107 protein-coding genes, 7 tRNA genes and 3 rRNA genes (1 of these 117 running past the window's edge) are annotated in these 114,457 nt (G+C 62.5%); 81 read left to right on the forward strand and 36 right to left on the reverse strand.

Features of this window, described 5'->3' with window-relative positions; genetic code table 11:
• Positions 1-88: 88 nt before the first annotated feature.
• The 9 genes from APT63_01520 to APT63_01560 all read right to left on the reverse strand — a co-directional run bounded on the left by APT63_01520 (position 89) and on the right by APT63_01560 (position 11,046).
• Positions 89-1,957 carry a peptidase S9 gene (locus APT63_01520; protein AMA44398.1) on the reverse strand — a complete coding sequence of 623 codons (1,869 nt, stop codon included), beginning with the start codon at positions 1,955-1,957 and terminating at the stop codon, positions 89-91.
• Positions 1,887-3,047 carry a pyrroloquinoline quinone biosynthesis protein PqqE gene (locus APT63_01525; GenBank protein AMA44399.1) on the reverse strand — a complete coding sequence of 387 codons (1,161 nt, stop codon included), beginning with the start codon at positions 3,045-3,047 and terminating at the stop codon, positions 1,887-1,889. The genes APT63_01520 and APT63_01525 overlap by 71 nt, the downstream gene beginning before the upstream one ends.
• Complete coding sequence (locus tag APT63_01530) at positions 3,019-3,294, reverse strand: coenzyme PQQ synthesis protein D (GenBank protein AMA44400.1); 276 nt, start codon at positions 3,292-3,294, stop codon at positions 3,019-3,021. Before APT63_01530 ends, APT63_01525 begins: the two co-directional genes overlap by 29 nt.
• A complete protein-coding gene (locus APT63_01535; GenBank protein AMA44401.1) occupies positions 3,291-4,046 on the reverse strand; it encodes a pyrroloquinoline quinone biosynthesis protein C in 756 nt (251 codons plus the stop codon). The genes APT63_01530 and APT63_01535 overlap by 4 nt, the downstream gene beginning before the upstream one ends.
• A gap of 8 nt (positions 4,047-4,054) precedes the next feature.
• Positions 4,055-4,966: a pyrroloquinoline quinone biosynthesis protein B gene (locus APT63_01540; GenBank protein AMA44402.1), complete on the reverse strand. Its 912-nt coding sequence runs from the start codon at positions 4,964-4,966 to the stop codon at positions 4,055-4,057.
• Between the two features lie 313 nt (positions 4,967-5,279).
• Entirely contained in the window at positions 5,280-7,619 is a 2,340-nt protein-coding gene (locus tag APT63_01545; protein ID AMA44403.1) for a hypothetical protein, read from the reverse strand.
• A 38-nt stretch (positions 7,620-7,657) separates the two neighbouring features.
• A complete protein-coding gene (locus APT63_01550; protein AMA44404.1) occupies positions 7,658-8,458 on the reverse strand; it encodes a carbon-nitrogen hydrolase in 801 nt (266 codons plus the stop codon).
• 16 nt (positions 8,459-8,474) lie between these two features.
• Positions 8,475-10,157, reverse strand: a complete 1,683-nt coding sequence (locus APT63_01555; GenBank protein ID AMA44405.1) for an amine oxidase — start codon at positions 10,155-10,157, stop codon at positions 8,475-8,477.
• Positions 10,158-10,584: 427 nt separating this feature from the next.
• Positions 10,585-11,046 (reverse strand): AsnC family transcriptional regulator, encoded by a 462-nt coding sequence (locus APT63_01560; protein AMA44406.1) that lies wholly within the window; start codon positions 11,044-11,046, stop codon positions 10,585-10,587.
• A gap of 313 nt (positions 11,047-11,359) precedes the next feature.
• On the opposite strand from APT63_01560, the gene APT63_01565 reads away from it, so the two are divergent.
• From APT63_01565 to APT63_01575, 3 genes are all read left to right on the forward strand, one after another.
• Entirely contained in the window at positions 11,360-11,539 is a 180-nt protein-coding gene (locus APT63_01565; protein AMA44407.1) for a hypothetical protein, read from the forward strand.
• Positions 11,540-12,018: 479 nt separating this feature from the next.
• Positions 12,019-12,270, forward strand: coding sequence for an XRE family transcriptional regulator (locus tag APT63_01570; GenBank protein ID AMA44408.1), 252 nt, complete (start codon positions 12,019-12,021; stop codon positions 12,268-12,270).
• Positions 12,270-13,466 carry a phosphatidylinositol kinase gene (locus tag APT63_01575; GenBank protein ID AMA44409.1) on the forward strand — a complete coding sequence of 399 codons (1,197 nt, stop codon included), beginning with the start codon at positions 12,270-12,272 and terminating at the stop codon, positions 13,464-13,466. Before APT63_01570 ends, APT63_01575 begins: the two co-directional genes overlap by 1 nt.
• Before the next feature lie 122 nt (positions 13,467-13,588).
• Here the strand turns inward: APT63_01575 and APT63_01580 are convergent.
• The 5 genes from APT63_01580 to rpsU all read right to left on the reverse strand — a co-directional run bounded on the left by APT63_01580 (position 13,589) and on the right by rpsU (position 21,996).
• Positions 13,589-13,665, reverse strand: a tRNA-Met gene (locus tag APT63_01580).
• A gap of 14 nt (positions 13,666-13,679) precedes the next feature.
• Entirely contained in the window at positions 13,680-17,423 is a 3,744-nt protein-coding gene (locus tag APT63_01585) for a diguanylate cyclase (GenBank protein ID AMA44410.1), read from the reverse strand.
• Positions 17,424-17,599: 176 nt separating this feature from the next.
• On the reverse strand, positions 17,600-19,450 hold the full coding sequence (locus APT63_01590) for an RNA polymerase subunit sigma-70 (GenBank protein AMA44411.1): 1,851 nt from the start codon (positions 19,448-19,450) through the stop codon (positions 17,600-17,602).
• Positions 19,451-19,517: 67 nt separating this feature from the next.
• Positions 19,518-21,500 carry a DNA primase gene (locus APT63_01595; GenBank protein ID AMA44412.1) on the reverse strand — a complete coding sequence of 661 codons (1,983 nt, stop codon included), beginning with the start codon at positions 21,498-21,500 and terminating at the stop codon, positions 19,518-19,520.
• Positions 21,501-21,780: 280 nt separating this feature from the next.
• Positions 21,781-21,996 (reverse strand): 30S ribosomal protein S21, encoded by a 216-nt coding sequence (gene rpsU, locus APT63_01600; GenBank protein ID AMA44413.1) that lies wholly within the window; start codon positions 21,994-21,996, stop codon positions 21,781-21,783.
• A gap of 203 nt (positions 21,997-22,199) precedes the next feature.
• On the opposite strand from rpsU, the gene APT63_01605 reads away from it, so the two are divergent.
• On the forward strand, positions 22,200-23,225 hold the full coding sequence (locus tag APT63_01605; protein AMA44414.1) for a tRNA N6-adenosine(37)-threonylcarbamoyltransferase complex transferase subunit TsaD: 1,026 nt from the start codon (positions 22,200-22,202) through the stop codon (positions 23,223-23,225).
• A 17-nt stretch (positions 23,226-23,242) separates the two neighbouring features.
• Here the strand turns inward: APT63_01605 and APT63_01610 are convergent, their stop codons facing one another.
• Complete coding sequence (locus APT63_01610) at positions 23,243-23,812, reverse strand: glycerol-3-phosphate acyltransferase (GenBank protein ID AMA44415.1); 570 nt, start codon at positions 23,810-23,812, stop codon at positions 23,243-23,245.
• A 74-nt stretch (positions 23,813-23,886) separates the two neighbouring features.
• On the opposite strand from APT63_01610, the gene APT63_01615 reads away from it, so the two are divergent.
• The gene (locus tag APT63_01615; protein AMA44416.1) at positions 23,887-24,243 is read left to right on the forward strand and encodes a dihydroneopterin aldolase; all 357 of its coding nucleotides are present in this window, start codon (positions 23,887-23,889) and stop codon (positions 24,241-24,243) included.
• Positions 24,234-24,755 carry a 2-amino-4-hydroxy-6-hydroxymethyldihydropteridine pyrophosphokinase gene (locus APT63_01620; protein ID AMA44417.1) on the forward strand — a complete coding sequence of 174 codons (522 nt, stop codon included), beginning with the start codon at positions 24,234-24,236 and terminating at the stop codon, positions 24,753-24,755. Before APT63_01615 ends, APT63_01620 begins: the two co-directional genes overlap by 10 nt.
• An 18-nt stretch (positions 24,756-24,773) precedes the next feature.
• On the opposite strand, the gene APT63_01625 is transcribed toward APT63_01620, so the two are convergent.
• The 11 genes from APT63_01625 to APT63_01675 all read right to left on the reverse strand — a co-directional run bounded on the left by APT63_01625 (position 24,774) and on the right by APT63_01675 (position 38,867).
• Positions 24,774-25,958 (reverse strand): multifunctional CCA tRNA nucleotidyl transferase/2'3'-cyclic phosphodiesterase/2'nucleotidase/phosphatase, encoded by a 1,185-nt coding sequence (locus APT63_01625; protein AMA44418.1) that lies wholly within the window; start codon positions 25,956-25,958, stop codon positions 24,774-24,776.
• Positions 25,959-26,012: 54 nt separating this feature from the next.
• On the reverse strand, positions 26,013-27,572 hold the full coding sequence (locus APT63_01630) for a SpoVR family protein (protein ID AMA44419.1): 1,560 nt from the start codon (positions 27,570-27,572) through the stop codon (positions 26,013-26,015).
• Entirely contained in the window at positions 27,569-28,843 is a 1,275-nt protein-coding gene (locus APT63_01635) for a hypothetical protein (GenBank protein ID AMA44420.1), read from the reverse strand. Before APT63_01635 ends, APT63_01630 begins: the two co-directional genes overlap by 4 nt.
• Before the next feature lie 181 nt (positions 28,844-29,024).
• Complete coding sequence (locus tag APT63_01640; protein AMA44421.1) at positions 29,025-30,947, reverse strand: serine protein kinase PrkA; 1,923 nt, start codon at positions 30,945-30,947, stop codon at positions 29,025-29,027.
• A gap of 278 nt (positions 30,948-31,225) precedes the next feature.
• Positions 31,226-31,555 (reverse strand): thiosulfate sulfurtransferase, encoded by a 330-nt coding sequence (locus APT63_01645; GenBank protein AMA44422.1) that lies wholly within the window; start codon positions 31,553-31,555, stop codon positions 31,226-31,228.
• The gene (locus APT63_01650) at positions 31,555-32,433 is read right to left on the reverse strand and encodes a diadenosine tetraphosphatase (GenBank protein AMA44423.1); all 879 of its coding nucleotides are present in this window, start codon (positions 32,431-32,433) and stop codon (positions 31,555-31,557) included. Before APT63_01650 ends, APT63_01645 begins: the two co-directional genes overlap by 1 nt.
• Positions 32,433-32,813 (reverse strand): Co2+/Mg2+ efflux protein ApaG, encoded by a 381-nt coding sequence (locus APT63_01655; protein ID AMA44424.1) that lies wholly within the window; start codon positions 32,811-32,813, stop codon positions 32,433-32,435. The genes APT63_01650 and APT63_01655 overlap by 1 nt, the downstream gene beginning before the upstream one ends.
• Before the next feature lie 142 nt (positions 32,814-32,955).
• The gene (locus APT63_01660) at positions 32,956-33,762 is read right to left on the reverse strand and encodes an rRNA methyltransferase (GenBank protein ID AMA44425.1); all 807 of its coding nucleotides are present in this window, start codon (positions 33,760-33,762) and stop codon (positions 32,956-32,958) included.
• Positions 33,763-33,764: 2 nt separating this feature from the next.
• The gene (locus APT63_01665) at positions 33,765-34,748 is read right to left on the reverse strand and encodes a 4-hydroxythreonine-4-phosphate dehydrogenase (GenBank protein ID AMA44426.1); all 984 of its coding nucleotides are present in this window, start codon (positions 34,746-34,748) and stop codon (positions 33,765-33,767) included.
• Positions 34,745-36,064 carry a molecular chaperone SurA gene (locus tag APT63_01670; protein ID AMA44427.1) on the reverse strand — a complete coding sequence of 440 codons (1,320 nt, stop codon included), beginning with the start codon at positions 36,062-36,064 and terminating at the stop codon, positions 34,745-34,747. The genes APT63_01665 and APT63_01670 overlap by 4 nt, the downstream gene beginning before the upstream one ends.
• Positions 36,045-38,867: an LPS biosynthesis protein gene (locus tag APT63_01675; GenBank protein AMA44428.1), complete on the reverse strand. Its 2,823-nt coding sequence runs from the start codon at positions 38,865-38,867 to the stop codon at positions 36,045-36,047. Before APT63_01675 ends, APT63_01670 begins: the two co-directional genes overlap by 20 nt.
• A gap of 130 nt (positions 38,868-38,997) precedes the next feature.
• On the opposite strand from APT63_01675, the gene APT63_01680 reads away from it, so the two are divergent.
• Genes APT63_01680 through APT63_01690 form a run of 3 tightly spaced genes read left to right on the forward strand, consistent with a single transcriptional unit; the run spans position 38,998 to position 41,460 of the window.
• Positions 38,998-40,023 carry an aminoglycoside phosphotransferase gene (locus APT63_01680; GenBank protein AMA44429.1) on the forward strand — a complete coding sequence of 342 codons (1,026 nt, stop codon included), beginning with the start codon at positions 38,998-39,000 and terminating at the stop codon, positions 40,021-40,023.
• A complete protein-coding gene (locus APT63_01685; GenBank protein AMA44430.1) occupies positions 40,020-40,691 on the forward strand; it encodes a mannose-1-phosphate guanylyltransferase in 672 nt (223 codons plus the stop codon). The genes APT63_01680 and APT63_01685 overlap by 4 nt, the downstream gene beginning before the upstream one ends.
• A gap of 1 nt (position 40,692) precedes the next feature.
• Complete coding sequence (locus tag APT63_01690) at positions 40,693-41,460, forward strand: molecular chaperone DjlA (GenBank protein ID AMA44431.1); 768 nt, start codon at positions 40,693-40,695, stop codon at positions 41,458-41,460.
• A gap of 28 nt (positions 41,461-41,488) precedes the next feature.
• Here the strand turns inward: APT63_01690 and APT63_01695 are convergent, their stop codons facing one another.
• Entirely contained in the window at positions 41,489-42,505 is a 1,017-nt protein-coding gene (locus APT63_01695; GenBank protein ID AMA44432.1) for a hydrolase or acyltransferase, read from the reverse strand.
• 93 nt (positions 42,506-42,598) lie between these two features.
• Between APT63_01695 and APT63_01700 the strand changes: the two genes are divergently transcribed.
• The 9 genes from APT63_01700 (at position 42,599) to APT63_01740 (ending at position 53,441) form a co-directional block, all read left to right on the forward strand.
• On the forward strand, positions 42,599-44,998 hold the full coding sequence (locus APT63_01700) for a histidine kinase (GenBank protein AMA44433.1): 2,400 nt from the start codon (positions 42,599-42,601) through the stop codon (positions 44,996-44,998).
• A complete protein-coding gene (locus tag APT63_01705) occupies positions 44,995-45,624 on the forward strand; it encodes a two-component system response regulator (protein ID AMA44434.1) in 630 nt (209 codons plus the stop codon). Before APT63_01700 ends, APT63_01705 begins: the two co-directional genes overlap by 4 nt.
• A gap of 295 nt (positions 45,625-45,919) precedes the next feature.
• Positions 45,920-47,044, forward strand: coding sequence for a spermidine/putrescine ABC transporter ATP-binding protein (locus APT63_01710; GenBank protein AMA44435.1), 1,125 nt, complete (start codon positions 45,920-45,922; stop codon positions 47,042-47,044).
• 43 nt (positions 47,045-47,087) lie between these two features.
• Positions 47,088-48,122, forward strand: coding sequence for a spermidine/putrescine ABC transporter substrate-binding protein (locus APT63_01715; GenBank protein ID AMA44436.1), 1,035 nt, complete (start codon positions 47,088-47,090; stop codon positions 48,120-48,122).
• Positions 48,123-48,194: 72 nt separating this feature from the next.
• Entirely contained in the window at positions 48,195-49,442 is a 1,248-nt protein-coding gene (locus APT63_01720) for a polyamine ABC transporter substrate-binding protein (protein ID AMA47762.1), read from the forward strand.
• Between the two features lie 12 nt (positions 49,443-49,454).
• On the forward strand, positions 49,455-50,282 hold the full coding sequence (locus tag APT63_01725; protein ID AMA44437.1) for a polyamine ABC transporter permease: 828 nt from the start codon (positions 49,455-49,457) through the stop codon (positions 50,280-50,282).
• A gap of 113 nt (positions 50,283-50,395) precedes the next feature.
• Positions 50,396-51,070: a ribulose phosphate epimerase gene (locus APT63_01730; protein ID AMA44438.1), complete on the forward strand. Its 675-nt coding sequence runs from the start codon at positions 50,396-50,398 to the stop codon at positions 51,068-51,070.
• Entirely contained in the window at positions 51,067-51,885 is an 819-nt protein-coding gene (locus APT63_01735) for a phosphoglycolate phosphatase (GenBank protein AMA44439.1), read from the forward strand. Before APT63_01730 ends, APT63_01735 begins: the two co-directional genes overlap by 4 nt.
• A 71-nt stretch (positions 51,886-51,956) precedes the next feature.
• On the forward strand, positions 51,957-53,441 hold the full coding sequence (locus APT63_01740; GenBank protein ID AMA44440.1) for an anthranilate synthase: 1,485 nt from the start codon (positions 51,957-51,959) through the stop codon (positions 53,439-53,441).
• Between the two features lie 61 nt (positions 53,442-53,502).
• Here the strand turns inward: APT63_01740 and APT63_01745 are convergent, their stop codons facing one another.
• A complete protein-coding gene (locus APT63_01745) occupies positions 53,503-55,389 on the reverse strand; it encodes an autotransporter outer membrane beta-barrel domain-containing protein (GenBank protein AMA44441.1) in 1,887 nt (628 codons plus the stop codon).
• Between the two features lie 722 nt (positions 55,390-56,111).
• On the opposite strand from APT63_01745, the gene APT63_01750 reads away from it, so the two are divergent.
• From APT63_01750 to APT63_01765, 4 genes are all read left to right on the forward strand, one after another.
• Positions 56,112-56,705, forward strand: coding sequence for an anthranilate synthase (locus tag APT63_01750; GenBank protein AMA44442.1), 594 nt, complete (start codon positions 56,112-56,114; stop codon positions 56,703-56,705).
• A gap of 9 nt (positions 56,706-56,714) precedes the next feature.
• Positions 56,715-57,764 (forward strand): anthranilate phosphoribosyltransferase, encoded by a 1,050-nt coding sequence (trpD, locus tag APT63_01755; GenBank protein ID AMA44443.1) that lies wholly within the window; start codon positions 56,715-56,717, stop codon positions 57,762-57,764.
• Complete coding sequence (gene trpC, locus APT63_01760; protein AMA44444.1) at positions 57,761-58,597, forward strand: indole-3-glycerol-phosphate synthase; 837 nt, start codon at positions 57,761-57,763, stop codon at positions 58,595-58,597. Before trpD ends, trpC begins: the two co-directional genes overlap by 4 nt.
• 66 nt (positions 58,598-58,663) lie before the next feature.
• Positions 58,664-59,368 carry a lipoate--protein ligase gene (locus APT63_01765; protein ID AMA44445.1) on the forward strand — a complete coding sequence of 235 codons (705 nt, stop codon included), beginning with the start codon at positions 58,664-58,666 and terminating at the stop codon, positions 59,366-59,368.
• Positions 59,369-59,379: 11 nt separating this feature from the next.
• On the opposite strand, the gene APT63_01770 is transcribed toward APT63_01765, so the two are convergent.
• Positions 59,380-60,024, reverse strand: a complete 645-nt coding sequence (locus APT63_01770) for a cyclic AMP receptor protein (GenBank protein AMA44446.1) — start codon at positions 60,022-60,024, stop codon at positions 59,380-59,382.
• Positions 60,025-60,212: 188 nt separating this feature from the next.
• Between APT63_01770 and APT63_01775 the strand changes: the two genes are divergently transcribed.
• Entirely contained in the window at positions 60,213-60,635 is a 423-nt protein-coding gene (locus tag APT63_01775; protein ID AMA44447.1) for a peroxiredoxin, read from the forward strand.
• Positions 60,636-60,678: 43 nt separating this feature from the next.
• On the opposite strand, the gene APT63_01780 is transcribed toward APT63_01775, so the two are convergent.
• From APT63_01780 to APT63_01795, 4 genes are all read right to left on the reverse strand, one after another.
• A complete protein-coding gene (locus tag APT63_01780) occupies positions 60,679-61,326 on the reverse strand; it encodes a 2-octaprenyl-3-methyl-6-methoxy-1,4-benzoquinol hydroxylase (protein ID AMA44448.1) in 648 nt (215 codons plus the stop codon).
• Positions 61,327-61,391: 65 nt separating this feature from the next.
• Entirely contained in the window at positions 61,392-61,730 is a 339-nt protein-coding gene (locus tag APT63_01785; protein ID AMA44449.1) for a histidine triad nucleotide-binding protein, read from the reverse strand.
• Positions 61,731-61,791: 61 nt separating this feature from the next.
• A complete protein-coding gene (locus APT63_01790; protein AMA44450.1) occupies positions 61,792-62,574 on the reverse strand; it encodes a short-chain dehydrogenase in 783 nt (260 codons plus the stop codon).
• A 123-nt stretch (positions 62,575-62,697) separates the two neighbouring features.
• Positions 62,698-63,123: a hypothetical protein gene (locus APT63_01795; protein ID AMA44451.1), complete on the reverse strand. Its 426-nt coding sequence runs from the start codon at positions 63,121-63,123 to the stop codon at positions 62,698-62,700.
• A 140-nt stretch (positions 63,124-63,263) separates the two neighbouring features.
• On the opposite strand from APT63_01795, the gene APT63_01800 reads away from it, so the two are divergent.
• Positions 63,264-64,298 (forward strand): N-acetyl-gamma-glutamyl-phosphate reductase, encoded by a 1,035-nt coding sequence (locus tag APT63_01800; protein ID AMA44452.1) that lies wholly within the window; start codon positions 63,264-63,266, stop codon positions 64,296-64,298.
• Positions 64,299-64,526: 228 nt separating this feature from the next.
• The gene (locus APT63_01805) at positions 64,527-64,877 is read left to right on the forward strand and encodes an iron-sulfur cluster insertion protein ErpA (protein AMA44453.1); all 351 of its coding nucleotides are present in this window, start codon (positions 64,527-64,529) and stop codon (positions 64,875-64,877) included.
• A 69-nt stretch (positions 64,878-64,946) separates the two neighbouring features.
• Here APT63_01805 and APT63_01810 read toward each other — a convergent pair whose 3' ends face one another.
• Positions 64,947-66,038, reverse strand: a complete 1,092-nt coding sequence (locus APT63_01810; protein AMA44454.1) for an anhydro-N-acetylmuramic acid kinase — start codon at positions 66,036-66,038, stop codon at positions 64,947-64,949.
• 2 nt (positions 66,039-66,040) lie between these two features.
• Positions 66,041-67,450, reverse strand: coding sequence for a peptidase M23 (locus APT63_01815; GenBank protein AMA44455.1), 1,410 nt, complete (start codon positions 67,448-67,450; stop codon positions 66,041-66,043).
• Between the two features lie 210 nt (positions 67,451-67,660).
• Here APT63_01815 and APT63_01820 point away from each other — a divergent pair, with 210 nt between their 5' ends.
• The 55 genes from APT63_01820 to APT63_02090 all read left to right on the forward strand — a co-directional run bounded on the left by APT63_01820 (position 67,661) and on the right by APT63_02090 (position 110,179).
• The gene (locus tag APT63_01820; GenBank protein ID AMA44456.1) at positions 67,661-68,860 is read left to right on the forward strand and encodes a tyrosine--tRNA ligase; all 1,200 of its coding nucleotides are present in this window, start codon (positions 67,661-67,663) and stop codon (positions 68,858-68,860) included.
• Between the two features lie 579 nt (positions 68,861-69,439).
• Positions 69,440-70,986, forward strand: a 16S ribosomal RNA gene (locus APT63_01825).
• A 76-nt stretch (positions 70,987-71,062) separates the two neighbouring features.
• Positions 71,063-71,139 (forward strand) — tRNA-Ile (locus APT63_01830).
• A 31-nt stretch (positions 71,140-71,170) separates the two neighbouring features.
• Positions 71,171-71,246: transfer RNA gene (locus tag APT63_01835), tRNA-Ala, on the forward strand.
• A 242-nt stretch (positions 71,247-71,488) separates the two neighbouring features.
• Positions 71,489-74,401, forward strand: a 23S ribosomal RNA gene (locus APT63_01840).
• Positions 74,402-74,516: 115 nt separating this feature from the next.
• Positions 74,517-74,632 (forward strand): 5S ribosomal RNA (gene rrf / locus APT63_01845).
• The 16S, 23S and 5S rRNA genes sit together here with 2 tRNA genes alongside, the layout of an rRNA operon.
• Before the next feature lie 154 nt (positions 74,633-74,786).
• The gene (locus APT63_01850; protein AMA44457.1) at positions 74,787-75,746 is read left to right on the forward strand and encodes a biotin--protein ligase; all 960 of its coding nucleotides are present in this window, start codon (positions 74,787-74,789) and stop codon (positions 75,744-75,746) included.
• Positions 75,736-76,482 carry a type III pantothenate kinase gene (locus APT63_01855; GenBank protein ID AMA44458.1) on the forward strand — a complete coding sequence of 249 codons (747 nt, stop codon included), beginning with the start codon at positions 75,736-75,738 and terminating at the stop codon, positions 76,480-76,482. The genes APT63_01850 and APT63_01855 overlap by 11 nt, the downstream gene beginning before the upstream one ends.
• 7 nt (positions 76,483-76,489) lie before the next feature.
• Complete coding sequence (locus tag APT63_01860) at positions 76,490-76,915, forward strand: hypothetical protein (protein AMA44459.1); 426 nt, start codon at positions 76,490-76,492, stop codon at positions 76,913-76,915.
• Positions 76,916-77,058: 143 nt separating this feature from the next.
• Positions 77,059-77,143 (forward strand) — tRNA-Tyr (locus APT63_01865).
• Positions 77,144-77,166: 23 nt separating this feature from the next.
• Positions 77,167-77,240, forward strand: a tRNA-Gly gene (locus APT63_01870).
• Between the two features lie 25 nt (positions 77,241-77,265).
• Positions 77,266-77,341 (forward strand) — tRNA-Thr (locus APT63_01875).
• Positions 77,342-77,571: 230 nt separating this feature from the next.
• Positions 77,572-77,647, forward strand: a tRNA-Trp gene (locus APT63_01880).
• 44 nt (positions 77,648-77,691) lie between these two features.
• A complete protein-coding gene (locus APT63_01885; GenBank protein AMA44460.1) occupies positions 77,692-78,060 on the forward strand; it encodes a preprotein translocase subunit SecE in 369 nt (122 codons plus the stop codon).
• A 9-nt stretch (positions 78,061-78,069) separates the two neighbouring features.
• A complete protein-coding gene (locus APT63_01890; protein ID AMA44461.1) occupies positions 78,070-78,603 on the forward strand; it encodes a transcription termination/antitermination protein NusG in 534 nt (177 codons plus the stop codon).
• 119 nt (positions 78,604-78,722) lie between these two features.
• Positions 78,723-79,154, forward strand: coding sequence for a 50S ribosomal protein L11 (locus APT63_01895; protein ID AMA44462.1), 432 nt, complete (start codon positions 78,723-78,725; stop codon positions 79,152-79,154).
• On the forward strand, positions 79,155-79,850 hold the full coding sequence (locus APT63_01900) for a 50S ribosomal protein L1 (GenBank protein AMA44463.1): 696 nt from the start codon (positions 79,155-79,157) through the stop codon (positions 79,848-79,850).
• Positions 79,851-80,049: 199 nt separating this feature from the next.
• Positions 80,050-80,550, forward strand: a complete 501-nt coding sequence (rplJ, locus tag APT63_01905; GenBank protein ID AMA44464.1) for a 50S ribosomal protein L10 — start codon at positions 80,050-80,052, stop codon at positions 80,548-80,550.
• A gap of 77 nt (positions 80,551-80,627) precedes the next feature.
• Complete coding sequence (rplL, locus tag APT63_01910) at positions 80,628-80,993, forward strand: 50S ribosomal protein L7/L12 (GenBank protein AMA44465.1); 366 nt, start codon at positions 80,628-80,630, stop codon at positions 80,991-80,993.
• 221 nt (positions 80,994-81,214) lie between these two features.
• Positions 81,215-85,288: a DNA-directed RNA polymerase subunit beta gene (gene rpoB, locus APT63_01915; GenBank protein AMA44466.1), complete on the forward strand. Its 4,074-nt coding sequence runs from the start codon at positions 81,215-81,217 to the stop codon at positions 85,286-85,288.
• A gap of 65 nt (positions 85,289-85,353) precedes the next feature.
• On the forward strand, positions 85,354-89,553 hold the full coding sequence (locus APT63_01920) for a DNA-directed RNA polymerase subunit beta' (protein ID AMA44467.1): 4,200 nt from the start codon (positions 85,354-85,356) through the stop codon (positions 89,551-89,553).
• Positions 89,554-89,764: 211 nt separating this feature from the next.
• Positions 89,765-90,136 (forward strand): 30S ribosomal protein S12, encoded by a 372-nt coding sequence (locus APT63_01925; protein ID AMA44468.1) that lies wholly within the window; start codon positions 89,765-89,767, stop codon positions 90,134-90,136.
• 106 nt (positions 90,137-90,242) lie between these two features.
• Positions 90,243-90,713: a 30S ribosomal protein S7 gene (locus APT63_01930; protein ID AMA44469.1), complete on the forward strand. Its 471-nt coding sequence runs from the start codon at positions 90,243-90,245 to the stop codon at positions 90,711-90,713.
• 30 nt (positions 90,714-90,743) lie between these two features.
• On the forward strand, positions 90,744-92,888 hold the full coding sequence (gene fusA / locus APT63_01935) for an elongation factor G (GenBank protein ID AMA44470.1): 2,145 nt from the start codon (positions 90,744-90,746) through the stop codon (positions 92,886-92,888).
• Between the two features lie 31 nt (positions 92,889-92,919).
• Positions 92,920-94,113 (forward strand): elongation factor Tu, encoded by a 1,194-nt coding sequence (tuf, locus tag APT63_01940; GenBank protein AMA44471.1) that lies wholly within the window; start codon positions 92,920-92,922, stop codon positions 94,111-94,113.
• A 142-nt stretch (positions 94,114-94,255) separates the two neighbouring features.
• Entirely contained in the window at positions 94,256-94,567 is a 312-nt protein-coding gene (rpsJ, locus tag APT63_01945; protein AMA44472.1) for a 30S ribosomal protein S10, read from the forward strand.
• An 80-nt stretch (positions 94,568-94,647) separates the two neighbouring features.
• Positions 94,648-95,283: a 50S ribosomal protein L3 gene (locus APT63_01950; protein AMA44473.1), complete on the forward strand. Its 636-nt coding sequence runs from the start codon at positions 94,648-94,650 to the stop codon at positions 95,281-95,283.
• Positions 95,284-95,295: 12 nt separating this feature from the next.
• Positions 95,296-95,898 carry a 50S ribosomal protein L4 gene (gene rplD, locus APT63_01955; protein ID AMA44474.1) on the forward strand — a complete coding sequence of 201 codons (603 nt, stop codon included), beginning with the start codon at positions 95,296-95,298 and terminating at the stop codon, positions 95,896-95,898.
• Positions 95,895-96,194 (forward strand): 50S ribosomal protein L23, encoded by a 300-nt coding sequence (gene rplW, locus APT63_01960; GenBank protein AMA44475.1) that lies wholly within the window; start codon positions 95,895-95,897, stop codon positions 96,192-96,194. The genes rplD and rplW overlap by 4 nt, the downstream gene beginning before the upstream one ends.
• 14 nt (positions 96,195-96,208) lie before the next feature.
• Positions 96,209-97,033, forward strand: coding sequence for a 50S ribosomal protein L2 (locus APT63_01965; protein AMA44476.1), 825 nt, complete (start codon positions 96,209-96,211; stop codon positions 97,031-97,033).
• A 16-nt stretch (positions 97,034-97,049) separates the two neighbouring features.
• Positions 97,050-97,325 carry a 30S ribosomal protein S19 gene (locus tag APT63_01970; GenBank protein ID AMA44477.1) on the forward strand — a complete coding sequence of 92 codons (276 nt, stop codon included), beginning with the start codon at positions 97,050-97,052 and terminating at the stop codon, positions 97,323-97,325.
• 11 nt (positions 97,326-97,336) lie between these two features.
• Positions 97,337-97,669: a 50S ribosomal protein L22 gene (locus APT63_01975; GenBank protein AMA44478.1), complete on the forward strand. Its 333-nt coding sequence runs from the start codon at positions 97,337-97,339 to the stop codon at positions 97,667-97,669.
• Between the two features lie 13 nt (positions 97,670-97,682).
• Positions 97,683-98,369, forward strand: coding sequence for a 30S ribosomal protein S3 (locus tag APT63_01980; protein AMA44479.1), 687 nt, complete (start codon positions 97,683-97,685; stop codon positions 98,367-98,369).
• A gap of 12 nt (positions 98,370-98,381) precedes the next feature.
• Positions 98,382-98,795 carry a 50S ribosomal protein L16 gene (locus APT63_01985; GenBank protein ID AMA44480.1) on the forward strand — a complete coding sequence of 138 codons (414 nt, stop codon included), beginning with the start codon at positions 98,382-98,384 and terminating at the stop codon, positions 98,793-98,795.
• The gene (locus tag APT63_01990; protein AMA44481.1) at positions 98,795-98,986 is read left to right on the forward strand and encodes a 50S ribosomal protein L29; all 192 of its coding nucleotides are present in this window, start codon (positions 98,795-98,797) and stop codon (positions 98,984-98,986) included. The genes APT63_01985 and APT63_01990 overlap by 1 nt, the downstream gene beginning before the upstream one ends.
• 2 nt (positions 98,987-98,988) lie before the next feature.
• Positions 98,989-99,255, forward strand: a complete 267-nt coding sequence (locus tag APT63_01995; protein ID AMA44482.1) for a 30S ribosomal protein S17 — start codon at positions 98,989-98,991, stop codon at positions 99,253-99,255.
• A gap of 23 nt (positions 99,256-99,278) precedes the next feature.
• Positions 99,279-99,647 carry a 50S ribosomal protein L14 gene (locus APT63_02000; GenBank protein AMA44483.1) on the forward strand — a complete coding sequence of 123 codons (369 nt, stop codon included), beginning with the start codon at positions 99,279-99,281 and terminating at the stop codon, positions 99,645-99,647.
• Between the two features lie 11 nt (positions 99,648-99,658).
• Positions 99,659-99,973, forward strand: a complete 315-nt coding sequence (gene rplX, locus APT63_02005) for a 50S ribosomal protein L24 (protein ID AMA44484.1) — start codon at positions 99,659-99,661, stop codon at positions 99,971-99,973.
• Between the two features lie 20 nt (positions 99,974-99,993).
• A complete protein-coding gene (locus tag APT63_02010) occupies positions 99,994-100,533 on the forward strand; it encodes a 50S ribosomal protein L5 (protein AMA44485.1) in 540 nt (179 codons plus the stop codon).
• A gap of 13 nt (positions 100,534-100,546) precedes the next feature.
• Positions 100,547-100,852 (forward strand): 30S ribosomal protein S14, encoded by a 306-nt coding sequence (locus tag APT63_02015; protein ID AMA44486.1) that lies wholly within the window; start codon positions 100,547-100,549, stop codon positions 100,850-100,852.
• 205 nt (positions 100,853-101,057) lie between these two features.
• Entirely contained in the window at positions 101,058-101,450 is a 393-nt protein-coding gene (locus APT63_02020) for a 30S ribosomal protein S8 (GenBank protein ID AMA44487.1), read from the forward strand.
• A 12-nt stretch (positions 101,451-101,462) separates the two neighbouring features.
• Positions 101,463-101,996, forward strand: a complete 534-nt coding sequence (locus APT63_02025; GenBank protein ID AMA44488.1) for a 50S ribosomal protein L6 — start codon at positions 101,463-101,465, stop codon at positions 101,994-101,996.
• 10 nt (positions 101,997-102,006) lie between these two features.
• The gene (locus APT63_02030) at positions 102,007-102,357 is read left to right on the forward strand and encodes a 50S ribosomal protein L18 (protein ID AMA44489.1); all 351 of its coding nucleotides are present in this window, start codon (positions 102,007-102,009) and stop codon (positions 102,355-102,357) included.
• A gap of 3 nt (positions 102,358-102,360) precedes the next feature.
• Positions 102,361-102,861, forward strand: coding sequence for a 30S ribosomal protein S5 (locus APT63_02035; GenBank protein ID AMA44490.1), 501 nt, complete (start codon positions 102,361-102,363; stop codon positions 102,859-102,861).
• Between the two features lie 2 nt (positions 102,862-102,863).
• Positions 102,864-103,040 carry a 50S ribosomal protein L30 gene (locus APT63_02040; protein ID AMA44491.1) on the forward strand — a complete coding sequence of 59 codons (177 nt, stop codon included), beginning with the start codon at positions 102,864-102,866 and terminating at the stop codon, positions 103,038-103,040.
• 3 nt (positions 103,041-103,043) lie between these two features.
• Positions 103,044-103,478, forward strand: coding sequence for a 50S ribosomal protein L15 (locus APT63_02045; GenBank protein ID AMA44492.1), 435 nt, complete (start codon positions 103,044-103,046; stop codon positions 103,476-103,478).
• Positions 103,479-104,810: a preprotein translocase subunit SecY gene (gene secY, locus APT63_02050; GenBank protein AMA44493.1), complete on the forward strand. Its 1,332-nt coding sequence runs from the start codon at positions 103,479-103,481 to the stop codon at positions 104,808-104,810. It begins immediately after the preceding gene.
• Positions 104,811-104,838: 28 nt separating this feature from the next.
• Positions 104,839-104,955, forward strand: coding sequence for a 50S ribosomal protein L36 (locus APT63_02055; GenBank protein AMA44494.1), 117 nt, complete (start codon positions 104,839-104,841; stop codon positions 104,953-104,955).
• A gap of 132 nt (positions 104,956-105,087) precedes the next feature.
• Positions 105,088-105,444, forward strand: a complete 357-nt coding sequence (locus tag APT63_02060) for a 30S ribosomal protein S13 (protein AMA44495.1) — start codon at positions 105,088-105,090, stop codon at positions 105,442-105,444.
• 18 nt (positions 105,445-105,462) lie between these two features.
• A complete protein-coding gene (locus APT63_02065) occupies positions 105,463-105,852 on the forward strand; it encodes a 30S ribosomal protein S11 (GenBank protein AMA44496.1) in 390 nt (129 codons plus the stop codon).
• A 15-nt stretch (positions 105,853-105,867) separates the two neighbouring features.
• Positions 105,868-106,488 (forward strand): 30S ribosomal protein S4, encoded by a 621-nt coding sequence (locus APT63_02070; protein ID AMA44497.1) that lies wholly within the window; start codon positions 105,868-105,870, stop codon positions 106,486-106,488.
• A 22-nt stretch (positions 106,489-106,510) separates the two neighbouring features.
• Positions 106,511-107,512 (forward strand): DNA-directed RNA polymerase subunit alpha, encoded by a 1,002-nt coding sequence (locus tag APT63_02075; GenBank protein ID AMA44498.1) that lies wholly within the window; start codon positions 106,511-106,513, stop codon positions 107,510-107,512.
• 42 nt (positions 107,513-107,554) lie between these two features.
• Positions 107,555-107,941 (forward strand): 50S ribosomal protein L17, encoded by a 387-nt coding sequence (rplQ, locus tag APT63_02080; protein AMA44499.1) that lies wholly within the window; start codon positions 107,555-107,557, stop codon positions 107,939-107,941.
• 170 nt (positions 107,942-108,111) lie between these two features.
• Positions 108,112-109,554 (forward strand): catalase, encoded by a 1,443-nt coding sequence (locus tag APT63_02085; protein AMA44500.1) that lies wholly within the window; start codon positions 108,112-108,114, stop codon positions 109,552-109,554.
• 160 nt (positions 109,555-109,714) lie between these two features.
• A complete protein-coding gene (locus APT63_02090) occupies positions 109,715-110,179 on the forward strand; it encodes a bacterioferritin (GenBank protein ID AMA44501.1) in 465 nt (154 codons plus the stop codon).
• A gap of 89 nt (positions 110,180-110,268) precedes the next feature.
• Here the strand turns inward: APT63_02090 and APT63_02095 are convergent, their stop codons facing one another.
• Positions 110,269-113,103 (reverse strand): ABC-ATPase UvrA, encoded by a 2,835-nt coding sequence (locus APT63_02095; protein AMA44502.1) that lies wholly within the window; start codon positions 113,101-113,103, stop codon positions 110,269-110,271.
• Positions 113,104-113,232: 129 nt separating this feature from the next.
• Here APT63_02095 and APT63_02100 point away from each other — a divergent pair, with 129 nt between their 5' ends.
• Positions 113,233-114,457 carry the 5' portion of an MFS transporter gene (locus APT63_02100; protein AMA44503.1) on the forward strand. It continues 170 nt past the right edge of the window, so the window shows 1,225 of its 1,395 coding nt (coding positions 1-1,225); the start codon lies at positions 113,233-113,235; its stop codon lies off the right edge, out of view.

Below are 114,457 nucleotides of genomic sequence, written 5' to 3' on the forward strand. Positions count from 1 at the left end.
CTACATCCCCGGCATCATCCATGCGGTGTACATCATCGCCAAGCGCTGATCGTATGGCCCGAGGCGCTGGCGCGACTCGGGCACGGCGTCAACGGCCCAGGACCTGGCAGTAGAACGTCCATTCGTGTTCCAGCGCATGGGCCAGGTTGGTCGCCTGGCGAAAGCCATGGCGCTCCCCGGCATAGAAATGCCCTTCGGCCTGCAGCCCCTGAGCCTTCAGTGCGGCCAGCATGCTGCGCGTCTGCTCAGGCACCACCACCGCATCCTGCTCGCCCTGGAAGAAAATCACCGGCACCGTGATGCCTGCAGCGTGCAGCAGAGGGGTGCGTCGTGCGTAGCGGTCGGCATCCTGGTCCGGATCACCGATCAGCCAGTCCAGGTAATCGGCCTCGAACTTGTGGGTCGCGCGCGCCAGGGCCAAGGGATCGCTGACGCCGTACAGGCTGGCACCGCCGCGGAAAACGTCCCTGAACGCCAGGGCACAGAGCGTGGTATAGCCACCGGCACTGCCGCCGCGAATGAACGCCTGGGCCGGATCGATCAGCCCTTGCTCGGCCAGGTGCGCCACCACTGCGCAGGCGTCCTCCACATCGGCCTCGCCCCAGCGCAGGTGCAGCGCTTGTCGATAGGCACGCCCGTAGCCGGTGCTGCCCCGGTAGTTCAGGTCGGCGACCGCGAAGCCGCGCTGGGTCCAGTACTGGATGCGGGGGTCGAACACCGGGTAGCACGCCGAGGTCGGTCCGCCGTGGATGAACACCACCAGCGGCGAAGGACCTGGCGCACCCTGGGCGGGGTAGAAGAACCCATGGGCCTGCGCGTCGCCGCTGGCGTAGCGCAGCGGCTGCGGGCAGGCGATGTCGGCCTCGGGCAAGGGCGCGACGCCACCGCTCAGCACCTTGATGGCGCCACTGTGGCGATCGAGGGCGATGACGCCGGCAGGGCGTGTCGGCGAGGCAGCGATGGCATACAAGTGCGTGTCGTTCAGCGCCAGGCTGCGAAAGCGGCTGTACTCGGTCGCCAGGCGCTGGCAGGTCTGGTCGGCAGTGCAGTGGCCCAGCACGGCGAAGCCGTCTTCGAACCAGCTGGCCACATAGGCGTCGGGGCCCAGGGGCAACCAGGTGCTGGCGCCCAGTTGCCAGGGGGCGGCGGCATGGTCGGCAGTGTCGGCAGGCAGGGCTTGCCAGCAGCCGTTGCACTCACCCCACGGCTGCCAGTAGCCGTGGCGGTCGGACAACGCGTACAGCCGGCCCTGGGCGTCGAAACGTGGTTGCTGAAGTGATGTGTCCTCGCCTCCCCCGGCGATGCAGCGGGGGGCGCCCCAGGCCCCGTCCTGGACCCGGTGCCGGTTCATCAATCGCGTGGCGGTCCAGGGCTGGGCCGGGCGGTCCCATTCGATCCAGGCCAGGCGCTGGCCGTCGTCGCTCAGCGTGGGCGCCGCGTAGAAATCCGCACCTTCGGCCAGCACTTGGCGCCCCTGCATGTCGAGCGCCACCAGGCGGTGCTCGACCGGCTCGCCTTGGGTTTCCTCGACCGCCAGCACCTGGCGGCCATGGACGTGCAGGTCGCCGTAGCGACGGTCTTCGGATGCGGTCAACGCCTGGGGCGCGCCACCGTCCACCGATTGGGCATAGACCTGCTGATCCGCCTCGTTGACGAAATACAGGTGCGTCTCACCCACCGTGAAGCTGCCGCCGCCGTATTCATAGACGCGGCTGCGGACGCTGAACCCATCCGGCGTCAGGCACACCGCCTGACCGTCGCGCCAGTGCCAGAGCCGGCAGGCGCCATCGGCCGGGCGGAATTCGTTCCAGAACACGCCGGCCGGACTGACCTTGAGGTCGGCGAAATCGGTCCCGGCCGCCACCGCCTGGGCTGCACTGAAGGGCTCAGCCACGGGCGATGACCCGTGAGTTGCGTTCGTTGCGGAAGGTGAGGTCTTCGATGGCCTGGTGGGCATGGTCTGCTTCCTCGCGCGCCTTGAGAATGATGTCGTGGTCGGCTGACTTGGCGCACACCGGGTCGGCATTGCTGGCGTCGCCGGTGAGCATGAAGGCCTGGCAGCGGCAGCCGCCGAAGTCCTTTTCCTTTTCGTCGCAGGAGCGGCAGGGCTCGGGCATCCACTCATAGCCCCGGAAGCGATTGAAACCGAAGGAGTCGTACCAGATGTGCCGCAAGTCATGGTCGCGCACGTTGGGGAACTGCACCGGCAACTGACGGGCGCCGTGGCAGGGCAGGGCCGTGCCGTCGGGCGTGATCGTGAGGAACAGGCTGCCCCAGCCGTTCATGCAGGCCTTGGGGCGTTCTTCGTAGTAGTCCGGGGTGACGAAGATCAGCTTGCACGGGCTGCCGGCGGCCTTGAGCCGTTCGCGGTATTCGTTGGTGATGCGCTCGGCGCGCTCCAGTTGCTCCCGGGTCGGCAGCAGGCCCAGGCGATTGAGGTGCGCCCAGCCGTAGAACTGACAGGTGGCCAGCTCGACGAAGTCCGCCTCCAGGGCGATGCACAGCTCGATGATGCGGTCGATCTTGTCGATGTTGTGCCGATGGGTGACGAAGTTGAGCACCATCGGGTACCCGTGGGCCTTCACCGCACGGGCCATCTCCAGTTTCTGGGCGAACGCCTTGCGCGAGCCGGCCAGCAGGTTGTTGACCGTCTCGTCGCTGGCCTGAAAGCTGATCTGGATATGGTCGAGCCCGGCCTCGCGGAAGCTGGCGATCTTGCGCTCGGTCAGGCCGATCCCCGAGGTGATCAGGTTGGTGTAGTAGCCCAGCCGCCGTGCTTCGCCGATCAGCTCGGCCAGGTCCTGACGCACCAGCGGCTCGCCGCCGGAGAAGCCCAGTTGCGCCGCGCCCAGCTCACGGGCCTGGGCCATGACCCGGAACCATTGCTCGGTGCTCAGCTCCTGTCCCTGCTGGGCGAAGTCCAGCGGGTTGGAGCAGTACGGGCACTGCAGCGGGCAGCGGTAGGTCAGCTCGGCCAACAGCCACAGCGGCAGCCCCACCGGCGGTGCGGCGGGCAGGTCAGGCGAAGACGATCCAGTGCTCGGCATGGGCCACCTCCATGAACTGTTCGATGTCGTCGGCGAGCTCGGGCACGTCGGCGAACTGCTCGGCCAGCGTCGCGATGATCGCGGCCACCGAACGCTGGCCGTCGATCAGCCCACCGATCAGCGCGGCGCTTTCGTTGAGCTTGATCATGCCCTCCGGGTAGAGCAGCACATGACCTTGTTGCGCCGGCTCGTACTGGAACCGGTAGCCGGGGCGCCAGCGCGGCACCTGTCGACGGTCGAAACTCATAAGGCGATCCCCTTGTGCCAGACCCGTTCGCGGGTGACGCTGTGGTAGGGCGGACGGTCCAGTTCGTAGGCCATGCTCATGGCGTCGAGCATGCTCCAGAGGATGTCCAGCTTGAACTGCAGGATCTCCAGCATGCGCGTCTGGCTCTCACGCGTGGTGTAGTGCTGCAGGGTGATCGACAGGCCGTGCTCCACGTCGCGGCGAGCCTGGCCCAGCCGGGTGCGAAAGTAGGCGTAGCCGGCCGGATCGATCCACGGGTAGTGCTGCGGCCAGCTGTCCAGGCGCGACTGGTGGATCTGCGGCGCGAACAGCTCGGTCAGCGAGCTGCTGGCGGCCTCCTGCCAGCTCGCACGGCGGGCGAAGTTGACGTAGGCGTCCACGGCGAAGCGCACGCCGGGCAGCACCAGCTCCTGGGAGCGCAACTGGTCCGGGTCCAGGCCGACGGCCTGCCCCAGGCGCAGCCAGGCCTCGATACCGCCGTCCTCGCCTGGCGCACCGTCATGGTCGAGCAGGCGCTGGATCCACTCGCGACGCACCTCGCGGTCCGGGCAGTTGGCCAGGATCGCGGCGTCCTTGAGCGGAATGTTCACCTGGTAGTAGAACCGGTTGGCCACCCAGCCCTGGATCTGCTCGCGGCTGGCGCGGCCTTCGTACATCGCCACATGATAAGGGTGGTGGATGTGGTAGTAGTCGCCCTTGGCGCGCAGGGCCTGCTCGAATTCGGCAGGGGACATCGGTGGGGTGTCGCTCATGGGGCCTCCTACAGCTCGATGCTCATGCCGTCATAGGCGACTTCGACGCCCCGACGCTGGACCTCGGCCCGCTCCGGCGACGCTTCGTCGAGGATCGGGTTGGTGTTGTTGATGTGGATCAGCACCTTGCGCTGGCGCTCGAACCCGTCGAGCACCTCGAGCATGCCGCCCGGGCCGTTCTGGGCCAGGTGGCCCATCTCGCGGCCGGTGCGGGTGCCGACGCCGCGGCGCTGCATCTCATCATCCTCCCACAGCGTGCCGTCGACCAGCAGGCAGTCGGCGTCGTGCATCATGCGCAGCAGCGCGTCATCGACCTGGCCCAGGCCGGGCGCGTAAAACAGCGTGCCGCCGGTGCGCAGGTCCTCGACCAGCAGGCCCAGGTTGTCGCCGGGGTGCGGGTCGAAACGGTGGGGCGAATAGGGCGGCGCGGCGCTGCGCAGAGGGAAGGGCGTGAAGCGCAGGTTCGGGCAGGCCGGGATGACGAAGCTGCCCTGCAGCTCGATGCGGTTCCAGTGCAGGCCGCCGTTCCAGTGGCTGAGCATGGTGAACAGCGGGAAACCCGTGCTCAGGTCCTGGTGCACCATGTCGGTACACCAGACCTGGTGCGGGCAGCCTTCGCGCAGGCTCAGCAGGCCGGTGGTGTGGTCGATCTGGCTGTCGAGCAGCACGATGGCGTCGATGCCGGTGTCGCGCAAGGCTCGCGCCGGCTGCATCGGCGCGAAGGCCTGCAGTTGTGCGCGGATGTCCGGCGAGGCGTTGCAGAGGATCCAGTGCTCGCCGTCGTCGGACAGGGCGATCGACGATTGGGTACGGGCGCTGGCGCGCAGCGTGCCGTCGCGAAAGCCCTTGCAGTTGACGCAGTTGCAGTTCCACTGCGGGAAGCCACCGCCTGCGGCGGAGCCAAGGATCTGGATGTACATGGAGACTCCGTGACCAAAAATGAAAACGCCCCGGCAAAGCCGAGGCGCCCTGACGCGTGGGGCATCAACGGCTGGCGAAGTACATGGTCACTTCGAAGCCGATGCGCAGGTCGGTGTAAGCAGGTTTGGTCCACATAGGAAAACTCCTTCCGGGGGGAATCAGGGGAATGCCAGGTATTGGGCGTCGTTTCAGGGGCGAGGTTCCCTCGGGGCAGGCGCCTACGTATTACAAGATGCGATGAAAGGCATCGGCGTGTCCGCAGGTGTCATGCCGCAAGAGAGATCGGCTCGGCCAAGGTGGAATGATAGCGTGCTAATGAACGAAGTGCGATCTCTGTGCCAGCCAGCCCGGCGGCATCGGACCATTGGCCAGGCACTGCCACCCCTCGTCAGGCGTGCGCAGACTGGAGAGCGTACGGTCCAGGTCCGCCTGGGTCACGTCGCCGAGCCGCTGGCGAAGGTCGCCCAGACAGTCCGGTCGAGCGGCCAGGTGCGCCTGCCAGTACCAGGCCGCCGTCTCCTGATCTTCCAGGGTCGACGGCGCGAGCTGGTCGAGCAGCGCGTGCTGCCGTTCAGGGGTCAGCGTTACCGGGGCGTCCAGCACCTCTCGCACATGCTCCAGCAGACGGTGCGGGTCGGTGCCGGGCGACTGCACGCCGAACAGCAGGCCGTGTCGGCCTTCGACCGTGCGGAATCCGCTGAAGACGGCATAGCCCAGTTGCAGCTCCACCCGCAGACGCTGGTAGAACGGGCCTTGCAGCGCATGCGCCAGCAGGCGGCCTTCTGCCTCGCGCGGGGCAGGCACGGGGCAGAACAGCAGCAAGGCGTGTTCGCGGCTGGCGGTGGTGACGGTGTGCCAATGCGCGGCTTCGAGGGTCGGGCGTGGCGCAGGCCGCGCCACCTGGCCTGGAAGCGACTGCAGGACCGCGCCCAGTACCGCCAGCGCCTGCGGGTCGAACCCCAGGGCCATGCCGTGCCAGCGGGCCTCCCGCCACTGCCGGTCGAGCGTGGGCTGCCCAGCCTGCTCGTCGGCCCGTGCTTCAGGTGCCGTATCGAGGGCCAGGCATGCAGGCAATTGCTTGAGCAACGCCCGGATTGGCATCAAGGGGGGCTCAAGGTCGGAGAGGTCGCACGCGGCGTCGTCCAAGGGGGCCTGGAGTGCGGCAAGGACATCTGGCAGGGCATGGAGCACGGCCGCCGGTCGACCTGTGCAGCGCAGTTGCCACTGGGCGCCCAGGTCCTCGCTCTGGAGGGTGAGCGCAGCACGCCGGGCGCGTGTCTGCAAGGCGCTCAGCCGACGGGCGAGGCAGGTGACTTCATGGGTCTGGAGCGGCCGAGGGAAGTGCCAGCGCAGGTAGAGGACGGCCAGGCCCTGCGAGGCAGATAGCGCGTCGCAGGTGACCAGCTGTGGCGGCACGGGGTGGGGGGGCAGCGCCGGCAGGGCCGGGTCGAGCCAGGCATCGACCGGGGGTAGATGCCAGGCCCCTCGTTCTGCGGTGGGGCAGTGCGCAAGCAACACATGCAGGGCGTGTCGTGCCTGGGCATCGAGCCCCTGGAAAGGCCGTCCGCAGCTGTCGCGGCGGGCCAGGTCGAGCGCGCTCGCCCGTTCACCCTGCGCCTGCTGCATGCGTCCGAATTCATCATGTAGCGGTGCCAGGTCGTGGGTCGCGAGAAAGCCCAGCCAGCCCTGCAGCAGCCGTTGCACCTCGTCGGCGTGCACCGGGTCGTCAAGCTGCACATGCAGGGACCATAGGGCCTGGTCGGCATGGCTGTACAACACCTCGGTGCTCACCTCGCGCACCCAGCCGCGTTGTTCGAGCAGGCCTCGCCAGGTGCCTTCCCGGTCATCTGTTAGCCAGCCCAGCAGGGCTTCCAGGGCGGCTTCGGCGCCTTCGGGGAGCGCTTCGTGGGCGAACAGCAGGTCCAGACGCGTGCCGTCCTGACGGGGTAGCAGAGGCGTCTCGAGCAGCGGTGGTGGCGTCTGCCGGAGCGCGGGCGTGCCTGGGCGCAACAGCCGGCCGAAGGTGTCGCCCAAGGCCTGCAGCGTCTCCAGCGGCTGTGGCCCGCACAGGCTCAAGGTGATGTGCGCGCCCTGGTAGAAGCGCTGGTGAAACCCGTGCAAGGCCTGCTGGAACGCCGGATCTTGTATGGGCAGGGTATAGCGGTTGCCGGCCTGGAACGCGCTCAGCGGATGCCGTGGCGATACCCGTTGCAGGCGCGCGAAAGCCTGCTGCGCCTGGGCATCCCGCGACCAGGCGATGAACTCGGCGTGGATCACCTCACGCTCGCGGCACTGCCTGGCCAGGCCCAGGTCCGGCTCGGCGAGCATTTGACACAATCGCTCGAGGCTGCCGGCCAAGGCCGGCGGCGGCACCTCGAAGAAGAAGTCGGTGGTGCGCTCGCGGGTGCTGGCGTTGACCTGGCCTCCGTGGCGCTGCACGTGCCGCATCAGCCCGTCCTCGAGCGGAAACCGCGCGGTGCCGAGAAACAGCAGGTGCTCGAGAAAGTGCGCCAGCCCCGGCCAGGCCGCCGATGCGTCGTGGCTGCCGGCCTGGACGCGCAGGGCCGCGGCGCTGCGTTTGAGGTGCGGCGCATGGCGCAGGGTCAGGTGCAGGCCGTTGTCCAGCACGAGGTGGCGGGTGATATCAGGCATGGGGGCTCCCGTGAAACGAGCCTCCATGCTAGCGGATATCAGCGGCGAGGCGCAGCGCCGTGCAGGTCGTGGCGCACATCGCTCAGGTAGGGGAAGTCGGCGCGGCTCGCGGTCAGGTGATCGCGGTTCAGGTCCGCCAGCAACAGGCATGCCTCCTGCCCGGCCATGGCCAGCAGGCTGCCGTCTGGCGCGACGATGCTGCTCTGGCCGCAGTAGACCAGCGTCGCTTCGGCGCCACAGTAGTTGGCGTAGACCAGGTAGCACTGGTTTTCCTGGGCCCGCACACGCACGGTGAACTGGCAGACGAAGTCGTAGGGCACCATGTTGGCAGTGGGCACCACGATCAGCTCGGCGCCGGCCAGCGCCAGGCGCCGGGTATTCTCTGGGAACTCGACGTCGTAGCAGATCAGCAGCCCGAGTTTCCAGCCTTCCAGCTCGACCACCGGGAAGTGGTCGTCACCTGGGCTGAACAGGCTGCGGTCCAAGGCGCCGAACAAGTGCGTCTTGCGGTAGTTGCACAGACGGCGGCCATTGGCGTCGATCAGCTGCACGCTGTTGTAGCACGCCCCCTCGTGCCCTTGCTCGGGATAGCCGTAGACGATCGCCAAGCCCTGCTGCTGGGCGATGGCCGCCACGGCCTGCGCCGAAGCGCCGTCCACGGGCTCGGCCAGGCGGGTGACGGCCTCGAGACCGATATCGTAGCCGGTCAAAAACATCTCCGGGCACACCAGCAGGCGCGCCCCTTGGGCTGCCGCCTGCTCGGCCTGCTGGCGCAGGCGCTCGAGGTTGCCGGCGACGTCGAGCGGGCCAGGATGGCCTTGAAACAGGGCGATGCGCATCGAAGGGCTCCAGGTGTCAGTCGGGCAGGGCGATCGGGCCGATCTCATCGAACACGTCGCCGGGGCCCGGGTTGTCCGGGTGGGTCCGGCCACCGAAGTGGGTCATGATACCCCACACCGCATTGAGCGATGTCTGCACCGCGCCTTCGACCCAGGCCGGTGTCCATGATACGTCGTCGCCGGCTAGGAAGATGCCACGGTGTTCGGCCGGCATGTCCTGCTGCATGAAGTGGGCGTACATGCGCTGGTTGTAGCGATAGTGGCCAGGCAGGGCGCCCTTGAAGGCTCCGAGGAAATACGGGTCGGCCTCCCAGGAAATGGTGATCGGGTCGCCGATGATGTGCCCGGCGATGTCGGTCTTGGGGTAGATCTTCTTCAGCGCGTCGAGCGCCAGCTGCACGCGCCGCTCCACCGGGTGCGGCAGCATCTTCAGCGCATCGCTCATCCAGGCGTAGGACAGGCAGATCACCCCCGGCCGGTCGTCACCGTTGTCGAACAGGTAGGTGCCCCGGGTCAGCCGGTCGGTGAGGGTCATGCTCAGCAGGTCGCGGCCGGTCTCCGGGTCCTTGTCCTTCCAGAACGGCCGGTCGACCATGACGAAGGTCTTGGACGACTGCATGTAGCGGGTGCGGTCCAGCGCCATCCACAACTTCTGCGAGAACAGCGATTCCTCGCAATCGATCTGGGTGGTCAGCAGCCAGCTCTGGCAGGTGACCAGCACGGCGGCGTACTCGCGGGTGTCGCCCCAGCTGTCGGTCACCGCCAGGCGCTCGTCGGCCCCTCGGGCGATACGCCGTACGCCACTGCGCGGCGCACCCCCATGCAGCGAGCGCAGGCTGGTGCCGGCCGGCCAGTGCACGCAGCGCTCCGGCACGTGTCGCCAGATGCCCTGGGGCACCTGCTCCACGCCCCCGACCACCAGGTGCTGGTGCTCGTCGCAGTTGGTCATCACCACCCGGAAGATCTCCAGCATCGAGTTGGGGAAGTCCGAGTCCCAGCCACCGGTGCCGAAACCGACCTGACCGAACACCTCGCGGTGCAGGAAGCTCAGCTTGGCGAAGGCCTGCGAGGTGGCGACGAAATCGTAGAAGGTACGGTCGTCCCACAGCGGCACCAAGGTGTTCCACAACGCTTTGAGGCGCGGCACGTCGCGTTCGCGGATGGCCTGCTGGATGTCGCTGAACTGGGCACGGTCTTCCAGGGCATCGGCCCAGGCTTCGGCCACTTCATGGAACAAGGCGGGCAGGTCTGCCGGCGACTCGGCATAGAAAGTCTGCCCCTCCAGGTCGATCACCGTGCTGCTGGAGGCCGCGCTCAGGGGGTTGGGAAAGGGTTTGGTCTTCAGGCCCAGCTTGTCGACGTAGTGATAGAACGCCGTGGACGACACCGGAAAGCGCATCCCGCCCAGCTCGGCGACGATGCCGTCGGTGCCGTTGAAGGCCTGCGAACGCAGCCGCCCACCCAGCTTGGACGCTTCGTAGACCACCGGCTTTAGGCCCAGTTTCATCAACTCGTAGGCCGCCACCAGCCCGGCGATCCCCGCGCCGACGATGGCGACTTCCTCGCCGTGCCGGTCGGTCGGCACGCTGCCCAGACCGGCGGGGTGCTCGAGCCAGTCGTCGAAGGCGAAGGGAAAATCCGGGCCGAACAGGGTGACCGGGGGTTTGCCATCGGCGGGGTGACGGTTCTTCTTGTTCATGTCGTGGCCTTGGGCGGGGTAGCGGGATGGAATGAGTATAGGTAGGGCTGAGTGACAGGTTAGAGGGGGAGGGCGTGGGAAGTAAGACGAAAGGTGATGGCGGATTGTGTGGGTTTTTAGCGTTGTGACGAGGTGGTGGGTGAAAGTGACGAACCGCTTTGGTTTTGCAGGGGAAGCGGGGGCTAATCCTGGGTGATGAACCTGGAGGAAATGAGAGCGCTGGTTTTACGGGCCCTGTGGGCCCGATCGCGGCACTGGGGCCGCTCCTACAGGTGACCGCGATAGCCTGCAACCCTGCGGTAGGGCTACGGGTGTAGGAGCGGCCCCTGTGCCGCGATCGGGCCCGCTAGGGCCCGCAAATCCAACACCACCGACCGATCAGGCACACCCATCCAGCGCAGCCAAAACGCTCCGCCACCCCACGAATTCACACCGGCTCCCCCCGATCCACCTTGTGACTCAGGATGATCGACGTGGTCGTCCGCTCCACCCCCTCGACCATACCGATCTGGTCCAGCAGCTCATCCAGCGCCTCGGGCGAATCGCTGCGCAGCCACGCCACATAGTCATACTCCCCACTGACCGCACACAGCTGCCGCACCTGCCCCATGGCGCTCAAGCGGCGCACCACCTCCTTGCCCGACCGCGGCCTGACACTGATCCCGACGTAAGCCTGCAAGCCTCCCTCGCTCATGCGCCGACCAAGCCGCACCCCATACCCCGTGATGACCTTGGCCCGTTCCAGCCGTGTCAGGCGCGCGTCCACCGTGGTCCGGGCGATACCAAGCTGTCGGGCGAGGTTGGCGACGGTCTCGCGGGCGTCGAGTTGAAGGAGATCGATCAGCTTGCGGTCGATGTCGTCCAGGGGGATAGCGTGCAGGTCGGACATGGGAAGGCTCGATGGGGAAGGCGATACCGTACGGCGTACTGGTTCAGATCGGCAAGTGTCTGAGCGTGTGTTGCCTGAAGAGACTCGGCCGTGAGCCGATTAGCGCGGCTATTCGGCTCATCGGATGAGCCGAATACAATGACTGGCTTGTTCCGTCGCGTGAGAACACGTCATGAGTGCGCCTTTGTGGATATGGCAGCAATCTGAATGGCCTGGTTTTCGAGACATCGAAAGGGTGTTAACGAAAGCCCGGTTCTGGCACGTGTACCGTGGGCAAGTGCTTTCAGCAGAGTAGATCAAGGTCCTCAATCGTTTGCTCGATGGCGGAGAACGGGGCTTCGAGGAAGGCCTCAACGCCGCGCAGTACCAGGCGGTGGCGAAGGTCTCGAAAGCGACGGCGACACGGCATCTGAGCGATCTGGTGCAGAAGGGGTGTCTGGTGAAGCTGCCGGGGGGAGGGCGTAGTACGCGGTACAGGGTGGCGCAGGTGTGAAAGCAAGAGGATGCGCGCGCTGGGCGTGCGCCGAGGGCGCCCATGCGATGAGTGCGGTATCGACATCAGGCTGGACATCGACAACGGATAGGCCGAGCGAGCGATCCTCTCCGAAATTACCTCTCGCGTTTGGCCTCTTTCCTACAGCGATCCATACCCTTCGGACCTATCCCACGTCCACTGTCTCCAAGGTCTGGCTGCCAGGATAGGCGTTCGTCGCTAAAGTCTTCCCGCCGCCGCAACCTTGGCGATCGGGCGTGAGGCCACGCCGATTCTGTTAGAAGGCATGCTGTCATGGGAGCCGTGCGCGAGCAGGCATTGCCTGGCCGGAGTCAGCCTCCTGTATCGCCGGTTCTCACCCCGCGTACGGCTGCCACCCGTTGCGTCGTAAAGTGCAATCATTGGATACGACACAACTTTGATTTTTCGTAAAGTCTTGTATACCGTACATATCCGACCAAATGTCACGTATTCAGAACATGGACTACGAACTGATCGCTACTCGTCTTGGTACCCAGATTCGACAACGACGAGTCAACCGTGGGCTGACGCAAGCCAAGCTTGCTGCCTTGGCCTGCGTTACACGGCAGAAAATCGTCGCCATCGAAAAAGGTGACCTTTCGGTAGGGATGGCAACCTACGCGCGTGCGCTAGGGGCCCTAGGTTGTGAGTTCACCGTCACCCCTGCGGTCCTGCCTACTCTCGACGAAATTAATGGAATCTTCGATTGATGGACACTGCGCTTCAGGTGATGACACCACAAGGCGAGAGCGGGAAAGTCTTCGTCAGATCAGGCGACTATCTGTTTCGCTATCACGACGACGCGAGGGCGCAGGCGGCGATCAGCCTGCTCATGCCTGTACGTCTGGACGACTACCACCACCGCGAACTGCATCCGATCTTTCAGATGAACCTGCCGGAAGGTTACGTTCTGGAGCAGTTGCGCAACCGCCTGGCCAAGGTAACGCCTGTTGACCCTATGTTGCTTCTGGCATTGTCCGGCAGCAGTTCGCCCATAGGACGAGTCGCGGTCAGCTCGCTCGAAGTCGATGCATTGTTGCAGCGGCAGCAGTTTCCGGGAGAACGGCTGGATGAAATCCTTGCCTGGGACGGGGCTGAGGATATCTTTGCCGGTTTAGTGGACCGCTATATCCTGCGCGCCGGGATTTCGGGCGTGCAGCCAAAGGTGCTGGTGCCAGAGCACCAGGACTCGATGCCGCAGCGCTTCACGTCGAAAACGTCTGACCTCATCATCAAAAGCGGCAGGGATGAATTCCCAGGCCTGGCGATCAACGAGTTCCTTTGCATGTCCGTAGCCCGGGAGGCCGGAATCGCAGTGCCCGAATTCTATTTGTCCGATAACGCCAAGCTGTTCGTGATGCGCCGCTTCGACCGAGACGAAGAGCTCAACCCCCTTGGCTTCGAGGACATGGCGGTTCTGATGGGGCTGACGACCGGACAGAAATACAGCAAGAGCTACTCAGCCATCGCGAAGGCGATACGTATGTTCTGCAGTGCTGACCACGTGAGCGAGTCGCTGGAGCAATTGTTCGCTATCGTGAGCTTGAGCTGCATCGTCGGCAATGGTGATGCCCATTTGAAGAACTTCGGATTGCTGTACACCGAGCCGACCCAGCACACGGCCCGGCTCGCGCCTGCCTATGACATCGTCAACACAACCGCCTACCTTCCACAGGATGTTCTGGCGCTCGATCTGGTGGGCAACAAGTCGCTGTTCGCTTCACGCCAGGGGCTACTGGATTTTGCCCAGATCTGTAACGTGGAGCATCCGAAAGAGGTGATTCGAGGGCAGTTGGCTGCGTTGGAACGGGTACTGGATCGATCACCCGAGCTGCGCGAGCAGGCGCCTGATGTGGTCGCTGCGATCAAACGCTGTGCCGAACTGTTCTTGCAGACGTTTGGTTGATGCCTATCGCGTCTTAAGACAGCATGTTGCCGTGATCGATAGCGAGGCCTGTGGCCAGGAACAATCAACGTGATCAGAGGGATCTGAAACGTATGAAGCCGCGCAAGGCGCGGCTTCAAAGATGGTGGGCCCACACGGACTCGAACCGTGGACCAAAGGATTATGAGTCCTCTGCTCTAACCGACTGAGCTATAGGCCCCAGTGGTCGGCCGATTATAACGGCGGTTGAGGGTAGGTGCCATCCGAAAGATCGGAAAATGCTATGCGTAGAAACGTCTGGGCGAATTCTTCCGCTGGCATCGGCAGCCCGACGATGTACCCCTGGATCTGCTCGCACCCTTCATCGGCCAGGAATTGCTGCTGGGCCGGGTTCTCCACGCCCTCGGCGATGATGGTCAGCTGCATGCTCCGGCCCAGGGCGATGATGGCCCGGGCGATGGCTGCGTCGTGGGGGTCGTCCGGCAGGCCGCGGATGAACGATTGGTCGATCTTGAGGATGTCCAGCGGCAGGCGCTTGAGGTAGCTGAGCGAGGAGTAGCCGGTGCCGAAGTCGTCGATGGCCAGCTGCACGCCCAGGTCCTTGAGCTGGTACAGGATCGCCAGGGCTTCCTCGGCCTGGCTCATGATGAAGTTCTCGGTGATTTCCAGTTGCAGGTCGCCTGCATTCAGCTGATAGCGCTCGAGCAGGTGCTCGATGCGTGCGGTCAGTTGGGTCTGGCGCAATTGCGCACCGGCCAGGTTGATCGAGAGCGGGCCGAAGGGCTGGTAGTGCTGTTTCCAGGCCTGCATCTGCTGGCAGGCCTGCTCCAGCACCCAGTCACCCAGCTGCAGGATGCTGCCGTTCTCTTCGGCCAGGCCGATGAAGTGCTCGGGCGACACCTCGCCAAAGGTGGGGTGGGTCCAGCGGATCAAGGCTTCGGCGCCGACCAGTGTCTGGGTCTTGAGACTGAGCTTGGGCTGGAAGCGCAGGCTTAGTTCGCCGCGCTCGATGGCGCGGCGCAGTTCGTGTTCCAGCGCGATGCGTTCGCTGGCCTGCACGGTGAGGTCGCGCGTGTAGGCTTCGACACGGTTGCGGCCCTTGGCCTTGGAGCGGTACATGGCGGCGTCGGCATTGCGGATCAGGGTGGCGACGTCGGTGCCGTCCTGGGGGTACAGGCTGATGCCGATGCTGGCGCTGGTGAAGAACTCGTGCTCGCCGGCCTGGAACGGTGCGTGGAAACAGGTCAGCAGCTTGTCGGCGATGGCACTGGCGTCGCTTGGTTTGTGCAGGCCGGGCAGCAGGATGATGAACTCGTCGCCGCCCAGCCGTGCCACGGTATCGACGTCGCGCACCTGCTCCTTGAGGCGATGGGCGATACCCTTGAGCAGCAGGTCGCCGACCGGGTGGCCGAGGCTGTCGTTGATGTGCTTGAAGCGGTCCAGGTCGAGGAACAGCACGGCGCCCTGGCGGTTGGAGGTCTGCTCGCTGGCGAGGGTGGCATGCAGGCGTTTCTCGAACAGGGCGCGGTTGGGCAGACCGGTCAGCGAGTCGTGGTGCGCCTGGTGGTCGAGCTTGGCCTGGGCGTGCTTGATGCTGGAGATGTCGGCGAACACTGCCACGAAGTGGGTCAGCTCGCGCTCCGTGGTGCGTACGGCGCTGATGGTTAGCCAGCCGGGGTAGATTTCACCGTTCTTGCGCTTGTTGTAGATCTCGCCCTGCCAGTGGCCTTCGGCGTTGAGCTGGTGCCACATGGCGGCGTAGAAGGCGCTGTCGTGCTGGCCGGAGGCGAACAGCCTGGGGGTCTGGCCGAGCGCTTCCAGCTCGCCGTAACCGGTGATCTCGCTGAAGGCGCGGTTGACCGCCGTGATGCGTTGTTCGGTGTCGGTGATCAGCACGCCTTCGGCGGTGTTCTCGAACACGGTGGCGGCCAGGTGCAGTTTTTCCTGCATCAGGTGCCGCTCGGTGACGTCACGGGCAATGGTCAGGATGCAGTCCACGCCCCCGATGGGCAGAGGCCGTGCGGACAGTTCGCACAAGCGGATTTCGCCGTCCTTGCGGCGGATCAGGGCGGTGAAGTCGCGGACGAAACCATCGCGATCGAGTCGTTCGATCATGCGCAGACGGTCGTCGGGGTTCACCCACAAGTCGATGTCCACCGATGTCTGCTCGCTGCTCGAATCGACGCGGTGTCCGGTCAGGCGACGGAAGCCGTCGTTGGCCTCCATCAACAGGCCGTCGTGCTGTCGCGTCAGCAGCAGGCCATCGAGAGACGCATGGAACGCCTTGGCGAACTTCTCTTCGGAGGTCTGCAGCTGTTGCTGTGTCTGCTTCAGCTCGGTGATGTCGCGCACCGTCACCACCGAGGCCAGCATGTTGTCGAGCTGGAAGTTCTCGGCCGAGGTCAGGCCGGTGAACAGCTCGCCGTCGCTGCGGCGGAAGGTCATTTCCAGGTTGCGGATGCCGCCGGCCTGCAGGCGGGCGAGCAGGGCGGGGGCAGTGTCGTCGGTGCCCCACAGGTTGAGTTCGGTGGGCGTGCGACCAATGACCTGCTCGGCCCGGAAGCCGATCTGTTCCTCGAACGCCTTGTTGACTTCCAGCAGCGCGCCGTCACTGTGCCGGGCGATGACCAGGATGTCCGGGCATTGGGCGAAGACCGATGAAAACTTCTGCTCCGACAGGCGCAGGGCGGTCTCGGTCCGTTTGGCTTCACTGATGTCGATCAGCAGCCCTTGCATCAAGGGGCGGTCGCCACGCTCGATCAGGTCGATCACCGTGTGCACCCACAGGCATTGGCCGTCTGCACGGACCAGTCGACAATCGAAGCTGAAGTCCCGGCCTGCCGCGGTTTCCCGGTGGCACAACGCGAGGACCCAGCTGGCATCGCTGGGGTGCAGGATGGCCTGCCAGAAGCCTGGCTTGAGCCACTCGTTGAGCGGGTAGCCCAGCAGGCCCTCGGCATGCGGTGACACGTAGCCGAACGTGAAGTGCTCGGCGTCGGCTTCCCATGCGATGGCGGACAGGCCTTCCACCAGTCCGCGGTAATGGTGCTCGCTACGGCGCAGCTCCTTTTCCAGGGCAATGCGCCGTGCGTTCTCCGAGGTGAGCTTGCGGTTGGTGCGGATGACCGTCAGCAACATGATCAGCAACAGCACGATGCCGGGCAGCCCATACACCAGCGAGTCGTGCCAGAACGTGCGCTGGTCCACCACATCGCCCACCCAGCGCTGTTGCAGGGCGGCGACTTCAGCCGGATCGAGGTCGGCAATCGCCTTGTCGAGGATACTGGCCAGCACCTCCTGACCACGCGGCACGGCCATCGCCAGCTGATAACGCAAGGGCGTCTCGCCACTGACGTGCAGCCCGTTGAGTTTCAACTGGCGCAGGCTCCAGATGCTGGAGGCGAGGTCGCTGACCACGGCATCGACCTCGCCGGTGGCCAGGGCTTGCAGGGCGGAGCCGACATTGGGCATGGGGGCCAGGGTGATGGCCAGGCCACTGTCGTGCAGCAGCTCATACGGGGCTCGGCTGGCCAAAACACCGACACGCAGCCCCAGCAGGTCGTCGATGTGGCGCGGCTGCGGGCCACCGTCGCGCGCCAGGATCACGATGGGGAAGTCCAGGTACGGACGTGTGAAGGTCAGGATCCGCTGGCGCTGCACCGTTGGCATGATGCTGGGCAGCGCGTCCACCTGCTGGGTACGCGCCTGCTCGATGACCTGCGGCCAATCACTGGCCTGCACGGGTTCCAAGCGAATGCCCAACCGTTTTTCGATCAGTTTTACATAGTCGGCAGCCAATCCCTGGTAACGACCGTCCTGGCCACGGTACTCGAACGGCGGCCAAGCGCTGTCTACGCCCAGGCGCACGCGCGGGTGCGCCTTGAGCCAGGCGTGTTCTTCATCTGTCAGGGCAAGGGCGCCGGCGGTCGCGCTCCATACCAGCAGGAGCGGCAACAGAAGGGCCGGCAAAAAGGGCATTCTGGGGTCTCGATCAATTGGACTGTTTCGAGTGTAGACGTGCATCGTTCTGCCAGAGTGACAGAAACGCCAACTGGAGAGGGTTTTTCGCACGCTGGGCATCGTGATCGTCAAGAAGCGCCCATAAAAAAGCCCACTACCAGGAGTGGGCTCTTCAAGGTGCCTCGTGGCGCCAGTTACTCGTCGAGGAACGAGCGCAGGTGCTCGCTGCGCGTCGGGTGACGCAGCTTGCGCAAGGCCTTGGCTTCGATCTGACGAATCCGCTCGCGGGTCACATCGAACTGCTTGCCGACCTCTTCCAGCGTGTGGTCGGTGTTCATGTCGATGCCGAAGCGCATGCGCAGGACCTTGGCTTCACGCGCGGTCAGGCCCGACAGCACGTCGCGGGTCGCTTCCTTGAGGCTTTCGACCGTGGCCACGTCGATCGGAGACTGCATGGTGGAGTCCTCGATGAAGTCGCCCAGGTGGGAGTCTTCATCGTCACCGATCGGCGTCTCCATGGAGATGGGCTCCTTGGCGATCTTCAAGACCTTGCGGATCTTGTCCTCGGGCATCTCCATGCGCTCACCCAGCTCTTCCGGCGTCGGTTCACGCCCCATTTCCTGCAGCATCTGCCGGGAAATACGGTTGAGCTTGTTGATCGTCTCGATCATGTGCACCGGAATACGGATGGTGCGTGCCTGGTCGGCGATCGAACGGGTGATGGCCTGACGAATCCACCAGGTCGCGTAGGTCGAGAACTTGTAGCCACGACGGTATTCGAACTTGTCCACCGCCTTCATCAGACCGATGTTGCCTTCCTGGATCAGGTCGAGGAATTGCAGGCCGCGGTTGGTGTACTTCTTGGCGATGGAGATCACCAGACGCAGGTTGGCCTCGACCATTTCCTTCTTGGCGCGCCGTGCCTTGGCCTCACCGATCGACATGCGACGGTTGATGTCCTTGATCTCGGCGACGGTCAGGCCGGTTTCGGCTTCCAGGTCGATCAGCTTCTGCTGGCAGGCGACGATGGCCGCGTCCTTCTCGCCCAGTGCAGCCGCCCACTTGGTGCTGCGACGGGAAAGGTCGCCGCTCCAGGTCTGGTCGACTTCGTTGCCCGGGAACAGGCGCAGGAAGTCGGCACGTGGCATGCGCGCATCACGTACGCACAGCTGCATGATCGCACGCTCTTGGGCGCGCAGACGGTCCAGGGCGCCGCGGACGCGCTCGACCAGGGCTTCGAACTGCTTGGGCACCAGCTTGATCGGCATGAACAGGTCGGTCAGCGCCAACAGGGCCTCGACCGATTCCTTGCTTTCACGCGGGTGCTTCTTCAGGACTTTCTTGGTCAGCTCGAGCTGCTCGGCAACCGCGCCGAAGCGCTGGCGAGCGATTTCCGGGTCAGGACCGCTCTCGGTCTCTTCCTCGTCGTCGCTGCTGTTGTCGCTCTCTTCTTCCTCCTCGTCGTCGTCCTTGGCCGTGGCGGCCTTGGCGGCGATCTGAGGCGCTTCTTCGTTCGGCGTGGCGATGTTGTCATCGGGATCGATGTAACCGCTGAGCACGTCGGACAGGCGGCCACCTTCGGTGGTGACACGCTCGTATTCGCTGAGGATATGGTCGACGGTGCCCGGGAAGTGCGCGATGGCGCTCATCACTTCGCGGATGCCTTCCTCGATGCGCTTGGCGATTTCGATCTCGCCTTCACGCGTCAGAAGCTCGACGGTACCCATTTCACGCATGTACATGCGCACCGGGTCGGTGGTGCGACCGATATCGGTTTCAACGGCTGCCAACGCAGCGGCGGCTTCTTCAGCGGCAGCTTCGTCGGTGTCGGCCTCGGCCAACAGAAGGGCGTCCGCATCCGGAGCACTCTCGAATACGTTGATCCCCATGTCGTTGATCATGCGGATGATGTCTTCCACCTGCTCCGGATCTGAAATATCCTCGGGCAGGTGGTCGTTGACCTCCGCGTAAGTCAGGTAGCCCTGCTCACGACCGCGGGTGATCAACTCTTTGATACGAGACTGCTGTTGCGCTTTTCCGGACATAACACCCTATCCACTGAAGGTCTTGGCGGGCAAAAAACAAGCCGAGGATTATACCCGAGCATGGACCTCACGCGCCAGATGAGGTCGGGTTTTGTGCAGAGATGTTCCGGCTGAGCAGTTCGCGCAGCTGGTTCTTTTCCTCCGCGCTCAAGTCGCTTTGACGCGCTTTCCTGAGCAGATGTTCCAAGGATCGTTCGCGCTGACGGGCGGACAATCGAGTAATGGTGTCGAAAAACTGTTGTTCAAGGTTGTCGGCGTCGATCAGCCATTCCTTCTCGGCCAAGGCCCGCAACAACCGCCCCTGTTCGGTACCGTGCCAGCGTGCGATCAACTGCAGCGAACGCAGGTCAGGGTTCTTCTGCAAGGCTTCGAGCAGGGCCACCAGCAATTGCGCGTAGAGGTGGTCCTCGGCGGCGAAATGGCTGGCATCTTCGACCTTCCTGGCCAGTTGCGGGTGATGCAGCAGGCTGCGCAGGGCAGCCAGCGTCGGCGGCTCCACGGGGGCCGGCACACGGGGCGGCGCCTCCTGGCGCTGGCCGTCGCGCTGCCAGGGTTTCTTGCCCTTCTTGTCCCAGGGCTTGCCGTCCCACGGCTTCTTGCCACCGGCCGAGGGCGTCGCCCAGGCGGGCTGCGCAGCGCCTTGATCGAAGGCATAGGGGTCGAACGCGTCCGTGTCGGGCAGGTAGCCGGGCGGTGCGCCATAGTCCGGCCCCGGCTCGTAGCCGGGTGGGCTGTCGGCAGGGGCGCGCTGGGCCATCTCTTCGATCTGCTGCAGGTCCAGGCCGGTGATTTCCTTGAGCCGGTTGCGCATCAAGGCGCGCAGGTTGGCCCCGGGTACCTTGTCGATCAACGGCGCGGCCAGCGTCACCATGTGCGCCTTGCCCTCCAGCGAGCGGGGGTCGGCCTCCAGGCTCAGCTGCTCGAAGAAGTAGTCGGCCAGGGGTTGCGCATGCTGCTGGATGCGGGCCCGGAAGGCATCGGTGCCCTCGGCGCGCACCAGGGTGTCGGGGTCCTCGCCTTCGGGCAGGAACAGGAAGCGCGCACGCCGTCCGTCCTGCAGGCTCGACAGGGTCGACTCCAGCGCACGCCAGGCGGCCTTGCGCCCGGCCTGATCGCCGTCGAAGCAGAACAGCACGTGCGGCACCACCCGGAACAGGCGCTTGAGGTGTTCTTCGCTGGTGGCCGTGCCCAGGGTCGCCACGGCATTGCGCAGGCCTTGCTGGGCCAGGGCGATGACGTCCATGTAGCCCTCGACCACGATGATCTCGTCGAGGTTGCGGTTGAACTTGCGCGCCTCGTACAGCCCGTACAGCTCCTGACCCTTGTGGAAGACCGGCGTCTCCGGCGAGTTCAGGTACTTGGGCTTGTCGTCGCCGAGCACGCGGCCACCGAAGGCGATGACCCGGCCACGGGTGTCGCGGATCGGAAACATCACCCGGTCACGGAAACGATCGTAGCGCTTGCCGCTGTCGGCGTTCTCGATCAGCAGGCCGGCATCGATCATGGCCTTTTGCTGCAAGCTGTCGCTGCCCAGGTGCTTGCCCAGGTTGTCCCAGCCAGGCGGAGCGAAGCCCAGGCCGAAATCCCGGGCGATCTCGCCGGACAGGCCGCGACCCTTGAGGTAGTCGACCGCGGACTTTCGCGTCGGGTGGCTGCGCAGCGCCTGGCGGTAGAACTCGGCCGCGGCTTCCAGTAGCGGGTAGAGCGGCGAGTCCACCGGTTGTCGCGGCTTCTGCCCGCGTCGGCTGTCCTCGCGCGGCACTTCCATGCCGGCCGCACGCGCCAGCTCCTCGACGGCCTGGGGGAAGTCCAGGTTGTCGTGGTCCATGATGAAGCCAAGGGCGTTGCCACCGGCGCCGCAGCCGAAGCAGTAGTAGAACTGCTTGTCGGGGCTGACGGTGAAGGACGGGGTCTTTTCCTTGTGGAACGGGCAGCAGGCCGAATGGTTTTTGCCGGCCTTTTTCAGCTGGATGCGCGAACTCACCACGTCGACGATGTCGGTGCGGTTGAGAAGGTCGTCGATGAAGCTCTGGGGAATCAGCCCGGCCATGGCAGTCTCGTCATCTGGCAACTGCAAGTCTAAGCGCGAAAACGCGGTTCGAGGCGAGTGATGCTAAATACATGAGGGGAGGTGTGCTCGCCGGCAGCCACGAAGGCCCGTCAGTGAGGACGTGCACGACTGGTCATGGACCAGCTCTGACGTAGAATACCGCTTGCCCGCTGGCTTCTGCCGGGGCACCCAAGGCGCATGGCCCAAGGCTTGAATCGACCGCTGCCATCGGCCCGGTGCATGACCGGGCAGGGCAGAAGCTGTGCGATGAACGCCTGTATTAGTACAGACGAACGGCGCGGCGCTGTTCGCGCTGGACTTTCTTGGCGTGACGCTTGACGGCTGCAGCAGCCTTGCGCTTGCGCTCGGAAGTCGGCTTCTCGTAAAACTCGCGGCTACGAACTTCAGCCAGTACACCGGCTTTTTCGCAGGAGCGCTTGAAACGACGCAGAGCTACGTCGAAGGGTTCGTTCTCTTTAACTTTGACGGCTGGCATCCAGGGCTACCTTAATTCATTACCGGGGTGGACGTTACTCCTGAACAAAAGGTGCGCTGGAGAACGTCGGTTTTCAAGGGTTGCGGATGTTAACCCCTGGCGCGCCGGAATGCAAAGCCTCTGATCGAAAACCGCTGGTCGGCACCCGACACGCGGACTATCATGCGCGCCTTCGAATTGAGCCGCCGACAGGCACGGGACCCATGCTAGTACTGGGATTGGAAACATCATGCGACGAAACCGGCGTCGCATTGTACGACAGCGAGCGTGGCCTGCTGGCCGACGCGCTGTTCAGCCAGATCGACCTGCACCGCGTCTATGGCGGCGTGGTGCCCGAGCTGGCCTCGCGCGACCACGTCAAGCGCATGCTGCCGCTGATCCGCGAGGTCCTGCAAGAGGCAGGGCGCGTACCCACCGACATCGACGCCATCGCCTACACCGCCGGCCCTGGACTGGTCGGTGCCCTGCTGGTCGGTGCCTCGTGTGCCCAGGCACTGGCGTTCGCCTGGGGCATCCCGGCGATCGGTGTGCACCATATGGAAGGCCACCTGCTGGCGCCCATGCTCGAGGCGCAGCCGCCGCAGTTCCCGTTCGTCGCCTTGCTGGTGTCCGGTGGGCACACCCAGCTGGTGCGCGTCGATGGTATCGGTCAGTACGCCTTGCTGGGTGAAAGCCTGGACGATGCGGCGGGCGAGGCGTTCGACAAGACCGCCAAGCTGATGGGCCTCAACTACCCGGGCGGGCCGGAGATCGCGCGCCTGGCCGAGCAGGGCACCCCGGGGCGCTTCGTGTTCCCTCGGCCGATGACCGACCGTCCGGGCCTGGCGTTCAGTTTCAGCGGGCTGAAGACCTTCGCCCTCAACACCTGGCAGCACTGCCAGCAGGTTGGCGATGACGGCGAGCAGACGCGCTGCGACGTGGCCCTGGCCTTCCAGCAGGCCGTGGTCGAAACCCTGACCATCAAGTGCAAGCGCGCGCTCAAGCAGACCGGCCTCAAGCGTCTGGTCATCGCCGGTGGGGTCAGCGCCAACAAGGCCCTGCGTCTGTCGCTGGAGCAGATGCTGGGCGATCTCAAGGGCGCCGTCTACTACGCACGCCCGCAGTTCTGCACCGACAACGGCGCGATGATCGCCTACGCCGGTTGCCAGCGACTGCTGGCCGGGCAGCGTCAGGACCTGGCGATCAGCGTGCAGGCGCGCTGGCCGATGGAGCAGTTGCCTGCGCTCTGACGCTCCCGGTGTCGAGGTCAGAAATGTCGTTCACGACCCGAGAACAGGTCGCGCAGGTTGCGACGGTGGCGCCAGACGATCAGTACAGTGAGCACGGTCGCCGGCAACAGGGCGTCCGGCTCGCGCCAGGCCAGCAATGGCAGGATCAGCGGGGTGGCGATCAAGGCAGCCAGCGAGCTGGTGCGGGTCAGGTAGAGGGTCAGCGACCAGACCACCATCGCCAACAGCGCGGCGGGTGGATAGACCCCCAGCAGCAGGCCGGCCGCCGTAGCCACGCCCTTGCCGCCCTTGAACCGGAAGTACAGTGGATACAGGTGGCCGAGCACCGCGCACAGGCCGATCCAGGTCTGCGCCTGCAGGTCCAGGCCGACCTGGCGCGCGATCAGTACCGGCGCAAGCCCCTTGCACAGGTCGCCCAGCAGCGTCAGGATCGCCAACTTGCGTCCGGCCAGGCGTAGCATGTTGGTGGCGCCTGCATTGCCGGAGCCATTGACGCGCGGGTCGGGTCGGCCATTGAGCTGGCTCAGCACAATGGCGAAGGACAGCGAGCCGAGCAAATAGGCGAGCAGCGCCAATGACCAAAACATGCTAACTATTCCGGGCGAGGACGCCCTGATTCTAACGGCGCCCGTCGCCCTTGTCGTGCTGTGGAGAGAAGTGCTTGGACAGAGTGTTCATCGAAGGCCTGGAAGTCGACACCGTGATCGGCGCCTATGACTGGGAGCGCGACATTCGTCAGTGCCTGCGCCTGGACCTGAGCTTCGCCTGGGACAACCGGCCCGCCGCGGCGGGCGACGACCTGAGCCTGGCGCTGGACTATGCCAGTGTCTCGACGCGCATCCAGGCATTCGCCGAGCAGGCCCGCTTCGAGCTGGTCGAGACCTTCGCCGAGCGTCTGGCGGCGGTCCTGATGGCCGAGTTTGGCATCCCCTGGTTGCGCCTGCGCCTGACCAAGCCTGGCGCGGTGCCGGCTGCGCGTGGTGGGGTGGGTGTGGAGATCGAACGCGGATGTCTGTGAGTACCGTCTACCTGGGGCTGGGCAGCAACGTCGAGCGCGAGACGCACCTGTGCGCGGGCCTCGACGCGCTGGCCGGTATCCTCGACGGCATGCGCTGCTCGCCGGTGTTCGAGAGCCAGGCCGTGGGCATCAAGAGCGGGCCGTTCTACAACCTGGTGGTGACCGGCCAGACGCGGTTGCCGCTGATAGAGCTGGACCGCCGGCTCAAGTTCATCGAGGCCGACAACGGTCGCTATGCACCGGACCGCAAGGGCCTGCCCCTGGACATCGATGTGCTGATGTTCGACGACCTGAACGGCACCTTCGACGGCCTGGTCCTGCCCCGTGCCGAAATCCTGAAAAATGCCTTCGTCCTGTGGCCATTGTCGCTGATCGCCCCGAATGTGGTGCACCCGGTCGTGGGCAAGCCCTTGGCCGAACTGTGGGCGCAGGCACGGATCGACCAGGTGCTCAAGCCCGTGCCGTTCCAATGGCGCGGCCAGCCGCTGACGCCGGTCCTGCACGCCGACTGACCGCGCCGTAGGTAGCCTTCAGGCTTCGCCGTGGGCACGCCTGAAGGCGTCCAGCGCCGCCAGTCGCTCGGCCTTCATCGCTTCGCCCAGCGCCGGGCCTGTCAGGCCTCGCTCGACCAGGGGCCTGGCCTGCACGGCGCGCGCTGCAGTAGCGGCGCCACGCAGGTAATCACCCGGCGCGTAATCCTCTGATCTTGAATCGGCAGCGGCCCGTGCCTGGGTCTGGCAGGCTTCAATGAATGCCTCGAAGCGTTGAGGTCGACGGTAGACGTCGAAGCGCTGCAGCATCTCCAGCAGCGCTTCGGCCGACAGCGTCAAAGCGCGATGACCTTCTCCCTGGAACTGAGCCACCAGCGCTGCCAGTTCCTGACATTCCCGGGGCACCTTGAACCGTCGGCTGACGGCGTCGATGGCACTCAGGTCGGCCTGATCAGAGGCATCCGGGTCCGTGCATCCGATGTGATGCAGCAGGCACGCCCAACGTACCGGCAAGGGCTGCTCGTCACGCGCCGCCTGTGCCAGCACGGCCAGAGTCCGCTCCCCGCGTGAAGCCACCGGGGCGAACAGCGCATCCAGTTCGGGCATCAGGTGCGCCAGTGCTCCACACTCGCGCAACACCTGGATGAACACCTGGGGCTGGGTTTCCATCAAGGCCCGTTCGATCTCCTTCCAGCTGCGCTCGGCGGTCAGGGCGTGCAGCTCTCCCGAGTCGCTGATCTGGCGCATCAAGGCCAAGGTCTCGTCGGCAATCCGAAAGCCCAGGGGCGCGTAACGCGCGGCGAAGCGGGCCACGCGCAGCACGCGCAAGGGATCTTCGGCGAAGGCCGGCGATACATGGCGCAGCCAGCGTCGTTCGAGGTCCTGGCGGCCGTGGTAGGGATCGTGCAGCACGCCCTGCGGGTCTTCGGCCATGGCGTTGATGGTCAGGTCCCGGCGCATCAGGTCCTGTTCGAGCGTGACGTCGGGGCTGGCGTGGAACGTGAACCCTCCATAGCCGCGCCCACTCTTGCGCTCGGTCCTGGCCAGCGCGTATTCCTCGCCCGTGGCAGGATGAAGGAAGACGGGAAAGTCCGCGCCCACGGGACGATAGCCGAGCGCCTGCATCTGTTCGACGCTGGCGCCTACCACTAGCCAGTCGATATCGCTCACGGGCAAGCCGAGCAAGCGGTCGCGCACGGCGCCGCCCACTTTGTAGATGTGCATGTGTCACCTCCAGTGCGGCCCACAGGATACCCTGTCGGCCGCCAGGGGGCGCATTCAGATGTGGGCGATACCACTGGGCGGGCGCAGCTCGCCACCCTCGCGTTCGTTCTGCGAAGGCATGTGGTGGGTCTTGACGACCTTGTCGCCCTGCACGGACTCCAGATGGATACCGAAGCCCCACAAGCGGTGCAGGTGCTTGAGGACCTCGTCGGTCGACTCGCCCAGCGGCTTGCGGTTGTGCTGCTGATGGCGCAGGGTCAGCGAGCGATCGCCACGCCGGTCGATGCTCCAGATCTGCACGTTGGGTTCACGGTTGCCCAGGTTGTACTGCGCCGCCAAGCTCTCGCGGATGGTGCGATAGCCGTCATCGTCGTGAATGGCCGGGACCGTCAGGTCATCGCGCTGATCATCGTCGAGAATGCTGAACAGCTTCAGGTCGCGAATCACCTTGGGCGACAGATACTGCAGGATGAAGCTCTCGTCCTTGAAGCTGCTCATGGCGAACTTGACGGTGGCCAGCCAGTCGCTGCCGGCGATGTCGGGGAACCAGCGTCGATCTTCCTCGGTAGGGTGCTCGCAGATCCGGCGAATGTCGGTGTACATGGCGAAGCCCAGCGCGTAAGGGTTGATGCCGCTGTAGTAGGGGCTGTCGAAGCCTGGCTGGAACACCACGCTGGTGTGGGACTGCAAGAACTCCATCATGAAGCCGTCGGTCACCAGCCCTTCGTCGTACAGGTCGTTCATCAGGGTGTAGTGCCAGAACGTCGCCCACCCTTCGTTCATCACCTGGGTCTGCCGTTGCGGGTAGAAGTACTGGGCGATCTTGCGCACGATGCGCACCACTTCGCGCTGCCAGGGCTCGAGCAGCGGGGCATGCTTCTCGATGAAGTAGAGGATGTTCTCCTGTGGCTCGGCCGGGAAGCGCGCCTCGTCGTGCTCGCTGATCTTCTCGGCGCTTCTGGGGATGGTGCGCCAAAGGTCGTTGATCTGTCGTTGCAGGTGCTCTTCACGGTCCTTCTGGCGCCGACGTTCTTCTTCCGCGGAAATCGGGTAGGGACGCTTGTAGCGGTCGACCCCGTAGTTCATCAGGGCATGACAGGAGTCGATCAGGTCCTCCACCGCATCGATGCCATGGCGCTCCTCGCACTGCGCGATGTACTGCTTGGCGAACACCAGGTAGTCGATGATCGAGCTGGCATCGGTCCAGGTGCGGAACAGGTAGTTGCCCTTGAAGAAGCTGTTGTGGCCATAGCAGGCATGGGCGATGACCAGTGCCTGCATGCACATGGTGTTCTCTTCCATAAGGTAGGCGATGCACGGATCGGAGTTGATCACGATCTCGTAGGCCAGGCCCATCTGCCCACGGGTGTAGGACTTCTCGGTGCTGAGGAACTGCTTGCCGTAGGACCAGTGGTGGTAGCCCAGGGGCATGCCGACGGACGCATAGGCGTCCATCATCTGTTCGGCAGTGATCACCTCGATCTGGTTGGGATAGGTGTCCAGCGCATAGCGCTCGGCCAGGCGGCTGATTTCACGGTCGTAGGTGCGGATCAGGTCGAAGGTCCACTCGGACCCCGTCGAGATCGGCTGGCGTCGCTGTTCTCTGGCGCTCATGTGGCTAACCTGCGCTGAAAGAGTTCACGGAAGACCGGGTAGATGTCGCCGGCCGAGACCAGTTGCTGCTGAGCGAAACTGTCGGCGAAGGCGTCGGCGATGCGCTCGTATTCGTACCACAGGGCTTGGTGTTCGCGGGGCGTGATCTCGACGTACGTGTAGTACTGCACGTGCGGCATGATCTGCTTGGCCAGGATGTCCCGGCAGACCGGGGAATCGTCGTTCCAGTTGTCGCCGTCCGAGGCCTGTGCGGCGTAGATGTTCCAGTCGCTGGCCGAGTAGCGGGCGCTCATGATCTCCTGCATGAGTTTCAGGGCGCTGGAGACGATGGTGCCGCCGGTTTCCCGCGAGTAGAAGAACTCTTCCTCGTCCACTTCCCGGGCGCTGGTGTGGTGACGGATGAACACCACTTCGATGCGCTCGTAGTTCCGCTTGAGGAACAGGTACAGCAGGATGAAGAAGCGCTTGGCGATGTCCTTGGTGGCCTGGGTCATCGACCCCGAGACATCCATCAGGCAGAACATGACCGCCTTGGAGCTGGGGTTGGGTTGCTTGACCAGCAGGTTGTACTTGAGGTCGAAGGTGTCCAGGAATGGCAGACGATTGATCCGCACGCTCAAGCGTGCGATTTCGGCTTCGATCGCCTGGATGTCGGTGAAGTTGTCGGGCTCCTCGACTTTCAGCCGGGCCAGCTCGGCCTGGGCTTCGCGCAGGGCGGCGCGGCTGCTGCCGGTGAGCGCGATGCGTCGGGCATGGGCGGAGCGCAGGGTGCGGACGATGTTGATGCGCGAGGGGTTGCCTTCGCTGCTGATGCCTGCGCGCACGGTCTTGAAGGTATCGATGCCGGTCAGGTGACGCTTGACCAGGTTGGGCAGCTCGAGGTCCTCGAACATGAACTCGAGGAACTCTTCCTGGGTGATCTGGAACACGAAGTCATCCATGCCCTCGCCACCGTTGCCAGCCTTGCCCTGGCCACTGCCGCCTCCACCCCCGCCTTGCGGACGTGGAATGCGCTCACCCGTCACGAATTCCTTGTTGCCGGGATGCACGACCGTCTGCCGTCCTCCACGGCCATGGTGCAGCACGGGCTCGTCGATGTCCCGACCCGGGATGCTGATCTGTTCGCCGTGCTCCATGTCGGTGATGGAACGACGACTGACCGCCTCTTCGACGGCCTTCTTGATGTGGTCACGGTAGCGCCGCAGGAACCGCTGGCGGTTGACCGTGCTCTTGTTCTTGCCGTTCAGGCGTCGGTCGATTACGTAACTCATGGATCCTCCGGATGCAGCGGCACGGGGGCTGGGGGCTGCAAGCGGTAAGCCGCAAGCTGCAAGAAAACGCAGGTGTCGCTATCGCAGACGTCGTCACGACGTGCTCAGGTGGCGTAGCGGCAGGCATGACCCTGTCGGGTGCATGGCGTACGCCACGCTCGCTTGCCGCTTGCCGCTTCCGTTACTGCGATTTCCTGACGCGCAGGTACCATTCCGAGAGCAGGCGGACCTGCTTGTCGGTGTAGCCACGCTCCACCATCCGGGTCACGAAGTCGTTGTGCTTCTGCTGGTCCTCCTTGCTGGCCTTGGCGTTGAAGCTGATGACCGGCAGCAGGTCTTCGGTGTTGGAGAACATCTTCTTCTCGATCACCACGCGCAGCTTCTCGTAACTCAGCCAGGTCGGGTTCTTGCCGTTGTTGTTGGCACGGGCGCGAAGCACGAAGTTGACGATCTCGTTACGGAAGTCTTTCGGGTTGCTGATGCCTGCCGGCTTCTCGATTTTCTCCAGCTCTTCGTTGAGCGCGATGCGATTGAGGATCTCGCCGGTTTCCGGGTCGCGGTATTCCTGGTCCTGGATCCAGAAGTCGGCGTACAGCACGTAGCGGTCGAAGATGTTCTGGCCGTATTCGCTGTAGGACTCGAGGTAGGCGGTCTGGATTTCCTTGCCGATGAACTCGACGTAGCGAGGTGCCAGGTATTCCTTCAGGTAGCGCAGGTAGCGCTCACGCACTTCGGCCGGGAACTGTTCCTGTTCGATCTGCTGTTCGAGCACATAGAGCAGGTGCACCGGGTTGGCGGCGATCTCGACCGAATCGAAGTTGAACACCTTGGACAGGATCTTGAAGGCAAAGCGGGTGGAAAGCCCGTTCATGCCCTCGTCGACACCTGCCGAGTCGCGGTATTCCTGGATCGACTTGGCCTTGGGGTCGGTGTCCTTGAGGTTCTCGCCGTCGTAGACCCGCATCTTCGAATAGATGTTGGAGTTTTCCGGCTCCTTGAGCCGTGACAGGACGGTGAACTGCGCCAGCATCTTCAGGGTGTCGGGGGCGCAATGGGCCTTGGACAGCGAGCTGTTGACCAGCAGCTTGTCGTAGATCTTGATCTCGTCGCTGACCCGCAGGCAGTACGGCACCTTGACGATGTAGATACGGTCGATGAAGGCTTCGTTGTTCTTGTTGTTGCGGAAGCTGTGCCATTCCGATTCGTTGGAGTGGGCCAGCAGGATGCCGGAGTAGGGGATCGCCCCCAGGCCTTCGGTACTGTTGTAGTTGCCTTCCTGGGTGGCGGTGAGCAACGGGTGCAGGACCTTGATCGGCGCCTTGAACATCTCCACGAATTCCATCAGACCCTGGTTGGCCCGGCACAGTGCGCCCGAATAGCTGTAGGCGTCGGCGTCGTTCTGCGGGAATTCCTCGAGCTTGCGGATATCCACCTTGCCCACGAGGGCCGAGATGTCCTGGTTGTTCTCATCGCCCGGTTCGGTCTTGGCCACGGCGATCTGGTTGAGAATCGACGGGTACAGCTTGACCACCCGGAACTTGGAGATGTCGCCGCCAAACTCCTGCAGGCGCTTGGTGGCCCACGGCGACATGATGGTGTTGAGGTAACGGCGGTCGATGCCGTATTCCTCCTGGAGTATGGCGCCGTCTTCAGTCGCATTGAACAGGCCCAGGGGCGTCTCGAAGACCGGCGAGCCCTTGATCGCGTAGAACGGGACCTTTTCCATCAGTTGCTTGAGCTTTTCAGCCAGCGACGACTTGCCGCCGCCGACCGGGCCGAGCAGGTAGAGGATCTGCTTCTTCTCTTCCAGGCCTTGGGCGGCGTGGCGGAAGTACGACACGATCTGGTCGATGCACTCTTCCATGCCATGGAAGTCGGCAAAGGCCGGGTAGCGACGGATCACCTTGTTGGAGAAGATCCGCGACAGCCTGGAGTTGGTGGAGGTGTCGATCAGCTCGGGCTCACCGATCGCCATCAACAGGCGTTCTGATGCCGAAGCGTAGGCACTGCGGTCTTGCTTGCAGAGTTCGAGGTACTCCTGCAAGGACATTTCTTCCTGGCGCGTTGACTCGAAACGTTGTTGGAAGTGGCTAAAGATACTCATGACGTCACCTCGCTCGATACGTGGAGCCGACGCCGGATCATTCAGCGGATGCTGGCAGACGAACGACTGAGCCGATCGCTGTTACCCCCCAGAACCTGTAGAACACTGACCGATGACCCGCGCGCCGGTGTACCGGCTCTCCCCTTTCCTGGATGGCCTGCGCTTAAGGATAGTTGGTAATTTCAGAGGTCAAGGTCGTGCGCCGGACAACGTGTCCCACCGCGCCGTCTGGAAGCGCGCCAGCCCGCGTAACATGCGGGCTGAGGCAAGATGAAAATTTATTCGGACGCGTCGCGGGCGGTGTCCTGGGGGTAGGTGCTGCGCCACAGCTCGAAACCGCCGTCGAGGCTGTAGACGTCGGAGAAACCCTGGCCGATCAGGTAGGCCGCGGCGCTCTGGCTGGAGTTGCCGTGGTAGCAGACCACCACGGTGGGCGCGTCGAGATCGGCGTTGCGAATGAAGTCGGCGACCGAGTGGTTGTCCAGGTGTGTCGACCCCTGGATATGACCGGCGGCATAGGCCTGGACATCGCGGATGTCGACGACCACGGCGCCGTCTTCGCGCAAGGCCTTGGCTGTTTCGGGAGGGATGCGTTTGAACTCGCTCATCAGCGGTGTCCTTCGGAGTGGCCCGCCTGGGCCGGTGGAAGAGGGGTGCTGCCGGGCATGCCCTGGTCGGTGCATTCGCAGCGATGGTAGTCGCCGGTATCGACGTTGTACAAGGTCATGGCGCCGCCCCACACGCAGCCGGTGTCCAGGGCGATCACGTCAGGCACCTCGACGCGGCCTTCGAGGGCCGCCCAGTGCCCGAAGATGATCTTCACATGGCGCGAGCGCCGACCGGCATGGGCGAACCAGGGCTTGTAGCCCTTCGGTGCGCTGCCCAGGCCTTCCTTGCTCTTGAGGTCGAGCTTGCCTTCAGCGGTGCAGAAGCGCATGCGCGTGAGGTAGTTGGTGATCACGCGTAGACGCTCCACGCCCGTCAGCCGCTTGCTCCACTTGTTCGGCTCGTTGCCGTACATGCCTTCGAGGAAGAGTTTCAGGCGTGTGTCGTCGCGCAGCACGTCTTCGACCTCTGCAGCCAGCTCCAGCGCCGTGCCCAGGGTCCAGTGGGGCGGGATGCCGGCGTGGACCATGGCCACACCGCGCGCCTCGTCGTAGTGCAGCAATTTCTGGCGGCGCAGCCAGTCGAGCAGTTGCGGCGCATCGGGGGCGTCCAGGATCTCGCGCAGCGTATCGCCCTTCTTCAGGCGACCGACGTCGTGCCAGGCGGCCAGCAGGTGCAGGTCATGGTTGCCGAGCACGCACACCAGCGAGTCCCGGATACCGTACAGGTAGCGCAAGGTCTCGAGTGACTCGGGTCCGCGGTTGACCAAGTCCCCGACCAGCCACAGGCGGTCGACCTTCGGATCGAAGCGGACGCGTTCGAGCAGGCACTTGAGCGGCTGCAGGCAGCCCTGCAGGTCGCCAACGGCGTACACCGCCATCAGTGCAAGGCTCCGGGGATGGCCAGGCGGAAGGGCGCGATGGTCGCTTCGAAGCGATGGCCGTCTTCGGCATGCATCTCGTAGCTGCCTTGCATGACCCCAACGTGGGTGCCGATCACCGCGCCACTGCTGTAGGTGTGACTGCCGCCGGGTTCGATCACCGGTTGCTGGCCGACCACGCCGTCGCCGCGAATCTCCTCGACCTCGCCATCGCCGTTGGTGATCAGCCAGTGCCGGGTCATCAGCCGCGCCTTGAGCGAGCCACGGTTGTTGAGGGTGATGGTGTAGGCGAACGCGTAGCGATCGCTGTCGGGATCGGATTGTTCGGTGAGGTAACGGGTCACGACGCTGACGTCGATCTGGTAACGGGGGTCGGACATTCGAAGGGGCCTTGGACAAGCAGACGCGAAGGGGGCTGTCCAGGCAGTCTAGGGCATTGCGGGGGGGATAGGCCAGCGATGCGGGCAGGCGGTGGCCCGCAGGGCAGACGTCCGCAGCCGAAGGCCTGCGGACGGGGAGGGGTCAGGCAGAGGCGTTCTGGTCCGCCAGTCGGTCGGCCAGGCGCACGAAGGCGGCCAGGTCGAGCTGTTCCGGCCGCAGGCTGCCATCCACACCGGCCGCTTCGATGGCCTGACTGTCGAGCACGCCCTTGAGCGTGTTGCGCAGGGTCTTGCGGCGCTGGTTGAAGGCTTCACGCACCACGTGCTCCAGCAGGCGGGCATCCTTGGCCGGGTGCGGCAGCGTCTCGTGGGGAACGAGGCGCACGATGGCCGAGTCGACCTTCGGCGGCGGGTTGAAGGCACCGGGGCCGACGTTGAACAGGTGCTCGACCCGGCAGTGGTACTGCACCATGATCGACAGCCGCCCCCAGTCGCCGCCGCCAGGGCCGGCCGCCATGCGCTCGACCACTTCCTTCTGCAGCATGAAGTGCATGTCACGGATCAACGACGCATGCTGCAGCAGGTGGAAGATCAACGGCGTGGAGATGTTGTACGGCAGGTTGCCCACGACCTTCAGGCTGCGCGATGGAACGCCCAGCTGGTTGAAGTCGAACTTCAGGGCATCGCCCTGGTGCAGGCGGAAGTTGTCGCGTACGCCGAACTTGTGTTGCAGGACCGGCACCAGGTCCTTGTCCAGCTCCACCACGTCCAGTTGTGCGCCGCTGCCCAGCAGGCCTTCGGTCAGGGCGCCCTGGCCCGGCCCGATTTCCAGCAGGTGCTCGCCAGGCTTGGCGTTGATGGCACGCAGGATGCGGTCGATGATGCCTGCGTCGTGCAGGAAGTTCTGCCCGAAGCGCTTGCGCGCCCGGTGTTGGTAATGCTCGTTCATGCTCAGCTCTCGGCCATCTGGTAGGCGGTTTCCAGCGCGACCTGCAGGCTGCCGGTGTCGATCCGACCGGTGCCGGCCAGGTCCAGGGCCGTGCCATGGTCCACCGACGTGCGGATGATCGGCAGCCCCAGCGTCACGTTGACCGCAGCGCCGAAGCCTTTGTACTTGAGGACCGGCAGGCCTTGGTCGTGGTACATCGCCAGCACCGCGTCGCAGTGCTCCAGGTATTTGGGGGTGAATAAGGTGTCGGCCGGCAGCGGCCCGCGCAGGTCCATGCCTTCGCCGCGCAGCCGTTCGAGGGTCGGTTCGATGAGCTCGATCTCTTCGCGGCCCAGGTGGCCGCCTTCGCCGGCGTGCGGGTTCAGACCACAGACCAGGATGCGCGGCTGCGGCAGGCCGAACTTGTCGCGAAGATCGGCGTGCAGGATGCGCGTCACGCGCTCCAGGCGCTCGGCCGTGATGGCGTCGGCGACGTCACGCAAGGGCAGGTGAGTGGTCACCAGGGCAACGCGCAGGCCACGGGTGGCCAGCATCATCACCACCTGCTCGGTGGCGGTCAGGTCGGCCAGGAATTCCGTGTGGCCCGAGAACGCGATGCCGCTGTCGTTGATCACGCCCTTGTGCACCGGTGCGGTGATCATGCCAGCGAAGTCGCCGGCCAGGCAGCCTTTAGCAGCGCGGGTCAGGGTCTCGAGCACGAAAAGCCCGTTGGCCGTGTCCAGCTGACCTGCGCGTACCGGGTTCGCCAACGGCGTGTCCCAGACGTACAGGCTGCCTGCCGGTGCGGGGTGCGTGGGCCAGGCCTGTGGGTCGACCGCGCGCACGTCGACCGCCACCCCCAGCTGGGCGGCCCGCTCTTGGAGCAGGACGCGGCTGGTGATGGCGATCAGGACGTGGGGGTGGGCCTGTGCGGCGAGCAGCAGGCACAGGTCAGGACCTATGCCGGCCGGCTCGCCCGGCGTGACGGCGAAACGCAGCGGGGTCACTGCGCGGCCTGGTCGGCGCCAGGCAGCTTGATCTCGACGTAGGCTTCGTCGCGGATCTGACGCAGCCAGGTTTGCAGCTCTTCATCGTACTTGCGGTTGCGCAGCACGTTCAGGGCTTGCTGTTCGCGCGCCTGTTCGGTGCTGTCGGTGGCGCGGCGGCCCAGCACTTCCAGCACGTGCCAGCCGTACTGGGTACGGAACGGACGGGTCACTTCGCCTTGCGGCGCGTTTGCCATCTGCTCGCGGAACTCTGGCACCAGGCTGTTCGGGTCGACCCAGTTCAGGTCGCCGCCGTTGAGCGCGGAGCCCGGGTCTTCCGAGAAGCTCTTGGCCAGTTCGGCGAAATCTTCGCCGTTCTTGATGCGCTCGTAGAGACGCTCGGCCAGTTGCTGGGTCGCCGCTTCGCTGCGGATCTCGCTCGGCTTGATCAGGATGTGGCGTACGTGCACTTCGTCGCGCAGCACGTTGGCGGCGCCGCCGCGCTTCTCTTCCAGCTTCAGGATGATGAAGCCGTTGGGGATGCGGATCGGCTGGGTGATGTCACCCGTGCCCATGCTCGCCAGCATCTTGGCGAAGTCCGGTGGCAACTGGCCGGCCTTGCGCCAGCCCATCTCGCCGCCTTCCAGCGCGTTCTCGCTCGCCGAACGGGCGATGGCCAGCTGGCCGAAATCGGCGCCCTGACGTAGTTGCTGGTAGACCTCGCCGGCCTGGCGAGCCGCCGCCTGGATGGCATCGGAGCTGGCGCTTTCAGGCGTGGGGATGAGGATGTTGGCCAGACGGAATTCTTCCGACAGCTGCATCTTGCCCAGGTCGGAGGCGAGGAAGTTCTTCACTTCTTGCTCGGAGACCTGGATGCGCTCGGCCACCCGGCGCTGGCGCACACGGCTGATCACCATCTCGCGACGAACCTGCTCGCGAGCGTCGTCGAAGGACAGGCCGTCGCGGGTCAGCGCCGCACGGAACTGATCCGGGGTCATGCCGTTGCGCTGGGCAATGGTGGCGATGGCCTGATTCAGTTCCTCGTCGGTGATGCGGATGCCCGAGCGCTCGCCGATCTGCAGTTGCAGGTTCTCGACGATCAGGCGCTCCAGGACCTGCTGCTGCAGGGCGCTGGCGGGCGGCACACCGCCGCCACGCTTGGCGATGGTCTGCTGCACCTCGCGGGTACGCTGGTCCAGCTGGCTCTGCATCACCACGTCGTTGTCGACGATGGCCACGACACGGTCCAGGGGCTGAACCGCGGCATGCACCGCGCCGCTCAGCATGGCGAGGCCCAGCAGCGCTGGGCGGATTCGATCAAAAAGCTTGGTCTTCACGTTCGCGGTAACCTTGAATGCCCTGGTCGAGGAAGGACTCGACCTTTTTGCCCACTACACCGCCGAGGCCCTTGAGCACGACTTGCAGGAAGATGCCGTGGTCGCCTTTCTCGTTCTGTGGGATCGCCTGGCTGTAATCGTCATAGTCGATCCAGTACCGGTTGATCACGCGCAGTTTCCAGCAGCAGTTGTCGTACTCGAAACCACCGAAGGCTTCCAGGGTACGGTTGCGGTTGTAGTCGTGCTGCCAGCGTGCGATCGCGCTCCACTGCGGGACGATCGGCCAGATGACCGAGAAGTCATGCTGCTGGATCTTGTAGTAGTCCTTGATGTAGTTCGGATCGCCCGGCTGACCGTAGTCGCCACCGCCCACTTTCCACTTACCGGTCAGCGAGTCGTAGGTGACCATGTCGTTGCGGTAGCGGTAGCCGAGGTTGACCACCTTGTTCGGGTTGTCTTCCGGCTGGTAGTGGAACATCGCGCTGCCCGACTGCGTGCTGCGGCTGTCCGGATCCCAGTTGAAATCGGAGTTGAAGCGCCAGTCGCGGTTGAAGGCGTATTCGTATTCCAGGGCGTATGGCGAGACGTCCGACCGTGCGTTCTGGCGATCGCGGTAGTTGATGCCCGGCAGCTGGACCTTGCGATCCTTGAAGTAGAGCGCCTGGCCGATGCTCACGCGTTGACGCTGGAAGCCGTTGTCTTCGATCCAGCGGCTGGTCAGGCCCAGCGACAGCTTGTTCTCGTCACCGATGCGGTCGGTGCCGGCGAAGCGGTTGTCGCGGAACAGCGACGCGTAGCTGAAGGTGTTCTCCGTCGAGTCGAAGATCGGGATGTCCTTCTGGTCCTTGTACGGGACGTAGAGGTAGAACAGCCGCGGCTCGAGGGTCTGACGGTAGTTGGTGCCGAAGAACTGCGTGTTGCGGTCGAAGTACAGGCCGCTGTCCACGCTGAGGATCGGGACGCTGCGGCTGATCGAGCTGCTGTAGTTGCCGTAGGCAGGATCGTTCGCCTGCGTGATGGCGTCTTGCTTGCCTTGGCTGTCCAGGTCCAGATCGTACTGGGTATAAGCGTACTTGAGCTTGGGCGTGATGAACCCGTAGCTGGCTTCCATCGGCAGGCTGATGGCCGGTGCGACGTTCAGACGCGTGCCATTGGCCCGGGCGATACCGGTGACGTTCTGATCCAGGCGCCGACCCGGGATGCCCACGCTGGTGTCCGGATTGCCGTCCTTGTCCAACACGAAATCGTTCTTCAGGTCACGCTCGAAGCGCACGGCCTCGGTCTCGTAGCTGAAGTCCAGGCCGTTCGGGTGGTACGGCAGCATGCCGTTGAAGGTGATCTGCGGCAGGCGGTCGTACGGCGTGATCTGCGAGATGGTGGCCATCTCGTAGGCATGCAGGTTCAGGCGCGCGGTGTAGGTGTCGCCGCGCCAGGTGACGGCGCCCTGCTGGTCGAGGATGTCCTTGTCTTCGACGCCGATCTGATCGGACTCCAGGTCCTGGAAGTAGAACGGGTCGCTGATGTCGGTGTAGTTCACCTCGGTCATCAGGCGATCGTCCAGGCCACCCTTGTGCTGCAGGTTGACCATCCAGCGCTGGTCCTTGTAATCGGTCTGGTCCTTGCGGTCGTCATCCCGATCGTTGAGGTAGGCGCCACCGATCTGGCCTTCGCTGGATTCGGTGAGGTAGCGGAATTCGCCTTCGACGAGCATGCCGCGCTTGGTCATGTAGCGCGGGTACAACGTGGCATCGTAGTTCGGCGCCAGGTTGAAGTAGTACGGCGTGACCAGGGTGAAGCCGGTGTCGCTGCTGCTGCTGAACGACGGCGGCAGGAAGCCGGACTGGCGACGGTCGTCGATCGGGAAGTAGATATACGGCGTGTAGAACACCGGAATATCCTTGACCCGCAGGGTGACGTTGGTCGCGGTGCCGAAACCGGTGGCCGGGTTCAGCGTGATGTTGTTGCCCTTGAGCTGCCAGGCATTGCTGCCCGGTTCACAGGTGGTGTACGTACCATCCTTCAAGCGGATGATGGCGTTCTCGCCCCGCTTGGCGTACAGCGCACTGCCGCGGATGCGCGACTTGTGCATCACGTACTCGGCGTTGTCGACCTGGGCTTCGCCGGTGTCGAGCTGCACCTGGGCCTTGTCGCCGACCACCAGCGAGCCGTTGTCGCGCAGCTTGACGTTGCCCTTGAGCTCGCCGCGGTTCTCGGTCTGGTAGAGGTTGGCTTCGTCGGCCTGCAGCTGCATGCTGCCCTGGCGCATGACCACGTCACCGGCCAGGGTCGCGATCTGCTGCTCCTGCTGGTAGCGGGAGACCTTGGCGTTCAGGTAGGTCGGCGACTCGTCCTTGGGCGTGCTGTCGTTCATGCCTGGACGGGTCGGCTCGATGTAGGCGCCGCCGCAATAAGGACCGGTCTCGGCCAGCTGCGCAGGGGTGAGCTTCTCGCGCGGGACCCAGTCGAGGTGACTGTAGTCTTCGCTGCGCGATTTCAGGCCACGGCCTTTGCTCTCGGTGACCAGCTCCGGCTTGGAGGCCTCGTCGTCGGACGTGGACTCACCAGCGTCGCTGTCGCGCGCGGCGGTGCCGGACGACAGGGCGGCGCCCATGTGGACGGGGCGTGGCGGCAGCGTGGCAGCCGGGGTCTTGGGGTTGCAGTCCCAGCCTCCAGAGGCGGACACTTGGCAGTCGAACTGCTCGGCAGCCACCACGTACGGCGTGGCCAGAGGTTGCAGCGCCAGCAGGCCGCCTGTCACCAGCAACGGGAACTTTCTACGAAACGCGGGGGATTTCAATGCCATCTTATTAGTCCGGGCTTCCTGCGTGCCATCTGCCCGCGTGTGGGGCCGCACGCCTCTCGATGGTCTGAAAAAGATGCTGGATAATAAAGCATGACCCGCTTGACGGCTAGGGCCGTCGGAGACCCACGTAATGCCCGAACACGATGTACGCCTGCAACACCTCACCCAATGGCTCGATGATGCGCTGCGCCTGCTCTACGCACGCGAAGGCTGGGGCGACGTCCCCCCGGGTACGCTGAGCGCCGCCAGCAGCGACGCCAGCTTCCGCCGCTACTTCCGCTGGCAGGGCGAGGGCCGCTCGTTCGTAGTGATGGACGCCCCGCCACCCCAGGAGAACTGCCGACCGTTCGTCGAGATCGACCGGTTGCTGGCCAGCGCCGGGGTGCCTGTGCCTGTCCTGCACGCCGAGGACCTGGAGCGTGGCTTCCTGCTGCTCGGGGACATGGGCCTGCAGACCTACCTGGACGTGATCGATGCGGACAACGCCGATGCGCTGTTCGCCGACGCCATCGACGCTCTGCTGGCCATCCAGCGCCTGCCGCATGACGCGCCATTGCCCTGCTACGACGATGCGCTGCTGCGCCGCGAGCTGCAGCTGTTCCCGGAGTGGTACGTCGGCCGTGAGCTGGGCCTTACCCCGACCGCCGCACAGCAGGCGACCTGGGCGCGTGTCTGTCAGCAGTTGATCGACAGTGCCCTGGCCCAGCCCCAGGTGCTGGTGCACCGCGACTTCATGCCGCGCAACCTGATGCTCAGCACGCCCAACCCTGGCGTGCTGGATTTCCAGGACGCGCTCTATGGCCCGGTCACTTACGACATCACCTGCCTGTTCAAGGATGCCTTCCTCAGCTGGCCGTCCGCCAAGGTCGAAGGCTGGCTGCATGATTACTGGGAGCAGGCCCGGGCCGCCGGGATTCCCGTGCAGCCGACGTTCGAGGCCTTTCACCACGCCAGCGACCTGATGGGCGTGCAACGGCACCTGAAGGTCATCGGCATCTTCGCGCGGATCTGCCATCGCGACGGCAAGCCGCGTTACCTGGCCGACGTGCCGCGGTTCTTCGCCTATATAGAAGAAGTGATTGCCCGGCGTCCCGAGCTGGCCGAGCTGCAGGGTCTGATCGGCGAGTGGCAGGCTGCGGCCGGAGCGCGTCCATGAAGGCGATGATCCTCGCCGCCGGCAAGGGCGAGCGCATGCGGCCTCTGACCCTGCACACCCCCAAGCCGCTGGTGCCGGTGGCGGGCGTGCCGCTGATCGAGTATCACCTGCACGGTCTGGCCGCTGCCGGGTTCGACGAGGTGGTCATCAACCATGCCTGGCTCGGGCAGCAGATCGAGGACCATCTTGGCGATGGCAGCCGCTGGGGCCTGCGCATCGCCTATTCGGCCGAGGCCGAGCCGCTGGAGACCGGCGGCGGTATCTTCAAGGCCCTGCCGCTGCTGGGTGACCAGCCTTTCGTGCTGATCAATGGCGATGTCTGGACCGATTACGACCTGGCCCGCCTGCGCCGACCCTTGGCCGGGCTGGCCCACCTGGTGCTGGTCGACAACCCCGAGCATCACGCCAAGGGCGATTTCAGCCTGGCACAGGATCGGGTCAGCGACACCTCGGGGGAGGGTGCGCGCCTGACCTTCAGCGGGCTGTCGGTGCTGCACCCGGCGCTGTTCGACGGCTGCCAGGCCGGTGCCTTCAAGCTGGCCCCGCTGCTGCGCCAGGCGATGGCGCAGGGGCAGGTGAGTGGCGAACACCATCCTGGGCAGTGGATCGACGTCGGCACGCTCGAGCGCCTGGCCCAGGTCGAGCGCGTGCTCGCGGAGCGCACCTGAGGTGTGGTGGCCAGGCACGTTGCTGGGCGCCGGGACCGGGTTCGCCGTCGCCAGCATTCCAGGGGCGCTGCTCGGCGGACTGTTGGGCCAGGTGCTGGATCGCCGCTGGCGGGTCCAGGGCTGGGGCGATCTGCGCGAGCGGCTGGCAGGTCGCTCCCGGCTGCAGGACGACGAGTTGCTGTTCGTCCTGCTGGGGCGCCTGGCCAAGCAGGACGGTCGGGTCGGCGAACCCCACATCCGTCAGGCGCGCGACGAAATGGCCCGGCTCGGTCTTGACGAGCCGGGACGCCAGCGGGCAATCGCGGCCTTCAACCGTGGCAAGGCTGGCAAGGACCGCCTGGCCCATTACCTGCGTCATCTGAATGCCCAGGCCCATGCCGCCGAAGGGACGGTACGGGCATGCTGGCGCATGGTCTGGGCCGATGGTCAGGCGGGTTCCCGGGAGCGTGAACTGCTGCTGAGCTGGGGGCAGGCGCTGGGGCTGAGCCTGGCCCAGGTAAGGGCCCTGGGACGTGACTACCAGCCTCGCGCCAGTACGCCGGCCCCTGTTGCGGGCCTGGACTACAGGGCGGCCTTGCGGCTGCTGGGGGTCTCCGACACGGCCAGCGCCCAGCAGGTCAAGCACGCCTACCGTCGGCTGTTGAGTCAGCATCACCCCGACAAGCTGGCCGGTAGCGGTGCTACCGAGGCCCAGGTCCGTCAGGCCACCGAGCGCACCCGTGAACTGCACCAGGCCTATGCCCTGGTCAAGTCACGCCAGGCTCGCTGAGCGGCGCGCTGGCCGGGATGCAGCCGGCTCAGCTGGCGCCATGGGGGCTGAGCCAGCCGCGGATGCGTCGGAACAGCTGCTCCTGTTCGACCGCCAGGTTGCCCGGCAAGGCGATCAGCAGCATCTGCCGGTAGGTGCTGTCCTTCTCGCGCTGACTGATCTGCAGGCGTTGGGCCGCCGCACGGCGAGCCTGCTCGTCGGTGGCATAGTACAGGTCCGCCGTCGGTACCTTGAGGGTCGGCACCAGGCTGTCGAGTCCATGCTCGACCCGCGCCGGGGTCTGCGGCGAGACCAGCACCAGTTTGGCGACCTGCGCCGGTTGCTTCTCGCTCATGTAGCGCGCCGCCCAATAGGCGCCGCTGCCATGGCCGAGCAGGATCACGGTGCGGGCATTCTGCTGCTGGGCGAAGGCCACGGCCGCGTCGAGGCGGGCGAAGATGCGCGCCGCGTCCGCCGCATCGTTCTGGTCGCTGGCGTCGACGGCATCGGTGCTTTCGGCCACGTCGGCATCGGGTGCCGTGGCTTGGGCGACATTGGCGTTGGCGTCGGCAGGGGTGTCCTTGGCTGGCGCCTGCTCGTCCTGACCTGCAGCCTTGGGCGGGGCGGGAGAGGGCTCCACGCGCGCCTGGGGAGCGTCGGCCAGCAGGTCGGGCAGCGACAGGCTCAGGCTGTGCCAGCCGGCGTCGGGGAATTTCTGCCGCAAAGGCCCCACCGAGCGTGGCCAGTCGGGCGTCTCGCCCGCGCCTGGGACGAGAATCACCGCGCCTTTGGGGTCGCCGCTATTGGCCGGCTTCCACAGGGCCAGGAAGTGTTCCTCGCCGGCGTCGAGCGTCTGCTGTTCAGCCTTGGGGACCTGGCGTTCGAGCGCTGCGGCCTCTTCCTGGCTGCGTTCGAGCAGGGGCGGGCGCGTGGGCGCCGGCGCTGGCGCCGTGCTGGCATCGGGCGTCGGGCTGGCCTCAGGCGACGGGTCGGCGGCGTGTGCGCCCAGGCCGAACAGTGAGGTCAGGCAAAGCATGCCGAGCGCGGTGCGGTACAGTGTGGACATGGCGCTCTCCCAGGCCAGAATGTTACCGCCAGCCTAATCGTATTTTCCGCAGTCGGCCACGCCAAGGTCGATGCGCCAGGACGAACAAGACAGATGAAGCGAATGCGTTGGCTGTGGATCGTGGGTGGGTGGCTGTTGCCCTGGCTGGTCGTCGCCGCGACCACGCCCCCGGCGCAGGTCACGTTGCAACCTGTCCAGCAGCGCTGGCTCGACACGCACCGCGACCTGCGTGTCGGGCTGGTGCTGCAGGCGCCCTATGCGCAGTTCGACCGACGCCTGCAGCAGCTCTACGGCGCCAACGTGGAGCTGGTCGGCTGGCTGGCCCAGGCCCTGTCTCTCGACCTGACCTGGCGGCACTTCCCCGACCAGGCGGCGCTCGAGCGTGCGCTTCAGGCCGGCGAGATCGACTTCGCGCCCGGCCAGGTCCAGACGCCTGCGGGCTTACGCCTGTGGCTGTTCTCCGACCCCTACATGCGGATTCCCCAGCGGCTGGTCGGCCTGCGAGGCGGGGCGACCCAGGTCGATCTGGAGCGCCTGGGCGCCGAGGTGCGCGTGGCCGTGCGCATGCCGAGCGCCCTCGCCGATGCCCTTCGCACGACCTACCCTGGCCTCAACCTGCAAGGCGTGCCGGACGAGCGCGAGGCCCTGCAGAGCGTGGTCGGCGGGCAGGCGAGCTATGCGGTGCTGGACGAAGCGCAGTTCGGCCGCCTGTCCCGCGAGGGCGAGTTCACCGACCTGGCGGTGATGGGCGATGTCGGCCTGCCACAGCTGCTGCGCCTGGGCTCGCGTCGCGACTGGCCGATGCTGGCCGACATCCTCGAACAGGGGCTGCAAGCCATGCCGGCCAAGACGCTGGAGCGGCTGCATCACCGCTGGCTGCAACCGCCCGCGTCTCCGGTGGGCGAGTCGACCGAGTTCTGGCGCAACCTGGCCTGCCTGTTCGGCCTGCTGTTGCTGGTCGGCCTGGCCACGCTGTCGTGGCAGCGACGCCAGGTTCGCCAGGCCGAGCGCCAAGTGTCCGCGTTGCGTGACCAGTTGATCGAGCGTCAGGCCCGCGAGGAGGCCTTGCGCCTGAGCCAGTTCTCCATCGACCAGAACACCGTCGGCATTCTCTGGATCACCTGGGACAGCCGGATCCGCTATGCCAACCAGGCGGCCGAGCGCCTGTTCGGCGACGCGACGCCGTCGCTGCTGGAGCGCACCTTGCGCGACCTGGACCCGACGCTGGACATGGACCGCTGGCTCGCCGTGTGGAACCAGGCCCGCGCCGGTCGCGACCCGGCCGAGCCGGTCGGCATCCACTGCCGGGCAGCGGACGGCAGCCTGCTGCCGGTCGACCTGTCGCTGAGTTTCCTGCGCTTTCGCGACGCGGAATACCTGGTGGTGTTCATGACCGACGTCACCGAGCGCCGACGTTCTGTCGAGGCTGTGCGGGAAAGCGAGGCGCGACTCAAGGGCATCGCCGGCAACGTGCCGGGGCTGGTGTTTCGCCTCGAACGCGACCCGGCCGAGGGCGAGCTGGAGTTTCCCTACATCAGCGAAGGCAGCGAGGCCTTGGTCGGCTACGCACCTGCCGCCATCCAGGCACCGGGCATGGGCCTGCGAAACCTGGTGCACCCTGAGGACCGCGCCGACTATCATCGCGTGCAGGACCTGGCGCTGGCCCACGATCAGGACTGGTCGTGGCAGGGACGCATCCTGACCCGCAACGGCGAGCAGCGCTGGGCCGACATCAAGGCCAGCAGCCGGCGCCTGGACGATGGCCGGGTGGTGTGGGACGGAATCGTCTGGGACATCACCCAGGGCAAGCGTGCGGAGCTGGCCCTGGCGCGCTCCCAAGAGCAATTGCGTGACCTGTCGGCGCACCTGGAGAGCGTGCGAGAAGAAGAAAAGGCGCACATCGCCCGCGAGGTGCACGACGAGCTGGGGCAGATGCTGACGGTGCTCAAGCTCGAGGTGTCGATGTGCGAGCTGGCCTACGCCGGGCTCGACCCTGGCCTGGGCGAGCGCCTTGAGGCCATGAAGCGGCTGATCGCCCAGCTGTTCCAGCTGGTGCGGGATGTGGCCTCGGCCCTGCGCCCGCCGATCCTGGACGCGGGCATCGCTTCGGCGGTCGAGTGGCAGGCGCGGCGGTTCGAGGCGCGCACGCAGATCCCGTGCCTGGTCCAGGTGCCCGATCACCCACCGGCCTTGAGCGATGCCAAGGCCACGGGCCTGTTCCGTATTCTTCAGGAGGCGCTGACCAACGTGATACGCCATGCCCAGGCCCATACCGTGCAGATCGGTCTGACCTGTCAGGACGAGCACTTGACCCTGACCGTCACCGACGACGGCGCCGGCTTCGACCCGCAATGCCCGCGCCCCACCTCCTTCGGGCTGGTCGGCATGCGCGAGCGGGTGCTGATGCTCGGCGGCGAGCTGATGCTGGACAGTGAGCCGGGCGAGGGCACCAGCCTGAGCGTGACCATCCCCTTGCAGGAGAAACGACCGTGATTCGTGTAGTGGTGACCGAAGACCATGCCATCGTCCGCGAGGGCATCAAGCAACTGATCGGCCTGGCCAAGGACCTGCAGGTGGTGGGCGAGGCGAGCACGGTGGAGCAGCTGCTCGACACGTTGCGGCACACGCCCTGTGACGTCGTCCTGCTGGACATCTCCATGCCCGGCAGCAGCGGCCTGGAGGCGATTCCCCGGATCCGTGCCCTAGCGCCGGCACCGGCCATCCTGATGCTGTCCATGCACGACGAGGCGCAGATGGCGGCACGTGCGCTCAAGGCCGGGGCCGCAGGCTACGCGACCAAGGACAGCGATCCGGCGCTGTTGCTTACGGCCATCCGCCGGGTGGCCGGGGGCGGGCGCTACATCGACCCGGCCCTGGCCGACCGCATGGTGTTCGAAGTGGGCCTGACCGACGCCCGCCCGCTGCACACCTTGCTGTCGGAGCGCGAGTTCTCGGTCTTCGAGCGTCTGGCCCAGGGCGCCAACGTCAACGATATCGCCCATCAGCTGGCGCTCAGCAGCAAGACCATCAGCACGCACAAGGCGCGGTTGATGCAGAAGCTCAAGGTCAACTCGCTGGCCGAGCTGGTGCGGTATGCCATGGAGCATCGTCTGCTGTGAGCATGCAGCACGTGGCAAATCGCACGTCATCACGTGCTCCTTCAACCTTGCATCTGCCTCTGTAGCACCAGCTTGCCAGCGACTGGGCCCTGCATCGCCGGCAAGCCGGCTCTCCCCTCGGCAGGCGTGCCTGGCGGATCTGCGTTGCGCAGTCGAGTGGCCCGCTGTGTAGGGCAATCCCTACCCCCAGCCTTCCACCGGGATGATGGCAATCTCTCATCAGCCCCGATTTTCCTGGCGCTCGGCCTTCTCTAGTCTGCGTACACGGTAGTCATTCCAACAAGAAGGTGCAGGTATGAGCGAGGCGAGTCCGAGGGCCGCGAGTGGCGAGACGCTGGTCAGCTTCCGTGGTGTGCAGAAGAGCTACGACGGCGAGTCGCTGATCGTCAAAGACCTCAACCTGGAAATCCGCAAGGGCGAATTCCTCACCTTGCTCGGCCCTTCCGGTTCGGGCAAGACCACCAGCCTGATGATGCTGGCCGGCTTCGAGACCCCGACTGCCGGCGAAATCCAGCTCGCCGGACGCTCGATCAACCATGTACCGCCGCACAAGCGCGACATCGGCATGGTGTTCCAGAACTATGCCCTGTTCCCGCACATGACCGTCTCGGAAAACCTGGCGTTCCCGCTCAGCGTGCGCGGCATGGGCAAGGCCGAGCTCGACGAGCGGGTCAAGCGGGTGCTGGGCATGGTCCAGCTGGACACCTTCGCCAAGCGCTACCCGGGTCAGCTGTCCGGCGGCCAGCAGCAGCGCGTGGCATTGGCGCGGGCGCTGGTGTTCGAGCCGCAGCTGGTGCTGATGGACGAGCCACTGGGCGCGCTCGACAAGCAGCTGCGCGAGCACATGCAGATGGAGATCAAGCACATTCACCAGCGCCTGGGCGTGACGGTGGTCTACGTGACCCACGACCAGGGCGAAGCCCTGACCATGTCCGACCGTGTGGCGGTGTTCCACCAGGGCGAGATCCAGCAAATCGCCGATCCGCGCACGCTGTACGAGGCGCCGAGCAACACCTTTGTGGCCAACTTCATCGGCGAGAACAATCGCCTGGGCGGCACCCTGGTCGCACGCAGCGGCGATCGCTGCCAGGTGCGCCTGGCCCAGGGCGAGCAGGTCGAGGCCCTGGCGGTGAACGTCGGCCAGGTCGGCGAGCCGGTGACCGTGTCGATCAGGCCGGAACGCGTTCGCCTGGGCAGGCAGAGCGAGGCCAGCGTCAATCGGTTCTCGGGGCGCGTGGCCGAATTCATCTACCTGGGCGACCACGTGCGCGTACGCCTGGAGGTCTGCGGCAAGGCCGACTTCTTCGTCAAGCAACCCATCGCCGAACTCGATCCGGCCCTGGCCGTGGGTGACGTCATCCCCTTGGGCTGGGCCGTGGAGCACGCCCGCGCGCTCGACCCTGTGACCGAACTCCACTGAACACACCTGCCTCACCCAACCCTGCACTGCGGAGAGAACAAGAATGCGCAAACAGCTGAAACTGACCGCTCTGACCCTGGGCCTGCTGGCCGCCGCCCAGGCCTCGGCGACCGACCTGACGGTGGTGTCGTTCGGGGGCGCGAACAAGGCCGCCCAGGTCAAGGCGTTCTACGAGCCGTGGGAAAAGGCCGGCAAGGGCAAGATCGTCGCGGGCGAATACAACGGCGAGATGGCCAAGGTCAAAGCCATGGTCGACACCAACAGCGTGTCGTGGAACCTGGTCGAGGTCGAGTCGCCAGAGCTGGCGCGCGGCTGTGACGAAGGCCTGTTCGAAGAGCTCGACCCCGCGCTGTTCGGCAACGAGAGCGACTACGTCAAAGGCGCCATCCAGCCTTGCGGCGTCGGCTTCTTCGTCTGGTCGACGGTACTGGCCTACAACGCCGACAAGCTCAAGAGCGCGCCGACCAGCTGGGCGGATTTCTGGGACACCGAGAAATTCCCCGGCAAGCGCGGCCTGCGCAAGGGCGCCAAGTACACCCTGGAGTTCGCGCTGATGGCCGACGGCGTGGCGCCGAAGGATGTCTACAGCGTGCTCGGCACCAAGGAAGGCCAGGACCGGGCCTTCAAGAAGCTCGACCAGCTCAAGGCCAACATCCAGTGGTGGGAAGCGGGCGCCCAGCCGCCGCAGTACCTGGCCTCGGGCGACGTGGTGATGAGCTCGGCCTACAACGGGCGCATCGCTGCGGTGCAGAAGGACAGCAACCTCAAGGTGGTGTGGAACGGCGGCATCTACGACTTCGATGCCTGGGCCATTCCCAAAGGTGCCAAGAACCAGGAGCAGGCCAAGCAGTTCATCGCCTACTCGGTCCAGCCCGAGCAGCAGAAGATCTACTCCGAGAACATCGCCTACGGGCCGGCCAATACCAAGGCCGTGAGCCTGCTCTCCGACGCGATCAAGCAGGACATGCCGACCACGCCGCAGAACATCGCCAACCAGGTGCAGATCGACGTGGCCTTCTGGGCCGACAACAGCGAGGCCCTGGAGCAACGCTTCAATGCCTGGGCGGCGAAGAAGTAAGCCACACCGCAGGAGCGCGGACCCGTGTCGCACGGGGCCGCGCCGCTCGCTTTTCTGATTTCGGAGTTCGCCATGGCCATTGCAGTGCCCGTCAACGCAGGCGCCGGTCCAACCCTCAAGCAGCGGCTCAAGCGCGCCGAGCGGGTCAACCGCTGGAAGGCCCAGGCCCTGATCGCGCCGCTGGCGCTGTTCCTGCTGCTGGTGTTCCTGGTCCCCATCGCCGCGCTGCTGTTCAAGAGCGTCGCCAACCCGGAGGTGGTCGCCGGGCTGCCTCGGACCGTCGAAGCGGTCTCGGCCTGGGATGGCAAGAGCCTGCCAGGTGAGGACGCCTACCGGGCACTGAGCCAGGACCTGGCCGAGGCGCGCAAGCGTCAGACGTTGGGCGACCTGTCCAAGCGCCTGAACATGGAGCTGGCCGGCTACCGCAGCCTGCTGGCCAAGACGGCGCGCGCCTTGCCCTTCAAGCAGGCACCCGCGTCGTACAAGGAGGCCTTGCAGACGCTCGACGAGCGTTGGGGCGACCCGGCGTACTGGCAGGCCATCCGGCGCAACACCAGCACGGTGACGCCGTTCTACCTGCTGGCCTCGGTGGACCACCGGATCGATGACCTGGGCGAGGTGGCCAAGGCCACGCCCGATCAGGCCATCTACCTGGACATCTTCGCGCGCACGTTGTGGATGGGCGCGGTGATCACGGTCATCTGCCTGCTGCTGGCCTATCCCCTGGCCTACCTGCTGGCCAACCTGCCCACGCGCCAGAGCAACCTGTTGATGATCCTGGTGCTGCTGCCGTTCTGGACCTCGATCCTGGTGCGCGTGGCGGCCTGGATCGTGCTGCTGCAATCGGGCGGGCTGATCAACAGTGCGCTGATGGCCATGGGCATCATCGATGCGCCCCTGGAGCTGGTGTTCAACCGCACCGGTGTGTACATCTCGATGGTGCACATTCTTCTGCCGTTCATGATCCTGCCGTTGTACAGCGTCATGAAGGGCATCTCGCCCAGCTACATGCGCGCGGCGATCTCCCTGGGCTGCCACCCCTTCGCCAGCTTCTGGCGGGTGTACTTCCCGCAGACCTACGCCGGCATCGGCGCCGGGTGCCTGTTGGTGTTCATCCTTGCCATCGGCTACTACATCACCCCGGCGCTGCTCGGCAGCCCGAACGATCAGATGGTCAGCTACTTCGTCGCGTTCTACACCAACACCAGCATCAACTGGGGCATGGCCACAGCGCTGGGCGGCTTGCTGCTGCTGGCGACCGTGGTGCTGTACCTGATCTATAGCTGGCTGGTAGGCGCCAGCCGCCTGCGCCTGAGCTGAGGAGCCTTCGCCATGACCCATCCTTACCTGTCGCCTCTCGAGCGGGCCTGGTTCTACGGCCTGCGTATCCTGTGCGGCCTGATCCTGCTGTTCCTGGTCCTGCCCGTGCTGGTCATCGTGCCGCTGTCGTTCAACAGCGGCAGCTTCCTGGTGTACCCGCTGCAGGGCTTCTCTTTGCAGTGGTATCAGGACTTCTTCGCCTCCGCCGAATGGATGCGGGCCTTGAAGAACAGCGTCATCGTGGCGCCGGCGGCCACCGTGCTGGCCATGGTGTTCGGCACCCTGGCGGCGATCGGCCTGACCCGCGGCGACTTCCCCGGCAAGTCGCTGGTGATGGCGCTGGTGATCTCGCCGATGGTGGTGCCCGTGGTGATCATCGGTGTGGCCAGCTACCTGTTCTTCGCACCGCTGGGCCTGGGCAACAGCTTCCTGTCGCTGATCCTGGTGCACGCGGTGCTGGGCGTGCCGTTCGTGATCATCACCGTGTCGGCGACCTTGCAGGGTTTCAACTACAACCTGGTGCGCGCGGCGGCCAGCCTGGGCGCATCGCCTCTGCTGGCGTTCCGTCGGGTGACCCTGCCGCTGATCGCGCCGGGCGTGATCTCCGGCGCCCTGTTCGCCTTCGCCACCTCCTTCGACGAAGTGGTGGTGACGCTGTTTCTCGCCGGGCCTGAGCAGGCCACCTTGCCACGGCAGATGTTCAGCGGCATCCGCGAGAACCTCAGCCCGACCATCGCGGCGGCGGCGACCTTGCTGATCGCCTTCTCCGTGGTCCTGCTGCTGACGCTGGAGTGGCTGCGCGGACGCAGCGAGAAGCTGCGCACCCAGCAGCCGGCCTGATCGCGCCGCGCCATGGCAGAGGAGGGCAGCCGAACCGGGTTGACGCCGATCAGCGACAACCCGCGTGCCTGGGTTACACTACGCGCCACCGTGATTCTGCCCAAAGGTGCGCCATGCAGCCCTACGCTATTGCCCCGTCCATTCTTTCCGCCGACTTTGCCCGCCTGGGCGAAGAGGTCGACAAGGTCCTGGCGGCCGGGGCGGACATCGTCCATTTCGACGTGATGGACAACCACTACGTGCCCAACCTGACCATCGGCCCGATGGTCTGCACGGCGCTGCGCAAGTACGGCATCACCGCGCCGATCGACGTGCACCTGATGGTCAGCCCGGTCGATCGCATCATCGGCGACTTCGTCGAGGCCGGTGCCAGCTACATCACCTTCCACCCCGAAGCCACCCAGCACATCGACCGCTCGCTGCAGCTGATCCGCGACGGCGGCTGCAAGGCCGGCCTGGTGTTCAACCCGGCCACCGGCCTGGACGTGCTCAAGTACGTGATGGACAAGGTCGACATGGTGCTGCTGATGAGCGTCAACCCAGGCTTCGGCGGCCAGAAGTTCATCCCCGGCACCCTGGACAAGCTGCGCGAGGCGCGGGCCCTGATCGACGCCAGCGGGCGTGACATCCGCCTGGAGATCGACGGCGGCGTCAACGTCCACAACATCCGCGAGATCGCGGCGGCCGGCGCCGACACCTTCGTCGCCGGTTCGGCGATCTTCAACGCGCCGGACTACCAGAGCGTCATCGCGCAGATGCGCGCCGAACTGGCTCAGGCCCGCCCATGAGCGGCTTCGAGCAGCTGTTTCCCGGGACGCTGCCGAAGCTTGTGATGTTCGACCTGGACGGCACCCTGATCGATTCGGTGCCGGACCTGGCGGCCGCGGTCGACCGCATGCTGGTCGCGCTGGGCCGCCCGCCTGCCGGGCTCGAGGCCGTGCGTCAGTGGGTCGGCAACGGCGCCGAGGTGCTGGTGCGCCGTGCCCTGGCCGGCAGCCTGGAGCATGCCCAGGTGAACGACGCCGACGCCGCGCACGGGCTCGAGCTGTTCATGCAGGCCTACGACGAGCCGCACACGCTGACCACGCTCTATCCCGGTGTGGTCGACACCCTGCGCTGGCTGAACCGGCAGGGTGTGGAAATGGCCCTGATCACCAACAAGCCCGAACGCTTCGTCGGGCCCCTGCTGGACCAGATGAAGCTCGGCCGGTATTTCCGCTGGATCATCGGCGGCGACACCCTGCCCCAGAAGAAACCCGACCCGGCCGCCCTGCTGCGGGTCATGCAGATGGCCGGCGCCCAGCCGGGCGAATCGCTGTTCGTGGGCGACTCGCGCAGCGACGTGTTGGCGGCCAAGGCGGCAGGCGTGCCCTGCGCGGCGCTGAGCTACGGCTACAACCATGGTCGGCCGATCGAAGAGGAATCCCCGGACCTGGTGATCGATGACCTGCGCGCCCTGGTGCCTGGTTGCGTCGTCACCGACAGTGGGATAACGTTGACACCTCTTCACGCCTCCCAGGACAAGGATCCCGACGTGATGGTCAACGGCACACTCTGGATGAAAGTCATCAAGGCACTGGCCCGCTGGCGCTGGCGCGCCTGACTTCCGCCTGCCGGCGCACCGCCGGCCGCTCCACCTGCCCGACCCATTGCTGCTTGCCACGAGGCTGACCCATGACCCGCGACGAATTCCTGCGCCTGGCCGCTGCCGGCTACAACCGCATTCCCCTGGCCTTCGAGACCCTGGCCGACTTCGACACGCCGCTGTCGATCTACCTGAAACTGGCTGACCAACCCAACACCTACCTGCTCGAGTCCGTCCAGGGCGGAGAGAAGTGGGGGCGTTATTCGATGATCGGTCTGCCGTCGCGCACGGTGCTGCGGGTGCACGATCACCAGGTCAGCATCCTGCAGGACGGGGTGCAGGTCGAGAGTCATGACGTCGAGGACCCGCTGGCGTTCGTCGAACAGTTCAAGGACCGCTACAAGGTCGCCGACATTCCGGGCCTGCCGCGCTTCAATGGCGGGCTAGTCGGGTACTTCGGCTATGACTGCGTGCGTTACGTGGAAACACGTCTGGGCCCATGCCCCAACCCCGATCCGCTCGGTGTGCCGGACATCCTGCTGATGGTCTCCGACGCGGTCGTGGTGTTCGACAACCTGGCCGGCAAGATGCACGCGATCGTGCTGGTCGATCCGGCCCAGGACGAGGCCTTCGAGGCAGGGCAGGCGCGTTTGCAGGCCTTGCTGGCCACGCTGCGCGAACCGATCCTGCCGCGCCGTGGCCTCGACCTGGGCGGGCCGCAGGCCGCCGAGCCGGCGTTCCGCTCCAGCTTCACCCGCGAGGACTACGAGCGCGCCGTCGATACCATCAAGGAATACATCCTGGCCGGCGACTGCATGCAGGTGGTGCCGTCCCAGCGCATGTCGATCGACTTCCAGGCGGCGCCCATCGACCTGTATCGGGCCCTGCGGGCGTTCAACCCCACGCCGTACATGTACTTCTTCAACTTCGGCGACTTCCATGTCGTGGGCAGCTCGCCGGAAGTGCTGGTGCGGGTGGAAGACAACCTGGTCACGGTTCGCCCGATCGCCGGCACCCGGCCACGGGGCGCGACCGAGGAAGCCGACCGCGCGCTGGAGCAGGACCTGCTGTCCGACGAGAAGGAAATCGCCGAGCACCTGATGCTCATCGACCTGGGCCGCAACGACACCGGCCGCGTGTCCCAGACCGGTAGCGTGCGCCTGACCGAGAAGATGGTGATCGAGCGCTACTCCAACGTGATGCACATCGTGTCCAACGTCACCGGGCAGTTGCGCGAGGACCTGACGGCCATGGACGCCCTGCGCGCCATCCTGCCGGCCGGCACCTTGTCGGGGGCGCCGAAGATCCGTGCCATGGAGATCATCGACGAGCTGGAGCCGGTCAAGCGTGGTGTGTATGGCGGCGCGGTCGGTTATTTTGCCTGGAACGGCAACATGGACACCGCGATCGCCATTCGTACCGCGGTGATCAAGGACGGCGAGCTGCACGTGCAGGCCGGTGGAGGCATCGTCGCCGACTCGGTGCCGGCGCTGGAGTGGGAAGAAACCATCAACAAGCGTCGCGCCATGTTCCGGGCCGTGGCGCTTGCCGAGCAGTCCACGCGCAAGGCGTGACCGCTGTCCGTCATGCGAAGGGGCTGAGCCCCCGTCGCATGACGGATCTCCATGGACCGCGTCAGAAGTCCAGGCTGAGGGCCAGGTTCACCCCTTGCTGGGTAAGCTCGCCCTGTTTGCGCCAGTCGTAGTGCGCGCCTAGACGCACGCCCGACACCACCTCATGGTCGATGCCCAGGCTGGCCCGCGTCAGCTGGCTGTCCGGGGCATGGCCGGCCAGGGTGAAACGGTTGCCCGGCAGACGCTTGAGGTTTAGCGTCACCGCCTGCGTCTCGTCTTCGAACTCATGTTCCCGTGCCACCTCGGCGAACAGCCGCGTGCGAGGCGTCAGGTTCAGGCCGGCTTGCAGGCCGGCGCCCAGGCGTTTCGAGGTGCGCGTCTGTGTCTCGACGTCGAGGGCCGTGGAGCGGTCGCTGCGCTCGCCGTACCCCGCGACACGGACCCGGGCGTAATCAGCGCTGAGGAACGGCGACAGTTGCCAGGGGCTGGTCTCGGGCATGAGGTTCACGCCCAGACGGCCCATCGCGGCCCAGGCCCGGCCGTCGGTGTCGCCGTGCTCGGTACGCTGGCCGACGCCCAGGGCGAAGGTCCGCTTCAGGTCGTCGTAGTCTAGATGACCGGCCGTGAGGGCGGCGTCGGCCCACCAGCGGTCGTGGGCGTACTGGGCGAAGGCCGTCGCCAGGTAGCTGCGCAGCCGGTAGCGCGAATCCTGCGCACCGAGTTCCAGCGACTGTCGCCCTGCGCCACCGGCCACGCCCAGCCGCCAGTCCTCGTTCACGCGGTAGCTGCCGCCCACGGTCAATTGATAGCCACGACCGTCTCCGCTGGCGGCGCTGCGCTGACCGTCGATGTCCAGGTCCTGCCCACTGGCGGCCACGATCGCCTGCCAGTGCCCCGTTGCTTGCCAGGGTGCCCGCCATTGGCTGCGCAGGGCATCCTGGTGAGCCGCCAGACTGCCCAGTGCCATGTCGGGCAGCAGCGACAGTTCCCAGGGGGCCGAGAGGATCGAGTAGGCGTAATCGGCGATCAGGCGCTGGCCTGCCGTGGTTGGGTGCACGGCGTCATTGAACAGCAGGCGCTCAGGGTCGGGTGTCGGCCCATCGACGCCGTAGACCGGGTTCTGTCGGCAGCCGTTGCCGCTGTAGCAGGTGCCGACCAGATTCTGGTCGGTGGCCAGGCCGAACGCGGCCGGGTCGCTGATGGCTTCTTGCAGCAGCGCTGGCACGTTGAGCGGGATGATCTGCGCGTCGATCTGCCCCAGTTGCCCGACCAGTGCCTGGTTGAACACTCCGGACAGTTGGGACAGCGCGCCTTGCAGAGGCGAGCCGCTGAACGTGGGCGTCTGCCCCAGGTCAGGCAGCAGCCAGACCATGATGTAGCGGGCGCCACCTTGTTGCAGGGCCTGGACGCTGCCCGCCAGGCGAGACGCGGCGGCCACCGCGCCCGCCGGGCTGGTGACCCAGCCTTGCAGGAAGTCGTTGCCGCCCCCGGTCAGGTAGTACAGCGCGTTGGGGTCTGCCCTGCGCCCATTGGCCAGGTAGCCTGGCCGTTGCCGGTCGATGCCGGCTTGCGGGCTTTGCACGGAGGAGGTGCCGATGATCGAGTCGAGGATCTGGTCGGTCCGATAGCCGCCGACCGCCCAGTTGTCGCCATCCGGCCGGCCCAGGGCAGGGCTGAGTGGCGAGGTGGACGGCAGCAGGGCCGTCGGCGCGATCCCCAGTTGTTGACCCAGCAGGGTCGGTGAGACCTGCCCGTAGGCGCCGTCCGGACCGCGGTTGGTGAAGCGCAGGCCATCGGGCAGGTGCTGGGCATCGGGAAACTGCCCTGCGTCGCTCAGGCTATCACCGAACACGATCATGCCCGAGTAAGGCGTTGGGGCGGCCAGGGCGGGCCCCGCCGACAGAATGAGCGTGCCGAGCAGCGCGCGCAGGAAAGGGGGAGTGCGCATGGGGCGGTCCTTGTTATTGGAGTTGTGAGGGAACGATAGCCGACCGTGGAAAAACGGCCGCTGGACCCGTCGCATGCTGGTGCACTCGGTTTTCTCCGGGATAGGAGACGCTTCCCAAGTTAGGTTAGGAAATTTCCCAACTCACCCATCGTGCAAGCCGATGGACAAACCGGCTTGCATCGGGCTCAAAACCGCTGCCAACGGGCGCGACGGCGACCGATCCAGCACAGACGTCATCGCCCGATGCGGTGCAGATCCGACGCCTTTGAACAGGCGAGAAAACCTCGGAAAAAGGGGTCGACGCTCGCTTCGGCGCAACGCTATACTCGGGCCACATTTCACGCAGGCCATGGCATCGCGCCATGCCCGCACACCCTCGATGGTTAGGTAGCATGACCTGTCACGCAGCGACTTCATTCACCCGTTGGTGGCGCTTCCTCTAGGAAGCGGCAAGTCGTTGCGGTTTGAAACCGGACCCTGCCGCCGTCATCGGCCAGCAGGTTTCAGATTCCAGACAGCTCACCGGTACGGCGGCTCCAACCCCCAGGAGAACGCCCCATGCCGATTCACCGTTCCATGCCCTACACGACAATCCCCGCACGTGCTGCCAGCCGTGTGTGGCTTGCCCTGCGCGCTGCATGGCGCCGGGTGGTCGACACAGGTCCGCGGCAGGTCGCTGCCCCAGGGTTTTTCTCTCATCGACTCGAGTGCACAGGTGCCCCATGCTGCTGATGATCGACAACTACGACTCCTTCACCTACAACGTGGTGCAGTACCTGGGCGAGCTGGGGGCCGAGGTCAAGGTCATCCGCAACGATGAGCTGACCCTCGCCGAGATCGAGGCCCTGGCCCCGGAGCGCATCGTCGTCTCTCCCGGCCCCTGCACCCCGAGCGAAGCCGGGATTTCCCTCGAAGCCATCCGGCATTTTGCCGGCAAGCTGCCGATCCTGGGCGTCTGCCTGGGCCATCAGTCCATCGGCCAGGCGTTCGGGGGTGACGTGGTGCGTGCCCGACAAGTGATGCATGGCAAGACCAGCCCCGTCCATCATCGCGACCTGGGCGTGTTCGCCGAACTGGCCAACCCGGTCACCGTGACGCGCTACCACTCGCTGGTGGTCAAGCGCGAGACCTTGCCCGAGTGCCTGGAAGTCACGGCCTGGACGGCGCACGACGATGGCTCGGTGGACGAGATCATGGGCCTGCGCCACAAGACCCTGAACGTCGAAGGCGTGCAGTTCCACCCCGAATCGATCCTGACCGAACAAGGCCACGAGCTGTTCGCCAACTTCCTCAAGCAGACCGGCGGACAGCGCTAAGGACAGACCATGGATATCAAGAGTGCATTGAGCCGCATCGTCGGCCAGCTGGACCTGTCGACCGACGAAATGCGCGATGTCATGCGCCAGATCATGACGGGCCAGTGCAGTGACGCGCAGATCGGCGCCTTTCTCATGGCCATGCGCATGAAGAGCGAGAGCATCGACGAGATCGTCGGGGCGGTGTCGGTGATGCGCGAGCTGGCCGACAAGGTCGAACTGGTCAACCCCGAAGGCGTGGTCGACATCGTCGGTACCGGTGGCGACGGCGCCAACATCTTCAACGTGTCCACGGCATCGGCCTTCGTGCTGGCCGCGGCAGGCTGCCCCGTGGCCAAGCATGGCAACCGCGCGGTGTCCGGCAAGAGCGGCAGCGCCGACCTGCTGGAAGCCGCCGGCATCTACCTCAACCTCACCCCCGTTCAGGTGGCGCGCTGCGTCGATGCCCTGGGCATCGGTTTCATGTTCGCCCAGGGCCACCATTCGGCGATGAAGCACGCGGCCGGCCCGCGCCGTGACCTGGGGCTGCGCACCCTGTTCAACATGCTGGGCCCGCTTACGAATCCGGCCGGCGTGCGCCATCAGGTCGTCGGCGTGTTCAGCCAGGCCTTGTGCAGACCACTCGCCGAAGTGCTGCAGCGCATGGGCAGCAAGCATGTGCTGGTGGTGCACTCCAAGGATGGTCTGGACGAGTTCAGCCTGGCGGCGCCAACGTTCGTCGCCGAACTGAACAAGGGCGAGATCTCCGAATACTGGGTCGAGCCTGAAGACCTGGGCATCAAGAGCCAGAGCCTGCATGGCCTGGCGGTGGACGGTCCGCAGGCATCCCTGGCGCTGATCCGCGATGCCCTGGGCCGGCGCAAGACCGAAGAAGGACAGAAGGCTGCCGAAATGATCGTGCTCAATGCGGGTGCCGCGCTGTACGCGGCCGACCATGCCATGAGTCTCAAGTCGGGGGTCGACCTGGCGCACGACGTCCTGCACACCGGGCTGGCCTGGGAGAAAGTGCAGGAGCTGGGCGCCTTTACCGCGGTATTCAAGCAGGAGAACGAGGCATGAGCGTACCGACGGTGTTGGAGAACATTCTGGCGCGCAAGGTCGAGGAAGTGGCCGAGCGCCGCCGCCGGGTCGGTCTGGACGAACTCGAGCGACTGGCTGCCGCGGCCGATGCGCCGCGGGGTTTTGCCAGGGCGCTGATCGAGCAGGCCGGGCAGAAGAAGCCGGCGGTGATTGCCGAGATCAAGAAGGCCTCGCCGAGCAAGGGCGTGATCCGCGAGCAGTTCGAACCGGCCGAGATCGCGGTCAGCTACGAGAAGGGGGGCGCGACCTGCCTGTCGGTGCTGACCGACATCGATTTCTTCCAGGGCGCCGATGCGTACTTGCAGCAAGCGCGCGCGGCCTGTGCCCTGCCGGTCATTCGCAAGGATTTCTTGATCGACCCTTACCAGGTGGTGGAAGCCCGTGCGCTGGGTGCCGACTGCATCTTGCTGATCGTATCGGCGCTGGACGACGTGCGCATGGCCGAACTGGCCGCCACGGCCAAGCAGGTTGGCCTGGACGTGCTGGTGGAAGTGCACGATGGCCATGAGCTGGAGCGTGCGCTGGCTACGCTGGACACGCCGTTGATCGGAGTGAACAACCGTAACCTGCACACCTTCGAGGTCAGCCTGGAAACCACGCTGGACCTGCTGCCGAGGATTCCGCGCGACCGTCTGGCGATCACCGAGAGCGGCGTGCTCAACCGCGCCGACGTCGACCTGATGAAGATCAACGAGGTGTATGCCTTCCTGGTCGGCGAGGCGTTCATGCGGGCCGAGTTGCCAGGGCAGGAGTTGCAGCGTCTGTTCTTCCCCGAACTGCCGGTGCAGGGCTCGGGCGGCGCGCTGGACTGAGTCTGGCGGCTACGTCGAACGACAGGGATTGTGGAGGCCGCACGGCGGCATGGACGAGGAGGCGCGATGACGGACGGTGTGTTGAACCTCGAGGTGGAGCAAGGTCTGCAGGCTGAGCAGGCCTTGCTGACGGAGGTGTGCCAGGGGCAGCGCGAATCCGGCCTGCTAGTCTGGCGGCCCACCGACCGTGCGCTGGTCATGCCCCGGCGCATGAGCCGTCTGGAGGGCTTCGAGAGCGCCAGCCGGCAGCTCGCCGACGCGGGGTGGCCGATCCTGCTCCGCGAGACCGGGGGCGAACCCGTGCCGCAATCGTCAGCGACGGTCAACCTGGCGCTGGTCTATGGGGCGCCGCGCAGCGAAGGCGATCATGGCCGTATCGAGCGGGCCTACGAGCGTCTGTGCCTCCCCTTGTGCGAGCTGCTCGGCGTGTGGGGCGTGGACACGTCGCTGGGCGAGGTGGAAGGCGCCTTCTGCGATGGCCGCTACAACGTCAATATCCAGGGGCGCAAGTGGGTCGGCACGGCCCAGCGCTGGCGCCAGGGGCTGGGTGGCAAGCGGCCGGTCGTGCTGGTCCATGGCGCCTTGCTGCTCGAGGATGAGCGCGTCTCGATGATTCAGGCCGTGAACCGCTTCAACACCTGTTGCGCCCTGGAGCAGCGGTGCCAGGTCGAGAGCCATATCGCCTTGAGCGAGGTGGTGCCGGATGCGCCCTGGGCGCGCGACTTCGTCCGCGTGTACCAGGACGTGCTCCATGCCTTGCCCAGCGAGTGATCCGGTGGGTGTCAGCGTGCGCCCAGCACGACCATGGTCTTGCCCTTGACCTGGACCAGGTTGCGCTCCTCGAGATCCTTGAGGACACGTCCGACCATCTCTCGGGAGCAACCGACGATGCGGCCGATCTCCTGACGCGTCACCTTGATCTGCATGCCCTCCGGGTGGGTCATGGCGTCAGGCTGCTGGCACAGCTCCAGCAGGCAGCGCGCCACACGCCCGGTCACGTCGAGGAATGCCAGGTCGCCGACCTTGCGCGTGGTGTTGCGTAACCGTTGCGCCATCTGTGCGCCCAGGGCATACAGGATCTGCGGGTCCTCGTGGGCCAGTTCGCGAAATTTCTCGTAGCTGATTTCCGCAATTTCGCAGTCGGTCTTGCTGCGCACCCAGGCGCTTCGTTGGCAGGCCTGTTCCTCGGGGCCGAACAGGCCTAGCTCGCCGAAGAAGTCGCCGGCATTGAGGTAGGCGATGATCATTTCATGCCCGTCGTCGTCTTCGATCAGGATGGTGACCGAACCCTTGATGATGAAGGACAGGCTATCGGCCGTGTCTCCGGCGCTGATGAGGTTGCTTTTGGCCGCATGGCGGCGGCGCTGACAATGCGCCAGCAACTTGTCGATGTTCTTGATTCGAGGAGCCAAGGCTGAGGCGACCATCACGGAATCCTGTCCACGCGTGCACGAAGGGTTTGATCGGTTGTTTGACGGCGAGCCGCCAGCGAATTGGCGCCAGCTTATCAGACCGTTTGTCGCACGTCGGCAGGCAAGCGGAGCGACTTTATCGTTTCCAAGCGAACCGACAGCGTCTAAGCTGAGGACCTTTTGTCAGTCAGGAGTCAGGAACAATGAAGGCGCGTATCCAGTGGGCCGGCGAGGCCATGTTCCTTGGTGAATCAGGCAGCGGGCACGTGGTCGTCATGGACGGCCCACCCGAGGCCGGGGGGCGGAACCTGGGCGTGCGTCCGATGGAAATGCTTTTGCTGGGCCTGGGCGGCTGCAGCAGTTTCGACATCGTGAGCATCCTGAAGAAGTCACGTCAGCGCGTGGAAAGCTGCGAGGCGTTCCTGGACGCCGATCGGGCCGACGAAGAGCCAAAAGTCTTCACTCGCATCCACATGAATTTCGTGGTCAAGGGGCGTGGGCTGAAAGAAGCCCAGGTCAAGCGCGCCGTGGAGTTGTCGGCGGAGAAGTATTGCTCGGCCTCCATCATGCTCGAGCGTGCGGGCGTGGAAGTCACCCACGGCTACGAGATCGTCGAGCTGGACTGACAGGCGCGGGCCTGGGGATGCGCCGCATCCCCGGGCCACGGCATCAGATACGGTAGGTACTCTTGGTCATGACCTTGGCCAGCAGGCTCATGCCGAAGCGTACCGGAGCGGGGAAGCGGTAGCCGCCGGCATCGAGCGCGGACTCAGCGTGGTGCGCTTCGTCGGTCAGCATCTGTTCGAGAATCGCGCGGGACTTTTCGTCCTCGGTGGGCAGCTGCGCCAGGTGCTCATCCAGGTGCTTGCACACTTGCCGCTCGGTCGCGGCGACGAACCCCAGGCTGACCTTGTCGCTGACCAGCCCGGCAAAGGCGCCAATGCCGAACGACATGCCGTAGAACAGCGGGTTGAGGACACTGGGGTGACTGTTGAGCTGGCGAATGCGCTGCTCGCACCAGGCCAGGTGATCGATCTCTTCTTCGGCGGCGTGCTCCATGGCCTTGCGGACCTGCGGCAGTTTCGCCGTCAGCGCCTGCCCTTGGTACAGCGCCTGGGCGCAGACTTCGCCGGTGTGGTTGATGCGCATAAGACCGGCAACGTGCCGGGCCTGAGGCTCGTCCAGCTGGACGTCGGGCTTGACGACGGCGGGAGAGGGACGGGACGGTTGGCCGCTGAAGGGCAGCAGCGTGCGCAGGGCGGTATCGGCCTGCAGCAGCACGCGGTCGAGCGGCGAGTAGTGACGTTCGGTAGCCATCGGGCACCTCCGCAAGAGTGTGCCCGACAGTGTACCTCAATCGCCGGGTACGGGCGTGCGCAGGATCAGCCCGGCGGCCAGTTCATCTGGCGCTGGCCGAGCACGTGCAGATGGATGTGGTAGACCGTCTGGCCACCCAGTTCATTGCAGTTCATGACGACGCGGAAACCGTCCTCGCAACCCAGTTCCTTGGCCAGGCGCTGCGCCGTGAACAGGATGTGGCCGGCCAGGAGCTTGTCGTCTTCCTGCAGGTCGTTGAGGGTGCGGATGGGCTTTTTCGGGATGACCAGAAAGTGCACCGGGGCCTGCGGGGCAATGTCGTGAAAGGCCAGGACCTGGTCGTCCTCGTAGATGATCTTGGCCGGGATTTCCCGGTTGATGATCTTGGTGAAGAGAGTCTCCACAGTACGTCTCCATGGTGAGGGTCGCGCCGAGTGTAACCAGCGTGACCGCCTGCGCCCAGCGCTATTCGATACCCAGCGGTCGATAGCGCTGGTGGATGACGCCTGCCAGCTTGCGGGTCAGCCAGCGGGGCAGCAGGCGCGGTGCCAGCGCCAGCCAGCGATAGCGATCGTCCGGCTGGATCAGTGCGCGGTTCTTGTCCAGCGCCCGCACCGTATACAGGGCGACTTCTTCGGCGCTCAGGCAGCGGCGCCTGCCTTCCAGCCGTGGAATGCGCCGCCGTGGTGATTGGACCGGGCCAGGGCAGAGCACCGAGACCTGGATGCCGATCCGCTTGAGTTCCTCGCGCAGGGCCTCGGAAAAGCTCAGGACATAGGCCTTGCTGGCCGCGTAGCCCGCCATCCACGGACCGGGCGCATGGGCCGCCAGGGCCGCCACGTTGAGGATCTGCCCTCCGCCGTGCAGCGCCATGAGGTTGCCCACGGCGTGGCACAGGCGCGTCAGGGTCATGATGTTGACTTCGAGCAGGTCCTGCTCGTCGGCCCACTCCTGTGCCAGGAATGGCCCATAGGAACGCAGACCCGCGCAGTTGACCAGCAGGTCGACCCGGTGCTCGCCTTCTTCCAGCTCGAGCACGAAACCCGATACGCGCAGCGGTTCGCTCAGGTCACAGGCACGGAACAGCACCTCGACGCCGAACCGCTGGGTCAGTTCGAGGGCGATGGGCTCCAGGGCTTCGCGGTGGCGTGCCACCAGAATGAGGTTGCGCCCGCGCCGTGCCAAGGCCTCGGCCAGGGCCAGGCCCAGGCCACTGGAGGCGCCGGTGATCATGGCGTAACGGGTCATGCGCGGCTCCTGGGCGGCGAAAAGAGCGCCAGTGTACCGCGAGGCCAGGGGAGGCGCTGGCTTTTGCGCAGCACCTGAAGGCAGGAACGGGCGATGCCGGTGCGCCCGGCGCCCGACGACGGATCAGAACGGCTTGACGACCACCAGGATGACCACGGCCAGCAGCACGAGCACGGGCACTTCGTTAAACCAGCGGTAGTAGACGTGGCTGCGTCGGTTCTCACCCAGGGCGAAGCGTTTGCGTTGTGCGCCGCAGATGTGGTGGTAACCGGTCAGCAGCAGCACCAGCGTCAGTTTCGCATGCATCCAACCCTGGCTCAGGAAGCCTGGGTTGAGCACCAGCAGCCAGATGCCGAACACGTAGGTGGCAATCATGGCGGGGTTCATGATGCCCCGGTACAGCTTGCGCTCCATGATGGCGAAGCGTTCCTGGCTGACGCTGTCGGTGCTTTGGGCATGGTAGACGAACAGCCGGGGCAGGTAGAACAGCCCGGCGAACCAGCACACCATGCTGACGATATGCAGCGCCTTGATCCATAAATAGAGCATCGTTGGTTTCCTCGAGGGTTTTCACGGTGGTCAGATAGTAGAGAGCAACGGCCATCAGAGCCATCACAACGGTTGTGAGCAGGCGTGCGCATCCCTATCATCGTGGCTTTACAGTCGGTTCGTTGAGAGGGACACGCGTCATGATCAAGGTCGGTATCGTCGGCGGCACGGGCTACACCGGTGTCGAACTGCTGCGTCTGCTGGCGCAGCATCCACAGGCCGACGTGGTGGTCATCACCTCGCGTTCGGAAGCCGGTTTGCCGGTCGAGGACATGTACCCCAATCTGCGAGGCCACTACGACGGCTTGAAGTTCAGCGTACCGGACACCAAAACCCTGGCGGCGTGCGATGTGGTCTTCTTCGCCACACCCCATGGGGTCGCCCATGCCCTGGCCGGTGAGCTGCTGGATGCCGGCACCCGGATCATCGACCTGTCCGCCGATTTTCGTCTGCAGGACGCCGTCGAATGGGAAAAATGGTACGGCCAGCCCCATGGTGCACCCGATCAACTGCCGGGGGCGGTCTACGGCCTGCCTGAAGTCAATCGCGAGAAGATTCGCCAGGCGCGCCTGATCGCGGTGCCAGGCTGCTACCCGACCGCCACGCAGCTGGGTTTCCTGCCGCTGCTGGAATCCGGCCTGGCCGACCCGATGCGCCTGATCGCCGACTGCAAGTCCGGCGTCAGTGGTGCAGGGCGCGGGGCGGCGGTCGGCTCGCTGTTCTGCGAGGCGGGCGAGAGCATGAAAGCCTACGCGGTCAAAGGGCATCGCCACCTGCCCGAAATCAGCCAAGGTTTGCGGCTGGCCGCAGGAGGCGAGATCGGCCTGACCTTCGTGCCGCACCTGACCCCGATGATTCGCGGTATCCACGCCACCCTGTATGCGACCGTGGCCGACACGTCGGTCGATCTGCAGGCGCTGTTCGAGAAACGCTATGCCGACGAGCCGTTCGTCGATGTGATGCCGGCGGGTAGCCATCCGGAGACGCGCAGCGTACGGGGCGCCAACATGTGCCGTATTGCGGTTCACCGTCCACAAGGGGGTGATCTGGTCGTGGTGCTGTCGGTGATCGACAACCTGGTCAAGGGGGCGTCTGGGCAGGCTGTGCAGAACCTGAACATCCTCTTCGGGCTGGACGAGCGCCTGGGTCTGGCCCATGCGGGCATGCTGCCCTAGTCCATTAGGGGGCGTGAGCTGCAAGCTACAAGCTACAAGCTACAAGCTACAAGCTACAAGTAAGAGCAAGAGCAGATCAGCGAAGCGCCGCGATCTGCTTCTACTTGAAGCTTGAAGCTTGAAGCTCGAAGCTTGCCACTCACGCCCCCCATAGTTGACCAATTTTCTAGGAGAAGCGGATAATGCACGCCATCACGTGTTATGGCGGCATTGCGCCGGGAGAGTCTGATGAGTGTCGAAACCTTCACCCCTACCATCCTGGAGTTCACCGAAGGGGCCGCGCACAAGGTCAAGACCTTGGTGACCGAGGAAGGCAACGATCGTCTCAAGTTGCGCGTCTTCGTCACGGGTGGCGGTTGCTCGGGCTTCCAGTACGGCTTCACGTTCGATGAGGATGTGGCCGATGACGATACCGTGGTCGAGCGCGAGGGCGTGGCGCTGGTGGTCGATCCCATGAGCTTCCAGTACCTGGCAGGCGCCCAGGTGGATTACCAGGAAGGCCTGGAAGGCTCGCGGTTCATCATCAAGAACCCGAATGCCACCACCACCTGCGGGTGTGGTTCGTCCTTCTCGATCTGAGTGGGCGCCTGAAACCAGAACGCCGCGCGATTGCGCGGCGTTTTGCTGTCTGCGTTCCGGGTATCGGCCTCAGGCAGGGTAGATGGCGCCCAGCACGCGTAGCCCCCGTGCTGCCGTCACGCTCGGACGGTTGGCCGGGATACCTTCCAGGCAGCAGTGGGCGAGCCAGGCGAATGCCATGGCTTCCATCCAATCCGGATCTACACCTTGCGCGGCGGTACTGGCAACGTTCACCCCTGGCAGGAGATGGGCCAGGCGCTGCATCAGCGCACCATTGCGTGCACCACCGCCACAGACCAGAACCCTCTGGCAGTGGGGCTGTGCCTGAAGCAACGCATCGACGATGCTGCGCGCGGTAAGCTCCAGCAGGGTCGCCTGCACGTCGTGGTCCGCGAGCGGGCCTTGAGCGGCCAGATGGTTGTCCAGCCACGGCAGGTTGAAGACTTCGCGCCCCGTGCTCTTGGGGCCATTCCCCGCAAAGAAAGGCGCTGCCAGCAAGGCATCGAGCAAGGGTTGCGACAAGCGCCCGCTGGCGGCCCATCGACCGTCGGCGTCGAAGGGCTGGCCCTGAATGCGCTCGATCCAGGCATCCAGCAGCACATTGCCGGGGCCGCAGTCGAAGCCCCGCACGGGCATGTCGGGTTCGACCAGGCTGAGGTTGCTGAAGCCGCCGACGTTCAGGACGGCAAGGGGTTGCTTGAGGTCGGCGAACAATGCTTCGTGGAAGGCTGGCACCAACGGCGCACCTTGGCCGCCCGCCGCCACATCGCGGCGTCTGAAATCGCTGACGACCGTGATGCCGGTCCGCTCGGCTAGTAGGGCCGGGTTGCCGATCTGCACCGTGAAGCCACGCGCCGGTTCATGGCGGATGGTTTGCCCGTGGCTGCCGATGGCACGGATGTCCGCGGGCAATAAGCCTTGCTCGGCGAGCAGGGTGTTCACCCCGTCGGCTGCAAGGCTGGCCCAGTGGTTCTCGGCCAAAGCTGCGCGTGCCACTTCATCTGGCCCGCTGGCGCACAAGGCGAGCAGGGCCTGGCGAAGATCGCCTGGCATGGGCAGGTAGCGGCTGGCCAGCAGGCGAACGGATTCGCTCTGCTTCACCAGGGCAATGTCCAGCCCGTCCAGGCTGGTGCCGGACATCACCCCGATATAGAGCGCCATGGTCAGCGCTTGTTGGAGGCGAGCAGGGTGGCTTTTTCCTGATCCATGCGGGCGATCAGGGGTTTGCTCTGCTGCAGGAAGCGCTGGCGTTCGGCCTTGGCGATCGGGTCGGCCATGGGCACTTTCTGGCTCAGCGGGTCCACGTGAACGCCGTTGACCTGGAATTCATAGTGCAAGTGCGGGCCGGTGGACAGGCCCGTGGTGCCGATGTAGCCGATCACCTGGCCCTGTTTGACGGTGCTGCCGGTGGTGACGCCCTTGGCGAAGCCCTGCATGTGCCCGTAGAGCGTCTGGTAGGCGTTGCCATGCTTGATGATCACGGTGTTGCCGTAGCCGCCGCGACGTCCGGCCAGCAGCACCTTGCCATCGCCTGCCGCCTTGATCGGCGTGCCGCGTGGCGCCGCGTAGTCGACGCCCTTGTGGGCACGGATCTTGTTGAGGATCGGATGCTTGCGCCCGGCGGAGAAACGCGAACTGATGCGGGCGAAGTCTACCGGGGTGCGAATGAAGGCCTTGCGCAGGCTGTTGCCATCGGCGGTGTAGTAGCTGGTGTTGCCCTGCTTGTTGGTGTAGCGCACCGCGGTGTAGGTCTTGCCGCGGTTGGTGAAGCGGGCGGAGAGGATGTTGCCGGTGCCGACGACCTTGCCGTCCATGACCTTCTGCTCGTAGACCACGTCGAATTCGTCGCCAGGGCGGATGTCCTGGGCGAAGTCGATGTCGTAGCCCAGGACGCGGGCCATGTCCATGGTCATGCTGTGGGACAGACCGGCACGCTGCGCCGAAGCGGCCAGCGAGCTGTTGATCACGCCGTGGGCATAGGCCGTGCGTACCACGGGCTTGCTGATTTCGCGCTCGAAGGTGAACCCTTTGTCGGTGCGCGCCAGGCGGATGCTTTCGAGGTTGTTGACCTTGGTGTGCAGCAGGGCCAGGGCACCGTCCTTGTCGAATTCGAACTGCAGCACCTGGCCATGCTTGAGCTGGCTGAACTGCTTGGCCTGCTTGCTGCTGGCGAGCACGTCGTGAACCACGTTGGCGGGCAGGCCCACCTTGGCGAACAGCGTGGACAGCGTATCGCCCTTGGCGACCTTCACTTCCCGATGGCTCGGCAGGGCTTTGGCAGGGGCAGTGGCGGCCGTTTCTTCGGAGGGCTTGGCGGCCGCAGCCGGTGTGTCGATCTGGGCGAAGGGCGAAGCTTGCTGGTTGTTCGATTGCACGAGCGGCGCCGTGCGCGAATCGTCCTTGAGTTGCTCGACCGGGCTATCCAGTTCAAGGCTGAGGGTGGTCTTCTTGGCTTCCACGTCGCTGGTAGGAAAGACCAGAAGTGCCAGGCTGAGGAGGGCGGCGAGGCCGCTGGCGGCCAATAGATGGCTCTTCGGATAAAGCGGAGGCGCTTTAGGCGTGTCGTTGGTCATAGGTGAGGTGACTTTGAAAAGGTGAAAAGGAATAGATGAATGACATGATGAAGATGAAATAACTGTATAAAATATAACCAAATCCTTTTCGGCGCAAGGGCGGCAGACGTCTCAGGGCCTGCCATGAGTCACATCGTGTGTCGAACTTGTTTTTGATGGCCGATCTTGTATGGTTGGCTCCCTTTGAATCTGAGCCTTGCGGGTCTGTGTATGAAGTCGGTTGAAGAACAGCTGGCGCTTATCAAGCGCGGTGCGGAAGAGGTGCTGGTCGAGTCGGAACTGGTCGAGAAGCTCAAGCGTGGTGAGCCGCTGCGCATCAAGGCCGGCTTCGACCCGACCGCGCCGGACTTGCACCTGGGCCATACGGTGTTGATCAACAAGCTGCGCCAGTTCCAGGAGCTGGGGCATCAGGTGATCTTCCTGATCGGTGACTTCACCGGGATGATCGGTGACCCCAGCGGCAAGAGCGCCACGCGTCCACCACTGACGCGTGAGCAGGTACTGGACAACGCCGAGACCTACAAGCAGCAGGTCTTCAAGATTCTGGATCCGGCCAAGACCGAGGTGGCGTTCAACTCCACCTGGATGGACCTGCTCACACCGGCCGACTTCATTCGCCTGGCGTCGCAGTACACCGTGGCCCGCATGCTGGAGCGCGACGACTTCGACAAGCGGTATTCCAGCAATCAGCCCATCGCTATCCATGAGTTCCTCTATCCATTGGTGCAGGGGTACGACTCGGTCGCGCTCAAGGCGGACGTCGAGCTGGGCGGGACCGATCAGAAATTCAACCTGCTGATGGGGCGCGAGTTGCAGCGCGCCTATGGGCAGGAAGCGCAGAACATCGTCACCATGCCGCTGCTCGAAGGGCTCGACGGCGTGAAGAAGATGTCCAAGTCGCTGGGCAATTATGTCGGCATCCAGGAAGCGCCCGGCGTGATGTACAGCAAGCTCGTGTCGATTCCCGATACCTTGATGTGGCGTTACTTCGAGTTGCTGAGCTTCCGTTCCATGGAAGAGATCGATCAGTTGCGCGCCGATGTGCAGGCCGGTGCCAACCCGCGCGACGTCAAGATCAAGCTGGCCGAAGAGATCGTGGCGCGGTTCCATGGCGAAGAGGCGGCAGCCAGCGCGCACCGTGCCGCCGGCAATCGCATGAAAGAAGGTGAGTTGCCCGAGGATCTGCCCGAGGTCGAGATCGTGTCGAATGAAGACATGCCGATCGCGGCCGTGCTGAACCGGGCGGGGCTGGTCAAGAACTCGGCAACTGCACGGGACCTGCTCAATGCGGGTACGGTGAAGGTGGATGGCGACAGCGTGGATCGTGGGTTCATGTTCACCGTGGGCAGCACGCATGTGTGCCAGGCAGGCAAGAAGGCGTTTGCACGGATCACGCTGAAGACTGAGTGAGTCGCGTGTCTGCGTGCAGGGCTATATAAGCAGCGGGGGAGGTCGGTACGACCTCCCCCGCTGCGTTTTCAAGAGATTGAAATGATTTTGAAATAAAGGGTTGACGGGGTTTCAGATCCCCTTATAATGCGCACCACTTCCAACGCAGTCGGAACGATAAACGCCTTGTTAATCAACAGGTTGCGTGAATCGAGATGAAGCTGGAAGGGCTTCGGTTCCGACCGGAAGCGGTGAAAAAGGCAGTTGACAGCAGGTTGTAACGCTGTATGATTCGCCTCCCGCTTCGAGAGATCGCAGCGAGTCAAGTGGTTGAAGTTGTTAGGGTTTCCCGAAAAGAACTTCAAAATAAACGCTTGACACACAACGAGGACAGCGTAGAATGCGCGCCTCGGTTGAGACGAAAGCTTCTCAGCCAAACGCTCTTTAACAAATTGAATCAAGCAATTCGTGTGGGTGCTTGTGAGTTTGGACTGATAGTCAGATAGATTATCAGCATCACAAGTGACACATGAGTAATCATAGTAGTCATTTGAGATTGCTGAGCCAAGTTTAGGGTTTCTTAAAAACCCAAGCAGTATTGAACTGAAGAGTTTGATCATGGCTCAGATTGAACGCTGGCGGCAGGCCTAACACATGCAAGTCGAGCGGATGACAGGAGCTTGCTCCTGGATTCAGCGGCGGACGGGTGAGTAATGCCTAGGAATCTGCCTGGTAGTGGGGGACAACGTTTCGAAAGGAACGCTAATACCGCATACGTCCTACGGGAGAAAGCAGGGGACCTTCGGGCCTTGCGCTATCAGATGAGCCTAGGTCGGATTAGCTAGTTGGTGAGGTAATGGCTCACCAAGGCGACGATCCGTAACTGGTCTGAGAGGATGATCAGTCACACTGGAACTGAGACACGGTCCAGACTCCTACGGGAGGCAGCAGTGGGGAATATTGGACAATGGGCGAAAGCCTGATCCAGCCATGCCGCGTGTGTGAAGAAGGTCTTCGGATTGTAAAGCACTTTAAGTTGGGAGGAAGGGTTGTAGATTAATACTCTGCAATTTTGACGTTACCGACAGAATAAGCACCGGCTAACTCTGTGCCAGCAGCCGCGGTAATACAGAGGGTGCAAGCGTTAATCGGAATTACTGGGCGTAAAGCGCGCGTAGGTGGTTTGTTAAGTTGGATGTGAAAGCCCCGGGCTCAACCTGGGAACTGCATCCAAAACTGGCAGGCTAGAGTACGGTAGAGGGTGGTGGAATTTCCTGTGTAGCGGTGAAATGCGTAGATATAGGAAGGAACACCAGTGGCGAAGGCGACCACCTGGACTGATACTGACACTGAGGTGCGAAAGCGTGGGGAGCAAACAGGATTAGATACCCTGGTAGTCCACGCCGTAAACGATGTCAACTAGCCGTTGGAATCCTTGAGATTTTAGTGGCGCAGCTAACGCATTAAGTTGACCGCCTGGGGAGTACGGCCGCAAGGTTAAAACTCAAATGAATTGACGGGGGCCCGCACAAGCGGTGGAGCATGTGGTTTAATTCGAAGCAACGCGAAGAACCTTACCAGGCCTTGACATGCAGAGAACTTTCCAGAGATGGATGGGTGCCTTCGGGAACTCTGACACAGGTGCTGCATGGCTGTCGTCAGCTCGTGTCGTGAGATGTTGGGTTAAGTCCCGTAACGAGCGCAACCCTTGTCCTTAGTTACCAGCACGTTATGGTGGGCACTCTAAGGAGACTGCCGGTGACAAACCGGAGGAAGGTGGGGATGACGTCAAGTCATCATGGCCCTTACGGCCTGGGCTACACACGTGCTACAATGGTCGGTACAGAGGGTTGCCAAGCCGCGAGGTGGAGCTAATCTCACAAAACCGATCGTAGTCCGGATCGCAGTCTGCAACTCGACTGCGTGAAGTCGGAATCGCTAGTAATCGCGAATCAGAATGTCGCGGTGAATACGTTCCCGGGCCTTGTACACACCGCCCGTCACACCATGGGAGTGGGTTGCACCAGAAGTAGCTAGTCTAACCTTCGGGAGGACGGTTACCACGGTGTGATTCATGACTGGGGTGAAGTCGTAACAAGGTAGCCGTAGGGGAACCTGCGGCTGGATCACCTCCTTAATCGACGACATCAGCCAGCTGATGAGCCCCCACACGAATTGCTTGATTCTTTGTACGAAGACGATGCTGTAACGCGACCCTGTTATAGGTCTGTAGCTCAGTTGGTTAGAGCGCACCCCTGATAAGGGTGAGGTCGGCAGTTCAAATCTGCCCAGACCTACCATTTCATGGTGCGGCTTGATGCTACGACACACGGGGCCATAGCTCAGCTGGGAGAGCGCCTGCCTTGCACGCAGGAGGTCAGCGGTTCGATCCCGCTTGGCTCCACCACTTCCATCGTCGCCGCTGTTCAGAACTTAGAAATGAACATTTGCAGCTTGAGGCTGTGAAATGTTGATTTCTGACTTTTGTCAGATCGTTCTTTAAAAATTCGGATATGTGATAGAAATAGACTGATGGCCACTTTCACTGGTGGTGATCAGGCTAAGGTAAAATTTGTGAGTTCTGCGCGAGAGCGCAACATGCGAATTTTCGGCGAATGTCGTCTTCACAGTATAACCAGATTGCTTGGGGTTATATGGTCAAGTGAAGAAGCGCATACGGTGGATGCCTTGGCAGTCAGAGGCGATGAAAGACGTGGTAGCCTGCGATAAGCTTTGGGGAGTCGGCAAACAGACTGTGATCCAGAGATCTCTGAATGGGGGAACCCACTCAGCACAAGCTGAGTATCCTGCACTGAATACATAGGTGCATGAGGCGAACCAGGGGAACTGAAACATCTAAGTACCCTGAGGAATAGAAATCAACCGAGATTCCCTTAGTAGTGGCGAGCGAACGGGGACCAGCCCTTAAGTTGGTTGAAGATTAGTGGAACGCTCTGGAAAGTGCGGCCATAGTGGGTGATAGCCCCGTACACGAAAATCTTCTTCCAATGAAATCGAGTAGGACGGAGCACGAGAAACTTTGTCTGAATATGGGGGGACCATCCTCCAAGGCTAAATACTACTGACTGACCGATAGTGAACCAGTACCGTGAGGGAAAGGCGAAAAGAACCCCGGAGAGGGGAGTGAAATAGAACCTGAAACCGTATGCGTACAAGCAGTGGGAGCCTACTTGTTAGGTGACTGCGTACCTTTTGTATAATGGGTCAGCGACTTATATTCAGTGGCGAGCTTAACCGAATAGGGGAGGCGTAGCGAAAGCGAGTCTTAATAGGGCGAACAGTCGCTGGGTATAGACCCGAAACCGGGCGATCTATCCATGGGCAGGTTGAAGGTTAGGTAACACTGACTGGAGGACCGAACCGACTACCGTTGAAAAGTTAGCGGATGACCTGTGGATCGGAGTGAAAGGCTAATCAAGCTCGGAGATAGCTGGTTCTCCTCGAAAGCTATTTAGGTAGCGCCTCATGTATCACTGCTGGGGGTAGAGCACTGTTTCGGCTAGGGGGTCATCCCGACTTACCAAACCGATGCAAACTCCGAATACCAGCAAGTGCCGAGCATGGGAGACACACGGCGGGTGCTAACGTCCGTCGTGAAAAGGGAAACAACCCAGACCGTCAGCTAAGGTCCCAAAGTCATGGTTAAGTGGGAAACGATGTGGGAAGGCTTAGACAGCTAGGAGGTTGGCTTAGAAGCAGCCACCCTTTAAAGAAAGCGTAATAGCTCACTAGTCGAGTCGGCCTGCGCGGAAGATGTAACGGGGCTCAAACCATGCACCGAAGCTACGGGTATCACCACTAGGTGATGCGGTAGAGGAGCGTTCTGTAAGCCTGTGAAGGTCAGTTGAGAAGCTGGCTGGAGGTATCAGAAGTGCGAATGCTGACATGAGTAACGACAATGGGAGTGAAAAACTCCCACGCCGAAAGACCAAGGTTTCCTGCGCAACGTTAATCGACGCAGGGTTAGTCGGTCCCTAAGGCGAGGCTGAAAAGCGTAGTCGATGGAAAACAGGTTAATATTCCTGTACTTCCGGTTATTGCGATGGAGGGACGGAGAAGGCTAGGCCAGCTTGGCGTTGGTTGTCCAAGTTTAAGGTGGTAGGCTGAGATCTTAGGCAAATCCGGGATCTCAAGGCCGAGAGCTGATGACGAGTTGCCTTTAGGCGACGAAGTGGTTGATGCCATGCTTCCAAGAAAAGCTCCTAAGCTTCAGATAATCGGGAACCGTACCCCAAACCGACACAGGTGGTTAGGTAGAGAATACCAAGGCGCTTGAGAGAACTCGGGTGAAGGAACTAGGCAAAATGGCACCGTAACTTCGGGAGAAGGTGCGCCGGCGAGGGTCAAGGACTTGCTCCGTAAGCCCATGCCGGTCGAAGATACCAGGCCGCTGCGACTGTTTATTAAAAACACAGCACTCTGCAAACACGAAAGTGGACGTATAGGGTGTGACGCCTGCCCGGTGCCGGAAGGTTAATTGATGGGGTTAGCGCAAGCGAAGCTCTTGATCGAAGCCCCGGTAAACGGCGGCCGTAACTATAACGGTCCTAAGGTAGCGAAATTCCTTGTCGGGTAAGTTCCGACCTGCACGAATGGCGTAACGATGGCGGCGCTGTCTCCACCCGAGACTCAGTGAAATTGAAATCGCTGTGAAGATGCAGTGTATCCGCGGCTAGACGGAAAGACCCCGTGAACCTTTACTATAGCTTTGCACTGGACTTTGAATTTGCTTGTGTAGGATAGGTGGGAGGCTTTGAAGCGTGGACGCCAGTCTGCGTGGAGCCATCCTTGAAATACCACCCTGGCAACTTTGAGGTTCTAACTCAGGTCCGTCATCCGGATCGAGGACAGTGTATGGTGGGTAGTTTGACTGGGGCGGTCTCCTCCCAAAGAGTAACGGAGGAGTACGAAGGTGCGCTCAGACCGGTCGGAAATCGGTCGTAGAGTATAAAGGCAAAAGCGCGCTTGACTGCGAGACCCACACGTCGAGCAGGTACGAAAGTAGGTCTTAGTGATCCGGTGGTTCTGTATGGAAGGGCCATCGCTCAACGGATAAAAGGTACTCCGGGGATAACAGGCTGATACCGCCCAAGAGTTCATATCGACGGCGGTGTTTGGCACCTCGATGTCGGCTCATCACATCCTGGGGCTGAAGCCGGTCCCAAGGGTATGGCTGTTCGCCATTTAAAGTGGTACGCGAGCTGGGTTTAGAACGTCGTGAGACAGTTCGGTCCCTATCTGCCGTGGACGTTTGAGATTTGAGAGGGGCTGCTCCTAGTACGAGAGGACCGGAGTGGACGAACCTCTGGTGTTCCGGTTGTCACGCCAGTGGCATTGCCGGGTAGCTATGTTCGGAAGAGATAACCGCTGAAAGCATCTAAGCGGGAAACTTGCCTCAAGATGAGATCTCACTGGGATCTTGAATCCCCTAAAGGGCCGTCGAAGACTACGACGTTGATAGGTTGGGTGTGTAAGCGCTGTGAGGCGTTGAGCTAACCAATACTAATTGCCCGTGAGGCTTGACCATATAACACCCAAGCAATCTGCCAAGCGCAGGTTGGGTGCGAAGACACACGAACCGAAAGTTCGCAAACACACAAAGATCACATATCCGAATCTGCTGGCCTGTCGATACGACGGTCCGGCTACCGAATTTCTTGGCGACCATAGAGCATTGGAACCACCTGATCCCTTCCCGAACTCAGCAGTGAAACGATGCATCGCCGATGGTAGTGTGGGGTTTCCCCATGTGAGAGTAGGTCATCGCCAAGATTCATTTCGCAAAACCCCTATCTGCGCATGCAGGTAGGGGTTTTGTCTTTTCTACGCCATTGAACATCGATGGGTCTCCACGCACCCTGCCTTTCCCTATGCAATCGATGGGTGCATGGCTATGATGCCAGCCTCATTTCAAGTCGAGACTGGCATGCTGAAGTTGTTGAATCTCCTAAAGGATGGCCGCTTTCATTCGGGGCAGGACCTGGGTTTTGCACTGGGCGTCAGCCGCGCCGCTGTCTGGAAGCAGCTGCAGCACTTGGAGAGCGAGTTCGGTGTGACGGTGCACAAGGTCAGGGGTCGCGGTTACCAGTTGGCCAACGCTCTCACCCTGCTCGATCCTGGTGTCATCCAGCAGCACTCCCAACCAGGCGTATGGCCCGTGTCAGTGCACGAAGCCCTCGATTCGACCAATGCACAAGCACTGCGTGATCTTGCAGAGGGCGCGCGCGCGCCCTTCCTGGTCTTGGCCGAGCGGCAAAGCGCAGGTCGGGGTCGCCGAGGTCGTCAATGGGTCAGTCCTTTTGCCGAGAACGTGTACTACAGCCTCGTGCTGCGTATCGAAGGTGGCATGAGGCAGCTGGAAGGCCTGAGCCTGGTCGTGGGGCTGGCCGTGATGCAGGTCCTGCGTGACCTGGGTGTGGTCAAGGCCGGGCTGAAGTGGCCGAACGATGTGCTGGTCGGTGAGCGCAAGATCGCGGGTATCCTGCTCGAGCTGGTGGGCGATCCTGCCGATGTGTGTCATGTCGTGATAGGCATCGGCATCAACGTCAACATGCAGGAGAACGACAGCGTCACTCAGCAATGGACCTCGATCAGGCATGAGACAGGCAGCCACCTGGACAGGAACGTGCTGATCGCTCAGCTCAATCGTCAGCTCGACAGCGAGCTGCAGCGGCATGCTGCCCAGGGTTTTGGCGCCTTCAAGGAAGCCTGGGAGCAGGCCAACCTGTGGCAGGGCAAGGCTGTGTCGCTGATCGCCGGCGTTCAAACCATCGACGGAATCGTCATGGGCGTCGATGACCAGGGCGGCTTGCGGCTGAGTGTCGACGGCGTAGAAAAGAGTTTCAGCGGCGGGGAGCTCAGTCTGAGGTTGAAGCATGATACTTGAGCTCGATTGCGGGAACAGTTTCATCAAATGGCGTGTGATTCGTTTCGACACGGCTGAGGTCGTGTCTGGCGGGTTCGTCGAGACCGATCACGCGCTTTTGAGCGCCGTGCAGGCATTGAACCTGAGCTTCCAGGCTTGCCGTCTGGTCAGCGTACGCGGCCACGAAGAAACCGTCGCCTTGTGCGCGGCGTTGACCGCGGCCTTCCAGGTCGTGCCGCACACCGTCAAGCCCGTGCAGTCTTTGGCAGGCGTGCACAATGGCTACGTCGACTATCAGCGATTGGGCCTGGATCGATGGCTGGGTGCGCTGGCGGGCTTTCATCTGGCCCAGGGTCCCTGCCTGGTGCTGGATTTCGGTACAGCCGCCAAGGCGGACTTCGTCGACGCGCACGGCCAGCACCTGGGGGGTTACATCTGTCCAGGCATGCCGCTGATGAGGCGACAACTGCGTACCCATACCCGGCAGATCCGCTATGACGATGCGTCAGCAGAGCGAGCCCTGGAAGACATGAGTCCGGGTCGTTCGACCGTAGAGGCTGTCGAGCGAGGCTGTGTGCTGATGATGCAGGGGTTTGCCAAGGGTCAGATAGAGCAGGCGCAGGCGCGTTGGGGGGAGGGGTGCACTGTCTTTCTTACCGGGGGTGATGCGCCGCTGGTGCGAGAGGTCGCTCCACAAGCGCGTCTGTTGCCGGACCTGGTGTTCGTGGGGCTGGCCATGGCCTGCCCATTAGACTGAGGTGATGATGCGCTGGTTATTCCTGCTCCTGCTCGTCCTGAATGGGGTGTACTTCGTCTGGCATCAGCAACAGGCTCCGCTGAAGGTCAAGGAAGTGACCTCGACCTCCCTCTACAAGGGGACACAGCGTGAGATCCAGCTGCTGCGCGAGATGAACAAGACCCCTGTCGCGCGGCGCCCGGATGAATGCATGATCGTCGGCGGGTTTATCCAGCCAGCGCGTGTCGAGGCGTTGCGACAGCGGTTGCTCAGCCTGGATGTGGCCAGCACGCGCGTGGCAGGGCAAGTGCCTGGCGCCGATGGCTTGTGGCTGAAGATCGAGCCTCAGAGCGAGCGTTTGCTGGACTCAGCGGTGCTTGCCAGTCTTTCGATGGATTTCAATGACTTAAAACATAAAATTATTTTGTGCAGGGGTATTGCAACTGCTGAATAGCTTGATAGAATGGCGCCCGCTTCACAGGGAACACCACTCAGGTGGTTAACCAGAAGCTGCTGTCAAATGAGCTAACCTCAAGATTTAAATGAGAAAAAGCTTGACAGCAGGACGGCAAGAGTTGAAAATGCCGCCCACGCTCAGGAGGGGTTCCCGAGCGGCCAAAGGGATCAGACTGTAAATCTGACGTCTTCGACTTCGAAGGTTCGAATCCTTCCCCCTCCACCATTTTAGCGAGAGCCGCAAGCTCCGCGGGTATAGTTTAGTGGTAGAACCTCAGCCTTCCAAGCTGATGATGCGGGTTCGATTCCCGCTACCCGCTCCAAGTTTGCTGTTTTTGCAAGTGTTACGCTCTTGTAGCTCAGTTGGTAGAGCACACCCTTGGTAAGGGTGAGGTCAGCGGTTCAAGTCCGCTCAAGAGCTCCATACGACAAGGCAGATATGAAAATATCTGCCTTTGTTTTAATAGCGGTAATAGTTCGTGCGTGTTCTGTGCAGGGTAAGCGCCTTGCCCAGCATGACGAGCGAGCATGTCGCGCATCCGTGCAGGTGTTGTCGCCCGATCGACGCCACGGCGTGTAGCAGCAAGGCTACTGAATAAGTAGTTGATTTCTCTCAGTCAGGTCAGCATAATGGTCGGCCTGATACAGTGTTAAAGGTCAGTAGCTCAATTGGCAGAGCGACGGTCTCCAAAACCGTAGGTTGGGGGTTCGATTCCCTCCTGACCTGCCATTCACCTCGGCGTGATTGGCTTTCTTCTCACAGGATCCTCCTCGATGACCACCAAAACTGAAGCCCAAGAATCGCGTTTTGACCTTTTCAAGTGGCTGGCTGTTGTTGCATTGGTCGTCATTGGCGTCGTCGGCAATCAGTACTATTCTGCTGCGCCGATCCTGTACCGTGTTCTAGCACTCCTTGCTCTGGCTGCTGCTGCAGGCTTCATCGCCTTGCAGACTGCAAAAGGCAAGGCGTTCTTCACGTTGGCGAAGGAAGCCCGTACCGAGATTCGTAAAGTCGTGTGGCCAACCCGCCAAGAAACCACTCAAACCACGCTCATCGTTGTGGTCGTTGTGTTGGTCATGGCGCTGCTGCTGTGGGGGCTCGATTCCCTGCTCGGCTGGTTGGTTTCCTTGATTGTTGGCTAAGGGTGTCCCGTGGCTAAGCGTTGGTACGTTGTGCATGCTCACTCGGGTTACGAGAAGCATGTGATGCGCTCTCTGACTGAGCGTGTGAAGCTGCACGAGATGGAAGACGGCTTTGGCGAAATTCTGGTCCCGACCGAAGAAGTGGTCGAGATGCGTAATGGCCAGAAGCGCAAGAGCGAGCGCAAGTTCTTCCCTGGCTACGTGCTAGTCCAGATGGAAATGAACGAAGGCACTTGGCACTTGGTCAAGGACACGCCGCGCGTCATGGGTTTCATCGGCGGTACCGCCGACAAGCCTGCGCCCATCACCGATCGTGAGGCCGAGGCCATTCTGCGTCGTGTTGCCGATGGCACCGACAAGCCGAAGCCCAAGACGTTGTTCGAAGTGGGTGAGTCGGTGCGTGTCAACGACGGCCCATTCGCCGACTTCACCGGCAGTGTCGAAGAAGTCAATTACGAAAAGAACCGGCTCACCGTAGCTGTGACTATTTTCGGTCGCTCCACCCCGGTGGAGCTCGAGTTCGGTCAGGTCGAGAAGGTCTAACCGAACGCAGCATCCCATACCCCGCAGCCCATAGTGCTGCGGGGTTTTGTCGTCACTGGGATAAAACGCAAGTCATCCGGGGAGCCAACAGGCGTTCGTACCCGATATTGGAGTAGCTCATGGCTAAGAAGATTCAGGCTTACATCAAGCTGCAAGTTAAGGCCGGCCAGGCCAACCCAAGCCCACCCGTCGGCCCTGCACTGGGTCAGCACGGCGTGAACATCATGGAATTCTGCAAGGCCTTCAACGCCCGTACTCAGGGTCAAGAAGCCGGCCTGCCGACGCCCGTGATCATCACTGTCTACAGTGACCGCAGCTTCACCTTCGAGACCAAGAGCACCCCTGCCTCGGTTCTGCTGAAGAAAGCAGCTGGCCTGACCAGCGGTTCGGCCCGTCCGAACACCGTCAAGGTCGGTACCGTGACCCGTGCCCAGCTGGAAGAGATCGCCAAGGCCAAGCAGGCCGATCTGACTTCCGCTGACCTGGACGCAGCCGTGCGCACCATCGCCGGTTCCGCTCGCAGCATGGGCCTCAACGTGGAGGGTGTGTAAATGGCTAAGCTGACCAAGCGCCAAAAGGCCATCGCTTCGAAAGTCGAAGCGGGCAAGGCTTACAACTTCGAAGAAGCAGCTAGCCTGCTGGCTGAACTGTCCGCCGTGAAGTTCACCGAATCCTTCGACGTTGCCGTCAACCTCGGCGTTGACCCACGTAAATCCGACCAGGTCGTTCGTAGCGCTACCGTGCTGCCACATGGCACTGGCAAGACCGTCCGCGTTGCCGTCTTCACCCAGGGCCCGGCTGCCGAAGCCGCTCTGGCTGCCGGCGCCGACCGCGTTGGTATGGACGACCTGGCTGCCGAAATGAAAGGCGGCGACCTGAACTATGACGTCGTCATCGCTTCTCCGGATGCCATGCGCGTTGTCGGTCAGTTGGGTCAGGTTCTGGGTCCTCGCGGCCTGATGCCTAACCCGAAGGTCGGTACCGTGACGCCTGACGTCGCTACCGCCGTCAAGAACGCCAAGGCCGGTCAGGTTCGCTACCGTACCGACAAGAACGGTATCATCCACACCTCCGTTGGCAAGGTCGGCTTCGAAGCCACCAAGCTGAAGGAAAACGTTGAAGCACTGATCGCTGACCTCAAGCGTATCAAGCCTGCTTCTTCGAAAGGTATCTACGTCAAGCGCGTGACCCTGAGCACCACCATGGGTCCAGGCCTGGTCATCGACCAAGGTTCGCTCGACGTGTAACACCCAGCCGCCGCGACCTGTTCGTGGCGGCAGCAAAAGATTGGGGTCCCTGCCTGGCGGGGGCTATCCAAGACCGTAGGCGGCGCAAGCCTTAAAACACCAGCCCACGCAGATGGTGCTCCCGATTCGTGATCGAATCAGACACCAAAACGACATCCGGCCCAGGCCAGATGAAACGGTAGAAACCAGGAGTAAACCCGTGGCAATTAAACTCGAAGACAAGAAGGCCATCGTCGCTGAAGTCAACGAGGCTGCCAAAGTCGCTCTGTCCGCTGTCGTGGCTGATGCCCGTGGTGTGACTGTAGGCGCAATGACCGGACTCCGTAAAGAGGCTCGTGAAGCTGGCGTTTACGTACGTGTCGTACGTAACACCCTGCTCAAGCGTGCCGTTGCCGACACTGAATTCAGTGTGCTCAACGACACCTTCACCGGCCCTACCCTGATTGCCTTCTCCAACGAGCACCCGGGCGCCGCTGCCCGTCTGTTCAAGGAGTTCGCCAAGGGTCAGAGCAAGTTCGAGATCAAGGCAGCTGCGTTTGACGGCAATTTCATTGCCGCCAACGAAATCGATGTGTTGGCGACCCTGCCAACGCGCGACGAGGCTATCGCGAAGCTGATGAGCGTTATCCAAGGCGCCACCAGCAAGCTGGCGCGTACGCTGGCAGCCATTCGCGATCAGAAAGAAGCTACCGCCGCCTAAGGCACGGAAAGCGCTTTCAAATCATACGTTTAATTTGATGGCTGGATAGGCTGTCACCCCAATACAGGATTTAAGTCATGTCCCTGACTAACGAGCAAATCATCGAAGCAATCGGCCAGAAAACCGTTCTGGAAGTTGTTGAGCTGATCAAAGCAATGGAAGAAACCTTCGGCGTGACCGCCGCTGTTGCCGCTGCTGGCCCAGCTGCCGCTGCTGCCGTTGTTGAAGAGCAAACCGAGTTCAACGTTGTTCTGAAAGCCGCTGGCGACAAGAAAGTCAACGTGATCAAGGCTGTCCGTGAACTGACCGGCCTGGGCCTGAAAGAAGCCAAGGAAAAGGTTGACGGCGCTCCTCAAGTCATCGCTGAAGGCGTTTCGAAAGAAGCCGCTGAAGACGCGAAGAAGAAGCTGGAAGAAGCAGGCGCTGAAGTCGAAGTTAAGTAACTATCGACTTTGCGTCTCCAGCCCGAGCGTCGAGCAGACGGCTGATGGCTGGTGGCTTTTGCCACCGGCCTTTTTCCGTTATTGGTTGGTCGATCAACGTCGACCCCGATAACGCGCTGTAACCACCAGAGCGGTGGCGCAAACCAAGGGGTTTGCACGATTTTCTGGCTGCTCCCGCCGGGAGGAGCCAAACAAGCAGGTGACCAAGCTGGGGAACGCTGATGGCTTACTCATACACTGAGAAAAAACGTATCCGCAAGGACTTTAGCAAGTTGCCGGACGTCATGGATGTGCCTTACCTCCTGGCCATCCAGCTGGATTCGTATCGTGAATTCCTGCAGGCAGGCGCATCCAAGGACCAGTTCCGCGACGTCGGTCTGCATGCGGCCTTCAAATCGGTATTCCCGATCATCAGCTACTCCGGCAATGCCGCCTTGGAGTATGTTGGCTATCGTCTGGGTGAGCCGGCCTTCGATGTGAAGGAATGTGTCCTGCGTGGCGTGACGTTCGCCGTCCCGCTGCGGGTGAAAGTCCGGCTGATCATCTTCGACAAGGAATCGTCGAACAAAGCGATCAAGGACATCAAAGAGCAAGAAGTCTACATGGGTGAAATCCCCCTGATGACTGAAAACGGTACCTTCGTTATCAACGGTACCGAGCGTGTGATCGTTTCCCAGCTGCACCGTTCCCCGGGCGTGTTCTTCGACCACGACCGCGGCAAGACTCACAGCTCCGGCAAACTGCTGTACTCCGCGCGCATCATTCCTTACCGCGGTTCCTGGTTGGACTTCGAGTTCGACCCCAAGGACTGCGTCTTCGTGCGTATCGACCGCCGTCGCAAACTGCCGGCCTCGGTCCTGCTGCGCGCGCTGGGCTACAGCACCGAAGAAGTCCTGAATGCCTTCTACACCACCAACGTGTTCCACATCTCCGGCGAGAGCCTGAGCCTGGAGCTGGTGCCACAGCGCCTGCGCGGTGAAGTGGCCGTGATGGACATCGTGGACGAGAACGGCAAGGTCATCGTCGAGCAAGGTCGTCGCATCACTGCACGTCACATCAACCAGATCGAGAAGGCTGGCGTGAAGCAGCTGGACGTGCCGATGGAGTATGTCCTGGGCCGTACCACTGCCAAGGCCATCGTGCATCCGGCCACGGGCGAGATCCTGGCCGAGTGCAACACCGAGCTGACCACCGAACTGCTGATCAAGATCGCCAAGGCACAGGTCGTCCGTATCGAGACCCTGTACACCAACGACATCGACTGCGGTCCGTTCATCTCCGATACCTTGAAGATCGACACCACCAGCAACCAGCTGGAAGCCCTGGTCGAAATCTATCGCATGATGCGTCCCGGCGAGCCGCCGACCAAGGATGCAGCCGAAACCCTGTTCAACAACCTGTTCTTCAGCGCCGAGCGTTACGACCTGTCTGCCGTCGGCCGCATGAAGTTCAACCGCCGTATCGGTCGTAACGAGATCGAAGGGTCGGGCGTGCTGAGCAAGGAAGACATCGTCGAGGTGCTCAAGACCCTCGTCGATATCCGTAACGGCAAAGGCATCGTCGACGACATCGACCACCTGGGTAACCGTCGCGTGCGTTGCGTCGGCGAGATGGCCGAGAACCAGTTCCGCGTGGGCCTGGTGCGCGTCGAGCGCGCGGTCAAAGAGCGTCTGTCGATGGCCGAAAGCGAAGGCCTGATGCCGCAGGACCTGATCAACGCCAAGCCTGTCGCGGCGGCGGTCAAGGAGTTCTTCGGTTCCAGCCAGCTTTCCCAGTTCATGGACCAGAACAACCCGCTGTCGGAAATCACCCACAAGCGTCGTGTCTCCGCACTCGGCCCAGGTGGTCTGACCCGTGAGCGTGCAGGCTTCGAAGTCCGTGACGTACACCCGACCCACTATGGCCGCGTGTGCCCGATCGAAACGCCGGAAGGCCCGAACATCGGTCTGATCAACTCCCTGGCGGCCTATGCCCGCACCAACCAGTACGGCTTCCTGGAAAGCCCGTACCGCGTGGTGAAAGAGGGTGTGGTCAGCGACGACATCGTCTTCCTGTCGGCGATCGAAGAAGCAGATCACGTCATCGCCCAGGCTTCGGCCGCGATGAACGACCAGAAGCAGCTGATCGACGAGCTGGTGGCCGTGCGTCACCTGAACGAGTTCACCGTCAAGGCGCCGGAAGACGTCACCCTGATGGACGTCTCGCCCAAGCAGGTCGTCTCGGTCGCTGCCTCGCTGATCCCGTTCCTCGAGCACGACGACGCCAACCGTGCGTTGATGGGTTCGAACATGCAGCGTCAGGCCGTTCCGACCCTGCGTGCCGACAAGCCGCTGGTGGGTACCGGCATGGAGCGCAACGTCGCCCGTGACTCCGGTGTCTGCGTCGTGGCGCGTCGTGGTGGTGTGATCGACTCGGTCGACGCCAGCCGTATCGTCGTGCGCGTGGCGGATGCAGAGGTCGAGACCGGTGAAGCCGGTGTGGACATCTACAACCTGACCAAGTACACCCGTTCCAACCAGAACACCTGCATCAACCAGCGTCCGCTGGTCAGCAAAGGTGACGTGGTCAGCCGTGGCGACATCATGGCCGACGGTCCGTCCACCGACATGGGTGAACTGGCGCTGGGCCAGAACATGCGCATCGCCTTCATGGCATGGAACGGCTTCAACTTCGAAGACTCCATCTGCCTGTCCGAGCGCGTGGTTCAGGAAGACCGCTTCACCACGATCCACATCCAGGAACTGACCTGCGTGGCCCGTGACACCAAGCTCGGTCCGGAAGAGATCACCGCGGACATCCCGAACGTGGGTGAAGCTGCGCTGAACAAGCTGGACGAAGCCGGTATCGTCTATGTCGGTGCCGAAGTCGGTGCGGGCGACATCCTGGTCGGCAAGGTCACGCCAAAAGGCGAGACCCAGCTGACGCCGGAAGAAAAACTGCTGCGCGCGATCTTCGGTGAGAAGGCCAGCGACGTGAAAGACACCTCCCTGCGCGTGCCGACCGGCACCAAGGGTACCGTCATCGACGTCCAGGTCTTCACCCGTGATGGCGTCGAGCGCGACAGCCGTGCATTGTCGATCGAGAAGATGCAGCTCGACGAGATCCGCAAGGACCTCAACGAGGAGTTCCGTATCGTCGAAGGCGCGACCTTCGAGCGTCTGCGTGCAGCGCTCAATGGTCAGGTTGTCGATGGCGGCGCGGGCCTGAAGAAGGGCACCGTGATCAGCGATGACGTCCTGAACGGTCTGGAGCACGGTCAGTGGTTCAAACTGCGCATGGCCGAAGACGCGCTCAACGAGCAGCTCGAGAAGGCTCAGGCCTACATCGTCGATCGTCGCCGTCTGCTGGACGACAAGTTCGAAGACAAGAAGCGCAAGCTGCAGCAAGGCGATGACCTGGCACCGGGCGTCCTGAAGATCGTCAAGGTCTACCTGGCCATCCGTCGTCGTATCCAGCCAGGCGACAAGATGGCCGGTCGTCACGGTAACAAGGGTGTGGTCTCGGTAATCATGCCGGTCGAAGACATGCCGCACGACGCCAACGGTACGCCGGTCGACGTCGTACTCAACCCGCTGGGCGTACCGTCGCGTATGAACGTCGGGCAGATCCTCGAAACCCACCTGGGCCTCGCGGCCAAGGGCCTGGGCGAGAAGATCGACCGCATGATCGAAGAGCAGCGCCAGGCCGCCGAACTGCGCGGTTTCCTGACCGAGATCTACAACGAGATCGGTGGTCGTCAGGAAAACCTGGACGAGTTCTCCGATGCCGAGATCCTGGCCCTGGCCAACAACCTGAAGAAAGGTGTGCCGATGGCCACGCCAGTCTTCGACGGTGCCAAGGAAAGCGAGATCAAGGCCATGCTGAAACTGGCAGACCTGCCAGAAAGCGGCCAGATGCAGCTGTTCGACGGGCGTACCGGCAACAAGTTCGAGCGTCCTGTAACCGTGGGTTACATGTACATGCTCAAGCTGAACCACTTGGTGGACGACAAGATGCACGCGCGTTCCACTGGTTCCTACAGCCTGGTCACCCAGCAGCCGCTGGGTGGTAAGGCGCAGTTCGGTGGTCAGCGTTTCGGGGAGATGGAAGTGTGGGCGCTGGAAGCATACGGCGCGGCATACACCCTGCAAGAAATGCTCACAGTGAAGTCGGACGACGTGAACGGCCGTACCAAGATGTACAAGAACATCGTGGATGGCGATCACCGTATGGAGCCGGGCATGCCCGAGTCCTTCAACGTGTTGATCAAAGAGATTCGTTCGCTCGGTATCGATATCGATCTGGAAACCGAATAACACGTGACGCGAATCGGGAGCGGGGCTGACACAGCTCGCTCCCTGCTCCGCCAGGAGGAAAGGCCTTGAAAGACCTACTGAATTTGCTGAAAAACCAGGGTCAAGTCGAAGAGTTCGACGCCATCCGTATCGGTCTGGCGTCGCCTGAAATGATCCGTTCGTGGTCGTTCGGTGAAGTTAAGAAGCCGGAAACCATCAACTACCGTACGTTCAAGCCCGAGCGTGACGGCTTGTTCTGCGCCAAGATCTTTGGCCCGGTCAAGGACTACGAGTGCCTGTGCGGTAAGTACAAGCGCTTGAAGCACCGTGGCGTGATCTGCGAGAAGTGCGGCGTCGAAGTCGCCCTGGCCAAGGTCCGTCGTGAGCGCATGGCGCACATCGAACTGGCTTCGCCGGTCGCCCACATCTGGTTCCTGAAGTCGCTGCCGTCCCGTATCGGCCTGCTGATGGACATGACCCTGCGTGACATCGAGCGCGTGCTCTACTTCGAGAGCTACGTCGTCATCGACCCGGGCATGACCACCCTGGAGAAGGGTCAGCTGCTGAACGACGAGCAGTACTTCGAAGCGCTGGAAGAGTTCGGCGACGACTTCGATGCCCGCATGGGTGCCGAGGCGGTCCGCGAGCTGCTGCACGCCATTGACCTGGAGCACGAGATCGGTCGCCTGCGCGAAGAGATTCCGCAGACCAACTCGGAAACCAAGATCAAGAAGCTGTCCAAGCGCCTCAAGCTGATGGAAGCCTTCCAGGGCTCGGGCAACCTGCCTGAGTGGATGATCCTGACCGTTCTGCCGGTACTGCCGCCAGACCTGCGTCCGCTCGTCCCGCTGGACGGTGGCCGCTTCGCGACGTCCGACCTGAACGACCTGTATCGTCGGGTCATCAACCGGAACAACCGTCTCAAGCGCCTGCTCGATCTGTCGGCACCGGACATCATCGTGCGCAACGAAAAGCGCATGCTGCAGGAAGCGGTCGACGCCCTGCTCGACAACGGCCGTCGCGGTCGCGCCATCACTGGCTCGAACAAGCGTCCGCTGAAGTCGCTGGCCGACATGATCAAAGGTAAGCAAGGTCGCTTCCGTCAGAACCTGCTCGGCAAGCGCGTGGACTACTCCGGTCGTTCCGTGATCACCGTGGGTCCGACCCTGCGTCTGCACCAGTGCGGTCTGCCGAAGAAGATGGCCCTCGAGCTGTTCAAGCCGTTCATTTTCGGCAAGCTGGAAATGCGTGGTCTGGCGACCACCATCAAGGCCGCCAAGAAGATGGTCGAGCGCGAGCTGCCAGAGGTCTGGGACGTCCTGGCCGAAGTCATCCGCGAACACCCCGTGCTGCTCAACCGTGCACCGACCCTTCACCGTCTGGGTATCCAGGCGTTCGAGCCGGTGTTGATCGAAGGCAAGGCGATCCAGCTGCACCCATTGGTGTGTGCTGCGTACAACGCCGACTTCGACGGTGACCAGATGGCCGTTCACGTGCCGCTGACGCTGGAAGCCCAGCTCGAAGCGCGTGCGCTGATGATGTCGACCAACAACATCCTGTCGCCTGCCAACGGTGAGCCGATCATCGTGCCGTCGCAGGACGTGGTTCTGGGTCTGTACTACATGACCCGTGAAGCCATCAATGCCAAGGGCGAAGGTCGCGTGTTCGCCGACCTGCAGGAAGTCGACCGCGTATTCCGCGCCGGCGAAGCTGCCCTGCACGCGAAGATCAAGGTCCGTATCAACGAGACCGTGAACGACCGTGACGGCAACAGCGTCAAGAACACCCGCATCGTCGACACCACCGTCGGCCGTGCACTGCTGTTCCAGGTGGTACCGGCCGGCCTGTCGTACGACGTGGTCAACCAGCCGATGAAGAAGAAGGCGATCTCCAAGCTGATCAACCAGTGCTATCGCGTGGTTGGCCTGAAAGAGACCGTCATCTTCGCCGACCAGCTGATGTACACCGGTTTCGCCTACTCGACCATTTCCGGCGTTTCGATCGGGGTGAACGATTTCGTCATCCCGGACGAGAAGGCCCGCATCATCGGCACTGCGACCGACGAAGTGAAGGAAATCGAGAGCCAGTACGCGTCGGGTCTGGTGACCCAGGGCGAGAAGTACAACAAGGTCATCGACTTGTGGTCCAAGGCGAACGACGAAGTGTCCAAGGCGATGATGGCCAACCTCTCGAAAGAGAAGGTCATCGACCGCAATGGCGACGAAGTCGACCAGGAATCCTTCAACTCGATGTACATGATGGCCGACTCGGGTGCGCGGGGTTCCGCTGCACAGATCCGTCAGCTGGCCGGTATGCGTGGTCTGATGGCCAAGCCGGACGGCTCGATCATCGAGACGCCGATCACCGCGAACTTCCGTGAAGGTCTGAGCGTACTGCAGTACTTCATCTCGACTCACGGTGCACGTAAGGGTCTGGCGGATACCGCCTTGAAGACCGCTAACTCCGGTTACCTGACCCGTCGTCTGGTCGACGTGGCGCAGGATCTGGTGGTGACCGAGATCGATTGCGGTACTGATCAGGGTCTGCTGATGACCCCGCACATCGAAGGCGGCGACGTCGTCGAGCCCCTGGGTGAGCGTGTACTGGGTCGTGTCATCGCCCGTGACGTGTTCAAGCCGGGCACTGAGGACGTGATCGTTCCAGCCGGTACGCTGGTGGACGAGAAGTGGGTCGAGTTCATCGAGCTGAACAGCATCGACGAAGTGGTCGTGCGTTCGCCGATCAGCTGCGAAACCCGCTACGGCATCTGCGCCAAGTGCTACGGCCGTGATCTGGCCCGTGGTCACCAGGTGAACATCGGCGAAGCGGTCGGCGTCATCGCGGCCCAGTCGATCGGTGAGCCGGGTACCCAGCTGACCATGCGTACCTTCCACATCGGTGGTGCGGCAAGCCGGACTTCGGCAGCCGACAGCGTCCAGGTGAAGAATGGCGGCATGGTGCGTCTGCACAACCTGAAGCAGGTCGAGCGTGCCGACGGCAACCTGGTCGCGGTCTCGCGTTCCGGTGAGCTGGCGATCGCCGACGAGTTCGGTCGTGAGCGTGAGCGCTACAAGCTGCCGTACGGTGCGGTCATTTCGGTCAAGGAAGGTGACAAGGTTGACGCTGGCGCCATCGTCGCCAAGTGGGACCCGCACACCCACCCGATCGTGACCGAGCTGAAAGGTACCGTGACCTTCGTGGGCATGGAAGAAAACATCACCATCAAGCGTCAGACCGACGAGTTGACCGGCTTGACCAACATCGAAGTCCTGGACGTCAAGGACCGCCCTGCCTCCGGCAAGGAAATCCGTCCGGCGATCAAGATGGTCGATGCCAATGGCAAGGACCTGATGCTGCCAGGTACCGACGTACCGGCGCAGTACTTCCTGCCAGCCAACGCCTTGGTCGGTGTGGCTGACGGTGCACAGATCGGTGTGGGTGACGTCATCGCGCGTATTCCGCAAGAGACGTCCAAGACCCGTGACATCACCGGTGGTCTGCCGCGCGTTGCCGACTTGTTCGAAGCGCGTCGTCCGAAGGAAGCGTCGATCCTGGCGGAAGTCAGCGGCACCATCGCGTTCGGCAAGGAAACCAAAGGCAAGCGCCGTCTGGTGATCACGCCGAACGATGGTACCGATCCGTACGAAGAGCTGATTCCGAAGTGGCGTCACCTCAACGTGTTCGAAGGCGAACAGGTCAACCGCGGCGAAGTCATCTCGGACGGTCCGAGCGACCCGCACGACATTCTGCGTCTGTTGGGTGTCAGCGCGCTGGCCAAGTACATCGTCAACGAGATCCAGGACGTCTACCGTCTGCAGGGCGTGAAGATCAACGACAAGCACATCGAGACCATCCTGCGTCAGATGCTGCGCAAGGTCGAGATCGCCGAGTCGGGCGATTCCAGCTTCATCAAGGGCGACCAGATGGAGCTCACGCAAGTGCTGGTCGAGAACGAGCGCCTCGCTTCCGAGGACAAGTTCATCTCCAAGTTCTCGCGTGTGCTGCTGGGTATCACCAAGGCGTCGCTGTCGACCGAATCGTTCATCTCGGCAGCATCGTTCCAGGAAACCACGCGCGTGCTGACCGAAGCTGCGGTCACCGGCAAGCGTGACTACCTGCGCGGCCTGAAGGAGAACGTGGTCGTGGGTCGTCTGATCCCGGCAGGTACCGGTCTGGCGTACCACAGCGAGCGCAAGCGTCGCCGTGATGCCGACAAGCCGCTGCGTGTGAGCGCCAGTGAGGTGGAAGCCGCACTGACCGAAGCACTGAACTCGAGCGGTAACTGAGTCCGAGGCCAGGCCCCGGTCCTCTCCCAAGGTCATCGTCGACAGCGATTGTTGCCGATGACTGGCGGGGCAGGGCCGGGGCCTTGTCTTGACTGAATGCAAGATCCTCATTAGACTTTTGTACCCTTAAATTTGGTGAGGCTCCGTCTCGTCGATTTTTGGCTTTTCTTGCAAGACAATAGCGTCGCAAGACAATCAGTGGAGCTAGTAGATGGCAACTATCAACCAGCTGGTACGTCAGCCGCGTAAGCGTACCGTCGAGAAATCCGACGTACCTGCGCTGCAGAACTGCCCGCAGCGTCGTGGCGTGTGCACCCGTGTGTACACCACCACGCCGAAGAAACCTAACTCGGCATTGCGTAAAGTCTGCCGTGTGCGCCTGACCAACGGTTTCGAGGTTTCCTCGTACATCGGCGGTGAAGGCCACAACCTGCAAGAGCACAGCGTCGTCCTGATCCGTGGCGGCCGTGTAAAAGACTTGCCAGGTGTTCGTTACCACACCGTTCGCGGCTCTCTGGATACCTCCGGCGTCAAAGGCCGTAACCAGGGTCGTTCGAAGTACGGTACCAAGCGTCCGAAGTAATCGGCCGTTTGCAGACATCCATTTATTTGAGTCGATAAGAGTAAGGTCGGGCAGGGGTCGAAGACCCGCGTCCCGGGCTAACCTGAAGACCGTTTGAGGGCTTATCATGCCAAGACGTCGTGTAGCAGCAAAACGTGAGATCCTGGACGATCCGAAGTACGGATCCCAGATTCTCGCCAAGTTCATGAACCACGTGATGGAAAGCGGCAAGAAGGCCGTCGCAGAGCGCATCGTTTACGGCGCACTGGACACCGTCAAGGCCCGCAAGAACAGCGACCCCCTGGAAATCTTCGAGAAAGCTCTCGACGCCATCGCTCCGCTGGTCGAAGTCAAGTCCCGCCGTGTAGGCGGTGCTACCTACCAGGTTCCTGTCGAAGTTCGTCCGTCCCGTCGTAATGCACTGGCAATGCGCTGGCTCGTAGACTACGCCCGCAAGCGCGGCGAGAAGTCGATGGCCCTGCGTTTGGCTGGCGAGCTGCTGGATGCCGCTGAAGGCAAGGGTGCTGCAGTCAAGAAGCGTGAAGACGTGCACCGTATGGCTGAAGCCAACAAAGCGTTCTCGCACTACCGCTTCTAAATCAAGCAACAATCTTTTTGCGAGGGCTTTATGGCTCGTACTACAGCAATCAACCGCTACCGTAACATCGGTATTTGCGCGCACGTCGATGCGGGCAAGACCACTACGACCGAGCGGATCCTGTTCTACACAGGTCTGAGCCACAAGATGGGCGAGGTGCATGACGGCGCCGCGACCACCGACTGGATGGTGCAGGAGCAGGAGCGGGGTATCACCATTACCTCCGCTGCCGTGACCACCTTCTGGAAAGGTTCCGTTGGTCAGTATGACAACTACCGCGTCAACGTCATCGATACCCCCGGCCACGTTGACTTCACCATTGAAGTCGAGCGTTCGCTGCGCGTACTCGACGGCGCGGTCGTCGTGTTCTGCGGTACCTCCGGCGTTGAGCCGCAGTCCGAAACCGTATGGCGTCAGGCCAACAAGTACGGCGTTCCACGTGTTGTCTACGTGAACAAGATGGACCGTGCCGGTGCCAACTTCCTGCGCGTTGTCGGCCAGATCAAGAACCGCCTGGGTCACACCCCGGTTCCGGTCCAGCTGGCCATCGGTTCGGAAGATAACTTCCAGGGTCAGGTCGACCTGATCAAGATGAAGGCTATCTACTGGAACGACGACGACAAGGGCACCACCTACCGTGAGGAAGAGATTCCTGCGGACATGCTCGAGCTGGCCGAAGAATGGCGCTCGAACATGGTGGAAGCTGCTGCCGAGTCCAGCGAAGAGCTGATGAACAAGTACCTGGAAGGCGAAGAGCTGACCGTCGAAGAGATCAAGGCAGGCCTGCGTGCGCGCACCCTGGCCAGCGAGATCGTCCCGGCTGTCTGCGGTTCGTCGTTCAAGAACAAGGGCGTTCCCCTGGTTCTCGACGCCGTCATCGACTACCTGCCTGCTCCGACCGAGATTCCTGCCATCCAGGGTATCAACCCGGACGACAAGGATCTGGACAAGGAAGATCCGGCTGTCCGTAAGGACGAGCGTCACGCCGACGACAACGAGCCGTTCTCGGCCCTGGCGTTCAAGATCGCGACCGACCCGTTCGTAGGTACCTTGACCTTCGTTCGCGTCTACTCGGGCGTTCTGAGCTCCGGTGACTCCGTCATCAACTCGGTCAAAGGCAAGAAAGAGCGCGTTGGCCGTATGGTGCAGATGCACGCCAACCAGCGTGAAGAGATCAAAGAAGTACGCGCTGGCGACATCGCTGCTCTGATCGGCATGAAGGACGTGACCACGGGTGAAACCCTGTGCAACGCCGACCATCCAATCATTCTCGAGCGTATGGACTTCCCAGAGCCTGTGATCTCGCTCTCCGTCGAGCCAAAAACCAAGGCCGACCAGGAGAAGATGGGCATCGCACTGGGCAAGCTGGCTCAGGAAGACCCGTCGTTCCGCGTCAAGACCGACGAAGAGACTGGCCAGACCATCATCTCCGGTATGGGTGAGCTGCACCTGGACATCCTCGTTGACCGCATGAAGCGCGAGTTCAACGTCGAAGCCAACATCGGCAAGCCGCAGGTTTCGTACCGCGAGAAGATCACCAAGTCCAACGTCGAGATCGAAGGCAAGTTCGTTCGTCAGTCGGGCGGTCGTGGTCAGTTCGGTCACTGCTGGATCCGTTTCTCGGAGCCGGAAGTCGACGAGAAAGGCAACATCACCGAAGGGTTGGTGTTCTCCAACGAAGTCGTTGGTGGTGTGATTCCGAAGGAATTCATCGCCCCGATCCAGAAGGGTATCGAAGAGCAGATGAAAAACGGCGTCGTTGCCGGTTATCCTCTGATCGGCCTGAAGGCCACGGTATTCGACGGTTCGTACCACGATGTCGACTCCAACGAAATGGCGTTCAAGATCGCCGCTTCGATGGCAACCAAGCAACTGGCCCAGAAGGGCGGTGGCGTGGTTCTCGAGCCGATCATGAAGGTCGAAGTTGTAACCCCGGAAGACTACCTGGGTGACGTGATGGGTGACCTGAACCGTCGTCGTGGTCTGGTCCAGGGTATGGATGAATCGGTCTCTGGCCGTGTTGTCCGTGCCGAGGTTCCGCTCGGAGAGATGTTCGGTTACGCGACTGACGTTCGTTCCATGTCTCAGGGTCGCGCGAGCTACTCCATGGAATTCTCTAAGTACGCTGAAGCTCCGTCGAACATCGTCGAAGCTCTCATTAAAAAACAAGGCTGATTCAGCCCCTTTAGGCTAGGAGTTCACTGTCGTGGCTAAAGAAAAATTTGATCGTTCCCTTCCGCACGTCAACGTCGGCACCATCGGTCACGTTGACCATGGTAAAACCACGCTGACCGCAGCTCTGACTCGCGTCTGCTCCGAAGTTTTCGGTTCGGCCGTCGTTGAGTTCGACAAGATCGACTCGGCTCCAGAAGAAAAAGCGCGCGGTATCACCATCAACACCGCTCACGTCGAGTACAACTCGAACATTCGTCACTACGCTCACGTCGACTGCCCAGGTCACGCTGACTACGTGAAGAACATGATCACCGGTGCTGCCCAGATGGACGGCGCGATCCTGGTTTGCTCGGCCGCCGATGGTCCGATGCCACAAACCCGTGAGCACATCCTGCTGTCCCGTCAGGTTGGCGTTCCGTACATCGTGGTCTTCCTGAACAAGGCTGACCTGGTAGACGACGCTGAGCTGCTGGAACTGGTCGAGATGGAAGTTCGCGACCTGCTGTCCACCTACGACTTCCCAGGCGACGACACTCCGATCATCATCGGTTCCGCTCGTATGGCCCTGGAAGGCAAAGACGACAACGAGATGGGCACCACTGCCGTCAAGAAACTGGTTGAAACCCTGGATGCCTACATCCCTGAGCCAGTTCGTGCCATCGACCAGCCGTTCCTGATGCCGATCGAAGACGTGTTCTCGATCTCGGGTCGTGGTACCGTTGTGACCGGCCGTATCGAGCGTGGTATCGTCCGCGTTCAAGACTCGCTGGAAATCGTTGGTCTGCGTGACACCACCACCACCACCTGCACCGGTGTGGAAATGTTCCGCAAGCTGCTGGACGAAGGTCGTGCTGGCGAGAACTGCGGCGTGCTGCTGCGCGGCACCAAGCGTGACGACGTTGAGCGTGGCCAGGTTCTGGTCAAGCCAGGTTCGGTCAAGCCGCACACTAAGTTCACCGCAGAAGTCTACGTTCTGTCGAAAGAAGAAGGCGGCCGTCACACGCCGTTCTTCAAAGGCTACCGTCCTCAGTTCTACTTCCGTACCACTGACGTGACCGGTAACTGCGAGCTGCCGGAAGGCGTTGAAATGGTCATGCCAGGTGACAACATTCAGATGACTGTTACCCTGATCAAGACCATCGCAATGGAAGACGGTCTGCGTTTCGCCATCCGTGAAGGCGGTCGTACCGTCGGCGCCGGCGTCGTAGCCAAAATCATCGAGTAAGTCTCTCGGTTGATTGAAAAAGCCCCCGCTCAGCGGGGGCTTTTTTTATTGGGTTGACACCCAATAGGGGCGTCTATAGAATCACGCCTCCTTTTAACGGGCGTAGTGCGCCCGATGGGAACAGCCTGGAGTCTGAAATCCAATGCAAAATCAGCAAATCCGTATCAGGTTGAAGGCTTTCGACCATCGCCTGATCGACCAATCCACCCAGGAAATCGTGGAAACCGCGAAACGTACTGGGGCACAAGTGCGTGGTCCTATTCCACTGCCTACCCGCAAAGAGCGGTTCACCGTTCTGGTCTCCCCGCACGTCAACAAAGACGCGCGTGACCAGTACGAGATCCGTACTCACAAGCGCGTTCTGGACATCGTCCAGCCAACGGATAAAACCGTTGATGCGCTGATGAAGCTCGATCTGGCGGCAGGTGTGGAAGTACAGATCAGCCTCGGCTAAGACTCCGGTCTAGTCGTGTAACGCTCTGAAATGGGCGGCCATAGCGGGTGAAAGCCCCGTACACTCATGAGGTTTACAACATGACTATTGGTGTAGTCGGTCGTAAGTGCGGCATGACCCGCATTTTCACCGAAGAAGGTGTCTCCATTCCGGTCACGGTCATTGAGATCGAGCCGAATCGCGTCACCCAGTTCAAAACTGAAGAGACCGATGGCTATCGCGCAGTGCAAGTCACTGTTGGCGAGCGCCGTGCTTCGCGCGTCACTGCTGCTCAAGCAGGCCACTTCGCGAAGGCAAACGTTGCCGCTGGTCGCAGCGTCATGGAGTTCCGTCTTGAAGAAGGCGATTTCCAGGCTGGCGACTTGATCAAAGCTGAACTCTTTGCAGCAGGCCAGCTGGTAGACGTCACCGGTCAGTCGAAAGGTAAAGGCTTCGCCGGTACCATCAAGCGCTGGAATTTCCGTGGTCAGGATAACACCCACGGTAACTCCGTCTCCCACCGCGTTCCGGGCTCCATCGGCCAGTGCCAGACTCCTGGTCGTGTTTTCAAGGGCAAGAAAATGTCCGGTCACATGGGCGCTGAGCGCGTGACCGTGCAGTCCCTGGAAGTTGTTCGCGTAGACGCAGAACGCAATCTGCTGCTGGTCAAGGGCGCCGTTCCTGGTGCAACTGGCGGCGACGTGATTGTCCGTTCGGCTGTCAAGGCTCGCGGTTAAGGGGAAGCTGACATGCAACTTAATGTAAATGACGCGCAAGCGATCGAAGTTTCCGAACTGACTTTCGGTGGCGAATTCAACGAGACGCTGGTACACCAAGCAGTCGTGGCCTACATGGCCGGCGGCCGTCAGGGCACCAAGCAGCAGAAGACTCGTTCCGACGTAGCAGGTGGCGGTAAGCGCCCATGGCGTCAGAAGGGTACTGGCCGCGCGCGTGCTGGTACTACCCGTGGTCCAATCTGGCGTGGCGGTGGCGTTACCTTCGCAGCCCGTCCTCAGGATCACTCGCAGAAGCTCAACAAGAAGATGTACCGCGCAGCCCTGCGCTCCATCCTCTCCGAGCTCGTGCGTAGCGACCGTCTGGTCGTGGTTCAGGACTTCGCTGTCGAAGCCCCGAAAACCAAAGACCTGCTGAACAAGCTGAACGGCATGGGTCTGAGCGATGTATTGATCGTCTCCGACGCTGTTGATCAGAACCTGTACCTGGCTGCTCGTAACCTGCCGCACGTCGACGTACGTGACGTTCAGGGTTCCGACCCGGTCAGTCTGATCGCATACGAGAAAGTGTTGATCACTGTCTCGGCCGTGAAGAAATTCGAGGAGCTGCTGGGATGAACCAGGAACGCGTATTCAAAGTCCTCCTTGGCCCGCACGTTTCCGAGAAGGCTACCGTTCTGGCTGAGAAGAAAGGCCAGTTCGTATTCAAGGTTGCAACCGATGCAACCAAGCTTGAAATCAAGAAAGCTGTCGAAGGCCTGTTCGGCGTGAAAGTCGAGAACGTGTCTACCGTCAACGTTCTGGGCAAGACCAAGCGCACCGCACGTGGTCTGGGCAAGCGCAATGACTGGAAGAAGGCGATCGTATCCCTTCAGCCAGGCCAAGATCTCGATTTCAGCAGCAGTGCTGAGTAAGGAAGGGGTGCATCATGGCAATCGTTAAATGCAAACCGACTTCCCCTGGCCGCCGTTTCGTGGTCAAGGTGGTCAACCAGGGGCTCCACAAAGGCGCTCCTCACGCACCGCTGATCGAGAAGAAATCGAAGTCTGGTGGTCGTAACAACAATGGTCGTATCACCACGCGTCACGTCGGTGGCGGCCATAAGCAGAACTACCGTCTGGTCGACTTCCGTCGCAACGACAAAGATGGCATCCCTGCCACTGTCGAGCGTATCGAATACGACCCGAACCGTACTGCTCACATCGCTCTGCTGTGCTACGCCGACGGCGAACGTCGCTACATCATCGCGCCTAAAGGCGTGAGCGCTGGCGACCAGCTGATCGCAGGTGCCCTGGCCCCTATCAAGGCCGGTAACTCCCTGCAGCTGCGTAACATTCCAGTCGGTAGCACCATTCACGGCATCGAACTGAAGCCGGGCAAAGGTGCACAGATCGCTCGTTCCGCTGGTGCCTCGGCTCAGCTGATCGCTCGCGAAGGTGTCTACGTGACCCTGCGTCTGCGCTCTGGTGAAATGCGTAAAGTGCTGGCTGAGTGCCGTGCGACCCTGGGCGAAGTCTCGAACTCCGAGCACAGCCTGCGTTCGCTGGGTAAAGCAGGTGCCAAACGCTGGCGTGGCGTTCGCCCAACCGTTCGTGGTGTTGCCATGAACCCGGTTGACCACCCGCATGGTGGTGGTGAAGGTCGTACCTCCGGTGGTCGTCATCCGGTATCGCCATGGGGCTTCCCGACCAAGGGTGCTAAGACTCGTGGTAATAAGCGTACCGACAAAATGATCGTCCGTCGTCGCAAGTAAATAGAGGGATACGACAGTGCCACGTTCTCTGAAAAAAGGTCCTTTTATTGATCTTCACCTACTGAAGAAGATCGAAGTGGCGGTGGAGAAGAACGATCGCAAGCCAGTGAAAACCTGGTCGCGCCGTTCCATGATCCTGCCACAAATGGTCGGTCTGACCATCGCGGTACACAACGGTCGTCAGCACGTCCCCGTTCTCGTGAACGAAGACATGGTCGGCCACAAACTGGGCGAGTTCGCCGGTACCCGCACCTATCGCGGGCACGTGGCTGACAAGAAAGCCAAGCGTTAAGGGGTAAGGAAATGGAAGTAGCCGCTAAGTTGTCGGGCGCTCGAATCTCCGCCCAGAAAGCCCGCTTGGTCGCCGACCAGATCCGCGGGAAGAAGGTGGGCGAAGCGCTCAACCTGTTGGCCTTCAGCAGCAAGAAAGCCGCTGAAATCATGAAGAAAGTCCTCGAGTCGGCCGTAGCCAACGCCGAACACAACGAAGGCGCAGACGTTGATGACCTGAAGGTCTCCACCGTCTTCGTCAACGAAGGGCGTTCGCTGAAGCGCATCATGCCGCGTGCCAAAGGCCGCGCAGATCGCATCGTCAAGCGGTCTTGCCATATCACTGTCAAGGTTGCGGACAAGTAACGGAGTCGATCAGATGGGTCAGAAAGTACATCCCACTGGCATTCGCCTGGGAATCGTCAAGGAGCACACGTCCGTCTGGTATGCAGACGGCGCGACTTACGCAGATTACCTGTTGAAGGATCTGAAAACGCGTGAGTACCTCCAGGACAAACTAAAAAGCGCGTCCGTAAGCCGTATCGATATTCATCGTCCGGCGCAAACCGCACGCATCACCATCCACACCGCTCGTCCCGGTATCGTTATCGGTAAGAAGGGTGAGGATGTCGAGAAGCTGCGTCAGGACCTGACCAAGCAGATGGGTGTGCCTGTGCACATCAACATCGAAGAGATCCGCAAGCCGGAACTCGACGCCATGCTGGTTGCGCAAAGCGTAGCTCAGCAGCTGGAGCGCCGCGTTATGTTCCGTCGCGCCATGAAGCGCGCCGTACAGAACGCCATGCGTATTGGTGCCAAGGGCATCAAGATCCAGGTGAGCGGTCGTCTCGGCGGTGCCGAGATCGCACGTACTGAATGGTATCGCGAAGGTCGTGTGCCCCTGCACACCCTGCGTGCCGACATCGACTATGCCACCTACGAAGCTCACACCACCTACGGTGTGATCGGTGTCAAGGTTTGGATCTTCAAAGGCGAAGTGATTGGTGGTCGCCAGGAAGAGCTGAAGCCTCAAGCACCAGCGCCTCGTAAAAAAGCTGCTAAGTAAGGGGTACGCCAAATGTTGCAACCAAAGCGTACAAAATTCCGCAAGCAGATGACCGGCCACAACCGTGGTCTGGCACTGCGCGGTAGCAAGGTCAGCTTCGGCGAATTCGCCCTGAAAGCTGTTGCCCGCGGTCGTCTCACCGCTCGCCAGATCGAGTCGGCACGTCGTGCCTTGACCCGTCACGTCAAGCGTGGCGGCAAGATCTGGATCCGTGTATTCCCGGACAAGCCGGTCACCAAGAAGCCTCTCGAAGTGCGGATGGGTAAAGGTAAGGGTTCCGTGGAGTACTGGGTTGCCCAGATCCAGCCAGGCAAAGTCCTGTACGAGATCGAGGGTGTTTCTGAAGAGCTGGCGCGCGAAGCTTTCGCTCTGGCCGCTGCAAAGCTGCCTCTCGCCACCTCCTTTGTTAAGCGGACGGTGATGTGATGAAAGCGAATGAACTTCGTGAAAAATCGGCACAGCAGCTGAACGAGCAACTGCTCGGCCTGCTGCGCGACCAGTTCAATCTGCGCATGCAGAAAGCAACTGGCCAGTTGGGGCAGTCGCACCTGCTCTCGCAAGTTAAGCGTGACATCGCTCGCGTGAAAACTGTGCTCAACCAGCAGGCAGGTAAGTGATCATGGCTGAAGCTGAAAAAACCGTCCGTACGCTGACTGGCCGTGTCGTCAGCGACAAAATGGACAAGACCATCACCGTGCTGATCGAGCGTCGCGTCAAGCACCCGATCTACGGTAAATACGTTAAGCGTTCGACTAAGCTGCACGCGCACGACGAAACCAACCAGTGCAAAATCGGCGACAAGGTTTCGATCACCGAAACCCGTCCGCTGGCCAAGACCAAGTCCTGGGCACTGGTTGAAGTCCTCGAACGCGCTGTTGAAGTCTAAGGGCTAGGGGTCGGAGAAATTTTATGATTCAGACTCAATCCATGCTCGATGTGGCCGATAACAGCGGCGCTCGTCGCGTCATGTGCATCAAGGTACTCGGCGGTTCGCACCGCCGTTACGCCGGCATCGGTGACATCATCAAGGTAACCGTCAAGGAAGCGATTCCTCGTGGCAAGGTCAAGAAAGGCCAGGTCATGACCGCGGTTGTCGTTCGCACCCGTCACGGTGTTCGTCGCGCCGACGGTTCCATCATTCGTTTCGACGGCAACGCTGCTGTTCTGCTGAACACCAAGCAAGAGCCGATCGGCACTCGCATCTTTGGGCCAGTGACCCGTGAGCTTCGTACTGAGAAGTTCATGAAGATCGTCTCGCTCGCCCCAGAAGTGCTCTAAGGAGATCCGACATGCAAAAGATTCGTCGTGACGACGAGATCATCGTGATCGCCGGCAAAGACAAGGGTAAGCGCGGTAAGGTGCTGAAGGTTCTGGCTGACGACCGTCTGGTCGTCGGTGGCCTGAACCTGGTCAAGCGTCATACCAAGCCTAACCCGATGGCGGGCGTTCAGGGCGGTATCGTCGAGAAAGAAGCGCCTCTGCACGCTTCCAACGTTGCCATTTTCAACGGCGAGACCAACAAGGCTGACCGCGTTGGCTTCAAGGTTGAAGACGGCAAGAAAATTCGTGTCTTCAAGTCGACCCAGAAAGCGGTTGATGCTTGAACACTGCTAGGTAGAAGACAATGGCACGACTCAAAGAGATTTACCGGAACGAAATCGCGCCCAAGCTTAAGGAAGAACTTAAGCTGGGGAACGTGATGGAAGTCCCTCGCGTTACCAAGATCACCCTGAACATGGGCCTGGGCGAAGCGATCGGCGACAAGAAAGTCATCGAGCACGCCGTTGCCGACCTGGAAAAGATCACTGGCCAGAAGCCAGTCGTGACGTTCGCTCGCAAGTCGATTGCGGGTTTCAAGGTTCGTGAAGGTTGGCCGATCGGCGTCAAGGTCACTCTGCGCAGTGACCGTATGTACGAATTCCTGGATCGCCTGCTGGCTATCTCCCTGCCTCGGGTCCGCGACTTCCGCGGCCTGAATGCCAAGTCCTTCGATGGCCGTGGCAACTACAGCATGGGCGTTAAAGAGCAGATCATCTTCCCGGAAATCGACTACGACAAGATCGATGCTCTGCGCGGTCTGGACATTACCCTGACCACCACTGCTCGTTCGGATGACGAAGGCCGCGCCCTGCTGCGTGCTTTCAAATTCCCGTTCCGCAACTGATTGGAGTAGGAAAATGGCCAAGAAGAGCATGAAAAACCGCGAGCTGAAGCGTCAGCTCACGGTAGCCAAGTACGCTAAAAAGCGTGCCGAGCTGAAAGCGACCATCGTCGACCTGAACGCCTCTCCAGAAGAGCGTTTCGCCGCCGTTGTCGCGCTGCAGAAGCAACCGCGTGACGCCAGCGCTGCGCGCCTGCGCAACCGTTGCCGCCTGACCGGTCGTCCGCACGGCGTCTACCGCAAGTTCGGCCTCGGCCGTAACATGCTGCGCCAAGCTGCCATGCGTGGCGACGTACCAGGTCTGGTCAAGGCCAGCTGGTAAGTCAGTCGGGTTTGCCGGCGGCGGGGGAGCGATCTCCCGACCGTCGGTGGCCTCGCAACGAAACAAGCCCCTTCTTGGGGCTTGTTTCGTTTCTGGCTTATGTCTAGAATTGCCGGCTCGCCTGAGCCTGGGTGTCCGCCCGGCGCGATCAGGTGGTTGTGATAGCCGAAAGGCTAATATTTCTTGTATCAGGAGCATCAAGCCCATGAGTATGCAGGACCCGTTAGCGGACATGCTAACTCGCATCCGTAATGCCCAGATGGCTGAAAAGTCCGTCGTGAGCATGCCTTCTTCGACTCTGAAGGTTGCGGTAGCCAAAGTTCTCAAAGATGAAGGTTACATCGCCGACTATCAAGTCACCAGCGAAGTCAAGCCCTCCCTGTCGCTCGAGCTGAAGTATTTCGAAGGCCGTCCGGTCATCGAAGAGCTGAAGCGCGCTAGCCGTCCAGGTCTGCGTCAGTACAAGGCCGTTACCGAACTGCCGAAAGTACGTGGCGGTCTGGGCGTCTCCATCGTCTCCACCAACAAAGGTGTGATGACGGATCGTGCTGCGCGCGCTGCCGGTGTCGGCGGCGAAGTTCTGTGCACAGTGTTCTAAGGGGAGATAGGCATGTCTCGCGTCGCTAAGAACCCCGTTAAGCTGCCCTCCGGCGTCGAAGTCAAATTCGCCGGCCAGCAGCTTTCGGTGAAGGGTGCCAAGGGCACTCTCGAACTGAACGTTCACTCCTCTGTTGAAGTGACCGAAGAAAGTGGCGAAGTACGTTTCGCTGCCCGCAACGGTGACCAGCAAGCTCGTGCCATGGCCGGTACCACCCGTGCCCTGGTCAACAACATGGTCCAAGGCGTCAGCCAAGGCTTCGAGCGCAAGCTCCAGCTGGTCGGTGTTGGTTACAAGGCACAGGCCAAGGGCAACATCCTGAACCTGGCTCTGGGCTTCTCGCATCCAGTGGATTACGAACTGCCAGCAGGTATCACCGCTGAAACCCCAAGCCAGACCGACATCCTGATCAAGGGTATCGACAAGCAGCTGGTGGGTCAGGTGGCCGCTGAAATCCGCGATTTCCGTCCGCCAGAGCCTTACAAAGGCAAGGGTGTGCGTTACGCGGACGAAGTAGTCCGTCGTAAAGAAGCCAAGAAGAAGTAGGGCCTAGCAAATGACCGACAAAAAAGTTACTCGACTGCGTCGCGCTCGCAAAGCACGCCTGAAAATGCACGAACTCGAAGTCGTGCGTCTCTGCGTGTTCCGCTCCTCGCAGCACATCTACGCCCAGGTCATTTCGGCCGACGGCAGCAAGGTTCTGGCAAGCGCCTCGACCTTGGACAAAGACCTGCGTGATGGTGCCACTGGCAACATCGATGCGGCCACTAAGGTTGGCAAGCTGGTAGCCGAGCGCGCGAAAGCCGCTGGCGTTTCTCAAGTTGCTTTCGACCGTTCTGGCTTCAAGTACCACGGCCGCGTCAAGGCGCTGGCTGATGCTGCTCGTGAAGGCGGGCTGGAGTTCTAAGTTATGGCAAATAACGACCAAAAGCGCGACGAAGGCTACATCGAGAAGCTGGTTCAAGTTAACCGCGTTGCAAAAACCGTCAAAGGCGGCCGTATCTTCACCTTCACCGCGCTGACCGTGGTAGGTGATGGCAAGGGCCGCGTCGGCTTCGGCCGTGGCAAATCGCGCGAAGTTCCGGCTGCGATCCAGAAAGCCATGGAAGCTGCTCGTCGCAACATGATCCAGGTCGACCTGAAGGGCACCACCCTGCAGTACGCCACCAAGTCCGCCCACGGCGCGTCGAAGGTGTACATGCAGCCTGCCTCCGAAGGTACCGGTATCATCGCCGGTGGCGCGATGCGTGCTGTCCTGGAAGTTGCTGGCGTCCAGAACGTTCTGGCCAAGTGCTACGGTTCGACCAACCCAGTGAACGTGGTCTACGCCACCTTCAAGGGTCTGAAAGCCATGCAATCTCCTGAATCCATTGCTGCCAAGCGCGGCAAGACCGTCGAGGAGATCTTCTGATCATGGCAACCGTCAAAGTAACGCTGATCAAAAGCACCGCAGGTCGCCTGCCCAATCACAAGCTGTGCGTGAAGGGTCTGGGTCTGCGTCGCATCGGTCACACTGTAGAAGTCCAGGATACTCCCGAGAACCGCGGGATGATCAACAAGGCTTACTACATGCTGCGCGTCGAGGGTTAATCGATGAAACTCAATGATCTGAGTCCAGCGCCGGGTTCCCGTCGCGAGAAGCATCGTCCGGGCCGTGGTATCGGTAGCGGTTTGGGCAAGACCGGTGGCCGCGGCCACAAAGGTCAGACCTCCCGTTCCGGTGGCACCATCGCTCCGGGCTTCGAAGGCGGTCAACAGCCGCTGCACCGTCGCCTGCCGAAGTTCGGCTTCGTTTCGCTGAAAGCCATGGACCGCGCCGAAGTGCGTCTGTCCGAGCTGGCCAAGGTGGAAGGTGACCTGATCACCGTTCAGTCCCTCAAGGACGCGAACGTGATCAACCAGAACGTTCAGCGTGTGAAAATCATGCTGTCGGGCGAAGTCACTCGTGCAGTCACCCTCAAGGGTATCGCCGCCACCAAAGGTGCGCGTGCGGCTATCGAAGCAGCTGGCGGCAAGTTCGAGGAATAAATGGCTAAGCAAGGTGCTCTCTCTTCGCTCGGTAAGGGCGGGATGTCGGAACTCTGGGCTCGTCTGCGCTTCCTGTTCCTGGCGATCATCGTCTACCGGATCGGCGCGCACATCCCAGTGCCCGGGATCAATCCTGACCGCCTGGCGGAACTGTTCCGACAGAATGAGGGGACCATTCTTAGCTTGTTCAACATGTTTTCCGGTGGTGCGCTGGAGCGCATGAGCATCTTTGCACTGGGGATCATGCCGTACATCTCGGCATCGATCATCATGCAGCTCATGACCGCGGTCAGCCCACAGCTGGAGCAGTTGAAGAAGGAAGGTGAAGCTGGCCGTCGCAAGATCAGCCAGTACACCCGCTACCTCACCGTGATCCTGGCATTGGTCCAGGCCGCTGGCATGTCCATTGGCCTGGCCAATCAGGGTGTGGCGTTCTCTACGAGCCTCGGCTTCCATTTCGTCGCGGTCGCCACCTTCGTGGCCGGCGCGATGTTCATGATGTGGCTGGGCGAGCAGATCACCGAGCGCGGTGTGGGCAACGGTATCTCGATGTTGATCTTCGCGGGTATCGTCGCCGGTCTTCCGAGAGCAATCGGGCAGTCTTTCGAGTCTGCGCGCACAGGCGATATCAACATTTTCGCCCTGGTCGCCATCGGTTTGCTCGCAGTAGCGATCATCGGTTTCGTGGTGTTCATCGAGCGTGGTCAGCGGCGGATCGCCGTTCACTATGCCAAGCGTCAGCAGGGCCGCAAGGTCTTCGCTGCGCAGACGAGCCACTTGCCGCTCAAGGTGAACATGGCTGGGGTCATCCCGGCCATTTTCGCCAGCAGCATTCTGCTGTTCCCGGCTTCGCTGGGTGCCTGGTTCGGTCAGTCCGAAGGTATGGGCTGGTTGCAGGACATCTCGCAGTCGATCGCTCCTGGTCAGCCGTTGAACATTCTGCTGTTTAGTGCAGGGATCATCTTCTTCTGCTACTTCTACACAGCGTTGATGTTCAACCCGAAAGACGTAGCGGAAAACCTGAAGAAGTCCGGTGCCTTTATTCCGGGCATCCGTCCTGGTGAGCAGTCGGCGCGCTACATTGATGGCGTTCTGACCCGTCTGACCATGTTCGGTGCTCTATACATGACGGCCGTGTGCCTGCTGCCCCAGTTCCTGGTGGTGGCTGCAAACGTTCCGTTCTACCTTGGCGGGACCTCGTTGCTGATCGTGGTAGTTGTTGTGATGGACTTCATGTCCCAAGTACAATCGCACCTCGTTTCACACCAGTACGAATCCCTGATGAAGAAAGCCAACCTGAAAGGCTACGGTGGCAGCAGCATGCTGCGCTGATAGGCCCCTAAGGTTCGAGGAGTTGGTGATGAAAGTTCGTGCATCGGTGAAAAAGCTGTGCCGCAACTGCAAGATTATTCGCCGCGAAGGTGTCGTGCGAGTCATCTGCAGCGCGGAGCCGCGTCACAAGCAGCGCCAAGGCTGAGTGTGATCCGCGTTACAAACCCAGCAGCTAGTGTGCTGCTGGGTTGATTAATCGTTTCTACAGCGATATCATCTTGCGCCCTATTTTCTTGGCTTCCGGGGCGTAGGTAGCTGTCAACTGGAGTTCCACTGAATGGCCCGTATTGCAGGCGTCAACATTCCAGATAACAAGCACACTGTTATCTCGCTGACCTACATCTATGGTGTCGGTCGCACAACTGCGCAGAAAATCTGTGCAGACGCTGGTGTCAACCCAGCCGCGAAGATCAAGGATCTGAGCGACGAGCAAATCGAAACCCTGCGTGGCGAAGTCGCGAAGTTCACCACCGAAGGTGACCTGCGTCGTGACATCAACATGAAGATCAAGCGCTTGATGGACCTGGGTTGCTACCGCGGCCTGCGTCATCGTAAAGGTCTGCCGGTTCGCGGTCAGCGCACCAAGACCAACGCACGCACCCGTAAGGGCCCGCGTAAGCCGATCCGCAAGTAACCGCCCGGGAATATAGACATGGCAAAACCTGCTGCTCGTCCTCGTAAAAAAGTCAAAAAGACAGTGGTTGATGGCATCGCCCACATCCATGCGTCTTTCAACAACACCATCGTGACCATCACCGACCGTCAGGGCAATGCTTTGTCCTGGGCGACCTCCGGTGGTTCGGGTTTCCGTGGTTCGCGCAAATCCACCCCGTTCGCCGCGCAGATCGCTGCAGAACGTGCTGGTCAAGCTGCGCTGGAATACGGTCTGAAAAACCTCGACGTCAACGTCAAGGGTCCAGGTCCCGGTCGTGAGTCCGCTGTTCGTGCACTCAACGGCTGCGGCTACAAGATCGCCAGCATCACCGACGTGACGCCAATCCCGCATAACGGGTGCCGTCCGCCGAAGAAGCGTCGCGTGTAATCAGGAGACAGATAAATGGCACGTTACATTGGTCCAAAATGCAAACTGTCTCGCCGTGAAGGCACTGACCTGTTCCTGAAGAGCGGCGTTCGCGCTCTGGAATCGAAGTGCAACATCGAAGCAGCCCCAGGTGTACACGGCCAGCGCCGTGGCCGTCAGTCCGACTACGGCACCCAGCTGCGCGAGAAACAAAAAGTTCGTCGTATCTACGGTGTTCTGGAGCGTCAATTCAGCGGTTACTACAAGCTGGCTGCCTCGAAAAAAGGCGCCACCGGCGAGAACCTGCTGCAACTGCTCGAATGCCGTCTGGATAACGTCGTCTACCGTATGGGCTTCGGTTCGACTCGCGCCGAATCCCGTCAGCTGGTTTCGCACAAGGCGATCAGCGTCAACGGCAAGACCGTGAACATTCCATCCTACCAAGTTCGTCCGGGTGACGTGGTCGCCGTTCGCGAGAAATCGTCGAACCAGCTGCGCATTGTTCAAGCCCTTGAACTGTGCGCCCAGCGTGGCCGCGTTGAGTGGGTAGACGTGGATGCTGCCAAGAAGTCGGGCGTTTTCAAGAACGTTCCTGCTCGCAGCGACCTGTCCGCCGACATCAACGAAAACCTGATTGTCGAGCTCTACTCCAAGTAAGGGCTAGAAAATAGGTGCATCCATGCAGATTTCGGTAAATGAGTTCCTGACACCCCGCCACATCGATGTGCAGGTTGTCAGTCCAACCCGCGCCAAGATCACGCTCGAGCCTCTCGAGCGTGGTTTCGGCCATACCCTGGGCAACGCGCTGCGCCGCATCCTGTTGTCCTCCATGCCTGGCTGTGCAGTAGTCGAGGCCGAGATCGATGGCGTACTCCATGAGTACTCCGCGATCGAAGGTGTACAGGAAGACGTCATTGAAATCCTGTTGAACCTGAAAGGCCTGGCTATCAAACTGCACGGTCGTGACGAAGTTACGCTGACCTTGTCGAAAAAGGGTTCGGGGGTGGTTACCGCTGCCGATATTCAGCTGGATCACGATGTCGAGATCGTCAATCCCGATCACGTGATCGCGAACCTGGCGTCCAACGGCGCCCTGAACATGAAGCTCACCGTAGCTCGTGGTCGCGGTTACGAGCCGGCCGATTCCCGTCAGACCGACGAGGATGAAAGCCGCAGCATCGGTCGTCTCCAGTTGGACGCGTCGTTCAGCCCAGTGCGTCGTATCGCCTACGTGGTTGAAAACGCCCGTGTCGAACAGCGCACCAACCTGGACAAGCTGGTCATCGATCTTGAGACCAACGGTACCCTGGATCCTGAAGAGGCCATCCGTCGTGCCGCGACCATCCTGCAACAGCAGCTCGCTGCGTTCGTCGACCTCAAAGGTGACAGCGAACCGGTGGTTGTCGAGCAGGAAGACGAGATCGACCCGATCCTGCTGCGTCCAGTCGACGATCTGGAACTGACCGTACGTTCGGCCAACTGCCTGAAGGCGGAGAACATCTACTACATCGGTGACCTGATCCAGCGCACCGAAGTCGAGCTGTTGAAAACTCCGAACCTCGGCAAGAAGTCCCTGACCGAAATCAAGGACGTCCTGGCCTCTCGTGGTCTGTCTCTCGGCATGCGCCTCGACAACTGGCCGCCCGCAAGCCTTAAGAAAGACGACAAGGCGACTGCCTGATCGTCGTAATCACCGAACGCAGTGTTTGGTAAGGAATGAATCATGCGTCATCGTAAAAGTGGACGTCACCTGAGCCGTACCAGCTCCCACCGCAAAGCTATGTTCCAGAACATGGCGGTGTCGCTGTTCGAGCACGAGCTGATCAAGACTACTCTGCCGAAAGCCAAGGAGCTGCGTCGCGTTGCCGAGCCGCTGATCACCCTGGCCAAGGAAGACAGCGTTGCAAACCGTCGTCTGGCCTTCGACCGTACCCGTTCGAAGTCTGCCGTAGGCAAGCTGTTCAACGATCTGGGCAAGCGCTACGCTGCCCGTCAGGGTGGCTACCTGCGCATCCTGAAGTGCGGTTTCCGCGCTGGCGACAACGCGCCTATGGCGTACGTCGAACTGGTTGATCGTCCAGTCGGTGGTGCTGTAGAAGCCGCTGAATAAGACGTCAGTCTGTTACAAGGAACCGGGCCCTGTGCCCGGTTTTTTGTGCGCTAACGAATTGCAAAAATCTATCAGCGATAAAAAATTAATGAATTTGTTCTTGTAGGCCTGCCTGCAGATACTGTGCCCAAGCCGTCATAGCCGGCACCGTCCGTACAGCAGGAGCCTTCATGAGCCAGATTCTTACCACCGCCAGCGGTGCCCCCGTCGCAGACAACCAGAATTCCCGTTCCGCCGGCCCACGGGGTCCGCTGTTGCTCGATGATTTCCACCTGCTCGAAAAGCTTGCTCATTTCAATCGGGAGAACATCCCTGAGCGTCGCGTGCATGCCAAGGGCTCCGGGGCTTATGGCACCTTCACGGTCACGCAGGACATCACGGCGCTCAGCAGCGCACGCCTGTTCTCCGACATCGGCAAGCGCACCGAGATCTTCCTGCGGTTTTCCACCGTGGGCGGCGAGCGTGGCTCGGCCGACACCGAGCGTGACCCGCGCGGTTTCGCCGTCAAGTTCTACACCGAAGAGGGCAACTGGGACATCGTCGGCAACAACACGCCCGTGTTCTTCATCCGGGACCCGCTGAAGTTTCCAGACTTCATCCACACCCAGAAGCGTCATCCACAGACCAACCTGAAAAGCGCGCAGATGATGTGGGACTTCTGGTCGCACTCGCCCGAGGCGCTGCACCAGGTCACCATCCTGTTCTCTGATCGTGGCATCCCTGATGGCTACCGACACATGCACGGCTTTGGCAGCCACACCTACAGCCTCATCAGCAGCACGGGTGAGCGGACCTGGGTGAAGTGGCACTTCAAGACGCAACAGGGCATCAAGAACCTGTCGCCTGCCGATGCCGCACGCCTGGCGGGTACCGAGCCGGACTATGCGCAGCGTGACCTGTTCGATGCGATCGAGCGCGGCGACTACCCTCGCTGGACGGCCTATGTGCAGACCATGAGCGAGCAAGAGGCCCAGGCGCGTGCTGAGAACCCGTTCGACGTGACCAAGACCTGGTCGCAGAAGGACTATCCCTTGCAGGAAGTGGGCATCCTGGAGCTCAACCGCAACCCGCAGAACTACTTCGCTGAAGTCGAGCAGGCTACCTTCGGGCCCAGCAACATGGTGCCAGGTGTGGGGCTGTCTCCGGATCGCATGCTGCAAGGTCGTGTGTTCGCCTATGCCGACGCCCATCGGTACCGTGTCGGCACCAACCACCAGCAACTACCCGTCAATGCGCCCCGTAGCCCCGTTCACAGTTACCAGCGTGACGGCGCCATGGCCTTTGGCAACAATGGGGGCGCTGCGCCGAACTACGAGCCCAACAGCTACGCCGATGCGCCCAAGCAGTCGCCGCGTCATGCAGAGCCTGGATTGGCCCTGTCAGGCAGCGCCGATCGCCATGACCATCGGGAGGACCCTGACTACTTCAGCCATGCCGGTGCCTTGTTCCGTCTGATGAGTGCCGAGCAACGCGCGTTGCTGATCAGCAACATTGCAGGCGCCATGGCCGGTGTCAGCGCCGATGTGGTTCAGCGTCAGCTGCAGTACTTCTACCAGGCCGATCCTGCGTACGGAGAAGGCGTCGCCCAGGCGTTGGGCATCACGCTGAGCTGAGTCTAAATGATAAGAATAACCGCCCGCATCCGGGCGGTTTTTCAATGCATATCACTACCGTTTGCAGGATTTAATCTACGCAATCACGCATTTTTCAGTGACCTGAAGCCCGTCCTGGTTCACACTATGCCCATCATTGTCATTGTGGAGTACCAGGGTAATGCAAGGTCACCCGGACGTAATCGATTACCTCAACACGTTGCTGACGGGCGAACTGGCGGCACGCGATCAATACTTCATCCACTCGCGCATGTACGAAGACTGGGGCTTGAGCAAGCTCTACGAGCGTATCAACCACGAGATGGAAGAGGAAACGCAGCACGCCGATGCCCTGATGCGCCGTATCCTGATGCTCGAAGGCACGCCACGCATGCGTGCTGACGACCTCGACATCGGTACGACCGTGCCTGAGATGCTGGCTTCTGACCTGCGTCTCGAATACAAGGTGCGTGCAGCGCTCTGCAAAGGGATCGAGCTGTGCGAACTGCACCGTGACTATGTCAGCCGCGACATCCTGCGGGTGCAGCTGGCCGATACCGAAGAAGACCACGCCTACTGGCTGGAGAAGCAACTGGGGCTGATCAAGTCGATCGGTTTGCAGAATTACCTGCAATCCCAGCTGTAATCGTCGCCCTGGACGTTCACGCCGACGCGTAGAGCGGTGTGTGACACGAAAGCCGTCGTCCCCAACAGGACGACGGCTTTTGCGTTTCTTCAGGCGCGATCGCGCTCCAGCAGGGGCTTGAGGTAATGGCCCGTGTAGGACTGCTTCATCTCGGCCAATTGCTCAGGCGTGCCGCTGGCGATGATCTGCCCACCCTTGGAGCCGCCCTCAGGGCCCAGGTCGACCAGCCAGTCGGCCGTCTTGATCACGTCCAGGTTGTGCTCGATCACCACCACGGTGTTGCCATGGTCACGTAGCCGGTGCAGCACGTCCAGCAGTTGCTGGATGTCCGCGAAGTGCAGCCCGGTGGTAGGTTCGTCGAGGATGTACAGCGTCTTGCCCGTGTCACGCTTGGACAGCTCCCGGGACAGCTTGACCCGCTGCGCCTCGCCCCCGGACAGCGTCGTGGCCGATTGTCCCAGCTTGATGTAGGACAGGCCCACGTCCATGAGGGTCTGCAGTTTGCGCGCCAGCGCAGGCACCGCGTCGAAGAAGCCTCGAGCATCCTCGATGGTCATCTCCAGCACATCGTGGATGTTCTTGCCCTTGTACTTGATCTCGAGCGTTTCGCGGTTGTAGCGCTTGCTCTTGCAGACGTCGCACGGCACGTAGATGTCAGGCAGGAAGTGCATCTCGACCTTGATCAGCCCGTCGCCCTGGCACGCCTCGCAGCGCCCGCCCTTGACGTTGAAGGAGAACCGTCCCGGGCCATAGCCCCGTGAGCGCGACTCCGGCACACCGGCGAACAGCTCGCGGATCGGCGTGAACAGCCCGGTGTAGGTGGCCGGGTTGGAGCGGGGCGTGCGGCCGATCGGGCTCTGGTCGATGTCGACGACCTTGTCCAGGTGCTGCAGGCCATCCATGCTGGCGTGAGGCGCGGCCTCCAGCGTGCTGGCACCATTGAGCGCGGTCGCGGCCAGGGGGAACAGGGTGTTGTTGATCAGCGTCGACTTGCCCGAACCGGACACGCCGGTCACGCAGGTCAGCAGGCCGATCGGGACTTCCAGGTCGACGTTCTGCAGGTTGTTGCCGCGTGCACCCTTGAGCTTGAGCGACAGCTTCTTGTTGCGCGGCGTACGCTTGCCAGGCACGACGATCTTCTTGCGTCCGGACAGGTACTTGCCGGTCAGCGAGTCAGGGTGATCCATGACCTGCTGGGGCGTCCCCTCGGCGACGATGCTGCCGCCATGCACGCCGGCGCCGGGACCGATATCGACCACATAGTCGGCCAGACGGATGGCGTCTTCGTCGTGTTCGACCACGATCACCGTGTTGCCCAGGTCGCGCAGATGGTTGAGCGTCGCCAGCAGGCGATCGTTGTCGCGCTGGTGCAGGCCGATCGAGGGCTCGTCGAGGATGTACATCACCCCCACCAGGCCGGCGCCGATCTGGCTGGCCAGGCGGATGCGCTGCGCTTCGCCCCCGGACAGGGTGTCGGCGCTGCGGTCCAGGGTCAGGTAGTCGAGGCCGACGTTGACCAGGAACTGCAGGCGCTCGCAGATCTCCTTGAGGATCTTCGACGCGATCTCGCCTCGGCGGCCGGTCAAGGTCAGGTCGCCGAAGTAGGCGCTCGCATCACCGATCGGCAGGCTGGTGACGGCTGGCAGCGTCTTTTCGCCCACCCAGACATGACGCGCCTCGCGACGCAGACGCGTACCGCGGCAGTCAGGGCAGGGCTGGGTACCCAGGTACTTGGCCAGTTCCTCACGCACGGACGTCGACTCGGTTTCGCGGTAGCGGCGCTCCAGGTTCGGGATGATGCCCTCGAACGGGTGCGAGCGCTTGACGATGTCGCCACGGTCGTTCAGGTACTTGAAGTCGACGTTCTGCTTGCCGCTACCGTGCAGGATGACCTTCTGATGGTCGGCCGACAGCTGTCCGAAGGGCTTGTCGATACTGAAGCGGTAGTGCCCGGCCAGCGAGCCGAGCATCTGGAAGTAGTAGACGTTGCGCCGATCCCAGCCGCGGATCGCGCCTTCGGCCAGGGTCAGCTCGTTGTTGATCAGGCGCTTGGTGTCGAAGAACTGCTTGACCCCCAGGCCGTCGCAGGTCGGGCAGGCGCCGGCCGGGTTGTTGAACGAGAACAGCTTGGGTTCCAGCTCGCTGATGGCATGGCCACAGATCGGGCAGGCGAAGCGTGCAGAGAAGATCGTTTCTTCTCCCGCCTCGTCGTCCATGGGCGCGACCAGGGCGATGCCGTCGGCCAGCTTGAGCGCGGTCTCGAAGGATTCGGCCAGGCGCTGCTGCAGGTCCGCGCGCACCTTGAAACGGTCCACGACCACATCGATGCTGTGCTTCTTCTGCTTGTCGAGCTTGGGCAGTTCGTCCATCTCGTACAGCTTGCCGTTGACCCGGGCGCGCACGAAGCCCTGCGCACGCAGCTCATCGAACACGGCCAGGTGCTCGCCCTTGCGTTCGCGGATCACTGGGGCCAGCAGCATGAGCCGGCGACCTTCCGGCTGCTCGAGCACCAGGTCGACCATCTGGCTGACCGTTTGCGCTTCCAGCGGGATATCATGGTCGGGACAGCGCGGCGTCCCTACGCGGGCATAGAGCAGGCGCAGGTAGTCATAGATTTCGGTGATGGTGCCGACGGTGGAGCGGGGGTTGTGAGAGGTGGATTTCTGCTCGATGGAGATCGCTGGCGACAGCCCTTCGATGGTGTCCACATCGGGCTTTTCCATCATCGACAGGAACTGGCGGGCATAGGCCGACAGCGATTCCACGTAGCGTCGCTGACCCTCGGCGTACAGCGTGTCGAACGCCAGGGAGGACTTGCCGGAACCGGACAGGCCGGTGATCACGATCAGCTTGTCGCGCGGCAGGGTCAGGTCGATGTTCTTCAGGTTGTGGGTGCGTGCCCCACGAATCAGGATCTTGTCCACTGCGGCCTCGCTTGGCGGGCATAAACGACGAAGTATACGGCGCACGGCCATCACGCGGCAAAGCGTCGCGCAGATGCCGTCAAGCTGTCGGACTGATAGAATTCCTGCCGGTTCATATGAGGTTACACCATGCACGACGCTCCCCATGATCGCATGAGCGGCAGCGAAACCCGCGCTGCCAGCGGCTTGGCCCTTGTCTTCGCCTTCCGTATGCTGGGCATGTTCATGGTGCTGCCGGTCCTGGCCACCTACGGCATGGACCTGGCAGGCGCGACGCCCGCCTTGATCGGGCTGGCGATTGGCGCCTATGGCCTGACCCAGGCGGTCCTGCAGATCCCCTTCGGGATGATTTCCGACCGCATCGGCCGCCGACCGGTCATCTATGCCGGCCTGGTGCTGTTCATCCTCGGCAGCCTGCTGGCGGCCCAGGCCGACTCCATCTGGGGCATCATCGCCGGCCGTGTGCTGCAGGGCGCGGGCGCCATCTCGGCGGCGGTCATGGCCCTGCTGTCGGACCTGACCCGCGAGCAGCACCGGACCAAGGCCATGGCCATGATCGGCATGAGCATCGGCCTGTCGTTCGCCGTGGCGATGGTGGTCGGCCCGCTGCTGACAGGCGCGTTCGGGCTGTCGGGCCTGTTTCTGGCCACGGCGGTGCTGGCGGTGGTCGGCATCGGCCTGATCGCCTTCGTCGTCCCGGCGGGCCACAGCGTCCTGCAGCACCGTGAATCCGGCGTGGCTCGCCAAGCCCTGGGCCCGACCCTGCGCAACCCGGACCTGCTGCGGCTGGACCTGAGCATCTTCATCCTCCATGCCATCCTCATGGCCAGCTTCGTCGTCCTGCCCCTGGCGTTCGTCGAGCGGGGAGGGCTGCCCAAGGAACAGCACTGGTGGGTGTACCTGACGGCCTTGCTGATCTCATTTTTTGCAATGATCCCGTTCATCATCTACGGCGAAAAAAAGCGCAAGATGAAGCGTGTGCTGCTCGGCGCGGTCAGTGTCCTGCTGCTGGTGGAGCTGTTCTTCTGGCAGTGGGCTGACAACTTGCGCGGACTGGTGACGGGCACCGTGGTATTCTTTACGGCCTTCAACCTGCTGGAGGCGTCGCTGCCTTCGCTGGTCAGCAAGGTATCGCCTGCGGGCGGCAAGGGCACGGCCATGGGGGTGTATTCCACCAGTCAGTTCCTCGGTGCCGCCTTGGGCGGCATCATGGGTGGCTGGCTGTTCCAGCACGGTGGCCTGGGGACGGTGTTCCTCGGTTGCGCAGGGCTCTGCCTGGTCTGGCTGCTCGCGACACTGGGCATGAATGAACCGCCCTACGTGACCAGCCTGCGCCTGCCGTTGTCGCCTGGCG

Origin of the sequence: Pseudomonas monteilii (assembly GCA_001534745.1) — a bacterium.
GTDB lineage: Bacteria > Pseudomonadota > Gammaproteobacteria > Pseudomonadales > Pseudomonadaceae > Aquipseudomonas > Aquipseudomonas alabamensis.

Bases quoted from the DNA above. Each gene is read 5' to 3' on its own strand.
- APT63_01520 (AMA44398.1), bottom strand. From the start codon at position 1,957: ATGCCCACCAGGCCATCGAAGACCTCACCTTCCGCAACGAACGCAACT.
- APT63_01525 (AMA44399.1), bottom strand. From the start codon at position 3,047: ATGCCGAGCACTGGATCGTCTTCGCCTGACCTGCCCGCCGCACCGCCG.
- APT63_01530 (AMA44400.1), bottom strand. From the start codon at position 3,294: ATGAGTTTCGACCGTCGACAGGTGCCGCGCTGGCGCCCCGGCTACCGG.
- APT63_01535 (AMA44401.1), bottom strand. From the start codon at position 4,046: ATGAGCGACACCCCACCGATGTCCCCTGCCGAATTCGAGCAGGCCCTG.
- APT63_01540 (AMA44402.1), bottom strand. From the start codon at position 4,966: ATGTACATCCAGATCCTTGGCTCCGCCGCAGGCGGTGGCTTCCCGCAG.
- APT63_01545 (AMA44403.1), bottom strand. From the start codon at position 7,619: ATGCCTGATATCACCCGCCACCTCGTGCTGGACAACGGCCTGCACCTG.
- APT63_01550 (AMA44404.1), bottom strand. From the start codon at position 8,458: ATGCGCATCGCCCTGTTTCAAGGCCATCCTGGCCCGCTCGACGTCGCC.
- APT63_01555 (AMA44405.1), bottom strand. From the start codon at position 10,157: ATGAACAAGAAGAACCGTCACCCCGCCGATGGCAAACCCCCGGTCACC.
- APT63_01560 (AMA44406.1), bottom strand. From the start codon at position 11,046: ATGTCCGACCTGCACGCTATCCCCCTGGACGACATCGACCGCAAGCTG.
- APT63_01570 (AMA44408.1), top strand. From the start codon at position 12,019: ATGGACTACGAACTGATCGCTACTCGTCTTGGTACCCAGATTCGACAA.
- APT63_01575 (AMA44409.1), top strand. From the start codon at position 12,270: ATGGACACTGCGCTTCAGGTGATGACACCACAAGGCGAGAGCGGGAAA.
- APT63_01585 (AMA44410.1), bottom strand. From the start codon at position 17,423: ATGCCCTTTTTGCCGGCCCTTCTGTTGCCGCTCCTGCTGGTATGGAGC.
- APT63_01590 (AMA44411.1), bottom strand. From the start codon at position 19,450: ATGTCCGGAAAAGCGCAACAGCAGTCTCGTATCAAAGAGTTGATCACC.
- APT63_01595 (AMA44412.1), bottom strand. From the start codon at position 21,500: ATGGCCGGGCTGATTCCCCAGAGCTTCATCGACGACCTTCTCAACCGC.
- rpsU (AMA44413.1), bottom strand. From the start codon at position 21,996: ATGCCAGCCGTCAAAGTTAAAGAGAACGAACCCTTCGACGTAGCTCTG.
- APT63_01605 (AMA44414.1), top strand. From the start codon at position 22,200: ATGCTAGTACTGGGATTGGAAACATCATGCGACGAAACCGGCGTCGCA.
- APT63_01610 (AMA44415.1), bottom strand. From the start codon at position 23,812: ATGTTTTGGTCATTGGCGCTGCTCGCCTATTTGCTCGGCTCGCTGTCC.
- APT63_01620 (AMA44417.1), top strand. From the start codon at position 24,234: ATGTCTGTGAGTACCGTCTACCTGGGGCTGGGCAGCAACGTCGAGCGC.
- APT63_01625 (AMA44418.1), bottom strand. From the start codon at position 25,958: ATGCACATCTACAAAGTGGGCGGCGCCGTGCGCGACCGCTTGCTCGGC.
- APT63_01630 (AMA44419.1), bottom strand. From the start codon at position 27,572: ATGAGCGCCAGAGAACAGCGACGCCAGCCGATCTCGACGGGGTCCGAG.
- APT63_01635 (AMA44420.1), bottom strand. From the start codon at position 28,843: ATGAGTTACGTAATCGACCGACGCCTGAACGGCAAGAACAAGAGCACG.
- APT63_01640 (AMA44421.1), bottom strand. From the start codon at position 30,947: ATGAGTATCTTTAGCCACTTCCAACAACGTTTCGAGTCAACGCGCCAG.
- APT63_01645 (AMA44422.1), bottom strand. From the start codon at position 31,555: ATGAGCGAGTTCAAACGCATCCCTCCCGAAACAGCCAAGGCCTTGCGC.
- APT63_01650 (AMA44423.1), bottom strand. From the start codon at position 32,433: ATGGCGGTGTACGCCGTTGGCGACCTGCAGGGCTGCCTGCAGCCGCTC.
- APT63_01655 (AMA44424.1), bottom strand. From the start codon at position 32,813: ATGTCCGACCCCCGTTACCAGATCGACGTCAGCGTCGTGACCCGTTAC.
- APT63_01660 (AMA44425.1), bottom strand. From the start codon at position 33,762: ATGAACGAGCATTACCAACACCGGGCGCGCAAGCGCTTCGGGCAGAAC.
- APT63_01675 (AMA44428.1), bottom strand. From the start codon at position 38,867: ATGGCATTGAAATCCCCCGCGTTTCGTAGAAAGTTCCCGTTGCTGGTG.
- APT63_01680 (AMA44429.1), top strand. From the start codon at position 38,998: ATGCCCGAACACGATGTACGCCTGCAACACCTCACCCAATGGCTCGAT.
- APT63_01685 (AMA44430.1), top strand. From the start codon at position 40,020: ATGAAGGCGATGATCCTCGCCGCCGGCAAGGGCGAGCGCATGCGGCCT.
- APT63_01695 (AMA44432.1), bottom strand. From the start codon at position 42,505: ATGTCCACACTGTACCGCACCGCGCTCGGCATGCTTTGCCTGACCTCA.
- APT63_01700 (AMA44433.1), top strand. From the start codon at position 42,599: ATGAAGCGAATGCGTTGGCTGTGGATCGTGGGTGGGTGGCTGTTGCCC.
- APT63_01710 (AMA44435.1), top strand. From the start codon at position 45,920: ATGAGCGAGGCGAGTCCGAGGGCCGCGAGTGGCGAGACGCTGGTCAGC.
- APT63_01715 (AMA44436.1), top strand. From the start codon at position 47,088: ATGCGCAAACAGCTGAAACTGACCGCTCTGACCCTGGGCCTGCTGGCC.
- APT63_01720 (AMA47762.1), top strand. From the start codon at position 48,195: ATGGCCATTGCAGTGCCCGTCAACGCAGGCGCCGGTCCAACCCTCAAG.
- APT63_01725 (AMA44437.1), top strand. From the start codon at position 49,455: ATGACCCATCCTTACCTGTCGCCTCTCGAGCGGGCCTGGTTCTACGGC.
- APT63_01730 (AMA44438.1), top strand. From the start codon at position 50,396: ATGCAGCCCTACGCTATTGCCCCGTCCATTCTTTCCGCCGACTTTGCC.
- APT63_01735 (AMA44439.1), top strand. From the start codon at position 51,067: ATGAGCGGCTTCGAGCAGCTGTTTCCCGGGACGCTGCCGAAGCTTGTG.
- APT63_01740 (AMA44440.1), top strand. From the start codon at position 51,957: ATGACCCGCGACGAATTCCTGCGCCTGGCCGCTGCCGGCTACAACCGC.
- APT63_01745 (AMA44441.1), bottom strand. From the start codon at position 55,389: ATGCGCACTCCCCCTTTCCTGCGCGCGCTGCTCGGCACGCTCATTCTG.
- APT63_01750 (AMA44442.1), top strand. From the start codon at position 56,112: ATGCTGCTGATGATCGACAACTACGACTCCTTCACCTACAACGTGGTG.
- trpD (AMA44443.1), top strand. From the start codon at position 56,715: ATGGATATCAAGAGTGCATTGAGCCGCATCGTCGGCCAGCTGGACCTG.
- trpC (AMA44444.1), top strand. From the start codon at position 57,761: ATGAGCGTACCGACGGTGTTGGAGAACATTCTGGCGCGCAAGGTCGAG.
- APT63_01765 (AMA44445.1), top strand. From the start codon at position 58,664: ATGACGGACGGTGTGTTGAACCTCGAGGTGGAGCAAGGTCTGCAGGCT.
- APT63_01770 (AMA44446.1), bottom strand. From the start codon at position 60,024: ATGGTCGCCTCAGCCTTGGCTCCTCGAATCAAGAACATCGACAAGTTG.
- APT63_01775 (AMA44447.1), top strand. From the start codon at position 60,213: ATGAAGGCGCGTATCCAGTGGGCCGGCGAGGCCATGTTCCTTGGTGAA.
- APT63_01780 (AMA44448.1), bottom strand. From the start codon at position 61,326: ATGGCTACCGAACGTCACTACTCGCCGCTCGACCGCGTGCTGCTGCAG.
- APT63_01790 (AMA44450.1), bottom strand. From the start codon at position 62,574: ATGACCCGTTACGCCATGATCACCGGCGCCTCCAGTGGCCTGGGCCTG.
- APT63_01795 (AMA44451.1), bottom strand. From the start codon at position 63,123: ATGCTCTATTTATGGATCAAGGCGCTGCATATCGTCAGCATGGTGTGC.
- APT63_01800 (AMA44452.1), top strand. From the start codon at position 63,264: ATGATCAAGGTCGGTATCGTCGGCGGCACGGGCTACACCGGTGTCGAA.
- APT63_01805 (AMA44453.1), top strand. From the start codon at position 64,527: ATGAGTGTCGAAACCTTCACCCCTACCATCCTGGAGTTCACCGAAGGG.
- APT63_01810 (AMA44454.1), bottom strand. From the start codon at position 66,038: ATGGCGCTCTATATCGGGGTGATGTCCGGCACCAGCCTGGACGGGCTG.
- APT63_01815 (AMA44455.1), bottom strand. From the start codon at position 67,450: ATGACCAACGACACGCCTAAAGCGCCTCCGCTTTATCCGAAGAGCCAT.
- APT63_01820 (AMA44456.1), top strand. From the start codon at position 67,661: ATGAAGTCGGTTGAAGAACAGCTGGCGCTTATCAAGCGCGGTGCGGAA.
- APT63_01850 (AMA44457.1), top strand. From the start codon at position 74,787: ATGCTGAAGTTGTTGAATCTCCTAAAGGATGGCCGCTTTCATTCGGGG.
- APT63_01855 (AMA44458.1), top strand. From the start codon at position 75,736: ATGATACTTGAGCTCGATTGCGGGAACAGTTTCATCAAATGGCGTGTG.
- APT63_01860 (AMA44459.1), top strand. From the start codon at position 76,490: ATGCGCTGGTTATTCCTGCTCCTGCTCGTCCTGAATGGGGTGTACTTC.
- APT63_01885 (AMA44460.1), top strand. From the start codon at position 77,692: ATGACCACCAAAACTGAAGCCCAAGAATCGCGTTTTGACCTTTTCAAG.
- APT63_01895 (AMA44462.1), top strand. From the start codon at position 78,723: ATGGCTAAGAAGATTCAGGCTTACATCAAGCTGCAAGTTAAGGCCGGC.
- APT63_01900 (AMA44463.1), top strand. From the start codon at position 79,155: ATGGCTAAGCTGACCAAGCGCCAAAAGGCCATCGCTTCGAAAGTCGAA.
- rplL (AMA44465.1), top strand. From the start codon at position 80,628: ATGTCCCTGACTAACGAGCAAATCATCGAAGCAATCGGCCAGAAAACC.
- rpoB (AMA44466.1), top strand. From the start codon at position 81,215: ATGGCTTACTCATACACTGAGAAAAAACGTATCCGCAAGGACTTTAGC.
- APT63_01925 (AMA44468.1), top strand. From the start codon at position 89,765: ATGGCAACTATCAACCAGCTGGTACGTCAGCCGCGTAAGCGTACCGTC.
- APT63_01930 (AMA44469.1), top strand. From the start codon at position 90,243: ATGCCAAGACGTCGTGTAGCAGCAAAACGTGAGATCCTGGACGATCCG.
- fusA (AMA44470.1), top strand. From the start codon at position 90,744: ATGGCTCGTACTACAGCAATCAACCGCTACCGTAACATCGGTATTTGC.
- rpsJ (AMA44472.1), top strand. From the start codon at position 94,256: ATGCAAAATCAGCAAATCCGTATCAGGTTGAAGGCTTTCGACCATCGC.
- APT63_01950 (AMA44473.1), top strand. From the start codon at position 94,648: ATGACTATTGGTGTAGTCGGTCGTAAGTGCGGCATGACCCGCATTTTC.
- rplD (AMA44474.1), top strand. From the start codon at position 95,296: ATGCAACTTAATGTAAATGACGCGCAAGCGATCGAAGTTTCCGAACTG.
- rplW (AMA44475.1), top strand. From the start codon at position 95,895: ATGAACCAGGAACGCGTATTCAAAGTCCTCCTTGGCCCGCACGTTTCC.
- APT63_01965 (AMA44476.1), top strand. From the start codon at position 96,209: ATGGCAATCGTTAAATGCAAACCGACTTCCCCTGGCCGCCGTTTCGTG.
- APT63_01975 (AMA44478.1), top strand. From the start codon at position 97,337: ATGGAAGTAGCCGCTAAGTTGTCGGGCGCTCGAATCTCCGCCCAGAAA.
- APT63_01980 (AMA44479.1), top strand. From the start codon at position 97,683: ATGGGTCAGAAAGTACATCCCACTGGCATTCGCCTGGGAATCGTCAAG.
- APT63_01985 (AMA44480.1), top strand. From the start codon at position 98,382: ATGTTGCAACCAAAGCGTACAAAATTCCGCAAGCAGATGACCGGCCAC.
- APT63_01990 (AMA44481.1), top strand. From the start codon at position 98,795: ATGAAAGCGAATGAACTTCGTGAAAAATCGGCACAGCAGCTGAACGAG.
- APT63_01995 (AMA44482.1), top strand. From the start codon at position 98,989: ATGGCTGAAGCTGAAAAAACCGTCCGTACGCTGACTGGCCGTGTCGTC.
- APT63_02000 (AMA44483.1), top strand. From the start codon at position 99,279: ATGATTCAGACTCAATCCATGCTCGATGTGGCCGATAACAGCGGCGCT.
- rplX (AMA44484.1), top strand. From the start codon at position 99,659: ATGCAAAAGATTCGTCGTGACGACGAGATCATCGTGATCGCCGGCAAA.
- APT63_02010 (AMA44485.1), top strand. From the start codon at position 99,994: ATGGCACGACTCAAAGAGATTTACCGGAACGAAATCGCGCCCAAGCTT.
- APT63_02015 (AMA44486.1), top strand. From the start codon at position 100,547: ATGGCCAAGAAGAGCATGAAAAACCGCGAGCTGAAGCGTCAGCTCACG.
- APT63_02020 (AMA44487.1), top strand. From the start codon at position 101,058: ATGAGTATGCAGGACCCGTTAGCGGACATGCTAACTCGCATCCGTAAT.
- APT63_02025 (AMA44488.1), top strand. From the start codon at position 101,463: ATGTCTCGCGTCGCTAAGAACCCCGTTAAGCTGCCCTCCGGCGTCGAA.
- APT63_02030 (AMA44489.1), top strand. From the start codon at position 102,007: ATGACCGACAAAAAAGTTACTCGACTGCGTCGCGCTCGCAAAGCACGC.
- APT63_02035 (AMA44490.1), top strand. From the start codon at position 102,361: ATGGCAAATAACGACCAAAAGCGCGACGAAGGCTACATCGAGAAGCTG.
- APT63_02040 (AMA44491.1), top strand. From the start codon at position 102,864: ATGGCAACCGTCAAAGTAACGCTGATCAAAAGCACCGCAGGTCGCCTG.
- APT63_02045 (AMA44492.1), top strand. From the start codon at position 103,044: ATGAAACTCAATGATCTGAGTCCAGCGCCGGGTTCCCGTCGCGAGAAG.
- secY (AMA44493.1), top strand. From the start codon at position 103,479: ATGGCTAAGCAAGGTGCTCTCTCTTCGCTCGGTAAGGGCGGGATGTCG.
- APT63_02055 (AMA44494.1), top strand. From the start codon at position 104,839: ATGAAAGTTCGTGCATCGGTGAAAAAGCTGTGCCGCAACTGCAAGATT.
- APT63_02060 (AMA44495.1), top strand. From the start codon at position 105,088: ATGGCCCGTATTGCAGGCGTCAACATTCCAGATAACAAGCACACTGTT.
- APT63_02065 (AMA44496.1), top strand. From the start codon at position 105,463: ATGGCAAAACCTGCTGCTCGTCCTCGTAAAAAAGTCAAAAAGACAGTG.
- APT63_02070 (AMA44497.1), top strand. From the start codon at position 105,868: ATGGCACGTTACATTGGTCCAAAATGCAAACTGTCTCGCCGTGAAGGC.
- APT63_02075 (AMA44498.1), top strand. From the start codon at position 106,511: ATGCAGATTTCGGTAAATGAGTTCCTGACACCCCGCCACATCGATGTG.
- rplQ (AMA44499.1), top strand. From the start codon at position 107,555: ATGCGTCATCGTAAAAGTGGACGTCACCTGAGCCGTACCAGCTCCCAC.
- APT63_02085 (AMA44500.1), top strand. From the start codon at position 108,112: ATGAGCCAGATTCTTACCACCGCCAGCGGTGCCCCCGTCGCAGACAAC.
- APT63_02090 (AMA44501.1), top strand. From the start codon at position 109,715: ATGCAAGGTCACCCGGACGTAATCGATTACCTCAACACGTTGCTGACG.